The organism is Streptomyces sp. NPDC029139, assembly GCF_055564335.1.
Map to the genome: position 1 here is coordinate 410,572 of NZ_JBVHWN010000002.1, position 113,222 is coordinate 523,793.

97 protein-coding genes, 2 pseudogenes and 1 riboswitch (1 of these 100 running past the window's edge) are annotated in these 113,222 nt (G+C 72.0%); of the genes and pseudogenes, 52 read left to right on the top strand and 47 right to left on the bottom strand.

The genetic code is table 11. The annotated features are described in order from the left end of the window. On the top strand, positions 1-63 hold the end of the coding sequence (locus ACZ4VW_RS05985) for a glycerate kinase family protein (RefSeq protein ID WP_467958857.1). The gene continues 1,089 nt to the left of window position 1, outside the view; the window shows 63 of its 1,152 coding nt (coding positions 1,090-1,152); its start codon lies off the left edge, out of view; its stop codon occupies positions 61-63. A gap of 10 nt (positions 64-73) precedes the next feature. Here the strand turns inward: ACZ4VW_RS05985 and ACZ4VW_RS05990 are convergent, their stop codons facing one another. From ACZ4VW_RS05990 to ctaE, 6 genes are all read right to left on the bottom strand, one after another. Next, positions 74-1,468: an aminotransferase class V-fold PLP-dependent enzyme gene (locus ACZ4VW_RS05990; protein ID WP_467958859.1), complete on the bottom strand. Its 1,395-nt coding sequence runs from the start codon at positions 1,466-1,468 to the stop codon at positions 74-76. 187 nt (positions 1,469-1,655) lie between these two features. Next, positions 1,656-1,772: riboswitch (SAM riboswitch) on the bottom strand. Positions 1,773-1,903: 131 nt separating this feature from the next. Beyond that, positions 1,904-2,968, bottom strand: a complete 1,065-nt coding sequence (gene trpD / locus ACZ4VW_RS05995) for an anthranilate phosphoribosyltransferase (protein ID WP_467958860.1) — start codon at positions 2,966-2,968, stop codon at positions 1,904-1,906. Between the two features lie 136 nt (positions 2,969-3,104). Then, entirely contained in the window at positions 3,105-4,730 is a 1,626-nt protein-coding gene (gene qcrB / locus ACZ4VW_RS06000; protein WP_467958861.1) for a cytochrome bc1 complex cytochrome b subunit, read from the bottom strand. Beyond that, positions 4,727-5,779, bottom strand: coding sequence for a cytochrome bc1 complex Rieske iron-sulfur subunit (qcrA, locus tag ACZ4VW_RS06005; RefSeq protein ID WP_467958863.1), 1,053 nt, complete (start codon positions 5,777-5,779; stop codon positions 4,727-4,729). The genes qcrB and qcrA overlap by 4 nt, the downstream gene beginning before the upstream one ends. Then, positions 5,776-6,585: a cytochrome bc1 complex diheme cytochrome c subunit gene (gene qcrC, locus ACZ4VW_RS06010; protein WP_467958866.1), complete on the bottom strand. Its 810-nt coding sequence runs from the start codon at positions 6,583-6,585 to the stop codon at positions 5,776-5,778. The genes qcrA and qcrC overlap by 4 nt, the downstream gene beginning before the upstream one ends. A gap of 72 nt (positions 6,586-6,657) precedes the next feature. Then, a complete protein-coding gene (gene ctaE / locus ACZ4VW_RS06015; protein ID WP_467958868.1) occupies positions 6,658-7,278 on the bottom strand; it encodes an aa3-type cytochrome oxidase subunit III in 621 nt (206 codons plus the stop codon). A 177-nt stretch (positions 7,279-7,455) separates the two neighbouring features. On the opposite strand from ctaE, the gene ACZ4VW_RS06020 reads away from it, so the two are divergent. Beyond that, on the top strand, positions 7,456-7,857 hold the full coding sequence (locus tag ACZ4VW_RS06020) for a response regulator transcription factor (protein ID WP_467958870.1): 402 nt from the start codon (positions 7,456-7,458) through the stop codon (positions 7,855-7,857). A 19-nt stretch (positions 7,858-7,876) separates the two neighbouring features. On the opposite strand, the gene ACZ4VW_RS06025 is transcribed toward ACZ4VW_RS06020, so the two are convergent. The 4 genes from ACZ4VW_RS06025 to ctaC form a co-directional block, all read right to left on the bottom strand. Further along, positions 7,877-9,130: a L,D-transpeptidase gene (locus ACZ4VW_RS06025; protein WP_467958872.1), complete on the bottom strand. Its 1,254-nt coding sequence runs from the start codon at positions 9,128-9,130 to the stop codon at positions 7,877-7,879. Positions 9,131-9,243: 113 nt separating this feature from the next. Further along, positions 9,244-9,642, bottom strand: a complete 399-nt coding sequence (locus ACZ4VW_RS06030; RefSeq protein ID WP_467958874.1) for a cytochrome c oxidase subunit 4 — start codon at positions 9,640-9,642, stop codon at positions 9,244-9,246. Continuing rightward, positions 9,639-11,375 carry an aa3-type cytochrome oxidase subunit I gene (gene ctaD, locus ACZ4VW_RS06035; protein ID WP_467958876.1) on the bottom strand — a complete coding sequence of 579 codons (1,737 nt, stop codon included), beginning with the start codon at positions 11,373-11,375 and terminating at the stop codon, positions 9,639-9,641. The genes ACZ4VW_RS06030 and ctaD overlap by 4 nt, the downstream gene beginning before the upstream one ends. Beyond that, on the bottom strand, positions 11,372-12,367 hold the full coding sequence (gene ctaC, locus ACZ4VW_RS06040) for an aa3-type cytochrome oxidase subunit II (protein WP_467958878.1): 996 nt from the start codon (positions 12,365-12,367) through the stop codon (positions 11,372-11,374). Before ctaC ends, ctaD begins: the two co-directional genes overlap by 4 nt. A gap of 325 nt (positions 12,368-12,692) precedes the next feature. Between ctaC and ACZ4VW_RS06045 the strand changes: the two genes are divergently transcribed. Further along, complete coding sequence (locus tag ACZ4VW_RS06045) at positions 12,693-14,075, top strand: aminotransferase class V-fold PLP-dependent enzyme (RefSeq protein WP_467958880.1); 1,383 nt, start codon at positions 12,693-12,695, stop codon at positions 14,073-14,075. 53 nt (positions 14,076-14,128) lie between these two features. Here the strand turns inward: ACZ4VW_RS06045 and ACZ4VW_RS06050 are convergent, their stop codons facing one another. Continuing rightward, positions 14,129-15,103, bottom strand: a complete 975-nt coding sequence (locus tag ACZ4VW_RS06050; RefSeq protein ID WP_467958882.1) for a carbohydrate kinase family protein — start codon at positions 15,101-15,103, stop codon at positions 14,129-14,131. A 132-nt stretch (positions 15,104-15,235) separates the two neighbouring features. Between ACZ4VW_RS06050 and ACZ4VW_RS06055 the strand changes: the two genes are divergently transcribed. Both ACZ4VW_RS06055 and ACZ4VW_RS06060 read left to right on the top strand, forming a co-directional pair. Continuing rightward, positions 15,236-15,442 carry a hypothetical protein gene (locus ACZ4VW_RS06055; protein WP_467958883.1) on the top strand — a complete coding sequence of 69 codons (207 nt, stop codon included), beginning with the start codon at positions 15,236-15,238 and terminating at the stop codon, positions 15,440-15,442. Positions 15,443-15,511: 69 nt separating this feature from the next. Then, the gene (locus ACZ4VW_RS06060) at positions 15,512-16,939 is read left to right on the top strand and encodes a hypothetical protein (protein ID WP_467958885.1); all 1,428 of its coding nucleotides are present in this window, start codon (positions 15,512-15,514) and stop codon (positions 16,937-16,939) included. Between the two features lie 69 nt (positions 16,940-17,008). Here the strand turns inward: ACZ4VW_RS06060 and ACZ4VW_RS06065 are convergent, their stop codons facing one another. Further along, the gene (locus tag ACZ4VW_RS06065; RefSeq protein WP_018848827.1) at positions 17,009-17,365 is read right to left on the bottom strand and encodes a HesB/IscA family protein; all 357 of its coding nucleotides are present in this window, start codon (positions 17,363-17,365) and stop codon (positions 17,009-17,011) included. Between the two features lie 260 nt (positions 17,366-17,625). On the opposite strand from ACZ4VW_RS06065, the gene nadA reads away from it, so the two are divergent. Next, positions 17,626-18,816: a quinolinate synthase NadA gene (nadA, locus tag ACZ4VW_RS06070; protein ID WP_467958888.1), complete on the top strand. Its 1,191-nt coding sequence runs from the start codon at positions 17,626-17,628 to the stop codon at positions 18,814-18,816. Positions 18,817-18,888: 72 nt separating this feature from the next. Here the strand turns inward: nadA and ACZ4VW_RS06075 are convergent, their stop codons facing one another. The 5 genes from ACZ4VW_RS06075 to ACZ4VW_RS06095 all read right to left on the bottom strand — a co-directional run bounded on the left by ACZ4VW_RS06075 (position 18,889) and on the right by ACZ4VW_RS06095 (position 25,302). Further along, complete coding sequence (locus tag ACZ4VW_RS06075) at positions 18,889-22,044, bottom strand: efflux RND transporter permease subunit (RefSeq protein WP_467958890.1); 3,156 nt, start codon at positions 22,042-22,044, stop codon at positions 18,889-18,891. Positions 22,045-22,202: 158 nt separating this feature from the next. Beyond that, on the bottom strand, positions 22,203-22,895 hold the full coding sequence (locus tag ACZ4VW_RS06080; RefSeq protein WP_467958892.1) for a response regulator: 693 nt from the start codon (positions 22,893-22,895) through the stop codon (positions 22,203-22,205). Then, positions 22,892-24,127 (bottom strand): sensor histidine kinase, encoded by a 1,236-nt coding sequence (locus ACZ4VW_RS06085; protein WP_467958894.1) that lies wholly within the window; start codon positions 24,125-24,127, stop codon positions 22,892-22,894. Before ACZ4VW_RS06085 ends, ACZ4VW_RS06080 begins: the two co-directional genes overlap by 4 nt. Before the next feature lie 83 nt (positions 24,128-24,210). After that, positions 24,211-24,489, bottom strand: a complete 279-nt coding sequence (gene pspAA / locus ACZ4VW_RS06090) for a PspA-associated protein PspAA (protein WP_467958896.1) — start codon at positions 24,487-24,489, stop codon at positions 24,211-24,213. Between the two features lie 12 nt (positions 24,490-24,501). Further along, on the bottom strand, positions 24,502-25,302 hold the full coding sequence (locus ACZ4VW_RS06095) for a PspA/IM30 family protein (protein ID WP_467958898.1): 801 nt from the start codon (positions 25,300-25,302) through the stop codon (positions 24,502-24,504). A 269-nt stretch (positions 25,303-25,571) separates the two neighbouring features. On the opposite strand from ACZ4VW_RS06095, the gene ACZ4VW_RS06100 reads away from it, so the two are divergent. From ACZ4VW_RS06100 to ACZ4VW_RS06110, 3 genes are all read left to right on the top strand, one after another. Continuing rightward, entirely contained in the window at positions 25,572-26,168 is a 597-nt protein-coding gene (locus tag ACZ4VW_RS06100) for a DUF3043 domain-containing protein (protein ID WP_467958900.1), read from the top strand. A gap of 38 nt (positions 26,169-26,206) precedes the next feature. Further along, positions 26,207-26,983: a class I SAM-dependent methyltransferase gene (locus tag ACZ4VW_RS06105; protein WP_467959581.1), complete on the top strand. Its 777-nt coding sequence runs from the start codon at positions 26,207-26,209 to the stop codon at positions 26,981-26,983. 132 nt (positions 26,984-27,115) lie between these two features. Next, the gene (locus ACZ4VW_RS06110; protein WP_467958902.1) at positions 27,116-28,174 is read left to right on the top strand and encodes a S1C family serine protease; all 1,059 of its coding nucleotides are present in this window, start codon (positions 27,116-27,118) and stop codon (positions 28,172-28,174) included. Between the two features lie 75 nt (positions 28,175-28,249). Here ACZ4VW_RS06110 and ACZ4VW_RS06115 read toward each other — a convergent pair whose 3' ends face one another. Next, entirely contained in the window at positions 28,250-28,453 is a 204-nt protein-coding gene (locus ACZ4VW_RS06115) for a hypothetical protein (protein ID WP_385156756.1), read from the bottom strand. Positions 28,454-28,544: 91 nt separating this feature from the next. Between ACZ4VW_RS06115 and ACZ4VW_RS06120 the strand changes: the two genes are divergently transcribed. The 4 genes from ACZ4VW_RS06120 (at position 28,545) to ACZ4VW_RS06135 (ending at position 33,473) form a co-directional block, all read left to right on the top strand. Next, entirely contained in the window at positions 28,545-29,750 is a 1,206-nt protein-coding gene (locus ACZ4VW_RS06120) for a bifunctional adenosylcobinamide kinase/adenosylcobinamide-phosphate guanylyltransferase (protein WP_467958905.1), read from the top strand. A gap of 42 nt (positions 29,751-29,792) precedes the next feature. Next, positions 29,793-30,881: a nicotinate-nucleotide--dimethylbenzimidazole phosphoribosyltransferase gene (cobT, locus tag ACZ4VW_RS06125; protein WP_467958907.1), complete on the top strand. Its 1,089-nt coding sequence runs from the start codon at positions 29,793-29,795 to the stop codon at positions 30,879-30,881. A gap of 124 nt (positions 30,882-31,005) precedes the next feature. Beyond that, entirely contained in the window at positions 31,006-32,766 is a 1,761-nt protein-coding gene (locus ACZ4VW_RS06130) for a phosphatidylglycerol lysyltransferase domain-containing protein (RefSeq protein ID WP_467958909.1), read from the top strand. Beyond that, entirely contained in the window at positions 32,763-33,473 is a 711-nt protein-coding gene (locus ACZ4VW_RS06135; protein WP_467958911.1) for a hypothetical protein, read from the top strand. The genes ACZ4VW_RS06130 and ACZ4VW_RS06135 overlap by 4 nt, the downstream gene beginning before the upstream one ends. On the opposite strand, the gene ACZ4VW_RS06140 is transcribed toward ACZ4VW_RS06135, so the two are convergent. Further along, positions 33,413-34,177, bottom strand: a complete 765-nt coding sequence (locus ACZ4VW_RS06140) for a hypothetical protein (protein WP_467958913.1) — start codon at positions 34,175-34,177, stop codon at positions 33,413-33,415. The genes ACZ4VW_RS06135 and ACZ4VW_RS06140 overlap by 61 nt on opposite strands. Positions 34,178-34,244: 67 nt before the next feature. On the opposite strand from ACZ4VW_RS06140, the gene ACZ4VW_RS06145 reads away from it, so the two are divergent. Then, positions 34,245-35,009 carry an adenosylcobinamide-GDP ribazoletransferase gene (locus tag ACZ4VW_RS06145; RefSeq protein WP_467958915.1) on the top strand — a complete coding sequence of 255 codons (765 nt, stop codon included), beginning with the start codon at positions 34,245-34,247 and terminating at the stop codon, positions 35,007-35,009. A gap of 56 nt (positions 35,010-35,065) precedes the next feature. Then, a complete protein-coding gene (locus ACZ4VW_RS06150; protein WP_467958918.1) occupies positions 35,066-36,250 on the top strand; it encodes a hypothetical protein in 1,185 nt (394 codons plus the stop codon). A gap of 25 nt (positions 36,251-36,275) precedes the next feature. Here ACZ4VW_RS06150 and ACZ4VW_RS06155 read toward each other — a convergent pair whose 3' ends face one another. The 4 genes from ACZ4VW_RS06155 to ACZ4VW_RS06170 form a co-directional block, all read right to left on the bottom strand. Continuing rightward, positions 36,276-36,893, bottom strand: coding sequence for a spherulation-specific family 4 protein (locus ACZ4VW_RS06155; RefSeq protein ID WP_467958920.1), 618 nt, complete (start codon positions 36,891-36,893; stop codon positions 36,276-36,278). 10 nt (positions 36,894-36,903) lie between these two features. After that, positions 36,904-38,592: a hypothetical protein gene (locus tag ACZ4VW_RS06160; RefSeq protein WP_467958922.1), complete on the bottom strand. Its 1,689-nt coding sequence runs from the start codon at positions 38,590-38,592 to the stop codon at positions 36,904-36,906. After that, on the bottom strand, positions 38,589-40,109 hold the full coding sequence (pelF, locus tag ACZ4VW_RS06165; RefSeq protein WP_467958924.1) for a GT4 family glycosyltransferase PelF: 1,521 nt from the start codon (positions 40,107-40,109) through the stop codon (positions 38,589-38,591). The genes ACZ4VW_RS06160 and pelF overlap by 4 nt, the downstream gene beginning before the upstream one ends. A gap of 91 nt (positions 40,110-40,200) precedes the next feature. Beyond that, positions 40,201-42,225 (bottom strand): hypothetical protein, encoded by a 2,025-nt coding sequence (locus ACZ4VW_RS06170; protein ID WP_467958926.1) that lies wholly within the window; start codon positions 42,223-42,225, stop codon positions 40,201-40,203. 325 nt (positions 42,226-42,550) lie between these two features. Here ACZ4VW_RS06170 and ACZ4VW_RS06175 point away from each other — a divergent pair, with 325 nt between their 5' ends. The 6 genes from ACZ4VW_RS06175 (at position 42,551) to ACZ4VW_RS06200 (ending at position 52,526) form a co-directional block, all read left to right on the top strand. Beyond that, positions 42,551-44,065, top strand: a complete 1,515-nt coding sequence (locus ACZ4VW_RS06175) for a leucyl aminopeptidase (protein WP_467958928.1) — start codon at positions 42,551-42,553, stop codon at positions 44,063-44,065. A gap of 463 nt (positions 44,066-44,528) precedes the next feature. Then, positions 44,529-45,917 (top strand): dihydrolipoyl dehydrogenase, encoded by a 1,389-nt coding sequence (lpdA, locus tag ACZ4VW_RS06180; protein WP_467958929.1) that lies wholly within the window; start codon positions 44,529-44,531, stop codon positions 45,915-45,917. 62 nt (positions 45,918-45,979) lie between these two features. After that, positions 45,980-47,776 carry a 2-oxoglutarate dehydrogenase, E2 component, dihydrolipoamide succinyltransferase gene (sucB, locus tag ACZ4VW_RS06185; RefSeq protein WP_467958931.1) on the top strand — a complete coding sequence of 599 codons (1,797 nt, stop codon included), beginning with the start codon at positions 45,980-45,982 and terminating at the stop codon, positions 47,774-47,776. 106 nt (positions 47,777-47,882) lie between these two features. Beyond that, positions 47,883-48,506: a GntR family transcriptional regulator gene (locus ACZ4VW_RS06190; RefSeq protein ID WP_467958933.1), complete on the top strand. Its 624-nt coding sequence runs from the start codon at positions 47,883-47,885 to the stop codon at positions 48,504-48,506. Positions 48,507-48,788: 282 nt separating this feature from the next. Beyond that, positions 48,789-51,485: a pyruvate dehydrogenase (acetyl-transferring), homodimeric type gene (gene aceE, locus ACZ4VW_RS06195; RefSeq protein WP_467958935.1), complete on the top strand. Its 2,697-nt coding sequence runs from the start codon at positions 48,789-48,791 to the stop codon at positions 51,483-51,485. A gap of 57 nt (positions 51,486-51,542) precedes the next feature. Continuing rightward, positions 51,543-52,526 (top strand): helix-turn-helix transcriptional regulator, encoded by a 984-nt coding sequence (locus tag ACZ4VW_RS06200; RefSeq protein ID WP_467958937.1) that lies wholly within the window; start codon positions 51,543-51,545, stop codon positions 52,524-52,526. Positions 52,527-52,548: 22 nt separating this feature from the next. On the opposite strand, the gene ACZ4VW_RS06205 is transcribed toward ACZ4VW_RS06200, so the two are convergent. Next, positions 52,549-53,058, bottom strand: a complete 510-nt coding sequence (locus ACZ4VW_RS06205) for a hypothetical protein (RefSeq protein WP_467958939.1) — start codon at positions 53,056-53,058, stop codon at positions 52,549-52,551. Positions 53,059-53,203: 145 nt separating this feature from the next. Between ACZ4VW_RS06205 and ACZ4VW_RS06210 the strand changes: the two genes are divergently transcribed. Beyond that, positions 53,204-54,178, top strand: a complete 975-nt coding sequence (locus tag ACZ4VW_RS06210; protein ID WP_467958941.1) for a GlxA family transcriptional regulator — start codon at positions 53,204-53,206, stop codon at positions 54,176-54,178. Positions 54,179-54,281: 103 nt separating this feature from the next. Here ACZ4VW_RS06210 and ACZ4VW_RS06215 read toward each other — a convergent pair whose 3' ends face one another. Then, a complete protein-coding gene (locus ACZ4VW_RS06215; RefSeq protein WP_467958943.1) occupies positions 54,282-55,277 on the bottom strand; it encodes an SDR family oxidoreductase in 996 nt (331 codons plus the stop codon). Between the two features lie 99 nt (positions 55,278-55,376). On the opposite strand from ACZ4VW_RS06215, the gene ACZ4VW_RS06220 reads away from it, so the two are divergent. Then, complete coding sequence (locus ACZ4VW_RS06220; RefSeq protein ID WP_467959583.1) at positions 55,377-55,895, top strand: DUF4240 domain-containing protein; 519 nt, start codon at positions 55,377-55,379, stop codon at positions 55,893-55,895. 29 nt (positions 55,896-55,924) lie between these two features. On the opposite strand, the gene ACZ4VW_RS06225 is transcribed toward ACZ4VW_RS06220, so the two are convergent. After that, entirely contained in the window at positions 55,925-56,710 is a 786-nt protein-coding gene (locus ACZ4VW_RS06225) for an SDR family NAD(P)-dependent oxidoreductase (protein WP_467958945.1), read from the bottom strand. A 157-nt stretch (positions 56,711-56,867) separates the two neighbouring features. Between ACZ4VW_RS06225 and ACZ4VW_RS06230 the strand changes: the two genes are divergently transcribed. Continuing rightward, complete coding sequence (locus tag ACZ4VW_RS06230; RefSeq protein ID WP_467958947.1) at positions 56,868-57,503, top strand: TetR family transcriptional regulator; 636 nt, start codon at positions 56,868-56,870, stop codon at positions 57,501-57,503. A gap of 33 nt (positions 57,504-57,536) precedes the next feature. On the opposite strand, the gene ACZ4VW_RS06235 is transcribed toward ACZ4VW_RS06230, so the two are convergent. Further along, complete coding sequence (locus ACZ4VW_RS06235) at positions 57,537-58,037, bottom strand: GNAT family N-acetyltransferase (protein WP_467958949.1); 501 nt, start codon at positions 58,035-58,037, stop codon at positions 57,537-57,539. A gap of 46 nt (positions 58,038-58,083) precedes the next feature. Here ACZ4VW_RS06235 and ACZ4VW_RS06240 point away from each other — a divergent pair, with 46 nt between their 5' ends. Beyond that, positions 58,084-58,980 (top strand): TIGR01777 family oxidoreductase, encoded by an 897-nt coding sequence (locus ACZ4VW_RS06240; RefSeq protein WP_467958951.1) that lies wholly within the window; start codon positions 58,084-58,086, stop codon positions 58,978-58,980. Positions 58,981-59,156: 176 nt separating this feature from the next. Further along, positions 59,157-60,665, top strand: a complete 1,509-nt coding sequence (locus ACZ4VW_RS06245) for an NAD(P)/FAD-dependent oxidoreductase (protein ID WP_467958953.1) — start codon at positions 59,157-59,159, stop codon at positions 60,663-60,665. A 1-nt stretch (position 60,666) separates the two neighbouring features. On the opposite strand, the gene ACZ4VW_RS06250 is transcribed toward ACZ4VW_RS06245, so the two are convergent. Then, complete coding sequence (locus tag ACZ4VW_RS06250; protein ID WP_467958955.1) at positions 60,667-62,235, bottom strand: regulator; 1,569 nt, start codon at positions 62,233-62,235, stop codon at positions 60,667-60,669. A 302-nt stretch (positions 62,236-62,537) separates the two neighbouring features. Between ACZ4VW_RS06250 and lipB the strand changes: the two genes are divergently transcribed. The 4 genes from lipB to ACZ4VW_RS06270 all read left to right on the top strand — a co-directional run bounded on the left by lipB (position 62,538) and on the right by ACZ4VW_RS06270 (position 65,596). Continuing rightward, complete coding sequence (gene lipB / locus ACZ4VW_RS06255) at positions 62,538-63,347, top strand: lipoyl(octanoyl) transferase LipB (protein ID WP_467958957.1); 810 nt, start codon at positions 62,538-62,540, stop codon at positions 63,345-63,347. Positions 63,348-63,448: 101 nt separating this feature from the next. Further along, on the top strand, positions 63,449-64,411 hold the full coding sequence (lipA, locus tag ACZ4VW_RS06260; protein WP_467958959.1) for a lipoyl synthase: 963 nt from the start codon (positions 63,449-63,451) through the stop codon (positions 64,409-64,411). A gap of 257 nt (positions 64,412-64,668) precedes the next feature. Next, positions 64,669-64,881 carry an SCO2195 family GlnR-regulated protein gene (locus ACZ4VW_RS06265; protein ID WP_467958961.1) on the top strand — a complete coding sequence of 71 codons (213 nt, stop codon included), beginning with the start codon at positions 64,669-64,671 and terminating at the stop codon, positions 64,879-64,881. Positions 64,882-64,891: 10 nt separating this feature from the next. After that, positions 64,892-65,596: a DUF4191 domain-containing protein gene (locus tag ACZ4VW_RS06270; RefSeq protein WP_467958963.1), complete on the top strand. Its 705-nt coding sequence runs from the start codon at positions 64,892-64,894 to the stop codon at positions 65,594-65,596. A 94-nt stretch (positions 65,597-65,690) separates the two neighbouring features. Here the strand turns inward: ACZ4VW_RS06270 and ACZ4VW_RS06275 are convergent, their stop codons facing one another. Then, the gene (locus ACZ4VW_RS06275; RefSeq protein ID WP_467958965.1) at positions 65,691-66,158 is read right to left on the bottom strand and encodes an RDD family protein; all 468 of its coding nucleotides are present in this window, start codon (positions 66,156-66,158) and stop codon (positions 65,691-65,693) included. 221 nt (positions 66,159-66,379) lie between these two features. On the opposite strand from ACZ4VW_RS06275, the gene glnA reads away from it, so the two are divergent. Next, positions 66,380-67,789: a type I glutamate--ammonia ligase gene (gene glnA, locus ACZ4VW_RS06280; protein WP_467958967.1), complete on the top strand. Its 1,410-nt coding sequence runs from the start codon at positions 66,380-66,382 to the stop codon at positions 67,787-67,789. A gap of 95 nt (positions 67,790-67,884) precedes the next feature. Here the strand turns inward: glnA and ACZ4VW_RS06285 are convergent, their stop codons facing one another. Continuing rightward, a complete protein-coding gene (locus ACZ4VW_RS06285; RefSeq protein ID WP_389174841.1) occupies positions 67,885-68,160 on the bottom strand; it encodes a hypothetical protein in 276 nt (91 codons plus the stop codon). Positions 68,161-68,307: 147 nt separating this feature from the next. On the opposite strand from ACZ4VW_RS06285, the gene ACZ4VW_RS06290 reads away from it, so the two are divergent. Beyond that, complete coding sequence (locus tag ACZ4VW_RS06290; RefSeq protein WP_467958970.1) at positions 68,308-68,667, top strand: arsenate reductase family protein; 360 nt, start codon at positions 68,308-68,310, stop codon at positions 68,665-68,667. On the opposite strand, the gene ACZ4VW_RS06295 is transcribed toward ACZ4VW_RS06290, so the two are convergent. Beyond that, positions 68,659-69,522 (bottom strand): alpha/beta fold hydrolase, encoded by an 864-nt coding sequence (locus ACZ4VW_RS06295; RefSeq protein ID WP_467958972.1) that lies wholly within the window; start codon positions 69,520-69,522, stop codon positions 68,659-68,661. The genes ACZ4VW_RS06290 and ACZ4VW_RS06295 overlap by 9 nt on opposite strands. A 64-nt stretch (positions 69,523-69,586) precedes the next feature. Here ACZ4VW_RS06295 and ACZ4VW_RS06300 point away from each other — a divergent pair. The 4 genes and pseudogenes from ACZ4VW_RS06300 to ACZ4VW_RS06315 all read left to right on the top strand — a co-directional run. Beyond that, positions 69,587-70,021, top strand: a pseudogene (locus ACZ4VW_RS06300) (MarR family transcriptional regulator); the annotation flags it as partial. Positions 70,022-70,164: 143 nt separating this feature from the next. Then, complete coding sequence (locus ACZ4VW_RS06305; protein WP_467958974.1) at positions 70,165-71,556, top strand: Mucin-2; 1,392 nt, start codon at positions 70,165-70,167, stop codon at positions 71,554-71,556. Positions 71,557-71,690: 134 nt separating this feature from the next. Continuing rightward, a complete protein-coding gene (pdxR, locus tag ACZ4VW_RS06310; protein ID WP_467959585.1) occupies positions 71,691-73,064 on the top strand; it encodes a MocR-like pyridoxine biosynthesis transcription factor PdxR in 1,374 nt (457 codons plus the stop codon). A 76-nt stretch (positions 73,065-73,140) separates the two neighbouring features. Then, positions 73,141-73,836, top strand: coding sequence for a hypothetical protein (locus ACZ4VW_RS06315; RefSeq protein WP_467958976.1), 696 nt, complete (start codon positions 73,141-73,143; stop codon positions 73,834-73,836). On the opposite strand, the gene ACZ4VW_RS06320 is transcribed toward ACZ4VW_RS06315, so the two are convergent. Further along, on the bottom strand, positions 73,833-74,084 hold the full coding sequence (locus tag ACZ4VW_RS06320) for a DUF2283 domain-containing protein (protein ID WP_467958978.1): 252 nt from the start codon (positions 74,082-74,084) through the stop codon (positions 73,833-73,835). The two genes, ACZ4VW_RS06315 and ACZ4VW_RS06320, sit on opposite strands and share 4 nt — an antisense overlap. A 10-nt stretch (positions 74,085-74,094) precedes the next feature. Next, a complete protein-coding gene (locus ACZ4VW_RS06325; RefSeq protein WP_467958980.1) occupies positions 74,095-75,021 on the bottom strand; it encodes a Gfo/Idh/MocA family protein in 927 nt (308 codons plus the stop codon). Between the two features lie 206 nt (positions 75,022-75,227). Between ACZ4VW_RS06325 and ACZ4VW_RS06330 the strand changes: the two genes are divergently transcribed. From ACZ4VW_RS06330 to ACZ4VW_RS06350, 5 genes are all read left to right on the top strand, one after another. Beyond that, the gene (locus ACZ4VW_RS06330) at positions 75,228-76,649 is read left to right on the top strand and encodes a hypothetical protein (protein ID WP_467958982.1); all 1,422 of its coding nucleotides are present in this window, start codon (positions 75,228-75,230) and stop codon (positions 76,647-76,649) included. Then, entirely contained in the window at positions 76,646-77,800 is a 1,155-nt protein-coding gene (locus ACZ4VW_RS06335) for an ARPP-2 domain-containing protein (protein WP_467958984.1), read from the top strand. Before ACZ4VW_RS06330 ends, ACZ4VW_RS06335 begins: the two co-directional genes overlap by 4 nt. 138 nt (positions 77,801-77,938) lie before the next feature. Beyond that, entirely contained in the window at positions 77,939-78,970 is a 1,032-nt protein-coding gene (gene glnII, locus ACZ4VW_RS06340; RefSeq protein WP_467958986.1) for a glutamine synthetase, read from the top strand. Between the two features lie 109 nt (positions 78,971-79,079). Beyond that, on the top strand, positions 79,080-79,202 hold the full coding sequence (locus ACZ4VW_RS06345; RefSeq protein ID WP_467958988.1) for a hypothetical protein: 123 nt from the start codon (positions 79,080-79,082) through the stop codon (positions 79,200-79,202). A 100-nt stretch (positions 79,203-79,302) separates the two neighbouring features. After that, positions 79,303-79,869, top strand: a complete 567-nt coding sequence (locus tag ACZ4VW_RS06350; protein WP_467958990.1) for a winged helix-turn-helix domain-containing protein — start codon at positions 79,303-79,305, stop codon at positions 79,867-79,869. Here ACZ4VW_RS06350 and ACZ4VW_RS06355 read toward each other — a convergent pair whose 3' ends face one another. Beyond that, positions 79,870-81,330 (bottom strand): PepSY-associated TM helix domain-containing protein, encoded by a 1,461-nt coding sequence (locus tag ACZ4VW_RS06355; protein ID WP_467958992.1) that lies wholly within the window; start codon positions 81,328-81,330, stop codon positions 79,870-79,872. It lies immediately after the preceding gene. Between the two features lie 45 nt (positions 81,331-81,375). Further along, positions 81,376-81,996 carry a hypothetical protein gene (locus ACZ4VW_RS06360; protein WP_467958994.1) on the bottom strand — a complete coding sequence of 207 codons (621 nt, stop codon included), beginning with the start codon at positions 81,994-81,996 and terminating at the stop codon, positions 81,376-81,378. A 198-nt stretch (positions 81,997-82,194) separates the two neighbouring features. Here ACZ4VW_RS06360 and ACZ4VW_RS06365 point away from each other — a divergent pair, with 198 nt between their 5' ends. Both ACZ4VW_RS06365 and ACZ4VW_RS06370 read left to right on the top strand, forming a co-directional pair. Next, complete coding sequence (locus ACZ4VW_RS06365; protein WP_467958996.1) at positions 82,195-83,190, top strand: SDR family oxidoreductase; 996 nt, start codon at positions 82,195-82,197, stop codon at positions 83,188-83,190. A 53-nt stretch (positions 83,191-83,243) separates the two neighbouring features. Beyond that, complete coding sequence (locus tag ACZ4VW_RS06370) at positions 83,244-84,713, top strand: DUF1996 domain-containing protein (protein WP_467958998.1); 1,470 nt, start codon at positions 83,244-83,246, stop codon at positions 84,711-84,713. Between the two features lie 20 nt (positions 84,714-84,733). On the opposite strand, the gene ACZ4VW_RS06375 is transcribed toward ACZ4VW_RS06370, so the two are convergent. Then, positions 84,734-85,177, bottom strand: coding sequence for a hypothetical protein (locus tag ACZ4VW_RS06375; protein WP_467959000.1), 444 nt, complete (start codon positions 85,175-85,177; stop codon positions 84,734-84,736). A gap of 99 nt (positions 85,178-85,276) precedes the next feature. On the opposite strand from ACZ4VW_RS06375, the gene ACZ4VW_RS06380 reads away from it, so the two are divergent. The 4 genes from ACZ4VW_RS06380 to ACZ4VW_RS06395 all read left to right on the top strand — a co-directional run bounded on the left by ACZ4VW_RS06380 (position 85,277) and on the right by ACZ4VW_RS06395 (position 90,163). Continuing rightward, positions 85,277-86,077 carry a tyrosine-protein phosphatase gene (locus ACZ4VW_RS06380; RefSeq protein WP_467959002.1) on the top strand — a complete coding sequence of 267 codons (801 nt, stop codon included), beginning with the start codon at positions 85,277-85,279 and terminating at the stop codon, positions 86,075-86,077. A gap of 104 nt (positions 86,078-86,181) precedes the next feature. After that, entirely contained in the window at positions 86,182-88,131 is a 1,950-nt protein-coding gene (locus tag ACZ4VW_RS06385) for a hypothetical protein (protein WP_467959587.1), read from the top strand. A gap of 83 nt (positions 88,132-88,214) precedes the next feature. After that, positions 88,215-89,099, top strand: a complete 885-nt coding sequence (locus ACZ4VW_RS06390) for a metal-dependent hydrolase (RefSeq protein WP_467959004.1) — start codon at positions 88,215-88,217, stop codon at positions 89,097-89,099. Continuing rightward, the gene (locus ACZ4VW_RS06395) at positions 89,096-90,163 is read left to right on the top strand and encodes a PDR/VanB family oxidoreductase (RefSeq protein WP_467959589.1); all 1,068 of its coding nucleotides are present in this window, start codon (positions 89,096-89,098) and stop codon (positions 90,161-90,163) included. The genes ACZ4VW_RS06390 and ACZ4VW_RS06395 overlap by 4 nt, the downstream gene beginning before the upstream one ends. A gap of 36 nt (positions 90,164-90,199) precedes the next feature. Here the strand turns inward: ACZ4VW_RS06395 and ACZ4VW_RS06400 are convergent, their stop codons facing one another. Then, entirely contained in the window at positions 90,200-90,466 is a 267-nt protein-coding gene (locus ACZ4VW_RS06400) for a hypothetical protein (RefSeq protein WP_467959006.1), read from the bottom strand. 38 nt (positions 90,467-90,504) lie between these two features. Between ACZ4VW_RS06400 and ACZ4VW_RS06405 the strand changes: the two genes are divergently transcribed. After that, positions 90,505-91,218, top strand: a complete 714-nt coding sequence (locus tag ACZ4VW_RS06405) for a TetR/AcrR family transcriptional regulator (protein ID WP_467959008.1) — start codon at positions 90,505-90,507, stop codon at positions 91,216-91,218. Here ACZ4VW_RS06405 and ACZ4VW_RS06410 read toward each other — a convergent pair whose 3' ends face one another. Beyond that, positions 91,219-91,551 (bottom strand): 5-carboxymethyl-2-hydroxymuconate Delta-isomerase, encoded by a 333-nt coding sequence (locus ACZ4VW_RS06410; RefSeq protein WP_467959010.1) that lies wholly within the window; start codon positions 91,549-91,551, stop codon positions 91,219-91,221. Positions 91,552-91,603: 52 nt separating this feature from the next. On the opposite strand from ACZ4VW_RS06410, the gene ACZ4VW_RS06415 reads away from it, so the two are divergent. Then, positions 91,604-92,137, top strand: coding sequence for a GNAT family N-acetyltransferase (locus ACZ4VW_RS06415; protein WP_467959012.1), 534 nt, complete (start codon positions 91,604-91,606; stop codon positions 92,135-92,137). Here ACZ4VW_RS06415 and pulA read toward each other — a convergent pair. From pulA to ACZ4VW_RS06450, 7 genes are all read right to left on the bottom strand, one after another. Further along, complete coding sequence (pulA, locus tag ACZ4VW_RS06420; RefSeq protein WP_467959014.1) at positions 92,124-97,475, bottom strand: pullulanase-type alpha-1,6-glucosidase; 5,352 nt, start codon at positions 97,473-97,475, stop codon at positions 92,124-92,126. The two genes, ACZ4VW_RS06415 and pulA, sit on opposite strands and share 14 nt — an antisense overlap. A 70-nt stretch (positions 97,476-97,545) precedes the next feature. Continuing rightward, the gene (locus ACZ4VW_RS06425) at positions 97,546-99,243 is read right to left on the bottom strand and encodes a carbohydrate-binding module family 20 domain-containing protein (RefSeq protein WP_467959016.1); all 1,698 of its coding nucleotides are present in this window, start codon (positions 99,241-99,243) and stop codon (positions 97,546-97,548) included. A 122-nt stretch (positions 99,244-99,365) separates the two neighbouring features. Next, positions 99,366-100,448: a LacI family DNA-binding transcriptional regulator gene (locus ACZ4VW_RS06430; RefSeq protein WP_467959018.1), complete on the bottom strand. Its 1,083-nt coding sequence runs from the start codon at positions 100,446-100,448 to the stop codon at positions 99,366-99,368. Next, complete coding sequence (locus ACZ4VW_RS06435) at positions 100,436-102,091, bottom strand: glycoside hydrolase family 13 protein (RefSeq protein WP_467959020.1); 1,656 nt, start codon at positions 102,089-102,091, stop codon at positions 100,436-100,438. The genes ACZ4VW_RS06430 and ACZ4VW_RS06435 overlap by 13 nt, the downstream gene beginning before the upstream one ends. Positions 102,092-102,138: 47 nt before the next feature. After that, positions 102,139-103,005, bottom strand: coding sequence for a sugar ABC transporter permease (locus ACZ4VW_RS06440; protein WP_384517121.1), 867 nt, complete (start codon positions 103,003-103,005; stop codon positions 102,139-102,141). Further along, entirely contained in the window at positions 102,999-104,009 is a 1,011-nt protein-coding gene (locus ACZ4VW_RS06445) for a carbohydrate ABC transporter permease (protein ID WP_467959022.1), read from the bottom strand. The genes ACZ4VW_RS06440 and ACZ4VW_RS06445 overlap by 7 nt, the downstream gene beginning before the upstream one ends. Before the next feature lie 20 nt (positions 104,010-104,029). Further along, on the bottom strand, positions 104,030-105,304 hold the full coding sequence (locus tag ACZ4VW_RS06450) for an extracellular solute-binding protein (RefSeq protein WP_467959024.1): 1,275 nt from the start codon (positions 105,302-105,304) through the stop codon (positions 104,030-104,032). Between the two features lie 346 nt (positions 105,305-105,650). On the opposite strand from ACZ4VW_RS06450, the gene ACZ4VW_RS06455 reads away from it, so the two are divergent. The 3 genes from ACZ4VW_RS06455 (at position 105,651) to ACZ4VW_RS06465 (ending at position 109,566) form a co-directional block, all read left to right on the top strand. After that, positions 105,651-107,501: a glycoside hydrolase family 13 protein gene (locus ACZ4VW_RS06455; RefSeq protein ID WP_467959027.1), complete on the top strand. Its 1,851-nt coding sequence runs from the start codon at positions 105,651-105,653 to the stop codon at positions 107,499-107,501. A 25-nt stretch (positions 107,502-107,526) separates the two neighbouring features. Continuing rightward, positions 107,527-108,555 (top strand): LacI family DNA-binding transcriptional regulator, encoded by a 1,029-nt coding sequence (locus ACZ4VW_RS06460; RefSeq protein WP_467959029.1) that lies wholly within the window; start codon positions 107,527-107,529, stop codon positions 108,553-108,555. 93 nt (positions 108,556-108,648) lie between these two features. Continuing rightward, positions 108,649-109,566 carry a phosphatase PAP2 family protein gene (locus tag ACZ4VW_RS06465; protein ID WP_467959031.1) on the top strand — a complete coding sequence of 306 codons (918 nt, stop codon included), beginning with the start codon at positions 108,649-108,651 and terminating at the stop codon, positions 109,564-109,566. Here ACZ4VW_RS06465 and ACZ4VW_RS06470 read toward each other — a convergent pair. Together ACZ4VW_RS06470 and ACZ4VW_RS06475 are read right to left on the bottom strand one after the other, a co-directional pair. Beyond that, positions 109,550-109,923, bottom strand: a pseudogene (locus ACZ4VW_RS06470) (amidohydrolase family protein); the annotation flags it as partial. The gene ACZ4VW_RS06465 and the pseudogene ACZ4VW_RS06470 sit on opposite strands and share 17 nt — an antisense overlap. 167 nt (positions 109,924-110,090) lie before the next feature. Beyond that, positions 110,091-113,078 (bottom strand): bifunctional [glutamine synthetase] adenylyltransferase/[glutamine synthetase]-adenylyl-L-tyrosine phosphorylase, encoded by a 2,988-nt coding sequence (locus ACZ4VW_RS06475; RefSeq protein ID WP_467959033.1) that lies wholly within the window; start codon positions 113,076-113,078, stop codon positions 110,091-110,093. Positions 113,079-113,222: the final 144 nt, after the last annotated feature.

The window sequence follows — 113,222 nt, forward strand, 5'->3', positions numbered from 1 at the left end:
CTCGCCGACGCGGCCGAGCGGGCCCTGCGGATGGTGCTGGTGGGGACGAGACTGGCGGCCTGAGCGGTACGGCTCAGCCGCGGTCCGGGACGCACCGTCCGTCCTCGGTGCGGTACTTCCACTGCGCGCCGTCCCGGACGAGCTCCTTCACGGCCCGTACGAAACGCTCCACGTGCTCGTCCGGCGTGCCGGCGCCGAAGCTGACGCGGATCGCGTTGAGCGACTTCTCGCCCGGCGCGGCCTCCGGGGCCCCGCACTCGCCCTGGGTCTGCGGGTCGCTGCCCAGCAGGGTGCGGACCAGCGGGTGGGCGCAGAAGAGACCGTCGCGGACGCCGATGCCGTACTCGGCGGAGAGCGCGGCGGCGAAGTGCGAGCTGTTCCAGCCCTCGACGACGAAGGAGAGGACACCGACGCGCGGAGCGTCGTCGCCGAAGAGCGAGAGCACCTTCACCTCGGGTACCTCGGCGAGGCCCTCCCGGACCGTGGCGATCAGGTGCTGCTCGCGGGCGACGAGGGTGTCGAACCCGGCCTCGGTGAGCGCCTTGCAGGCGGAGGCGATGGAGTAGACACCGATGACGTTCGGCGAACCGGCCTCGTGGCGGGCGGCGGTGGTGTGCCACTCGACGTCCACACCGCCGTCGGTGCGCCGGGCCACCTTCTTGGACGCGCCACCGCCGGCGAGGTACGGCTCGGCGCTCCGCAGCCAGTCGGCCCGGCCGGCGAGGACACCGGAGCCGAACGGGGCGTACAGCTTGTGCCCGGAGAAGGCGACCCAGTCGACGTCCAGCTCCTGGACGGAGACGGGGTGATGGGGTGCGAGCTGGGCGGCGTCGAGGACGATCCGGGCGCCGTGGGCGTGCGCGGCCGCGGCGAGCTCCTGCACCGGCCAGAGTTCTCCGGTGACGTTGGACGCGCCGGTCACGCAGACGAGGGCGGGCCCGTGGGGGTCCCGGTCGGCGAGGGCCCGCTCCAGGGTCTCGACGGCCTCGGCGGGGGTGCGCGGGGCGTTGAGGTAGGTGACCTGCGCGTCCTTCCACGGCAGCAGCGAGGCGTGGTGCTCGGTCTCGAAGACGAAGACCTGGCAGTCGGCGGGCAGCGCGGCGGCGAGCAGGTTGAGCGAGTCGGTGGTGGAGCGGGTGAAGACGACCTGGTCGCCGTCGCGGCAGTCGAGGAACTCGGCGACCGTGACACGGCTGTTCTCGAACAGGTCGGTGGAGAGCTGCGAGAGGTATCCGGCGCCGCGGTGGACGCTGCCGTAGTACGGGGCGTAGGCGGCGACGTCGTCCCAGACGCGCTGCAGGGCCGGCGCGCTGGCGGCGTAGTCGAGCGCGGCGTAGGTGACCTCGCCCCCGGTCACGAGCGGAACGGTGACATCGCGGCCGAGGACGGGCAGCGGGGCGGCGCAGCAGGGGTCGTCGGACTCGGCGGCGGCGGGAGTGGCGGTGGCGGCGTTCGGGTACGCGGACATGGCGGTATCTCCTGGCAGGACGGGGCAGCGAAGGGCCCGCAGGGCAGCGCGAAGTGGAGTGCCTCGTACGGGTGTTGCCTCAACACACGGTGGTCGTGCGGAGGGTGGGGAAACGGGGCCGAAGGCCCTATCGCATTCGCTTGCTCACGAGAGGCTCCCTGAGGACCAGGACCCCAAGGTTTCGAGGGGTCCGCGCTTGCCGTGGACCTTTCTGTCCACGGCCTGGTCTTCACCCGGGGCACCCCGCCACGGACGGAGGGTTGCCGGACAGCAAGCCGGGGCTTCGTAGCTGTCACTCATGACCTGGCACAGAAGCTATGCCACGTGATCGCCCCGGCGCAACCCGTGTCCGGATTCCGGAACGTGCCAGGGCCCCGCGCACGCGGGGCCCTGTGGGACGTGTGGGACCTGTGAGGCCGGCCCGCCGGTGGCGAACTAGGCGTTGCTGGCCGCGACCCAGCGCTCCAGGGCCGATCTCGCCGCACCGGAGTCGATCGACTCCGCCGCCTTGGCGATTCCCTCGCGCAGTTGCTCCACCAGGGAGCCCTCCCCCGGCGCCAGCGCCGTCAGCGCCGCCGCCGAGTTGAGCAGCACCGCGTCCCGTACGGGACCGGTCTCGCCCGCGAGCAGCCGGCGGGCCACGTCGGCGTTGTACGAGGCGTCGGCACCGCGCAGTGCCTCCACCGGGACGAGCTCGATACCGACATCGCGCGGGTCGAAGGCCTCCACGCGCACCGCACCGTCCCGTACGATCCACACCCGCGAGGTGGCCGTGGTCGTGAGCTCGTCCAGGCCGTCGTCGCCGCGGAAGACGAGCGCCGAGGAGCCGCGCTCGGCGAGCACGCCGGCCATGATCGGGGCCATCCGGGCGTCGGCGACACCGGTCGCCTGGGCCCGGACGCGGGCCGGGTTGGTGAGCGGACCGAGGAAGTTGAAGACGGTGCGGATGCCCATCTCCTTGCGGGCCATCGCGACATGGCGCAGCGCCGGGTGGAACTTCACGGCGAAGCAGAAGGTGATGCCGGCCTCGTCGGCGACCTCGGCGACCCGCTGCGGGGTCAGCTCCAGATTGACGCCGAGCTTCTCCAGGACGTCGGAGGCGCCGGAGGCCGAGGACGCGGCCCGGTTGCCGTGCTTGACGACCTTGGCGCCGGCGCCGGCCACCACGATCGCCGACATGGTGGAGATGTTGACGGTCTTGGCGCCGTCGCCACCCGTGCCGACGATGTCGACCGTCGCGCCGGGCACCTGGATCGTCCTGGCGTGCTCGTACATGGTGCGGACGAGGCCGGTGATCTCCCCGACGGTCTCGCCCTTGGCCCGCAGGGCCACGGCGAACGCCGCGATCTGGGCGTCGGTGGCCTCTCCGCTCAGGATGCGGTCCATCGCCCAGGCGGTGTCCTCGGCGCTCTGGTCGCGGCCGGTCAGCAGGCCGTCCAGGACGGCCGGCCAGGAGCGGCCCGCCGTGGTAAAGCCTCCAGCGGGGGTCACAGCGCTCATGGCAGCTCCTGGGTCGTCACGTGACGGTTACAGCGTCCACCCTATCGATCCACGGGGACGGCAAAGAGCCCCGTCCATCGAATGGACGGGGCTCCCGCTGTGGCGACCTCTGGGGATGTCCCCAGGGGGAAGGTGATCAGTGGTGGCCGTGGCCGCTCTGGATCTCCTTGTACTCCTCGGCGGTCGGCTTGGCGATCTGGTTGTCCTCGCCGTAGTAGCTCTTGCTGAGCTTGACCCGGAGCTTCTCGGTACGGCTGACCTTGCGCTCCACGCCGTTCTCGTCGACCAGCGGGCCGAGCTCGGCCGGCTTGTTCTGCTCGTGGGCCGTGAGCTTGTACAGCTCGCCCTGGCTCAGCGGCTGGTGGACCTCGACGAACTCACCGTGCGGCAGGCGCTTGATGATGCCGGACTCGCGTCCGTGCAGCACCTTGTCCTTGTCCCGGCGCTGGAGGCCGAGGCAGATCCGCTTGGTGATGATGAACGCGATGACCGGGCCGACGAAGAAGGCGATCCGGACGAACCACGTGATCGAGTTGATCGACAGGTGGAAGTGGGTCGCGAAGATGTCGTTTCCACCACCGACGAGCATGATCATGTACGCGGTGATCCAGGCGACACCGAAGGCGGTGCGCGTCGGAGCGTTGCGCGGGCGCTGCGCGATGTGGTGCTCGCGCTTGTCGCCGGTGATCCACGACTCGATGAACGGGTAGACCGCGATCGCGGCGAGCATCAGCGGGAAGATCACCAGCGGGATCATCACACCGAGGACCAGGGTGTGACCCCAGAGGTTGATCTCCCAGCCCGGCATGACACGGATCAGACCCTCGGCGAAGCCCATGTACCAGTCGGGCTGGGCGCCGGTGGAGACCTGGTCCGGCCGGTAGGGGCCGAGCGCCCAGATCGGGTTGATCGAGGCGATCGCGGAGATGACCGCGATGACACCGAAGACCAGGAAGAAGAAGCCTCCGGCCTTGGCCATGTAGACCGGCAGCAGCGGCATGCCCACGACGTTCTTGTTCGTACGGCCGGGGCCCTCGAACTGCGTGTGCTTGTGGTAGAAGACCAGGATCAGGTGGGCGACCACCAGGCCGAGCATGATGCCGGGCAGCAGCAGGACGTGCGCCGAGTAGAACCGGGCCACGAAGTCGCCGCCGGGGAACTCCCCGCCGAAGAGGAACATCGACAGGTACGTGCCGACGACCGGCACGGACAGGATTGCGCCCTGCATGAAGCGGACACCGGTGCCGGAGAGCAGGTCGTCCGGGAGCGAGTAACCGGTGAAGCCGGTGAACATGCCCAGGAAGAACAGCAGGAAGCCGAACAGCCAGTTGATCTCACGCGGCTTGCGGAACGCGCCGGTGAAGAACACGCGCATCATGTGCACGAACATGCCGGCGATGAAGATCAGCGCCGCCCAGTGGTGGATCTGCCGGATGAGCAGACCACCGCGCACGTCGAAGGAGATGTGCATGGTCGAGTTGAACGCCTCGGACATCAGCTGTCCCTGCAGCGGGACGTAGCTGCCGTGGTACTCCACCTCGTTCATCGACGGGTGGAAGAACATCGTCAGGTAGACGCCCGTGAGGATGATGATGATGAAGCTGTAGAGGCAGATCTCACCGAGCATGAAGGACCAGTGGTCCGGGAAGATCTTCCGCATGTTGGCCTTGGCCAGGGAGTAGATCCCGAGACGGCCGTCGGCCCAGTCGGCGACCCGCTCGCCGGCGGGTGCCTTCTTCTTGGTGTCGGTCACAGTGCTCATCCGCGCTCCCAGAAGGCAGGACCGACGGGCTCGTCGAAGTCGCCGAGCGCCTCGAGGAAGCCCTTGTCGTTCACGCCGATCCGCAGCTGCGGGAGGGCGTGACCGGCGGGGCCGAAGATGACACGGGCGCCGTCGGACAGGTCGAAGGTGGACTGGTGGCACGGGCAGAGCACGTGGTGCGTCTGCTGCTCGTACAGGGAGATCGGGCAACCCACGTGGGTGCAGATCTTCGAGAAGGCGACGATGCCCTCGTGCGACCACTCGAGCTCGCGCTTGTCCTTGATGTCGTCCGGCTGGATGCGGACGATCATCAGGGCGGCCTTGGCGATCTGGATCTGGAAGTCGTGGTCGTGCTCCGAGAGGCCCTCGGGCATCGCGAAGGTCAGCGAACCGACCGCGACGTCCTCGGGACGCAGCGGCTCGTGCGTGTTCATGTTGATGAGCTGCTTGCCCTTGGCCCACAGCGTGGTCCGGAGCTTCTTCTCGGGCAGCGGGCCCATGTCACGCAGGAGCACGAGACCGGACAGCGGTACGAGGGAGAGCGCGCCGAACATCGTGTTGCGGATCAGCTTGCGCCGGCCCATGCCGGACTCGGCGGCACCGGCCGCGAAGTCCGCCATGACCTTCGCCTTGGTCTCCGGGGAGGCCTCGATCGGGTGACGCTCGTCGGCGATCTCCACGTCGGACATCAGGGTGCGGGCCCAGTGGACCGCGCCCGCGCCGATGAAGAAGAGGGCGAGACCGAGCGTCCAGCCCAGGGCGAAGTTGAGCGCGGACACCCGGCCGAAGGGCCAGATGTACACGATCTTGTCGACCGGGAAGATCACGTACGAGGCGATGAAGCCGACGGTGGCCAGCATCGACAGCGTGAACATGAAGGCGACCGCACGCTCGGACCGCCTGGCGGCCCGCTCGTCGATGTCCTGGATGCGCGGCTTGTGGGGGGGAAGGCCCGGGTCGGCGAACGGGTCGTCGAGGACCTTCACCGCGCCGTGCGCGGTGTCCTGCTCAGCGGGCAGGTTCTCTTCTGGAATCTCTTGGCTACTCATGACTTCTTGGCCTTAGCGGTGTGGGCCGCGACCCAGACGGCAACTGCGATCAGTCCACCCAGACCGAAGATCCAGCCGAACAGACCCTCACTGACCGGGCCGAGGCCGCCGAGCGAGAGACCGCCCGGGTTGTTGGCCTTCTCGCCGTTGACGGCCTGGACGTACGCGATGATGTCCTTCTTCTCCTTCTCCGGCATGGTCGTGTCCGGGAAGGAAGGCATGTTCTGCGGGCCGGTCTGCATGGCCTCGTACAGGTGCTTCGGGCTCACGCCTTCGAGGCTGGGGGCGTACTTGCCGTGCGTCAGCGCGCCGCCCTCACCGGTGAAGTTGTGGCACTGGGCGCAGTTGGAGCGGAACAGGTCGCCACCACGGGCGATGTCGGCACCGTCGGGGCTGTACTGCGACTCCTTCGGCGTGATCGGGCCGGCACCGAGGGAAGCGACGTACGCCGCGAGCTGATCGATCTCAGCCTGCGTGTAGATGTTCTTCTTCTTCGGTACCTGGGCGCCGGGCTGCTGGGCCGGCATGCGGCCCGTGCCGACCTGGAAGTCCACGGACGCCGAACCGACGCCGACCAGGGACGGGCCGTCAGAGGTGCCCTGACCGCCGGTTCCGTGGCAGCTGGCGCAGCCGACGGAGTAGAGCTTCTTGCCCTCCTCGATGGCGAGGGACTGGGCGGTTTCATCGGCCTTCGCCGTGCCCGCGGGCGCGAACGCGGCGTACAGCCCCCCGGTGGCCGCCAGCGCGAGGAGTAGGACGACGACCGCCGCCAGCGGATGGCGTCGTCGTGCGGAGAGCTTTTTCACGGATTACCCCGGTGTCAGGATCTTCTGCGTCGGTGCTTGCTGGATGTCTCGGTTCGCCGAGGTGGCGACCGATTACTTGATCATGTAGATCGTGGCGAAGAGGCCGATCCAGACGACATCGACGAAGTGCCAGTAGTAGGACACGACGATGGCGGCGGTTGCCTGCTCGTGAGTGAACCTCTTGGCGGCGTACGTCCGGCCCAGGACCAGCAGGAAGGCGATGAGACCGCCCGTCACGTGCAGGCCGTGGAAGCCGGTGGTCAGGTAGAACACCGAGCCGTACGGGTCCGACGAGAGCGAGAGACCCTCGTGCTTGACCAGCTCGGTGTACTCGAAGACCTGGCCGCCGATGAAGATCGCACCCATCACGAACGTGATGATGAACCACGTCCGGAGCTTCTTCACATCGCCCCGCTCCGCGGCGAAGACGCCGAGCTGGCAGGTGAGGGAGGAGAGCACCAGGATCGTGGTGTTGGTCGCCGAGAACGGGAAGTTCAAGGCATCGGCCTTTTCCGTCCAGAACTCGGCACCCGTCACCGATCGCAGGGTGAAGTACATCGCGAAGAGGGCCGCGAAGAACATCAGCTCGGAACTCAACCAGATGATGGTTCCGACGCTGGTGAGGTTCGGTCGATTGACCGACGGGTGCGCGTGCCCGGTTTCTACTGTCGTTACTGTCGCCACGACCGACATTATGTCGGTCGCTTATCCCGCCCTCACTCCGGGGGGTGCCGTTCGGAGTGTCAGGGGTGCGTGTCCAGCCCGAACGGCCCATCGAAGCGGACTCCCTGGCGGTGTCGAACCGGTGTTGACGAGGTGTGGGACGGAGTAGCATCCGCCGCATCGGTTGATGACCTTCACGGAGGAACGATGCAGTCGAGCGCCACGGTCCTGGTCTACAGCGACAACGCGAACACGCGGGAGCAGGTGCGGCTGGCTGCGGGACGCAGGCCCGCGGCCGACGTTCCCCCGGTCGAGTTCATCGAATGCGCGACACTCCCGGCCGTGCTGAAGCGGCTGGAGGAGGGCGGCATCGACGTCTGCGTCCTGGACGGGGAGGCCGTTCCCGCGGGCGGGATGGGCGTGTGCCGGCAGATCAAGGACGAGATCTTCCACTGCCCGCCCGTGCTGCTCCTGATCGGCCGCCCGCAGGACGCCTGGCTGGCCACCTGGAGCCGCGCGGACGCCGCGGTCACCCTTCCGGTGGATCCGGTCGAGTTCGCGGCGTCCCTGGCCGCCCTGCTGCGTTCCCGGCTCTCCATCGACGCCTAGGCGAGACCCTGGCGAGCCCCTAGACAAGGGGCCGCAGGCGGGTGGGGTCGGGCTGGTGGGCGGCGCTCTTGGCGTCGGCCACCAGGGCGCTGCCCTGGCGCCACTTGTCCCAGGCGAGGTTCCAGTCCCCGAAGCCGTTGCCGAAGGGGTCCATGGTGTCGCCGGCGCTGTTGACCGTCTGCACGATGTCGCCGGGGCGGACGGTCTTGAAGAACCAGGCCGCGTTCCCTGTCGACATGCCGACACAGCCGTGGCTGACGTTCGCCACTCCCTGTGAGCCGACCGACCAGGGCGCGGCGTGGACGTATTCACCACTCCAGGTGACTCGGGTCGCGTAGTAGACGGGCAGGTCGTACGACTCCGAGCTGCCCGCCGCGATGCCGACGGTGGTGCTGCGCATCCGTACGAAGTACTCCTTGCCGAGCACGACCTTGATGCCGTTGCGCGTGGAGAAGCCCGGCTTGCCGGTGGTCACCGGAATGGTGTTGATCACTTTTCCGTTGCGCCGCACGGTCATGTAGTGCGAGCCGGCGTCCGCGATGGCCTCCACGTGGTCGCCGATGGTCAGCCGCAGCGGCTTCGAATCCGCGCCGTACAGCTTGTCGCCCACCTTGACGCCCGAGAGGTTGGCGGCGACCGAGACGGTCGCGCCCGCGGGCCAGTACTCCTTGGGCCGGAAGTGGAGCTTCTTGTCGTCCACCCAGTGCCAGGAGCCCTCGACCGAGGGGGTGGAGCGGACCTTCAGGGCCCGTTCGACGACCGCCCTGGCCGCCCGGTCCTTGACCGGGACGCTGAGGTCGGCCGTGATCGGCTGTCCGACGCCGTACGTGCCCGCCTCCGGGCCGAACTTCACGCTCAGCCCCTGCTTGGCCGGGGAGGTCTCGAAGGTGTACGTACGGACGCCGGGGGCGCCGTCCTCGTCCTCCGTGGAGACCCTGACGGTGTAGCGCGCGCCGGCCGTCAGCGAGCCCGTGGAGCGCCAGCGCTGCCCGTCCGCGGTGAGCTCGCCGGCCAGGTGGCGCCCGCCCGCGTCGGTGGCCGTCACGTCCGTGATGCGGCTGTCCGAGCCCTTGGCCGTGATCTCCAGCGCCTTGGCCGGGTCGGCCTTCTTGCCGTCGGCCGGGCCGCTGAAGGAGACCTGCTCCGCGGCGTCGTACGGCCTCGCCGACAGCGGATGGCCGTCGGGACCCCCGCAGGCCCCGGCGCCCGCGGTCACGGCGAGAGCCAGAAGAGTGCAGCTCACAACAGTCCGAATGCGCGGCGTGTCGTTCATGACATCACCGTAAGAACATTCTTCGCACCCAGCGCGCCGAGTGCTGCAAACGAGGGGCCCGGGCACTTCGGTGACGAAGTGCCCGGGCCCCTCGGGGGTGTTACGGGGTCCTGCTACTGGTTCTGGTTCTCACCGCGGTAGAACTCGAACACCCAGCCGAACAGGCCGACCAGGAGCAGCGGCGCCGAGAAGTACAGCAGCCACCATCCGATCGCGACCGACAGGAAGGCGAGCGCACCGCCGATGCCCAGCGAGAGCGGCTGCCAGCTGTGGGGGGCGAAGAAGCCCACCTCGCCGGCCTCGTCCGCGACGTCGGCCTCCTTGTCGTCCTGCGCCATGGCGTCGACCCGCCGGGCCGTGAAGGCCAGGTAGTAGCCGACCATGATGCAGAGACCGAAGGCCAGGAAGAGCGCCGTGGTGCCGACCGGCTCCTTCGACCACACGCCGTAGAGGATGGCCATGGCGAGCACGAAGACGCTCAGCCAGATGAACAACCTGCCCTGGAACTTCACTTGCCGGCCTCCTTGCCGCCCGTGAGAGCCACGGCCTCGTGCGGCTTGTTCTCGAGCTGGTCGACCGCCGCGATCTCAGGGTGGTGCAGGTCGAACGCCGGGGATTCGGAACGGATCCGCGGCAGGGTGAGGAAGTTGTGCCGCGGCGGCGGGCAGGAGGTCGCCCACTCGAGCGAGCGGCCGTAGCCCCACGGGTCGTCGACCTCGATCTTCTTGCCGTACTTGGCGGTCTTCCAGACGTTGTAGAAGAACGGCAGGATCGACATGCCCAGCAGGAACGAGGAGATCGTCGAGATCGTGTTCAGCGCGGTGAAGCCGTCGGCGTCGAGGTAGTCCGCGTAACGACGCGGCATGCCCTCGGCACCGAGCCAGTGCTGCACCAGGAAGGTGCCGTGGAAGCCGATGAAGAGCGTCCAGAAGGTGATCTTGCCGAGCCGCTCGTCCAGCATCTTGCCCGTGAACTTCGGCCACCAGAAGTGGAAGCCGGCGAACATCGCGAAGACCACGGTGCCGAAGACGACGTAGTGGAAGTGCGCGACGACGAAGTACGAGTCGGAGACGTGGAAGTCCATCGGCGGCGAGGCCAGGATGACGCCGGTCAGACCACCGAAGGTGAAGGTGACCAGGAAGCCGATCGTCCAGAGCATCGGTGTCTCGAAGGACAGCGAGCCCTTCCACATCGTTCCGATCCAGTTGAAGAACTTCACGCCGGTCGGTACGGCGATGAGGAACGTCATGAAGGAGAAGAACGGCAGGAGCACGCCACCGGTGACGTACATGTGGTGCGCCCACACGGTCACGGAGAGACCGGCGATGGCGATCGTCGCGGCGATCAGACCGATGTAGCCGAACATCGGCTTGCGGCTGAAGACCGGGATGATCTCGGACACGATGCCGAAGAACGGCAGCGCGATGATGTACACCTCGGGGTGTCCGAAGAACCAGAAGAGGTGCTGCCACAGCAGCGCCCCACCGTTGGACGCGTCGAAGATGTGCGAGCCGAACTTGCGGTCGGCCTCCAGCGCGAAGAGCGCGGCGGCCAGCACCGGGAAGGCGAGCAGGACCAGGACACCGGTCAGCAGCACGTTCCAGGTGAAGATCGGCATGCGGAACATCGTCATGCCCGGAGCGCGCATGCAGATGATCGTGGTGATGAAGTTGACCGAGCCGAGGATCGTGCCGAAGCCGGAGAAGGCCAGACCCATGATCCACATGTCGGCGCCGACACCCGGCGAGCGGACGGCGTCCGACAGCGGGGCGTAGGCGAACCAGCCGAAGTCGGCCGCACCCTGCGGGGTGAGGAAGCCGGCCACCGCGATGAGCGAGCCGAAGAGGTACAGCCAGTACGCGAACATGTTCAGCCGCGGGAACGCCACGTCGGGCGCGCCGATCTGCAGCGGCATGATCCAGTTCGCGAATCCGGCGAACAGCGGCGTCGCGAACATCAGCAGCATGATCGTGCCGTGCATCGTGAACGCCTGGTTGAACTGCTCGTTCGACATGATCTGCGTGCCCGGACGGGCCAGCTCGGCGCGCATGAAGAGCGCCATGAGTCCGCCGATGCAGAAGAAGGCGAACGACGTGACGAGGTACAGCGTGCCGATCGTCTTGTGGTCTGTGGTGGTCAGCCACTTCACCACGACATTGCCGGGCTGCTTGCGGCGTACCGGGAGCTCGTTCTCGTACGAGTCCTCAGCCGCGGCCGCACCCTGGGGTTCGTTGAGGATGCTCACAGTTGGTTCTTCTCCGCATTCCTGGCCGGGTCCGTCTGCTCAATGCCCGACGGGATGTAGCCGGTCTGCCCCTTCTCCGCCAGCTCCTTCAGGTGCTGCTGGTAGCGCTCCGGAGAGACCACCTTGACGTTGAAGAGCATCCGGGAGTGGTCGACACCGCACAGCTCGGCACACTTGCCCATGAAGGTGCCCTCCTGCGTCGGGGTCACCTCGAAGGAGTTGGTGTGGCCCGGGATGACGTCCTGCTTCATCAGGAAGGGGACCACCCAGAAGGAGTGGATGACGTCACGGGAGGTCAGGACGAACCGGACCTTCTCACCCTTCGGCAGCCACAGGGTCGGACCCGGGTTGCCGTTCTGCGGGTTCCGGTCACCGGGGATGCCCGCGTCGTAGACGCCGCCGGCGTTCTCCGGGAAGTCGTTGAGGTACTTGTCCGGAATGGCCGCCAGGTTCTTGTCGGTCTTCGCGTCGCCCGTCACACCGGGCACGTTCTCGACGTAGTTGAAGCCCCAGCTCCACTGGTAGCCGACCACGTTGATGGTGTGGGCCGGCTTGGGGGAGAGCTCGAGGAGCTTCGACTCGTCGCGCGCCGTGAAGTAGAAGAGCACGGAGACGATGATGAGCGGGGTGACCGTGTACAACGCCTCGATCGGCATGTTGTACCGGGTCTGCGGAGGAACCTCGACCTTGGTGCGGCTGCGCCGGTGGAAGATGACCGACCACAGGATCAGCCCCCAGACCAGGACGCCCGTGACGAGCGCGGCCGCCCACGAGCCCTGCCAGAGGGAGAGGATCCGAGGGGCCTCTTCCGTCACCGGGGTGGGCATACCAAGGCGGGGGAAGTCTTCCCAGTTGTACGAGCAGCCGGTGGCTGTCGCCAGGATCAGGCCCGCAGTCAGCACCTGCGGCAGCTTCCGCCGCATCGGGCGCCGAGACGTGGGGGTACCACCCGCGCCTTGGCTGCGGGGGAGGTCGGAGCCGTTGGGACTCACGTAGCGCCTTCCCGAGAGTCTCGGCCCGCGCTGGTCGGCCACGGCCGTCCGTCTGGCTGGTCGGTCGCCGCCCCGGCCGCGGGCAGGGGTTTGGATGTTTATGCGGACCAAACCCTACTGGACGCTATTTGGGGTCGCGCGGGGAGGGTGCCCAACGCGCCGTCCGACTCCCCGAAGGGGTGGACGTGATCATTCCGCGACGGGGTCGCATGGGCCTCCCGCAGGCTTTTCGCGGGCTTTCCGCCGGCTTCCCGCGGGCACGATCGACGGCGCGCGCCGGGCATCTGACGGGGGCTTGGGCGGTGCGACGCTCTACCGTGTCGGTGTGCCCTACTTCGATGCCGCCTCCTCCGCCCCGCTGCACCCCGTGGCCCGCCAGGCGCTGCTCGCCTCCCTGGACGAGGGCTGGGCCGACCCGGCCCGGCTCTACCGCGAGGGGCGGCGTGCGCGGCTGCTCCTGGACGCGGCGCGGGAGGCGGCGGCGGAGGCGGTGGGCTGCCGTCCCGACGAGCTGGTCTTCACTCCTTCGGGGACGCGCGCGGTTCACTCCGGAATTTCCGGGGCGCTCGCGGCGCGTCGGCGTGTCGGAACCCGGCTCGTGGTCTCCGCGGTCGAACACTCCTCCGTCCTGCACGCCGGCGAGGCGCACCTGGCGGCGGGCGGATCGCTGACGGAGGTGCCGGTCGGCCGGTCCGGCGCGGTGGACCCCTCGGCCTTCGCGGCGGCCCTGGAGGAGGGGACGGCCCTGGCGTGTCTGCAGTCCGCCAACCACGAGGTGGGGACGGTGCAGCCGGTGGCGGAGGTCGCGGAGGCGTGCCGGGAGGCGGGGGTGCCGCTGCTGGTGGACGCGGCGCAGTCGCTGGGGTGGGGGCCGGTGGAGGGCGGCTGGTCGCTGCTCGCCGCGAGTGCGCACAAATGGGGCGGGCCTGCGGGTGTGGGGCTGCTGGCGGTCCGCAAGGGTGTCCGCTTCGCCCCTCAAGGTCCGGCGGACGAGCGGGAGTCGGGGCGGGCGGCCGGTTTCGAGAACCTGCCGGCGATCGTGGCCGCGGCGGCCTCGCTGCGGGCGGTGCGGGCGGAGGCGGAGGCAGAGGGGGCCCGGCTGCGGGGTCTGGTGGACCGGATCCGCGCGCGGGTGCCGGAGCTGGTGGCGGATGTGGAGGTGGTGGGTGACCCGGTGCGCCGGCTCCCCCATCTCGTCACCTTCTCCTGCCTCTACGTCGACGGGGAGACGCTGCTGCACGAGCTGGACCGGGAGGGTTTTTCCGTTTCATCCGGTTCGTCGTGTACGAGTTCCACGCTGACGCCCAGCCATGTGCTGCGGGCGATGGGGGTGCTGAGCGAGGGCAACGTCCGGGTGTCGCTGCCGGCCGGGACGCCGGAGGCGGACGTGGACCGCTTCCTGGAGGTGCTGCCGGCGGTGGTCACGCAGGTGCGGGAGCGGCTGGGGGCTCCGGAGGCGGTGACCCGGGAGGGCACCGCGGGTTCCCTCGTGGTGGACGCCCTGGGCAAGCGCTGCCCGATCCCGGTCATCGAGCTGGCGAAGGTGATCGACGACGTCCCGATCGGCGGCACCGTCACCGTCCTCGCCGACGACGAGGCGGCCCGCCTGGACATCCCCGCGTGGTGCGAGATGCGCGGCCAGGCGTACGTGGGCGAGGAGCCGTCCTCGCGGGGCGGCACGGCGTACGTGGTGCGGCGGGTGGCGTAGCGCCCGACGCGAGGTGGCGCGGGGGCACGGTGCCGCGCCCCCGCGCTCCCGGGTCAGGACAGGTGCGCCTGGACCTCGGCGGCGGCGTCGCTGCCGTAGGCCTTCGTGAAGCGCTCCATGAAGTGGGCGCGGCGCAGGGTGTACTCCTGGGTGCCGAGGGTCTCGATCACCAGCGTCGCGAGCATGCAGCCGACCTGGGCCGCGCGCTCATGGCCGACACCCCAGGACAGACCGGTCAGGAAGCCCGCGCGGAACGCGTCGCCGACGCCTGTGGGGTCGACCTTGGCCTCCTCGTCCGGGCAGCCGACCTCGATGGCCTGCTCGCCCGCGCGCTCGATGCGCACACCGCGGGAGCCGAGGGTGGTGACCCGGTGGCCGACCCGGTCCAGGATCTCCGCGTCGGTCCAGCCCGTCTTGGACTCGATGAGGCCCTTCTCGTACTCGTTGGAGAAGAGGTAGGTGGCGCCGTCGAGCAGGGTGCGGATCTCGTCGCCGTTCATCCGGGCGATCTGCTGCGAGAAGTCGGCGGCGAAGGCGATCCCCCGCGTCTTGCACTCCTCGGTGTGGCGCAGCATCGCCTCGGGGTCGTCGGCACCGATGAGGACCAGGTCGAGGCCGCCGACACGGTCCGCGACCGCCTTCAGCTCGATCTGCCGGGCCTCGCTCATGGCGCCGGTGTAGAAGGAGCCGATCTGGTTGTGGTCCTTGTCCGTGGTGCAGACGAAGCGGGCGGTGTGCAGGACCTCGGAGATCCGCACGGAGCCGGTGTCGACGCCGTGCCGGTCGAGCCAGGCGCGGTACTCGTCGAAGTCGTAGCCCGCCGCTCCCACCAGGATCGGGTTGCCGCCGAGCTGGCCCATGCCGAAGCAGATGTTCGGGCCGACGCCTCCCCTTCTGATGTCGAGGTTGTCGACGAGGAAGGAGAGGGAGACCGTGTGGAGCTGGTCCGCTACGAGCTGGTCTGCGAACCGGCCGGGGAAGGTCATGAGGTGGTCGGTGGCGATGGAGCCGGTGACTGCGATACGCACGGCTGGGCGCTCCTGCGGGACGGAAAGCGGTTGACAGTCCACGCTACCGGGTGGGAAGCGCCCTGCCGAACAGTGGAAACTACCCCAGAGTAGGTCTTTTCCGTGGAGCCGCGGCGTGCGTACGGTGCGGCTATGTCCACGTACCCCGCTCCCCGGGAGCATCAGGAGTCCGAGCTCAGCCTGGCCCAGCTGTGCGGCGACAGCGCGCGGATGGCCCCGCACTGGGTGGTTCCCCCGGACACCGCGCCCGCCCGGGTCTCCCCCGCGCTCATCCACGGGGTGGTCGTCCCGCCCGCCTCGGCGCGTCTGATCGACGCCACCTCCGAATACGGAGCCTGAGGACGGAACCACCCGCTCGCCCGTTCCGTCCCACCGATGTCTTCCGGACAGGAGTGAAGGAGCGATGCGGTGAGCGGTACGGAGAACCGGCGAATGCGGCACCGGCCGCTGCTCGTGGCCTCGGTGGCGGCGAGCGTCCTGCTCGCCGGGGGCGGCGGGGTGTATCTCGCCACCACGGCGTCCGGCGGCGATGCGACACGACCTTCCGGGGCGGCCGCTCCCCCGCCACTGAGGCTCGACGGCAGGAGCGGCACGGACGGCGGGCCCGGTATCGCGCCGGGTGAGCCCGATCCCGGCGGCGGCGTGGTGTACAAGGCCGAGCGACCTCTCCCCGGCGGGCCCTCGTCCGCGGCGGTCCACCGGCCCGAGGGCCGGGTCACGTCGGCGGAGGTGACGCGGCTGGCGGCGGCCCTCGGCATCGCGGGCGCGCCGAGGCTGGAGGGCGAGGTCTGGAAGCTGGCGCCGGAGAAGGACGGCCAGGGTTTGCGGCTGGACGTGTCGGCGAAGGCGCCCGGCAGTTGGACGTTCTCGCGGTACGACGGGGGCCCGGCCGGCGACACCTGCCTCAAGGGCAGGGCGTGCCCGCCCCCCGGAGAGACCAAGACCCCGAGCGGTGGACCGGTGAGCGAGGCGGCGGCGCGGGCGGCGGCCACGCCCGTGCTGAAGGCGATCGGCCAGAAGGACGCGAAGCTGGACGCGAGCCAGCTGATGGGCTCGGTACGGGTGGTCAACGCGGAGCCGGTCGTGGGTGGGCTGCCGACGTACGGCTGGTCGACCGGGATCCATGTCGGGCCGGGCGGTGAGCTGGTCGCGGGCAGCGGGCAGCTGAAGGAGCCGGCGCGGGGCGCGGACTATCCGGTGATCGGGGCCGGGAAGGCGCTCGAGGAGCTGAACAAGGCGTCCGCGGGGGCGGGCACGATCGGAATCGGCGGCTGCGCGACCGATCCGCCGGCGGGAACCGCGGACGACCGCCCCACGACGACCTGCGAGCCGGACGCGAAGCCGAAGGAGCTGGCGGTCACGGGCGCGGTTCTCGGGCTGGCGGCCCAGTTCGTGGACGGCGGCGAGCGGGCGCTCGTACCGGCCTGGCTGTTCCGGGTGGAGGGGGAGGCGGGGGCGAAGCCGTCCACCGTCGTACAGACGGCGGTGGCCCCGGAACATCTGGCGCCTCCGGCGAAGCCCAGCCCCACCCCGACGCCGACGCCGGATCCGGACGAGGGCACGGCGCCCGAGCGGCGCATCGAGTCGTACCGGGTCGACGGCGCCGGGACGAAGCTGTCCGTGACCTTCTGGGGCGGTGTGTGCAGCGAGTACACGGCGTCGGTCCGGGAGAGCGCCGACAAGGTCGCCGTGCGGGTGACGGAGCGACCGACGGACCCGGGCAAGGCGTGCATCGCCATCGCGGTGGAGGTGACCCGGACGGTGACGCTGGAGCAGCCGCTGGCCGGGCGGGTGGTCGTGGACGCGGCGAGTTCGGAGCCCGTACCCCGTAAGTGAGGCTGATGTACGCACGAAGGCGGCCGCCCGGATGTCCGGGCGGCCGCCTTCGTGCCTACGACCGACGGCTCAGCTGAACGAGTCGCCGCAGGCGCAGGAGCCCGTGGCGTTCGGGTTGTCGATCGTGAAGCCCTGCTTCTCGATGGTGTCGACGAAGTCGATGGAGGCGCCGCCCAGGTACGGGGCGCTCATGCGGTCGGTGACGACCTTGACGCCGTCGAAGTCCTTGACGACGTCACCGTCGAGCGAACGCTCGTCGAAGAAGAGCTGGTACCGCAGGCCGGAGCAGCCGCCGGGCTGTACGGCGACGCGCAGCGCCAGGTCGTCGCGGCCTTCCTGGTCGAGCAGGGCCTTGACCTTGGCCGCGGCAGCGTCAGACAGGAGGATGCCGTCGCTGACAGTGGTCTTCTCGTCCGATACGGACATCTGCTTCTCTCCCGGTTTGTACGGAGACTGCTTGCCGACGGTTGCAACCGGCGGGGCCCGGGATTCATTCCGGGCGAGGCCGCGTCTTCACGTCTTTTCCCTTTCATGCTCGCACACCCGCCGAGGGACCAGCGCCGATCCGGCGAGCGCGAATTCGTCACATCGACACTATGGCCATCGTCAAACTGACGTGAAGCGGTTATGATAGATAGCGTCATTTAGACGAAAAGTCGTCCGCCAGATCCTCGCAGAAAGAAAGGGTGCGTGACGTGACAACGGCCCATCCTCGTCAGGAGCTCGCCGTCCAGCCGACGCCGCTCGCCCTTCTGCTGCTCGGCCGCGAGGCCGACCCGAAGAGCGAGCGCGGAGTGGAGTGCCCCGGCGACCTTCCGTCGCCCTCCGACCCGGACCTGGTGGAGCGCGCCCGCGCCGCCAAGGAGAAGCTCGGGGACAAGGTCTTCGTCCTCGGCCACCACTACCAGCGTGACGAGGTCATCCAGTTCGCCGACGTCACGGGCGACTCCTTCAAGCTCGCACGCGACGCGGCGGCCCGCCCGGAGGCCGAGTACATCGTCTTCTGCGGTGTGCACTTCATGGCCGAGTCGGCCGACATCCTCACCACCGACGACCAGAAGGTCGTGCTGCCGGACCTGGCGGCCGGCTGCTCGATGGCCGACATGGCCACCGCCGAGCAGGTCGCCGAGTGCTGGGACGTGCTGACCGAGGCCGGGATCGCCGAGCAGGTCGTACCCGTCTCGTACATGAACTCCTCGGCCGACATCAAGGCCTTCACCGGCAAGCACGGGGGCACGATCTGCACCTCGTCGAACGCCAAGCGCGCCCTGGACTGGGCCTTCGAGCAGGGCGAGAAGGTGCTCTTCCTGCCGGACCAGCACCTGGGCCGCAACACCGCCGTCCGTGAGATGGGGATGACGCTGGAGGACTGCGTCCTCTACAACCCGCACAAGCCCAACGGCGGTCTGACCGTCGAGGAGCTGAAGAACGCCAAGATGATCCTCTGGCGCGGTCACTGCTCGGTGCACGGCCGGTTCTCGCTGGACTCGGTGAACGACGTGCGCGAGCGGATCCCGGGTGTGAACGTGCTCGTGCACCCGGAGTGCAAGCACGAGGTCGTGGCGGCGGCGGACTACGTCGGCTCGACCGAGTACATCATCAAGACGCTGGAGGCGGCCCCGGCCGGCTCGAAGTGGGCGATCGGCACGGAGCTGAACCTGGTCCGCCGCGTGGCCAACGCGCACCCGGACAAGGAGATCGTCTTCCTCGACAAGACCGTCTGCTTCTGCTCGACGATGAACCGGATCGACCTGCCGCACCTGGTGTGGGCGCTGGAGTCGCTGGCCGAGGGCAACCTGGTCAACCGGATCGAGGTCGACAAGGAGACGGAGAGCTTCGCGAAGCTGGCTCTGGAGCGCATGCTCGCGCTTCCGTAGCTTCCCCGCTCCCCCGCACGAGGGCCCGGCGGCACACGAGGTGTCGCCGGGCCCCTGTCGTGCCGAACGCGGTCAGAGGTCCAGCGCGTCCAGCCTGTCCAGCAGGGTCGCGTCCGCGGGGGTCACGTCCGGCTGCTCCGGGTTGTCCGCCGAGCCGTCGCGCTCGGCCTTCTTCGCCGCCCTCTTCTTCGCGCGGCGCTCCTTGCGGAGCTCAACCATCGCGTAGAGCGTCGGGACCAGCAGCAGCGTCAGCAGCGTGGAGGTGATCAGACCGCCGATCACCACGACCGCCAGCGGCTGGGCGATGAAGCCGCCCTCGCCGGTGATGCCGAGCGCCATCGGGAGCAGCGCGAAGATCGTCGCCAGCGCCGTCATCAGGATCGGGCGCAGACGGTGGCGGCCACCCTCGACGACCGCCTCGACGACACCGAGGCCCTGTGCGCGGTACTGGTTGATCAGGTCGATCAGGACGATCGCGTTGGTCACCACGATGCCGATCAGCATCAGCATGCCGATCATCGCCGGGACGCCCATCGCCGTCCCCGTCAGCAGGAGGAGACCGATCGCGCCGGTCGCCGCGAACGGGATGGACACCAGCAGGATCAGCGGCTGCACCAGCGACTTGAAGGTCGCCACCAGGAGCATGAAGACGATCGCGATCGCCGCGAGCATCGCCAGGCCCAGGTTGGCGAACGCCTCGGACTGGTCCTCGGAGACTCCGCCGATGGAGGCCGTCGCGCCCTCCGGCAGGTCCAGCGCGTCGATCTTCGTCTGGAGCTCGGCGCTCACCGCGCCGGTGTTGTCACCGGTCGGCTTCGCCGAGATCGTCGCCGCGCGGGCGCCGTCGATCCGGGTCATCGACACCGGGCCGGGGACCAGCTTCACCTCGGCGATGTCGCCGAGCTTGACCGGGCCGAGCGGCAGCGCCTTGAGCCCCTCCATCGTCGTGGCCGGGTTCGCCGAGGTCAGGACGACGTTCCGCTCGGTGTCGTCGAGGATCGCCTTGCCGGCCGGGGTGCCGCGGACCGCCTGGGCGACGGCCATGCCGAGCGTCGTGTCGTCGAAACCGAGGTCCGCCGCCCTGGCGTTGGCCTTGACGGAGATGCGCGGGACGGACTGGGACAGGTCGCTCTGGACGTCGGTGACGTCGTCGAGCTCCGTGACCTCGGCCTTGACCGCGTCGGCCGCCTTCTTCAGGGTGCCGGCGTCGGACGCCTTGACCACGACGCTCAGGTCCTGGCTGCCGAAGCCGTCGCCCGCCGCGATCGTCGTGTCGCCGATGCCGTCGAGCTTGCCGAGCGCCTGGTCGATCGCGTCGCGGGTCTTCTCGTACGACGCCGAGTCCTCCAGCGTCAGCTGGTACGAGGCCTGGTTGGCCCCCGTGCCGCCGCCGAACGCCGCCATGAAGCCCGAGGAGCCGACCGTGACCTGGTAGTCCTTCACGCCGTCGGTGGAGGAGAGGACCTGCTCCACCTTCTTCGCGGCCTCGTCCGCGGCCGCCAGGCTGGTGCCCGGGGCCAGCTCCTGCTTGATGCTCATGACCTCCTGCTCGCCCTGGTCGAAGAAGTTCGTCTTCAGGAGCGGGGCCATGCCGAAGGTGCCGACCAGGACGACGACCGCGATCGCCACGCTGGTGAGGCGGCGGCGGGTCGCGAAGCGCAGGACGGGGACGTACAGACGCTGGAGCCGGCTCCTGTTCTCCTTCTCCTCCGCGAGGCGCCGGGCCTCGTCCGGGTCCGCCGACGTGCCCTTGGGCGCGCGCAGGAACCAGTACGAGAGGACCGGGACGACGGTGAGCGAGACGAGGAGGGAGGCGAGCAGGGCGGCGGTGACCGTCAGGCTGAACGAGCCGAACAGCTCGCCGACCATGCCCCCGACGAGGCCGATCGGGAGGAAGACCGCGACCGTGGTGAGGGTGGAGGAGGTCACCGCGCCCGCGACCTCACGGACCGCGGTGAGGATCGCCGACTGACGCTCCTCGCCGTAGCCGAGGTGCCGCTTGATGTTCTCCAGGACCACGATCGAGTCGTCGACGACCCGGCCGATCGCGATCGTGAGGGCGCCCAGGGTCAGCACGTTGAGCGAGAGGTCACGGGTCCACAGCACGATCAGGGCCAGGACGACCGAGAGCGGGATGGAGACCGCGGTGACCAGCGTCGAGCGGATCGAGGCCAGGAAGACCAGGATCACCAGGACAGCCATGACGAGGCCGAGCGCGCCCTCGGTCGTCAGACCGGAGATCGACTTGGAGACGGCCGGGCCCTGGTCGGAGACGACGGTCAGGTCGGCACCCGCGCCGAGGTCCTCGCGGAGCCCGGGCAGTTTGTCCTTGACCGCGTCGGAGATGGCGACGGCGCTTCCGTCGTTGTCCATGGTGGCCAGGACGGCGAGGCTGGGCTTGCCGTTCGTACGGGTGATGGAGACCCGGGAGGACTCCTCCTGCTTCACCGCGGCCACGTCGGCGAGGCGGACGGCCTTGCCCCGCGCCGGCTTGATGCGCAGGTCCTGGATCTGCTGGAGCGAGGTGAAGCCGCCGCCGACCTGCACCGTGCGGCTCTTGCCGGCCTCGGAGAACGAGCCCGCCGGTACGGTTCCGCCGCCCGAGCGGATCGCCTCGGCGAGCTGCATGGTGTTCAGCCCGGCCGCGGCGAGCTTCTTCTCGTCGGGGGTGACGGAGACCTGGAGGTCCTGGACGCCGTCGATGGAGACCTGGCCGACACCGTCGATGTCCTCGAGGGCCGGGACCACCGTCCGCTCCAGCTGGCCGGCGAGTGCCTGCTGGTCCTTGTCCGAGGTGACGGCGAGGACGACGGTCGGGATGTCGTCGGTCGAGCCGGCCACGACCTGCGGGTCGACGCCGTCCGGGAGCATCGCGCGCGCCCGGTTCACGGCCTGCTGAACGTCGGCGACGAGCTGCTTGGTGCCCTCGTCCCCGTAGTCGAAGCTCGCCATGATGACCGCGTTGCCCTCGGAGGCCGTGGAGGTGACGCCCTTGACGCCGTCGACGGCCTTGATGGTGTTCTCGAGGGGTTCGACGACCTGCTTCTCGACCACGTCGGGCGACGCGCCCTGGTACGGGGCGAGGACCGAGACCATGGGCAGCTCGATCGAGGGGAACAACTGCTGTTTCAGCTGCGGTATCGCTATCGCCCCGAAGACGATGGCGACGATGGACATCAGACCGATCAGGGCCCGTTGCGCGAGGCTGAATCTGGACAGCCAGGACATGGGGTCTCTCTTCTGTGGCGTGCTCGGCAGGCGGGCTCCGGGACGGTTCCAGGGGTGCCCGACTACACGATCAGCCATGGGAGGCCGCGGATCCTCGGCCCCCGGGCCCAATTCCTCGTCCCGCGCATACCGCGTCTGGAGTACGCCGGGGTACTCCCTCACTCCACCCTTGGGCGTACCAGACCGGATTCGTACGCCGTGACCACCAACTGGGCGCGGTCGCGGGCGCCGAGCTTGGCCATGGTCCGGTTGACATGTGTCTTGACCGTGAGAGGGCTGACCGCGAGACGTTCGGCGATCTCGTCGTTGGAGTGGCCACCGGCGACGAGGACGAGGACCTCGCGCTCACGGGTGGTGAGGGCGCCGAGCCGCTCGGCGTACGCCGGTGCGTCCTGGTCGTTCGCCGGGTCCGAACTGCCGCCCTGCGCGAGGAAGGTGGCGATCAGCCCTTTGGTCGCCGCGGGCGAGAGCAGCGCCTCTCCGGCGGCGGCGATCCGGATGGCGTTGAGCAGTTCCTCCGGTTCCGCCCCTTTGCCGAGGAAGCCGGAGGCACCGGCGCGGAGCGACTGCACGACGTACTCGTCGACCTCGAAGGTGGTCAGCATGACGATCCGTACGGCGGACAGCTCCGGGTCGGCGGTGATCATGCGGGTGGCGGCGAGCCCGTCCGTGCCGGGCATCCGGATGTCCATCAGGACGACGTCGGCCCGGGTGGTCCGGGCGAGGGCGACGGCCTCGGCCCCGTCGGCGGCCTCGGCGACGACCTCCATGTCGGGCTCGGAGTCCACGAGCACCTTGAAGGCGCTGCGGAGCAGGGCCTGGTCGTCGGCGAGCAGCACCCGGATCGTCATGCGTCCTCCCCCGTACCGGCCGTCGCGGCCGTCACCGGCAGTATCGCCTGGACCCGGAAGCCACCGCCGTAGCGGGGTGCCGCCGTCAGCCTGCCGCCGAGCGCGCTGACGCGTTCGCGCATGCCGAGCAGTCCGTGCCCACCGGTGTCGGCGGGCGTCCCCTGCTGCGGTACGCCGTTGTCGAGGACGGTGATCTCGACGGTCCGGCCGACGCGGACGACGCTCACCTCGGCCTTCGCGTCGGGACCCGCGTGCTTGCGCACGTTGGTCAGCGCCTCCTGGATGATCCGGTACGCGGCGAGGTCGACGGCGGCCGGCAGGTTCGCGTCGTCGTCCGCGCGCGCCAGTTCGACGGGGAGGCCGGCGTGACGGAAGGTGGCGAGCAGTTCGTCGAGGACGGCGAGGCCGGGGGCGGGTTCGGTGGGCGCCTCGGGGTCGCCCGACTGGCGCAGGAGGCCGACGGTGGCGCGCAGTTCGTCGAGGGCGGAGCGGCTGGCCTCGCGGACGTGGGCGAGGGCCTCCTTGGCCTGGTCGGGGCGCTTGTCCATGACGTGCGCCGCCACCCCGGCCTGGACGTTGACCAGGGCGATGTGGTGGGCGACGACGTCGTGGAGGTCGCGGGCGATCCGGAGGCGTTCCTCGGCGACCCGGCGCCGGGCCTCCTCGTCACGGGTGCGCTCCGCCCGCTCGGCGCGCTCGCGGATGGCGTCGACGAAGGCGCGGCGGCTGCGGACGGCGTCGCCGGCGGCCGCGGCCATACCGCTCCAGGCGAAGACGCCGAGGTTCTCCTGGGCGTACCAGGGAGTGGGCCCGAAGATCATCGCGGCGCCCGTCAGGACCGCCATGGTGAGCAGTCCGACGCGCCAGGTGGTGGGCCGGTCGGTGCGGGACGCGACGGTGTAGAGCGCGATCACCGCGCTCATGGCGACCGGGGCCGGGCGGTCGTCGGCGATCAGCTCCAGGAGGGTGACACCGCCGGTGAAGGCGAGGACGCCGAGGGGCTCGCGCCGGCGCAGGACGAGGGCGGCGGCGCCGAGCACCATCAGCAGCACGCTGGTGACGTCGGGGACACGGTCGCCGAAGGTGGGGCCGTTCGGGCTGCCGTGCGGGTCGGCGAAGGAGCCGGTGACCATGCAGACGAGTACGGAGAGGGCGAGGCCGGCGTCGAAGGCGAGGGGGTGCGCCCGCAGCCAGCACCGGCCCCGCGCGAAGCCGCTGTCGAGGGAGGTCACATCCGGCAACGGTACGGGGTGGCGGACACGGCAGCGCCCCGCTTCCCCCTGAGGGGGGCGGGGCGCCGGCGTCGTCGGAGTCCTCAGCCCGGGATCAGACCGTCCTCGGAGAGCATCGCGCGGACCTCTTCGAGGGTCGCGTCCGGGGACGGAAGGATCAGTTCGGAGGGTTCGAGCGCGTCGTCGGGGAGCGGTTCGCCGAGGGCGCGTACCGCGTCGAGCAGGGCGGCGAGCGTACGGCGGAAGCCGCTGCCGTCACCCGACTCCATCTCGGCCGTCAGCTCGTCGTCCAGCTTGTTCAGTTCGGCGAAGTGACTGTCGGCCAGCTTCCACTGGCCCTCCCCCATGATCCTCACGATCATGACGCGCCGTCCTTACTGCTTGTCGAACCTGGGGTGGGAGTTCTGCTGCTGGTCCTGCGGCGTCGCCGTACCGGCGCCGCCCTCGATCGCCTGCGTGGAGGCCGAGGGGCCACCCGCCAGCTCCGCCTTCATCCGCTGGAGCTCCAGCTCGACGTCCGTGCCACCGGACAGCCGGTCCAGCTCCGCCTGGATGTCGTCCTTGGCCAGACCCGACTGGTCGTCGAGCGCGCCCGAGGCGAGCAGTTCGTCGATCGCCCCGGCCCGGGCCTGCAGCTGGGCCGTCTTGTCCTCGGCGCGCTGGATCGCCACGCCGACGTCGCTCATCTCCTCGGAGATGCCGGAGAAGGACTCGGCGATCCGGGTCTGCGCCTGGGCGGCCGTGTAGGTGGCCTTGATCGTCTCCTTCTTCGTGCGGAAGGCGTCGACCTTGGCCTGGAGCCGCTGCGCGGCCAGCGTCAGCTTCTCCTCCTCGCCCTGCAGCGTCTGGTGCTGCACCTCGAGGTCGCTCACCTGCTGCTGCAGCGCCGCCCGCCGGGACAGCGCCTCGCGCGCCAGGTCCTCGCGGCCGAGCGCCAGCGCCTTGCGGCCCTGGTCCTCCAGCTTGGAGGACTGGCCCTGGAGCTGGTTCAACTGCAGTTCGAGCCGCTTGCGCGAGGTCGCCACGTCGGCGACGCCCCGCCGGACCTTCTGCAGGAGCTCCAGCTGCTTCTGGTAGGAGTAATCGAGGGTCTCGCGCGGATCCTCGGCCCGGTCGAGGGCCTTGTTTGCCTTCGCGCGGAAGATCATCCCCATACGCTTCATGACACCGCTCATGGGCTTCGCGCGCCCCCTTCTGACGGACTCGGCTCAAGCACTCCAACAGGATCCACAGTACGGTCCCTGACTCCATTACCGCACTGTTCGGGGGCGGATGTGCTCCTCCCCAAGGACGAGTACGGACGGCCTCTGTCAGGCCCAGGGTGGAGACGGGCCTCAGGGATACCGTGCGTGTCGTCCCTCCGTACCCCCACAGACGCAGGCCGATACCGGATCGTTCCCGGCCGGACTGGGGTCCACACCCCCCACCACGTACTCTGGGGTTTGTGTTCCGTAGCCGTTCCAAGGAAGAGAAGGCCCCCACCGACAAGGTGACGGCGGACCTCTCCAAGCAGCCCCGCGACCCCGAGGCCCCCAAGGGCCGCCCGACCCCGAAGCGGAGTGAGGCCCAGACGCAACGCCGTCGTGCCGCCACGGTGCCGACCGACCGCAAGGAGGCCGCCAAGCGTGCCCGCGAGGCGCGCCGCACCGACCTCGCCCGCCAGCGCGAGGCGCTGGCCAGCGGTGACGAGCGTTACCTGCCGGCCCGTGACAAGGGTCCGGTCCGCCGCTTCGTGCGCGACTTCGTCGACTCGCGCTTCGCCATCGCGGAGTTCTTCCTCCCGATGGCCGTGGTGATCCTCGTCCTGTCGATGATCCGCGTCCCGGCGCTGCAGAACATCTCGCTGCTGCTGTGGCTCGGCGTGATCGTCATGATCGTCATCGACTCGATCGGCATCTGGCTCCGTCTGAAGAAGCAGCTGAACGAGCGCTTCCCGAACGAGCCGAAGCGCGGTGCCGTGGCCTACGGCCTGATGCGTACGCTCCAGATGCGCCGACTGCGGCTGCCGAAGCCGCAGGTCAAGCGCGGAGAGCGGCCCTGAGCGCGGACGGCTCCGGAGCCGGCACGATCGGCGGTCAGCTGCTTCCCGCCGCCTCCCCCTGGCCGAGCGGGTACGGCGGGCTGCGCGAGACCGTCCGCCAGGAGCTCGTCGCGCGCCAGCTCGACGAGCAGATAGCCGCCCGCTACCCGGTGGGGCAGCGGCTGCGGATCCTGGACGCCGGCATGGGCCAGGGCACCCAGGCGCTGCGGCTGGCCCGGGCCGGTCACACCGTGACCGGGCTGGAGGCCGATCCCGAGCTGCTCAAGGCCGCCCGGGAGTCGCTGGCCACCGAACCGGCCGGGATCCGCGAGCGGGTCCGGCTGATCGAGGGCGACGGCCGTGAGACCGGCGTCCACTTCCTGCCCGGAAGCTTCGACGTCGTGCTCTGCCACGGCGTCCTGATGTACGCGGACGAGCCGGACGCCCTGCTCGCGGGCCTCGCCCGGATGCTGGCGCCCGGCGGTCTGCTCTCCCTGGTCGTACGGAACGCGGACGCGCTGGCCATGCGGCCGGGGCTGGCCGGGGACTGGTCGGGCGCGCTGACCGGCTTCGACGCGGACACGTACACCGACCACAACGGGATCAAGGTGCGGGCCGACCGGCTCGACGCGCTGACGTCGACGCTGGCCGGGATCGCCGCGCCGTTGCACGCCTGGTACGGCGTGCGGGTCTTCACCGACGGGGTGGCGGGCGACGTGGGCCTGCCGGCCGCCGAGGAGCTGGAGCGGCTGCTCGCCGCCGAGGACCGCGCCGGGCGGACGGAGCCGTACCGCCGGGTGGCGGCGCTGCTGCACCTGTGCGGCGTCCGGGGCTGACACCCCGCGGACCCATCGGGGCACGTGCGGGCCCGCGGCTGCCCGTACCCCGGTCCACGCCCCCCGGCCCCGTGCCCCTGGTCGGCCGTGCCCATCGAGCCGTACGGAGCGGACGAACGTGATACTCCGGACATGGACGTATCCCGGGCCCGACGCCTCCTCCTCGCGCTGACCGCCGGCGCCTGCGCGGTCGCCCTGGCCGGTGGCTGCTCCCCCGGCCCGGCGCCGGGGGCAAAGAGGTCCACACAGGCCGCCGCGCCGCTCGCCGCCAACGAGCTCCAGGACGACTACCGGGCCGTCATCAGGGACGTCCTGCCGTCCGTCGTCCAGATCGACGCCAGGAACAGCCTCGGCTCGGGGGTCGTCTACGACGGCAAGGGGCACATCGTCACCAACGCCCATGTGGTCGGGGAGCAGCGGACCTTCCGGGTCACGGCGGCGACGGGCAAGGATCCGATGGCGGCGAGGCTGGTCGCCGCCTACCCCGAGCAGGACCTGGCCGTCATCCGGCTGAACTCCGTGCCTGACGGTCTGAGACCGGCCAGGTTCGGCGACTCGTCGAAGGCCGACATGGGGCAGATCGTCCTGGCGATGGGCTCCCCGCTGGGCCTGTCGGGCAGCGTCACCCAGGGCATCGTCTCGGCGACCGGCCGCACGGTCAGCGAGGGCCGCGGGGGCGGCGGTACGGGGGCGACCATCGCGAACATGATCCAGACCTCGGCCGCGATCAACCCCGGCAACAGCGGGGGCGCGCTGGTGAACCTGGACCGCGAGGTCATCGGCATCCCGACCCTGGCGGCCACGAATCCGGAGCTGGGCGGCGGCTCGGCGCCGGGGATCGGCTTCGCGATCCCGTCCTCGATGGTGCGGACGGTCGCCGACCAGATCATCAAGGACGGCAGGGTGACGGACTCGGGCCGGGCGGCCCTCGACATCACGGGCCGCACGGTGCTCGACGACGCCTACGAACCGGCCGGGGTCGCGGTGGTCGAGGCACCGGCGGACGGGGCGGCGGGCCGTGCCGGCCTGAGGGCGGGGGACGTGATCACCCGGCTCGGCGACGCGGAGATCACGACCATCACGTCGCTCTCGGAGGCGCTGGCGGCGATGCGGCCGGGGGACAGGGTGACGGTGACGTACGAGCGGGCGGGCCGCGCGGGCACGGCGGAGGTCACCCTGGGCGAGATGTAGCGCGACGCGAGGGGCGGGCGTCGGGTGCGGCGGGGGGCGGCGCGGGCGGGGGTGTCTCCCCGCCCGCGGGACGTCCTACGCCTCCGCGTTCAGGGACATCGTGTAGATCTTGGTGTCGTCCTCGAAGAGGGTGGCCTGGTCGGCGCCGCCCTCCAGCAGGTCCTTCCAGACCTCACCGATCCAGGATTCGGCGTCGCCCTGGGTCGTCCACTCCTCCGGCTCCACCGCGGGAGCGGTCTCCGTGCCGTCGGACTTCTCGAACCGCCACGTCCATGCCATGTCCGCCTCCTGAGGCTCACCGGATGATCGGTTTCCTGCCCGCAGCGTAGCCGGGCGCGCACCCCTCGCGGTGACGCGGGAGGATCAATGCGTGGAACTGACTCTGCTGGGCACCGGCGCCCCCCTCGGGCTCCCCCGCCCCGACTGCCCCTGCGCCGTGTGCGCGACCTCCCGCGGTGACCGGGCGCGGGCCGCCACCGCGCTCCTCGTGGACGAGGCGCTGCTGCTCGACCTGACACCGGGCGCCGCGCTGGCGGCCGCCCGCTCCGGGCATTCGCTGGTCGGCGTACGGCAGGTGCTGCTGACCCATCCGCACGGCGGGCCCGCCGTGGAGGTGCCGGCCGGGCTGCCGTCGGCGGGGCGGGTGCCGGACGGCCGGGAGTTGACGCTGATCAGCGGGCACCGGGTGCGGGCCGTGCCGATGGACTCCCCCGGCACGGGTTACGAGGTGACCTCGCCGGAGGGCGAGCGGCTGCTCTACCTGCCGCCGGGCGGCTCCCCCGCCGGGCTGTCCGACGACCACCGCCGTCCGTACGACATGGTCCTCGCGGACGTCACGGGCCGGCCGGACGCGCTGGCGCGGCTGCGGGCGGCCGGGGCGGTCGCCGCGAGCACCGACGTGCTCGCCGTCCACCTCGACCACGACGTGCCGAACGGCCCGGAGCTGGACCGCCGGCTCGCGGCGGCAGGGGCGCGGACGGTGCCGGACGGCACGACCCTGTACGTGGGCGAATACCACGCCGTGCCGGACGTCCCGCGTCGCACGCTGGTGACCGGCGGGGCACGGTCGGGCAAGTCGGTGGAGGCCGAGCGGCGCCTGGAGACCTTCCCCGAGGTGCTGTACGTGGCGACCGGCGGGGTCCGGGAGGGCGACCCGGAGTGGGCGCAGCGGGTGGCCCTGCACCGGGACCGGCGGCCGGGTTCCTGGCGCACGGCCGAGACCTGTGATCTTGAACCGCTCCTCCGGGAGCCGGACGGCCCCGCGCTGCTGATCGACTGTCTGTCGCTGTGGCTGACGGACGCCATGGACCAGGTGGGCGCCTGGGACGACGAGCGGTGGGCGAACGGTGCCCAGGCGGCGCTGCGGGAACGGATCACGGAGCTGGTGGCGGCGGTGCGGACCACGTCCCGTACGGTCGTCGCCGTCACCAACGAGGTGGGCTCGGGGGTCGTGCCCGCCACCGCGGCGGGGCGGCGCTTCCGGGACGAGCTGGGCCGGCTGAACGCGGCCTTCGGGGACGAGTGCGAGCAGGTGCTCCTCGTCGTCGCGGGACAGGCTCTGGTGCTGCGCGGGTAGGGTGCGATCACCTGGCCATCGCCGACGTCACAAGGAAGAGCCTTGAACCTGGACGACTTCTCCGACCTGATCGAGCGCCCCGACGGCGGGGTCCGGCGCGACGCCGAGGAACGCCGGGAGCGGCTGATCGTTCCGCCCGGCGCGCTCGGCCGGCTCGACGAGCTCGGCGAGTGGCTGTCGGCGGCGCAGGGCTCGGTCAAGGTGCGGGCGATCGAGCAGCCGCGCGTCGTGCTCTTCGCGGGCGATCACGGAGTGGCCTCGCTCGGGGTGTCCGGCCGGCCGGCCGGGACCGCGTACGAGCTGGTCCGCTCCGTGCTGGACGGCGCGAGCCCGGTGGCGGTGCTCGCCCGCGCCGCGAACGTCCCGGTGCGGGTGGTGGACGCCGGCCTCGACTGCGAGCCGGAGCTGCTGCCGGCCGAGGTCGTGCGGCACCGGGTGCGGCGCGGCAGCGGTCGGATCGACATCGAGAACGCGCTGACCACGGAGGAGACCGAGGCGGCGGTACGGCTCGGCATGGCGATCGCCGACGAGGAGGCCGACTCGGGCACCGATCTGGTGGTGCTCGGCGATCTGAGCGTGGGCGGTACGACGCCGGCCTCCACGCTGATCGCGGCCCTGTGCGGGACGGACGCCTCGGTGGTCACCGGCCGCGGCGGCGCCGGGATCGACGATCTGGCGTGGATGCGCAAGTGCGCGGCGGTCCGGGACGCGCTGCGGCGTGCCCGGCCGGTCCTGGGCGACCAGCTGGAGCTGCTCGCGGCGGTCGGCGGGGCGGACCTGGCGGCGATGACCGGCTTCCTGCTGCAGAGCGCGGTGCGCCGGATGCCGGTGGTCCTGGACGGTGTGGTGGGGGCGGCCTGTGCGCTGGTGGCGCAGCGGGCGGCGTTCCGGGCGCCGGACTGGTGGCTGGCGGGTCAGGTCAGCGGTGAGCCGGCGCAGGCGAAGGCGCTGGACCGGATGGCGCTCAACCCGCTGCTCGACCACGGCGTCACTGTGGGAGAGGGAACCGGGGCCATGCTCGCTCTGCCCCTCGTCCAGGCCGCGGCCGCGCTCGCCGCCGAGCTGCCCGAGCAGCCGGAACCGACCATTCCGGACGATGCCGGGGCGGACTCCCCGGACGAGGAGATCTAGACGCGACGGATCACGGCGCCGGACGCGGTTCCTCCCCGGGCGCCTCCTCCTCGGGGGTCCAACGCGCGGACGACCGCTTCCGGCGCCCCACCATGGCGAGCGATGCCCCATATGATCGCTTTTCATGGGAGAGGTCCGTTTGGCCACCGAAGAGACACCCCGGGGCACCACCCGTTCGCGGCGCAGCGCCGCGTTCGCCGTCTGGTACCTGCGCGCCGTCACGTTCATCAATTTCCTGAGCGCCGTCTGGGTCTCCCTCGGGCAGGACCTCCGCCGGCACAACACGGACGACTACTTCACCCCGTACCTGCTGACCGCGGGCTTCGCCTCGGGAGCCTTCACGCTCTTCCTGGCGATCACCATGCGCCGCCGCAAGCGCGCCGCCTGGATCCTCAACATCGTCCTCGGCGGGCTCTTCCTGCTGCTCTTCGCCTTGGCGATGGTCTTCCCCGAGATCCGGCAGCACGCCCAGAACTGGATCTCGCTGGCGCTGACCGCCGCCTTCGTCCTCGCCCTGATCCTCGGACGCAAGGAGTTCTACGCGAAGGGCGACCGCTCCAACCCGCTGCTCGCCGCAGCCGTGGCGGTCGGCGGCCTGCTGGTCACCTCCCTGCTCGCCGCCGTCCTGGTCACCGCGACCGACACCTCCCCCGGCACCTCCACCTTCCTGGAGCGCTGGCGGTACGGCGTGATGCGGCTGGTCACGCTGGCCTCGGACGGCTCCCGGTTCGACGGGATCGCGCCGCCCGGGTGGGTCGACGTCACCATCAACGTCCTGTCCACCCTGCTGCTGATCGCCGTGCTCTTCGCCGCCTTCCGCTCGCGCCGGGCCGTCGACCCGCTGACCGAGCAGGACGAGGACAGGCTGCGGGCACTGCTCGACAAGCACGGCGAGCGCGACTCGCTCGGCTACTTCGCACTGCGCCGCGAGAAGAGCGTGGTGTGGTCCCCCAGCGAGAAGGCCGCCATCACCTACCGGGTGGTCGGCGGGGTCTCCCTCGCCTCCGGGGACCCGATCGGCGACCCCGAGGCATGGCCGGGGGCGATCGAGCCGTGGCTGGCCGAGGCCCGCGAGCACGGCTGGGTCCCTGCCGTCATGGGCGCGAGCGAGGAGGCCGGCACCGTCTACGCCCGGCACGGCCTGGACGCCCTGGAGCTCGGCGACGAGGCGATCGTGGAGACCGGCGAGTTCACCCTCGACGGGCGCGCCATGCGCACGGTGCGGCAGGCGCACAACCGGGTCAGGCGCGCCGGGTACAAGGTGCGGATCCGGCGTCATGAGGACATCCCCGCCGACGAGATGGACGCGCTGCTCCGCAAGGCCGACGACTGGCGCGACGGGGCCACCGAGCGCGGTTTCTCGATGGCGCTCGGCCGGCTCGGCGACCCGCGGGACGGCCGGTGCGTGATGCTGGAGTGCACCGACGAGCAGAGCGAGCTGCGGGCGGTGCTCTCCTTCGTACCGTGGGGGCCCGAGGGGCTGTCGCTGGACCTGATGCGCCGCGACCGCGACTCCGAGAACGGCCTGATGGAGTTCATGGTCATCGAACTCCTCCAGCGTGCCGAGGAGATCGGGATCACGCAGGTCTCACTCAACTTCGCCATGTTCCGCTCCGTCTTCGAACGCGGCTCGAAGCTCGGGGCGGGACCCGTGCTGAGGATGTGGCGTTCGCTGCTCAGCTTCTTCTCCCGCTGGTGGCAGATCGAGTCGCTGTACCGCGCCAACGCCAAGTACCGACCGATCTGGGAGCCCCGCTTCATGCTCTTCGAGAAGAGTGCCGACCTGCTGCGCATCGGCCTGGCCGCGGGCCGCGCCGAGGGCTTCCTGGAGGCCCCGGGGCTGCCGAAGTTCCTCCACCGCAGGCACCTGGAGGGGCGGCGGTGAGCGGGGCGCTCCGGGACTTCGCGCGTCGCGAGTGGGGGCCGCTGTTCACCACCGTCCGGACGGCTCTGGCGGCGCGGAGAGGGCGGGCGGTCCCGATGACACTGGCCGCCGTCTGCCTCACGGCGCTCTTCCAGCTCGTGCAGAACCAGGACTGGGGCTATCAGCCGGTCCAGAACATCGGCTCGGTGCGGGCCGAGGACCCGCTGTGGCTCGCCCTGGCGCGGACGCCGCTCTCGCTCTTCGTCCCGGCGCTCGACCTGCCGGTGTGGGGCGCGCTGGCACAGGTCCTGCTGGTGTTCGGCATCGCCGAGATCTGCCTGGGCCGGTGGCGGACGCTCGCGATCGCGTATCTCGCGACGCTGGCCGGGACGCTGTACGCGCGCGTCGGCATCGCGCTCGGCCCCGGCCATCCGCTCGGGCTGCCCGCCTCGGACGCGCAGGTCGTCGACACCGGCCCCTCGGCGGCGGTGGTCGGCCTCGCCGTCTACGTGTGTTGGCGCCACCGCGCCTGGTGGACGGGCGCCGCGGTGATCGTCGCGATGGTCGTGGAGATCCTGATCAAGAACAACCTGGCGGGCAAGGAGCACCTGGCGGCGATCGCGGCCGTGATGGTGCTCGTCGGGGTCGCCGCGTGGCGGGAGCGCCGTCAGGAGCGGTCGGAGCCCCGGCCCGGGACCCGCTCCTGGAAGCCGCCGATCAGGTCCTGAAGCCGTCGGCGGACCCGGTCCCAGCGCCGGTCGTGACGGTAGGTCCGCAGCCGGGACCGGGCCCTCGCCCGGGGGCGGCGGCCGTAGGCGCGGCGGGACCACCAGGACCCGGGGCGGGCGAGCCGTACCGCTCCGACGACCGCCACGAACGGCACCAGCGTGCCGATGACGGCGATCCGGAACTTCCCCTTCACGAGGGCGATCAGGACGAACAGGAAGTTCACCAGGAGGGTCGCGATGAAGGTGGCCCGGTTCTGGCGTTCGTCCGTGGTGAGTTCGTCGACGCCGAACGGCGAGAATCCGCCGAGAACCAGCATCACCAGGGCCGCGGTCAGGACGACGACCTCGACGCTCTTGCGGCCTTGGTCGCTCCAGTAGACGTCGTCGAGGTGGAGGATCAGGGCGAACTCGTCCAGGACGAGGCCCGCGCCGATCCCGAAGACCGCCGCGAAGACGCAGGCGGTGACCCCCTCCCGGCCGCTGGCCACCGCGCCGAAGCCGCCGACGACGGTCAGCACGACGCCCGGAACGACGTGGTGGATGTGCAGACCGCCGGAGGAGACGTTGCCGAACGGCCCTTTTCCGGCCCGGATCATGCGCACGATCATCCGCGTGACCAGGAAGGTCACGACGAACGACGTCAGGGCGATGAGCAGCGGGAGCTTCCCCGGCTCGACGAAGTTGCGGTAGAACCAGTGACCCATGCCACCTGCTTCCGATATGCGTGTGATGCGCAATTTACAACGTGCGGGCCTGCCTTACGCTGCCCCGATGGACGGCCTGCGTTTCGCCTTCGGCACCCTCACGGTGCTTCCCGCCCGCATCACCCGCTGGGACCGGGACGCGGCGCGGGCCGGAATGCTCTGGGCCCCGGTCGCGGGTCTCGTCGTCGGTCTCCTCTCGGCCGCGGTCGGCGGGGTGTTGCTGCTGCTCGGCTCCGGTCCGCTGCTCGCCGCGGTGGCCACGGCGGCGGTCCCGGCGCTGATGACCCGCGGACTGCACCTGGACGGGCTCGCGGACACGGCGGACGGGCTCGGCAGCGCGAAGCCGGCGGAGGACGCGCTGCGGATCATGAAGCAGTCGGACATCGGTCCGTTCGGTGTCCTCGCGCTGCTCTTCTTCCTGCTGGCCCAGGTCGCCGCGCTGTACCGGCTGTACGAGGAGGGCTGGGCGTACGGCACGGTCGCCGCCGTCCTCGCCGCGACCGTCGCCCGCCTCGCCCTCACCCACGCCTCCCGCGTGGGCGTCCCGGCGGCCCGTCCTGAGGGCCTGGGCGCGATGGCCGCCGCCACGGTCCCGGTCCCCTTCGCGGCCCTCGCCACGGCGGGGGTCCTGGTGGCCTGCGCCGCGGCGGGCGCGCTGTTCTCCCCGTACGACGCCCTGCGTCATGTCCTCGCGGCGGCGGCGGGCCTCGGCGCGGCGGCGCTGCTGCTGCGCCGGTGCGTGCGGAGGTTCGGAGGGGTGACGGGCGACGTGTTCGGCGCGGTGGAGGAGACGGCGGGCACGGTGGCGCTCGTCGCGCTGACCCTGGGGTGATCGTTTCGTGACGTGACGGAAGGCAACCTTCCGCACGGTCGCACGGTCCTGCAGGGGTGATCAGACGCCTCGCCCGTACCGCCGCCGCGTTCGCCGCCGCCTCCCTGCTCCTCACCGCGTGCGGTGGGGGTGACGCCGACGGCGGTGAGAAGCCGGAGGCAGCCGCCCACCCCGTGTTCTCCGAACCGCTCGACCGTCAGGTCTTCCTCGCGCTGCGCCGGACCCAGCGGGCCGGCACCGCCGAGTTCCGCCAGACCCTCACCTTCACCTCGCGCCGGGGCAAGGCCGTCCAGACCCTGACCGGCCGTCTCGACTTCACCGGCAGCCGGGGCGAGGCCGCGAGCAGCTGGCGCGTCCCCCAGCCCTTCCCCGAGGCCGCCCGGCAAACGATCCTGGGGGAAGGCCCCGGGCGGACCACGGGCGACGCCTCCAGCACGTACACGGTGGACACGCAGACCATCCACTACCGCGCCGGCTCGGCCGGCTACTGGCTGCGGTACACGGGCGACATCAAGCCCCTCTGGGGCGTCGACGCGATCAGTCATCTGCGGGGCACCGAGGCCGCTGTCGGCGGCACCCTCCTGGAGGCGCTGGGGTCCGCTGAGGCGACGTCGGCGACGGGCACGGCGGGCCGGACCTACCGCGCCGCGTTCCCGCTCCCGGCCGCCTTGGACCTCTTCCCGTACGACCTGCGGACGGAGTTCGTCCCCGCCTCGCTGAGCAGCACGGCGAAGACCCCCGAGGTCGCGGTCACCGTCGACGTCGACGCCGACGGCCGGGTCACCCGCGCCCAGGCCGATCTCTCCGCCCTGCTCCGCAAGGAGAAGGACAGCACCCTCGCGGACGTCACGGCGGTCCACGCCGATCTCACCCTCGCCGGTCTCGGCACGTCGAAACCGACCTCCGCCGCCTCGCCCGCCGAGCGCACCCTGGACGCCGGCACGGTGGTGATCGCCACCTACGAGGCGGGGACCGGGGACTGCATGGACTTCAACACCGGCCTGCGCCACGAACGGCTGGTGGCCCGGGTGCCCTGCGCCGGTGCACACGACGGCCGGATCCACGGGCAGCACACGCTCTCGGGCGGCTACCCCGGGGCCGAGGCGGCGCGCGAGCGCGCGGACGCGGCGTGCCCGCCGTCCCCGACCGGCGACCAGGGCTGGTTCACCTGGTCGACCGAACGGGAGTGGACGGACCGCGGCGAGGGCCGCGCCACCTGTTACACCGTCACCCGCGGCTGACGGGCCGCATGGAGGACCCCGCGGCTCACAAGGACGGCTCCAGGGCGTGCGGGAGCGTGCCCCACGGGTGGGCGCCCGCGCCCGGGACCGCGCAGTGGACGCGGGTGGTGGGCAGGGCGTCACGGGGGGCCGCGTAGACCAGATGGCAGTAGTGGTCGGCGACCGGGAGGTCGAGGGCGCGGTAGGTGTCCCAGGGGCCTTCGAAGGTGACCAGCAGATCGGCGAGCGCGGCGTAGCCGGGGTGGGGGTGGGCGCCGTGGTTGAGGACCAGCGTCCGGGCGCCCGCGGCGCGCGCCGCGACGCCGACGCGGCGGAAGTGGGCGAGGGCCTCGGGCGCGGTCGGCACCTGGTCGAGGAAGGCGCCGTCGGTCCCGTACCAGTCGCGGTGGCGGAGCAGATCGGTGACGACCGCGCCGTGCGGCCGGCGGCCGTACGCGGTGTCGACGTATCCGAGGACGCGCGCCCCGGCGGCCCGGAGGCGTTCGGCCACGGCGGCGAAGGCGGGATCGGGCGCCTCGCCGGCTCCGTTCGCCGGGTTGAGGACCACGCCGTACAGCGAGGGCGCGGCATCGATCAGGGCGGCCCAGGCGTCGGGCCGGTCGGCCGGGTGCTCGTAGAAGGGCACGAGGAGCGAGGAGTTCACGGGTCCCTCCCTAGAGGCGGTGGGCGGTCGGACGTACGAGCAGGGCGCAGGCGAGGACGGCCAGGACGGCCGCCGCGGTACCGGCCACGGCGGGGCCGGCCGCCGGGGTGAACGTCTGCGCCCCGGCGGCCAGCGTGCACACCGCGGCCGCGCTCCGGACCGCGCCGAAGGCCTGGAGGAGCAGGCCGAGCCAGAGCACGACCCCGACGAGCAGCAGCCCGAGAAGCCGGACGCCGTCCAGCGCCTGCGCTCCGGGCCACAGCAGCGTGCCGACGGACGCGAGGGCGAGCAGCACGGCCAGATAGGCGCCGAGGCAGTGGGCCAGCGTCCCCGCCGCCGCACGCCGGAACGCGCGGGCGCTGGTGAGGGTGCGCAGCCCGGCGAGACTCTCGCTGCGGAAGCGGTGCAGCAGCCACTCGGCGGGCCCCATCGACAGCGTGAGAGCGACCACGGGCGCGGCGCCCGTCACGAGCACGTCACCGCCTCCCGCGTACAGCACGAGCAGACCGGTGCCGAGCCCGAAGAGCCCGTACGGCAGGGAGGCGACGAGCGGCGGGCCGGACCGGCGCCGCCGGGAGGTCACGGCACGGGCGATCCTCCGCGGCCGGGAGCCCGGCGCACCGGCCCCCTCCGGCCCGGCGGCCCGAGGGCCGGGAGTCCCACCACCGACCGTCCCGGCGGCCCGGGGGCCGGGAGTCCCACCGCCGGCCGTCCCGGCGGCCCGGGGCCCCGGGGTCCCGGCGCCCTTCGGGCGGCCGGGCCGGGACGCGGGGCGCAGCACCATCGTCGCGAAGGAGACCGTGGCCGTCAGGGAGAGGAGCAGCAGGCCGGCGCGGAGGGCGTCCGGGAGGTCGTACCGGAAGGCGGGCAGCGCGCCGGCGAGCGGCACCAGCGCGCAGAGCAGGGCGCATTCGCGGCCGAGGACGAGCAGGACCGTCGCGGCGCCGAGGTAGAGGGACTGCCCCGCGGCGAACACGACGACCCGCCACGCGCCGGGCCCGGCGGCCGCCAGGGCGACGGCCGTGCCGAGGAGCGCGCCGGCCGGGGCGCCGAGGAGCAGGGTGCGGGCGGAGGCCCGGCGGTCGCCGAGGCCGAGCCAGGAGTACGCGCGGTGGGCGAGGGCCTGGTTCCACACCCAGCCGGTCACCGCGCCCGCGAGCAGCGGTCCCGCGGCGGGCCCGGTCAGGAGCGGCGCCCCGAGCACGTACGCGAGGCCCGGCAGGGCGAAGACGAGACCGCGCAGCAGGCAGCCGGTGAGCCCGCTGTGCCAGGGCCCCGCGGGCGGGGCCTCCGGCGCGGGGTGGCGCCGCTCCACGCGCGCGTAGATGTCCTCGGCGAGTGCGAAGGAGTCGGCGCGACCGTAGGCGAGCCGGATGTGGTCGTCGGTCATGCCGTCCGACTCCAGGATCGCGGCTATCTCGTCGGGGTGCACCGCCTCGGCGGCCAGCGCCTGAAGCCGGTCGGCGAGTTCGTCGAGCGGATCGGGGGCGAGGGGCCCCTGCGGGGCGTGGGGGTCGCGAGAGGCTTGGAGGTCGCGAGAGGCTTGGAGGTCGCGAGAGGCTTGGGGCGGGCCGCCCCCCGACGCGCCCGCGACCGGGGCCGGCTCCGGGGCGAACGCGGTGCACGCGGCGCGCGGGCGGGGGATCACCGGCAGGGTGTCCCGCATCGTGCCGTTCTTCAGCCAGAGCGAGCCGCTCATGAGAGGGAGCCTCCGCCGACGAGGTCCTGGCGCCAGGGGTCGGTGAGACGCACCGTCCAGTCGGCCGAGTCGTCGGGGGCGGCCGTACGGACCGGCTGTCCGGCGAGCTCGCGGTAGATCCGCCGGAAGCCGTCCACCGAGCGGTGCAGGGTGAACCGGTCGACGACCCGCTGGCGGGCCCGGCGGCCCAGCTCCGCCCGCCGCTCCCCGTCGCGCAGCAGCTCCGTCACGGCCGCGGCGAGCACGGCCGGCTCGCGCGGCGGCACGACGAGTCCCGTGTCGCCGACGGCCTCCCGTACCCCGCCCACATCGGTGGACACCGTGGCCCGGCCGCAGGACATGGCCTCGATCAGCGAGAAGGGAAACCCTTCGCTGATCGAGGACAGCACCACCACGCTGCCCGCCCCGTACGCGCCGGCCACGTCGGAGACGCGGCCCTCGAAGGTGATGCCGTCGGTGACGCCCAGCTCGGCCGCCAGCTTCTCCAGGCGGGTGCGGTAGTCCTCGTTCCCGGCCGGTACGGGGCCGAACAACCGCAGCCTCAGCTCGGGGAGTTCGGCGCGGGAGATCGCGTACGCCCGGATCAGTGTCTCCAGGTCCTTGATGGGGTCGATCCGGCCGCACCAGCTGAGGGTGGGGACCTCCGGCTCGGGTCCGGCGTACGGGAAGGCGTGCGGGTCGACGCCGTTGTAGACGGTCCGGATGCGGGCGGCGGGGGCGCCGCCGCGCTCCTCCCAGCGCCGGTTGTACTGGTTGCAGGGGGTGATCAGGTCGGCCTTGCGGTAGCCGAGGGTGTTGAGCTCGCGGTAGAAGCCGAGCATCAGGGCCTTGACGGGCCAGCGCTGGGACTCCGTGCGGTAGCCGAGGTAGCGCTCCCGCAGGTAGATGCCGTGTTCGGTGAGCAGGAAGGGCACCCCTTCGAAGTGCTGGGCGGCGAGCGCCGGCAGGGTCGCGAGTCCGCTGGAGACGGCGTGCGCGACGCTGCTGTCGGGTATGCGGGCGGCGAGCGGCCGCAGCGCGTGCTCGAGCAGGTCGGTGGCGGTCAGCGCGTCGTGGACGGTGGGCCGGGCCGCGGCCGTCGGCAGGTGCGGCATGGTCCATACCCACATCAGGGAGCGCAGGACCGGCTCGGAGCGCAGGGCGGCGGTGAGCCCGCCGCGCCGGGCGAGTTCGGCCAGGGCGTAGAGCCCCTCGCCGAACTCGCAGCCGGCCTCGGGGTCGAGCAGGGAGAGCAGGAAGCGTTCGTAGGTGTCGACGAAGCGGCGGCGCGCCCGCCCCCACGGCGGCCGGCCCCGTTCCGGGGTCTGGCCCCAGAGCGGGAAGGCGGTGTGCCGGTAGACGTTCGGCGGCAGCTCCCAGGTGACCGGTTCCCGGCCGTTGCCGGTGAGGGCGAGGACCTGGAAGTCGACCTCGGGCATGCCCCGGACGAGTTGGTCGCACCAGGTGCTGACGCCTCCGTGGACATGCGGATAGGTGCCTTCGGTGAGCATGGTGACGTGACGGCCACTGCTCGACATGTGCGTTTCCCCCAGAACGTGACGACAGCAGAACGTGACGACAGTGGAAGGCGACGACCGCGGAACGCGACGACGGCCGGTCGGGAGCCGGTCAGGCGGTCGGGAGCCGGAGCGTGATCGCGGTCTGCAGCGGCTCCGGCGCGGTCCACGCCGAGCGCGCTCCGGCGTACGGCGCCCCGAACACCGCGGTGCTCAGGAGCAGTTGCCTGCGGGTGCCCTCGGGGGCGGTGACCGGCGCGGACACGCCCGCGGGCGCCTTGACGGTGACGGTGGTGCCGATGCGGTACGCGGTGACCTGGCCGGCGGCGAGCGCCCGGTCCCAGGCGGCACGGCGGTTGAGCTCGGTGCCGACATCGCGCTGACGGGGATTCACCAGCGGTGTGTTGTCTGCGAAGAGGGCCCGGTAGTCGGCGAGGACCCGGTCGAGGACGGGGTAGAGGATCCGCTCCTCGGCGAGGTTGGACTGGTGGACGTAGTGGGGGCGCGGGTCGTTCGCGACGATGTGGGAGAGGGCCGTGCGGGCCTCCCGCGGGACGATGTGGGCGGCGTACCCGGTGGCGGTGTCGAGCGGGGCGGGCAGGCAGGTGGAGGCCGGGTCGACCTCGCAGATCCCGCTGCCGCCGTGGGCGCGCGCGGTGTAGATCCAGTTGTACTCGTCGGCCATCTCGGCGGCCGTGCCGACGTTGTAGTACACGTTCATCGGGTGGCGCGGGACGGTCATGGCGCCGCCGAGCGACCGCTGCAGCGGCTCGCGGGAGTTGTCGCTCGCCACCCAGCGCACTCCGTTGTCGGAGAGTGCTCCGGCGAGGTTCGGGTTGTCGGTGGGCTGCTGCGGGAGGGTCTTCAGGCCGGAGTGCTCACCGGTGACGAGTTCGGTCCGGTCGACGGAGAGGCCCTTGCGGAGGGCCCAGTCGTGGTTGTTCCGGATCTGTCCGGAGATCTCGCTGCGGCTCATCCACAGGGTGGTCCCGGCGGCGTTCTTCGCGCACCTCCACGGGACGGTGCTGGTGTCCTGGACGCAGCCCAGGAAGGGGTGGGTGTACGTGTGGTTGACCCAGCGGTACTGGGCGCGGTCGGCGATCAGCTGGGCGGTGAGCGGGTCGGTGCCCCCGTGCTCGGTCTTCCACTGCTCGCCCTGGCCGCCGTTGTAGACCATGTCGAGGGTGAAGCCGGCGGCCTTCTGCCAGGCGGCGGCGTGGCGGGCGTCGTCGGCGGTCATCCGGATCGGGTTCTCGCCCTGGCCCTCGTCGCCGGCGCAGTCGAAGTCGCCGGGGGTGCAGTTCCGGACGGTGTCCCAGCGGGCGTCGGGGGCGAAGACGTCGTCGACGTGGACGGAGAACCAGCTGCGGCTCTGACCGAGGTGGACGCCCTGGGTGAGCCATTCGACGATGCCGCGGGCGAGCGCCCGGAACTGCCGCTGGTACTGGTTGTAGGCGAAGGTGACGACCAGTTCCCGGCGGCCGTCGTGGGCGTACTCGCCGATCAGGCTGGCCCGGCCGCCGCCGTCGACGGGGATGTCGAGGTAGCTGGTGAAGCCCTCGCGGGGGCGGCCCGCGTAGCCGTAGCTCTCGGAGATCGCCGGGTCGTTGTCCTCGAAGGTCAGCGGCCCGTCCAGGTGCCGGAAGGGGCCTGCCCGGCCGGCCGCGGTGACGGAGGCGGCGGCGCCGTCGAGGGGGCCGGAGAAGCCCGCGTCGCTGGTGTGGTCGAGCCCGACGCCGGGGTGGGCCCAGGTGTAGGCGTCGACCTGCGGGATGCCGAAGTTCCGCTCGTACGCGACGAGCGCCGCCTGCTCGGCGGAGTCCGGGCCGAAGGCGGTCTCGTGGGGCAGGACGACGCCCTGGTACTTGGCCCGGGGGCGCCCCGCGACCGTGTCGCTGAGGAAGGCGGAGTCGATGACCGGACGGCTGGAATCAGCCAGATCGACCCGTCGGTACGGGACACCGGTGGAGCGCAGCTCGGCGGTGATCGCCTCCACGGCGCTGCCGCCGTCGTCGACGACCAGGACCGTGAGGTCGATCCGCGGCACCGGCTCGGCCGCGCTCGCCCCCGCGGAGGGGACGACGGTGGCGAGGAGTGCGGCGGCGAGCAGGGACGCCGTCCTGGCTGTTCTGGGCATACGGGAACCGGCAGAGTCCATCGGTGGTGTCCCCCCTCGACAGGCCCCGCCCGGACAGGGAGGACCTGTGGAGATGATGCGGATGATGCAAAGGGGCGAGCGCCGCCCTTGCGCGATTGAGGCGAGTGTGACGGAGCCCGCCGGGCCCGTGAGGTAAACGTGAAAGAGACACCACGGATGAGTGAATCACCGTCGCCGTGAGCGAGACCGAAGAGCGAGCGTAGGCTCGTTCCCGGCGTCCCCCGGGCCGAAATACGATGCGGCGGGCACGGTCGGCCCATCCCTCGACCGCCACAGAACTCAATGGAAGCGAGATTTCACCACCGTGACTGCTCTCACTCTCAGCACTGCCGGTGCGGCGACGCTGCGCGCCGACGCCCTCGTCATCGGCGTCGCGAAGTCCGGCGACGGCCTGCTCGTCGCCCCGGGCGCCGAGGCCGTCGACAAGGCGTTCGACGGCAAGCTCGCCACCGTCCTGGAGACCCTGGGCGCCACGGGTGCCGAGGGTGAGGCGACCAAGCTGCCCGCCCCCGCCGGCCTGAAGGCCCCCGTCGTGCTCGCCGTCGGCCTGGGTTCCGCCCCCGAGGACGGCGAGGCGTACGGCTCCGAGGCCCTGCGCCGCGCCGCCGGCACCGCCGCCCGCACCCTGCACGGCTCGAAGAAGGCCGGGTTCGCGCTGCCGGTCTCGGCCGCCGGGGACGCCGAGGCGATCACGGAGGGCGCGCTGCTCGGCGCGTACGCCTACACCGCGTACCAGGACAGCAAGAACGGCAAGGGCGCGAAGCAGCCGCTGGCCGAGGTCACCGTGCTGGGCGGCAAGCCCCGCGACAAGGCGTTCAAGGCCGTCGTCGAGCGCGCGCAGGCGCTCGCCGAGGAGATCAACCGCGCCCGCGACCTGATCAACATGCCGCCGAACGACCTCTACCCCGAGACGTTCGCCGCCATCGTCACGGCGGCGGGCAAGGAGCACGGCCTCAAGGTGCAGGTGCTCGACGAGAAGGCGCTCGACAAGGGCGGCTACGGCGGCATCCTCGGCGTGGGCAAGGGCGCGGTCCGCGGCCCGCGCCTGGTCCGGGTCGCCTACACGCACCCGAAGGCGGAGAAGACCCTCGCCCTGGTCGGCAAGGGCATCACCTACGACTCGGGCGGCATCTCCCTGAAGCCGGCCGGCCACAACGAGACGATGAAGTGCGACATGAGCGGCGCCGCCGCCGTGTTCGCCTCGGTCGTCGCCGCCGCCCGCATCGGCCTGGCCGTGAACGTCACCGGCTGGCTGGCGCTGGCCGAGAACATGCCGTCGGGCTCGGCCACCCGCCCCGGCGACGTGCTGCGCATGTACAGCGGCAAGACCGTCGAGGTCCTGAACACCGACGCCGAGGGCCGGCTCGTCCTCGCCGACGCGCTGACCCGGGCCTCGGAGGAGAACCCGGACGCGATCGTCGACGTGGCGACGCTGACCGGCGCGATGGTGCTGGCCCTGGGCAACCGCACCTTCGGCATCATGGCCAACGACGACGACTACCGCACCGCGATCCACGAGATCGCCGAGGAGGTCGGCGAGCAGTCCTGGCCGATGCCGCTCCCGGCGGACCTGCGCAAGGGCATGGACTCCCCGACCGCCGACATCGCCAACATGGGCGAGCGGATGGGCGGCGGCCTGGTGGCCGGTCTCTTCCTGAAGGAGTTCGTCGGCGAGGGCATCACCTGGGCCCACCTCGACATCGCGGGTCCGGCCTTCCACGAGGGCGCGCCGTACGGCTACACCCCCAAGGGCGGCACGGGTTCCGCGGTCCGCACGCTGGTGAAGCTGGCGGAGCGGACCGCCGACGGCGAGCTCTGACTCCTCTGAGGCTCGGCTCACCTCCGGGGCGCTGAAGCCGCTGTGGGGGCACCCCCGGACGGAGTCCGGGGGAGGTCGACCGTGCTCGCCCGCTCGTTCCGTGGCCTGCGCGCTCTCCCTCTCGACAGCGTCGCTCCCCCTGCCTTCGGCGGGGGGACCCCCACTTCGGTTCGCTCGCCCTCGTGCGCGCCGGCCCCCGGTTCACACCCGGGGGCCGTTGCGCTCTCGACGAAATCCGTACGTTCGTACGTGCCGATCACCTGTCCGTACGGGCGATCAGCCGTCTCACAGCCCGGCCCCGCGTCCCGCCTTCCGGCAACAAGTGCGAAGATGGGTTCTCGGCAGGACAGGGCCCCCACCACAGGGCCGAAGAAAAAGCGGCCGAACACCAGCCGATCGACCGGTCCTCTCCCGAAGGGGACAGACGGAACCGGCGATGGCGCACATGCATGGAGGACGTGACGTGGCGAACGACGCCAGCACCGTTTTCGACCTAGTGATCCTCGGCGGCGGTAGCGGCGGTTACGCCGCGGCGCTGCGCGGAGCGCAGCTGGGCCTGGACGTCGCACTGATCGAGAAGAACAAGCTCGGCGGCACCTGCCTGCACAACGGCTGCATCCCCACGAAGGCCCTGCTCCACGCCGGCGAGGTCGCCGACCAGGCCCGCGAGGCGGAGCAGTTCGGTGTCAAGGCCACTTTCGAGGGCATCGACATCAAGGCCGTCCACAAGTACAAGGACGATGTGATCTCGGGCCTCTACAAGGGTCTGCAGGGTCTGGTCGCCTCCCGCAAGGTGACCTACATCGAGGGCCACGGCCACCTCTCCTCCCCGACCTCCGTCGACGTGGACGGCCGTCGCGTCGAGGGTCGACACGTCCTCCTCGCCACCGGCTCCGTACCGAAGTCGCTGCCGGGCCTGGAGATCGACGGCAACCGGATCATCTCCTCGGACCACGCGCTGACCCTGGACCGCGTCCCGGAGTCGGCGATCATCCTCGGCGGCGGTGTCATCGGTGTCGAGTTCGCCTCCGCGTGGAAGTCCTTCGGGACCGACGTGACCGTCATCGAGGGCCTGAAGCACCTGGTCCCGGCCGAGGACGAGAACAGCTCCAAGCTTCTTGAGCGCGCCTTCCGCAAGCGCGGCATCAAGTTCAACCTCGGCACCTTCTTCCAGGCGGCCGAGTACACCGAGAACGGTGTCAAGGTCACCCTGGCCGACGGCAAGACCTTCGAGGCCGAGGTCCTCCTGGTCGCCATCGGCCGCGGCCCGGTCTCGGCCGGTCTCGGCTACGAGGAGCAGGGCGTCGCGATGGACCGCGGCTACGTCCTCGTCGACGAGTACATGCGCACGAACGTGCCCACGATCTCCGCGGTCGGCGACCTCGTCCCGACCCTCCAGCTCGCGCACGTCGGCTTCGCCGAGGGCATCCTGGTGGCGGAGCGACTGGCCGGTCTGAAGACCGTTCCGATCGACTACGACGGCGTGCCCCGGGTGACGTACTGCCACCCCGAGGTCGCCTCCGTCGGCATCACCGAGGCCAAGGCCAAGGAGATCTACGGCGCGGACAAGGTCGTCGCCCTGAAGTACAACCTCGCGGGCAACGGCAAGAGCAAGATCCTGAAGACCGCGGGCGAGATCAAGCTCGTCCAGGTCAAGGACGGTGCCGTGGTCGGCGTCCACATGGTCGGTGACCGCATGGGCGAGCAGGTCGGCGAAGCGCAGCTGATCTACAACTGGGAGGCGCTGCCGGCCGAGGTCGCGCAGCTCATCCACGCCCACCCGACGCAGAACGAGGCCCTCGGCGAGGCGCACCTGGCGCTGGCCGGCAAGCCTCTGCACTCCCACGACTGACGCTCACGTCATCCACGGGCGCGACGACCACATCCCGCAATTCGTTAGGAGCAACTGAAACCATGTCGGTTTCCGTAACCCTGCCGGCGCTCGGCGAGAGCGTCACCGAGGGCACCGTCACCCGCTGGCTCAAGGCCGAGGGTGAGCGTGTCGAGGCCGACGAGCCGCTGCTCGAGGTCTCGACCGACAAGGTCGACACCGAGATCCCCGCCCCCGCGTCGGGCGTCCTCGCCTCCATCAAGGTCGCCGAGGACGAGACCGTCGAGGTCGGCGCCGAGCTCGCGATCATCGACGACGGCTCCGGTGCCCCGGCCGCCCCCGAGGCCCCGGCCGCTGCCGAGGCCCCGGCCGCTCCGGCCCCGCAGCAGGAGGCCCCGGCCCCTGCCCCGCAGGCCGCCCCCTCCACCGAGGTCCAGACCCCGGCTCCCGCCCCGACGGCCGAGGCCGCCGCGGGCGGCGGTTCCGCCGAGGGCACCGACGTCGTCCTGCCGGCGCTCGGCGAGTCCGTCACCGAGGGCACCGTCACCCGCTGGCTGAAGTCGGTCGGCGAGGAGGTCACGGAGGACGAGCCGCTGCTCGAGGTCTCCACGGACAAGGTCGACACCGAGATCCCGGCCCCGGCTTCGGGTGTCCTGCTCGAGATCGTCGTCGGCGAGGACGAGACCGCCGAGGTCGGCGCCAAGCTGGCCGTCATCGGCGCCGCGGGTGCCGCTCCCGCCGCTGCCCCGGCTCCGGCCGCTCCGGCCCCGGCCGCCGCTCCGGCTCCTGCCCCGGCTCCGGCGCCCGCCCCGGCCGCTCCGGCTGCCACTCCGGCCCCGGCTCCTGCCCCGGCCCCCGCCCCGGCTCCGGCCGCCCCGGCCCCCGCCCCGGCCGCCCCGGCCCCGGTCACCCCGGCCCCGGCCGCCCCCGCCGCCGCACAGCCGGCGGACGACGGCGCCTACGTGACCCCGCTGGTCCGCAAGCTCGCCTCGGAGAACGGCATCGACCTGGCGTCCGTCAAGGGCACCGGCGTCGGCGGCCGTATCCGTAAGCAGGACGTCCTCTCGGCCGCCGAGGCCAAGAAGGCCGCCCCGGCCCCCGCCGCCGCGACCGCCGCTCCGGCCGCCGCGAAGGCACCGGCCCTGGAGGTCTCCCCCCTCCGCGGCCAGACGGTCAAGATGACCCGCATGCGCAAGGTCATCGGCGACAACATGATGAAGGCGCTGCACACGCAGGCGCAGCTGACCTCGGTCGTCGAGGTGGACATCACCAAGCTGATGAAGCTGCGCGCCGCCGCGAAGGACTCCTTCGCGGCCCGTGAGGGCGTCAAGCTGTCCCCGATGCCGTTCTTCGTGAAGGCGGCGGCCCAGGCGCTGAAGGCCCACCCGGTCATCAACGCCCGGATCAACGAGGACGAGGGCACCATCACGTACTTCGACTCGGAGAACATCGGCATCGCCGTGGACTCCGAGAAGGGTCTGATGACCCCGGTCATCAAGGGCGCGGGCGACCTGAACATCGCCGGCATCGCCAAGAAGACCGCGGAGCTCGCGGGCGCCGTGCGCGCCAGCAAGATCACGCCGGACGACCTCGCCGGTGCGACCTTCACGATCTCCAACACCGGTTCGCGCGGTGCGCTCTTCGACACGATCATCGTGCCCCCGAACCAGGTCGCCATCCTGGGCATCGGTGCCACGGTGCGCCGTCCGGTCGTCGTGAACCACCCGGACCTGGGTGAGACGATCGCGATCCGCGACATGACGTACGTCGCGCTCTCCTACGACCACCGTCTGGTGGACGGCGCCGACGCGGCCCGTTACCTGACGGCCGTCAAGGCGATCCTCGAGGCCGGCGAGTTCGAGGTCGAGCTCGGCCTGTAAGGCAACGTAACGAGCCTCACCTGCGGCGCCCCCACCTGGAAGTGTTTCCGGGTGGGGGCGCCGCCGTATTGTCTTGAGTGTCAACGCGTCCCTAAGGAGCGGCTTCATGAGCGTGCCCGTCGTCCACTCGCTGCGCGAACAGATCCGCGAGCACATCGTGGAGGGCATCGTCAGCGGCCGCTGGAAGCCGGGCGAGCGGATCGTCGAGCGCCGTATCGCCACGGAGCTCGAGGTCAGCCAGACGCCGGTGCGTGAGGCGCTGCGCGAGCTGGAGTCGCTGCGGCTGATCGAGTCGTCGCCCAACAAGGGCGTACGGGTACGGAACCTCACGGCGGCCGACCTGGAGGAGAGCTACCCGGTAAGGGCCGGTCTGGAGCAGATCGCCGCCGAGCTGGCGGCGGTGCGTCTCGCGGCCGACTGCTCGGCCCTGGAGCCGCATGTGACGGCCCTGTACGAGGCGGACCGCACGGCCGACGGCACGGCGCAGGTCCGGCACACGGTGGCCTTCCACCGGGAGCTGGTGAAGGCGGCCGGGAACAGCGTGCTGCTGCACACCTGGGAGGGCCTGGGCATCGAGGTGTTCACGGCGCTGTCGATCCGCTGGCTGGGCACGGTCCAGAAGTCCTACGCGGAGGAGCACCAGGAGCTGGTGGAGGCGTTCCGCCGCGGCGATCCGGCCATCGGCTCCCTCGTCAAGGCGCACGTGCTCGGCTGCGCGCCCCGCGCCTGACGGCCTCGTACGACCACTGAGCGGGCCCCCGACGGGGGTCCGCTCATCCGTGCGCTCCTCCCCTCATCCGGCTGCCCACCTGCGAAAACAAGGCACCGGGTGCCCTCTTTCGCGGCACCCTGTGCCGACTTTCTCGATCTGAAGAGGTTTTCCCCTTCAACCCTTTGATCGATCATCGATCGGCGGCTTACAGTCTTCGGCGGGCCGCACCCCGGCCCTCGCCCTGTCCTGCCAGACACGGCACCCCTTCTCCACCCCCATCCTGTCCGGAAGGCGGCGATCATGACCGATCCCGTAGGCAAGATTCCGAGCGAGCTCGACCAGCTCCCGGACCGTGACACCGAGGAGACCGCCGAGTGGGCGGCCTCCCTGGACGCCGTCACCAAGGCCGCCGGCCCGCACCGGGCCGCCTACCTGATGCGTCGCACCCTGCAGCACGCCGAGGGCGCGGGCCTCGCCCTGCCCAAGCTGCTGGAGACGGATTACGTCAACTCCATCCCCACCTCCGCGGAGCCCGTCATCGACGGCGACGAGGAGATGGAGCGGAGGATCACCGCCTGGAACCGCTGGAACGCGGCCGCCATGGTCACCCGCGGTGCCAAGCACGGCGTCGGCGGCCACATCGCCACCTTCGCCTCCGCCGCCTGGCTCTACGAGACCGGCTTCAACCACTTCTTCAAGGGCAAGGAAGCCGACGGTTCCGGCGACCAGCTTTACATCCAGGGCCACGCCTCCCCCGGCATCTACGCCCGCGCCTTCCTCGACGGCCGGCTGAACGAGGCGCACCTGGACAACTTCCGGCAGGAGTCGGCCGGCAACGGTCTCCCCTCCTACCCGCACCCGCGCCGCCTGCCCTGGCTGTGGGAGTTCCCGACCGTCTCCATGGGTCTGGGCCCGCTCTCCGCCATCTACCAGGCGCGCTTCAACCGCTACCTCACCAACCGCGGCATCAAGGACGTCTCCGCGTCCCACGTGTGGGCGTTCCTCGGTGACGGCGAGATGGACGAGCCCGAGTCGACCGCGGCACTGGCGCTCGCCGCCCGCGAGGGTCTGGACAACCTGACCTTCGTCATCAACTGCAACCTGCAGCGCCTCGACGGCCCGGTACGCGCCAACTTCAAGATCGTGCAGGAGCTGGAGGCCCAGTTCCGCGGCGCCGGCTGGAACGTCGTGAAGTCGCTGTGGGGCGGTGCCTGGGACGAGCTGTTCGCGCTCGACACCACCGGCGCCCTCGTCCGCCGCCTCCGTGAGGTCCCGGACGCGCAGGTCCAGACGTACCAGACCCGCGACGCCGCCTACATCCGCCAGGACTTCTTCGGCTCGGACCCGGCGCTCGTCGCGATGGCGCAGCTGCTGAGCGACGACAAGATCCTGGAGTGCTTCCACCTCTCGCGCGGTGGCCACGAGCCGCGGAAGGTGTACGCCGCGTACAAGGCCGCGCTGGAGTTCAAGGGCGCGCCGACGGTCGTGCTCGCGCAGACCGTCAAGGGCTTCACCCTCGGCGAGGGCTTCGCCTCGAAGAACGCCAACCACCAGATGAAGAAGCTCTCGGTGGACGAGTTCAAGGCCATGCGCGACCTGCTGGAGCTGCCGATCTCGGACGCGCAGTTCGTCGACGGTGTGGTGCCCTACGGCCACCCCGGCGCCGACTCTCCCGAGGTCCGTTACCTCCAGGAGCGCCGCGCGGCCCTCGGCGGCCCGGCCCCGGCCCGTCGCACCCACGCGCTCGCCCCGCTGCCCGCCCCGGCCGAGAAGGCGTTCGCCGCCTTCGACAAGGGCTCCGGCTCGCAGTCGATCGCCACGACCATGGCCTTCGTACGGCTGGTCAAGGACCTGGTCCGCGACAAGGAGACCGGCAAGCGCTGGGTCCCGATCGTCCCGGACGAGGCCCGTACCTTCGGTATGGAGTCGCTGTTCCCCTCGCTCGGCATCTACTCGCCGAAGGGCCAGACGTACGAGCCGGTCGACCGCGACCAGCTGATGTACTACAAGGAGGCCGTCAACGGCCAGATCCTCAACGAGGGGATCACCGAGGCCGGTTCGATGGCGGACTTCATCGCCGCTTCGTCGTCGTACGCGACGCACGGCGAGGCGATGATCCCCTTCTACATCTTCTACTCGATGTTCGGCTGGCAGCGCACCGCCGACCAGATGTGGCAGCTCGGCGACCAGCTCGGCCGCGGCTTCCTCGTCGGCGCCACGGCGGGCCGTACGACGCTGACCGGTGAGGGTCTGCAGCACGCGGACGGCCACTCCCCGATGATCGCGGCGACCAACCCGGCGGCGCTGACGTACGACCCGGCGTTCGCCTATGAGGTCGCGGCGATCGTCAAGGAGGGTCTGCGCCGGATGTACGGCGAGGCCGCCGAGGGCGAGGACCAGAACGTCTTCTACTACCTCACCGTCTACAACGAGCCCATGCCGCAGCCCGCCAAGCCGGCGGGGGTGGACGAGGGCATCATCAAGGGTCTCTACCGCTTCAACACGGCGGAGTCGGCGGGCCTGAACCTGCCCGCCAACCCGGCCCGCATCCAGCTGCTCTCCTCCGGCACGGCCATCCACTGGGCCCTGGAGGCGCAGAAGCTGCTCGCCGCCGAGTGGGGCGTGGGCGCCGACGTGTGGTCGGCGACCTCGTGGACGGAGCTGCGGCGGGACGCGCTGGAGGCCGACGCGGCGCTGCTGCGCGGCGAGGAGCGGACCCCGTACGTCCGCGAGGCGCTGGAGGGCGTCGAGTCCCCCGTCCTCGCGGTGTCGGACTACATGCGTCAGGTCCCCGACCAGATCGCCCAGTGGGTCGAGCAGGACTGGTCCTCGCTGGGCGCGGACGGCTTCGGCCTCTCCGACACCCGCGAGGCGGCCCGTCGCCACTTCGGTGTCGACGCCCAGTCGATCGTCGTCGCCGCCCTGGCCCAGCTGGCGCGCCGCGGCGAGGTCCCGGCCTCGGCCGTGAAGGAGGCGCGCGAGCGCTACGGCCTGTAGGCCGGGGGCCCTCGGGCCCCGAGCAGGACGGGAGCGGGCGGCACGCATGATGGAGTCATGCGTGCCGCCCGCCTCATCAAGATGGTCCTCCTGCTCCAGTCCCGCCCGTCGATGACGGCGGCCGAGCTCGCCACGGAGCTGGAGGTGTCCGAGCGCACCATCACCCGCGATGCCCTCGCCCTCTCGGAGGCGGGGGTTCCGGTGTACGCGGACCGGGGACGGGCCGGCGGCTACCGGCTGATCGGCGGCTACCGCACCCGTCTGACGGGTCTGGCGCGCGGCGAGGCGGAGGCGTTGTTCCTGTCCGGACTGCCGGGCGCCCTGCGGGACATGGGGCTCGAGGACGCGGCCTCGGCGGCCCGTCTGAAGGTGTCGGCGGCGCTGCTGCCGTCGCTGCGCGACGCCCCCGAGTCGGCGGCCCGGCGCTTCCATCTGGACGCGCCCGGCTGGTACCAGGAACCCGAGACCCCGGAGCTGCTCGCGCCGATCGCGGAGGCGGTCTGGGAGGACCGGGTGATCTCGGCCCGCTACCGGCGCGGGGAGACCGAGGTGGACCGGGAGCTCGCGCCGTACGGGCTCGTGCTGAAGGCGGGCGTCTGGTACGTCTGCGCGCGGGCTGGGGCGTCGTTCCGTACGTACCGGGTCGACCGCTTCACGGCGGTCGCCCTGGGCGAGGAACGGTTCCTACGGGACGAGGGCTTCGACCTGTCCGCGTTCTGGGAGGCGCGGGCGGCGGAGTTCGCCCGGTCCCTGCTGCGCGCCGAGGTCGTCCTGCGGCTGTCCCCCGACGGCGCGCGCGCCCTGCCGTACGTGACGGACCGCGCGGCGGCGGAGGAGGCCCTGGCCTCGGCGACACGGGACGACGCGGGGCGGCTGACGGCGACGCTCCGGGTGGAGTCGGACGAGGTCGCCTTCAGCCAGCTGCTCTCCCTCGGCCCGGAGGCGGAGGTGCTGTCGCCGCGGACGCTCAGGGACCGTTTCACCCGGGCGGCCCGGGGCCTCGCGGCGCTGTACGGAACCGCGGGCGACACCGTCCTCTAGGTGCTGATCCGGGAGACACCCCTCAGGCGAGGACGGCCAGCGCCACCGCGCCGCAGGCGTCGACGACGCAGCACCACTCCGACCAGGCCCGGGGGACGACCTTCCCGGTGCGGTGGTGGACGGCGTCCCAGACCGCGTGCGCCAGCCAGCCGGCGGCCAGGACCCGGAGGCCGAGGGTCTCGTCGACGGCGAGCGCGGCCAGGGCCACGGCGGTGAAGCCGAGGAGGCCGGCGAGCTGGACGGCGAGGACACGTGTGGGGCGCAGTGCGCCGCGCAGCGCTCCGAAGAGGAGGTAGCAGAGCGGCATGACGACGAGGAGCCCGGCGAGGAACGCCCGGTCGGGGAGGCCGTCGGCGAAGGTGACGACCGCCAGGGCGAGCGCCAGCAGGGTGGGCCACCGGTGGGCCAGTGCGCGCGTCAGGCGGGCCGCGCCGGACGGCCGAGGCGTCGCGCGCGTCCCGTCGTGCCGGTCGGCGCGCGAGCTGTCCTGCCGGCTGTCGCGTCGGCCGTCGTGCGTGGGCCCGATCGTCATGGCGTCTCCCGGGGGGTGTCGTGGGCAGGCGGGGCGCGGGCGGTGCACTCGTCACTCTGCGGCCCGGCCGGCGCCCTCGGCGGCCGGAAACAAGGTCCATGTCCCGGGGCTTGGGGTACCCGTCCTTCCGGCATAGGGTCACCGCATGGCGGAGCGGGTCATGGTGGTGGTCGGCTACGAATCGGCCGAGTTGCTGGACATCGCGGGGGTCACCACGAGTCTGGCGATGGCCAACGGCCTCGGAGAACCCGCGGTGCCGTACCGGGTGAGCGTGGTCGGCCCGGGCGGCGGTCCGATCGTCTGCGGCTCGGGGCTCTCCCTGCAGAGCCAGCACTCCCTCGAACGGCTCGTCGGCCCGATCGACACCCTGATCGTGTCGGGCGGTGTCGGGGTCCAGCGGGCCGCCGACGACGGACGGCTCGTGGGGCACGTCCGGCGGCTGGCCAAGGAGAGCCGGCGGGTGGCCTCGGTGTGCACCGGGGCGGCCGTGCTGGCCGCCGCCGGGCTCCTCGACGGCCGGCGCGCGACGACGCACTGGCAGTTCGCTCCGCTGCTCGCGGCCCGCCATCCCCGGATCGAGGTGGACGCCGCCCCGATCCACATCCGCGACGGCAACGTCTACACGTCGGCGGGCATCACGAGCGCGATGGATCTCACCCTCGCCTTCATCGAGGAGGATCACGGCCCGGAGCTGGCCCGCGAGGTCGCCCGCCACCTCGTCGTCTATCTGCAACGGCCCGGGACGCAGGCGCAGATGAGTCTGCACACGGCCGCCCCACCGCCCCGCGACGATCTGGTGCGCGCGCTCGTCGAGCACATCACCGCCCACCCGGACCACGATCTGGGCCCGGCGGCCCTGGCCGCCCGCGCCGGGGTGACCCCGCGACACCTCTCGCGGCTGTTCGCGCGGCACCTCGGCGAGTCGCCAGGCCGGTACGTCCGGCGCGCCCGCACCGAGGCGGCCGCGCAGCTCCTCGCGTCGACGGAACTGCCGGTGGCGAGCGTGGCGGCGCGCTGCGGGTTCGGCACCGCCGAGACGCTGCGTCAGGCTTTCGTCGGCCGGTACGGGGTCTCCCCCGCGCACTTCCGGGCGACGCAGACCCGGCGGGCGCCGCGCTGACACGCCCGGATGACGCCCTGCGGGCGAGGGCGTCACCGGAGGCCGCCAGGTCCGCCAGGTCCGCCAGGTCCGCCATGTCCGCCGGGTCCGCCGCGAGGCGGCCCTACCGGTAGTCGTCGACCGACACCGTCTCGTCCTTCTCCTTGGCGATGATGAAGCCCCAGGCGTCCGGCCGGGAGCCGTCCGCGTCCGTGAAGCCGTACTCCTTGGCGAGCTGTCCGCTGGAGAGCGACCGGCCGTTCCAGCGTGCCCGCTCCGGGTCGGCCGCCAGCGCGGCGACGGCGCGGCCGACGTAGACCGGGGACTCGGCGACGGCGAAGTCGGGAAGCTTCTCGACGGCGTCGCGCCAGTTCGCCTCGCTCACCCCGAAGTGGTCCAGCATCTGTTCGGAGCGCAGCCATCCCGGGGTGAGGGCCACCGCGGTGCCGCCCACGTCCTCCAAGTCGTGGGCGAGGGCGAACGCCATGCGGATCGGCGCGTTCTTGGTGAGGTCGTAGAAGAAGTTCTCGCGGAAGCGGGTGTTGTACTCGGCCGTGCCGTCCGTCACCTCGACGACCAGCCCGCCGGGGTGACGGACGAGCAGCGGGAGCGCCACCGCGCTGGTGATGGCGTGGGTCTTCACACCCAGCTCCAGCATCCGCAGACCGCTGTCGAGGTCGGTCTCCCAGATCTTCTTCCCGAACGCGGGGACGAGAAGGTGCTCGCCGCCCCAGATGTCGTTGACCAGGATGTCGAGGCGGCCCTGCTCGGCGTCGATCCGCGCGACCAGCGCCCGTACCCGCTCGACCTCCAGGTGGTCGGTCACCACCGCGACGCCCTCGCCGCCGGCCGCCGTCACCAGCTCGGCCGTCTCCTCGATGGTCTCGCTCGCGCGGCCGACCTCGCTGGTCTTCTCCCGGGTGGTGCGCCCGGTGACGTACACGGTGGCTCCCGCCGCGCCCAGCTGCACGGCGATGGCCCGCCCGGCGCCGCGCGTGGCGCCCGCGACCAGTGCGATCCTGCCGCGCAGCGGCTTCGCCCCGGTCGTCGGTTCCGTGGTTCGCGTCGTCGTGTCCGTCGTCCTGTCCGTCGTCGTTTCCGTCGTCGTTTCCGTCGTCATGGAACGACAGTGACAGGAAAAGGCGACATCCCCTGTCCGGTTACACAGTGGCCGTTTCCGGGTGCGTCGCCCGCGCGCAAGGCCGATGCTTGTCCCGTGATGGACGAGACGGAGTTCTGGGAGATCATCGACTCCACCCGCGAGGCCGCCGAGGGCGACCCCGAGGAACACGCCGACCTGCTCGTCGAGCGGCTGCTGCAGCTCGACCCCGACTCCGTGCTCGACTTCGCCCGCCACTTCGAGGCCCGCTACAACCGCGCGTACCGCTGGGATCTGTGGGGCGCCGCGGCCGTCCTGCTCGACGGGGCGAGCGACGACGCCTTCGACTACTTCCGCTGCTGGCTCATCGGACAGGGGCGCGAGGTCTTCGAGGGCGCGGTCCACGACCCCGACGCGCTGGCCGAGCTCCTCGACGACTTCGACGAGGAGCTCGACGGGGACGGCGAGGAGCTCGGGTTCGCGGCGGACGAGGCGTACGAACAGCTCACCGGCGCCGAGGCGCCGGATCTGGGGATCCCGCCGCAGCCGGCCGAGCCTGAGGGCGCCCCGTTCGACCTGGGGGACGACAAGGTGCTGGCGGCGCGCTTCCCGCAGCTCTGGGAGCGCTTCGGGACGTAGGGGGTCTCGCCGGACGTGGGGCGGCCGCGTCAGAAGTGGGTACCGCCGTCGATGCGGACCTCGGTGCCGGTGATGAACTTTCCGTCCTCGCTCGCCAGCATGGCCACCACGCCGGCGACGGTCTCGGGTCCGGCGAAGCCCTGGCCGAGGGCGGGGGCGAGCTTGGCGAAGAGGCCGAAGTCGGTGTCGGCGGGCAGGCCGGGCCCGACGGACTGCCGGCTGGCTCCGGTGCCGTCGGTCATGCCGGAGGAGATGGAGCCGGGCTGGACGGCCGTGAAGCGGATGCCCTGCTTGGCGTACTCGGCGGCGAGCGCGTGGGTCATGGACTGGATGCCGCCCTTGCTCGCCGCGTAGGCCGCCATGTAGGGGTGGGCGAACATCGCCGAGGTCGACGAGAAGTTGACCACGGCCGGGTCGTCGCCCTCCAGGAGGGCGGGGATCGCCTCGCGGATCACGAGGAAGGTGCCGGTCAGGTTGACCCGGACGACCTGCTCGAAGGAGTCGAGGCTCGTCTCGTGGGTGTGCGAGGAGCGCAGGATGCCGGCGGCGTTGACCAGGACGTCCAGGCCGCCCAGCGCCTCGACGGCGGCGGCGACGCCCGCGCGTACGGACGCCTCGTCGGCGACGTCCACGACGACGGTCGTCAGGCGGTCGGCGTCCGCGCCCGCCTTGGCGACGGTGTCCTTCAGGCCGTCCTCGCTGATGTCCGCGGCGACGACGGTGCCGCCCTCGGTGAGTATGCGCAGCACGGTGGCCTGCCCGATGCCGGAGCCTCCACCGGTGACCAGAGCGCGGCGTCCTTCGTAGCGGTTCATGTCCTGTCCGACCTTTCGACAAGCCTCTTCTTGGGCGGGCCCCTTCGGTCCGTTCGCCGACCAGGCCCCGACGCCTGACACCGTACGCCGAGGTGGCACGTTTTGCCATAAGTGCACAGCATGCAGGTACGGCAAGGGCGGGCGTACCCTTCGTACGGTGAGCACCAAGCCCCCCTCCCTGACGGAGCGCCGCAAGGCCGCCACCCAGCTGGACATCGCCCGGGCCGCCGCCGAGCTCTTCACGGAGCGCGGCCCGGACGACACGACGGCCGAGGACATCGCCCTGCGCGCCGGGGTCGCCCTGCGGACCTTCTACCGCTACTTCCGCTCCAAGCAGGACGCCGTCGCCCCGCTCCTCGCGGGCGGCGCCGACCGCTGGCGGACGTCGCTCGCGGCGGCCGAGCCGGGTGCGACCGTGCCGGCCGCGCTGGAGCGTTCGATCGCGGAGGCGCTGGCGGCGGCCGACGAGGAGGCCGCCGAGGGGCTGCGGTGGACGCGCGGTCTGTTGCGGGCGGCAGCCGAGGATCCGGCGTTGCGTGCGGTCTGGTACCGGGTCAACCAGGAGTCGGAGGAGAAGCTGCTCGCCGTGGTGGCCGAGCTGGCCGGCCCGGCCGCCGACCCTCTGGAGGTACGGCTCGCGGCGGCGGCGGCCACCGACGCGATCCGGGTGGCTCTGGAGGCGTGGGCCCAGACGGACGCGCCGGTACGGGGCAAGGGCTCACCGGCCGAGCTCGCGGTGCGCTGCCTGCGCGAACTGATGGGCGGCATGGCACCGCTGACGCCCGGGAAGTGAGCGCCCGGCGGGACAGTGACCGACGGGCGCCCCCTAGGCCGGGACCGTGCGGCCCATCAGGACGTCGTCGACGTACTCCCCGCCCAGGAAGAACTCGCCGGGCAGGACGCCTTCGACCACGAAGCCCTCGGACTCGTACAGGGCGCGCGCGGGCTTGTTGTGGCCGAGGACGCGCAGGGTGATCCGGCTGCCGCCCTGCCGCCGGGTCTCCGCCATGGCGGCCCGCAGCAACGCCCGGGCCACGCCCCGGCCCCGGGCGCTCTCGGTGACGGCGAGGCCCTGGATCTGGCGGACGTGCGCGTTGCAGGCGAGCGGGGTGGGCGGGACGAGCCGCAGATAGCCGACGACGGCCTCCCCGATCTGGGCGACCAGATAGTCCTCGGGGCGGTGCCGCTCGTCGAAGAACGGGTCGTACGGCGGCTCCGGCGCCGGCTGTACGGCGTGCAGCGGGGACCAGGTGCCCCGGTCCAGCTCCGCGAGGGCGGCCTCGTCGGAGGCGAGGGCCTGTCGTATGTGCGTCTCCGGCGCGATCATGTCGGCCACTGTGCCACGTCCGGCCCCGGGAGGGCAGGATGACCCCATGCAACCCTCGCGAATCGCGGTCACCGGCGCCTCCGGACTCATCGGCTCCGCCCTGGTGCGCTCGCTGCGCGCCGACGGCCACCAGGTGTCGCTTCTCGTGCGGCGGCCCGCCCGCGCCGCGGACGAGGTCGAGTGGGACCCGGCCCGGCTGTACGTGGACACGGCGGGGCTCGTCGGCGTGGAGGCGGTCGTGCATCTGGCGGGCGCCGGCGTCGGTGAGCGCCGCTGGACCGAGGCGTACAAGAAGGAGATCCGCGACAGCCGGGTGCTCGGCACGACGGCGATCTCCCAGGCCCTCGCCTCGCTCGCGGACCCGCCGAAGGTGCTGGTGTGCGGCACGGCGCTGGGCTACTACGGCGACACGGGCAGCCGCGCGGTGGACGAGAGCGCGCCCGCGGGCGAGGGGTTCCTGCCGTCGGTGTGCGTCGAGTGGGAGGCCGCGGCGGCCCCGGCCGAGGAGGCCGGCATCCGCGTCGCGTACGCCCGGACGGGACTGGTCGTGGCCCGTGAGGGCGGGGCGTGGGGCCGGCTCTTCCCGGTCTTCCGCGCCGGGGTGGGCGGCCGGATGGGCGACGGCCGCCAGTACTGGAGCTTCATCTCGCTGCACGACGAGGTGGCCGCCCTGCGGCATCTCATCGACACGGACTCCGTCGCGGGCCCGGTGAACCTGACCGCCCCGGAACCGGTGACCAACCGCGAGGTGACGGCGGCCATGGGCCGCGTCCTGCGCCGCCCCACGGTCTGCGCCGTCCCCGCGCCGGCGCTCAGGCTCGTGCTCGGTGACTTCGCGGAGGATGTGCTGGGCAGTCAGCGGGTGCTGCCGGGGCGGCTGTTGGAGTCCGGGTTCCGGTTCGCGTTCCCCACGATCGACGAGTCGATCCGCGCGGCCGCCTGAGGCCGGGCGGGGGCACGGATGTGCGACCGCTGTGCTTCGTGCACCCCGCCGCGCGCGGCTGGCGCCAGTCGGAGCGCTCCCTAGGCTTGCAGGCCCTGAATGCGAACCGGGGCATTCCTGGGGCCGGTTGGGGGCATAGGCCTCCCACCAAGCCGCGCCGACCTGGGGAGGGGCACGTGCTCAGTACCGCACGTCATTCGGACGCCGTCACGGACGTCGTCGTCGTGGGAGCCGGCATCGCGGGGCTCGCGGCCGCCCACCGGCTGACCAGCGCCGGAATCGCTGTCACGGTCCTGGAGGCGGGGCCGAGGGTCGGCGGCCGGATGGCCACCGACGAGATCGACGGCTTCCGGCTCGACCGGGTCGGCCCCTTGCTGACCGCCTCGTACGCGGAACTGTCCCGGACGCCCGGCCTGGGCGGGGTGGTCCTGCGGCCGTTCGCACCGGGAGCGCTGGTGCACAACGACGGTCGGTACGTCAGGATCGGCGAGCCGTTCCCGCCCGCGTCCTGGCGCACGGGCCCCGCGCGGGGCGCGGGACGGGGCGCGGGACGGGGCGCGGGACGGGGCGTGGGACGGGGGTCCACGCCATCCCCTCGGAGCGCAGGGAAGGGGTCCCCCCACACCCCCTGGGGCGCAGGGAAGGGGTCCCCCCACACCCCCTGGGGCGTAGGGAGGGGGTCCCCCCACGCCCCTTGGGGCGTAGGGGGCGCTTTCACCGTGGCGCGCGCCCTTGCGAGCGCCCCTCGGCGTCCGGCCGCGTCGCTCGATCAGGCCCGTCTCGGTGCCTCGCTGGCGCGGCTCGCGGCCACGCCCGCGCAGCGGCTGCTGACCCGTCAGGAGCGGTCCGCGCGGGAGGCGCTGACGGCCCGCCTGCCGGCCCGTACCGTCGAGGGTGTCCTGCGGCCGCTGGTCGCGGCGCTGCTCGCGGACCCCGACCTGGCGACCTCCAGCCGCTGGACCGATCTGGCGCTGCGCTCGTTCGCCCGGGGACGGCTGTGCGTACCGGAGGGCGGGTCGGCGGCGCTGCCCGACCTGCTGGCGGCGACGTTGCCGCCCGGCACGGTCCGTACGGGCGTGCGGGTCACGGAGGTCTCGATCGACCGGGTGACGACGGCGGAGCACGGGGTGGTCCGCTGCCGTTCGGTCGTTCTGGCGACGGGCGCCCGCACGGCAGCGGCGTTGCTTCCGGGCCTGCGGACCCCGGCCTTCCACCCGGTCACGGTGCTGCATCACACGGCTCCGGCCGCGCCCGCTCCCGACCCGGTCCTCCTCCTGGAGTCGGACCCGGGTGGCCCGGTCGCGCACACGGCGGTCATGAGCGCCGTCGATCCCACGCGCGCGCCCGGGGGGCGGGTGCTGGTCACCTCGACGGTCCTGGGCGCGCTTCCGGACGATCCCGAGCGGCGGGTCCGCAAGCATCTCGCGACGCTGTACGGCACGTCGACGGACGAGTGGGAGCTGCTCGCGCTGCATCACACTCCGGACGCCGTCCCGGTGATGCCGCCGCCCCACGATCCACGCCGTTCCGTACGCCTGCTGGCGGGCCTGTACGTCTGCGGCGACCACCGGGACACCGCCACGGTCCAGGGCGCCCTCTCCTCGGGCCGCCGCGCGGCCCACGCGCTCCTGACGGACCTGGGCGTCCGCGTCACGCCGGGCGCCTCGGCGGAGGTGGCGGCGTAGCTCAGCCGATCGCCGCGACGCGGTCGCGATAGGTGCGGACGGCGGAGGCGTCGCGGTAGGGCTCCAGGCGGCGCTCGAAGTCCCGTACGTACTCCACGGCACGCGCCGAGCGCATCTCGGACGCCTGTTGCGCCGCCTCCGCGCCCAGGGCGCACGCCTGGTCGAGTTCGCCGAGGCCGAGGCGGGCGGTGGCGAGGACGACGCGGCAGAAGAGGCGGCTGCGGGCGAAGCCGGGGGCGCGGAGCTGCAGGGAGCGTTCGGCGTGCTGGGCCGCCGGGCGGTACTGCTGGAGGTCGCGGTGGCAGTGGCCGAACTCGTCGGCGAGCTGTGCCTCGTCGAAGGACCGCGCCCAGTACGGCACGTCGTCGCCGGGCCGGGCGGCCTCGAGCGCCCGCTCGGCCCGGGCGAGCGAGGCGCCGCAGGCCCTCGCCTCGCCGAGCACGGCGTGCCCGCGCGCCTCCACCGCGTGCAGCAGCGCCTGGACGACGGGCGGCGCGGAGGATCCGACGCCCTGCTGGGCGACCCGCGCCAGCTGCACGGCCTCGCGTCCGTGGCCGAGGTACACCGCCTGCCGGCTCATGGTGATCAGGACGTACGAGCCGTACGCCCGGTCCCCGGCGGCCTGGGCCAGTCGCAGCGCCTGGACGAAGTACCGCTGGGCCAGGCCGTGGGCGGCGATGTCGTACGAGGTCCAGCCGGCCAGCCTGGTCAGGTCGGCGGCCGCGGCGAACAGGCGCCGGCCGACGGACTCCCCGTACGTGCCGCGCAGCATCGGCTCGGCCTCGTGCTCCAGGTAGCGGACGAGGGCCTGGCGGGCGTGGCCGCCGCCGTAGGCGTGGTCGAGGGTGCGGAACAGTTCTCCGACCGAGCGGAGGGCGGCGATGTCGCCGCTGGAGACCCGCTGCCCGGGGCTGCGGTCGGTGCCGCGCTGGCGGGGCACGGTGAGCCGGCCCTGCGGCGGGACGCGGGGGTCCTGGACCGGGCGGCGCGCGTCGGTGGCGAGCCGTCCGCCGTCCGGGACCGTACGGCCCTCGGTGCCGGAGCGCGGGTCGGGGCGGGGGTCGCTCGCGAGCCGGCCGTCCTGGCCGAGGCGGCCGTTCGGCGCCGCCGTGTCCCCGCGGGCCACCCGCTCGTCCGCCCGGCCGATCAGCCAGTCGCGGCTCGGCACCACGAGGCCGGCGGGGGTGAAGGCGATCTTGCGGAGTTCGGCGTGGCTGCCGGAGTCCTTCCGCCACAGCCCGCTGACGATGTCGACCGCCTCCTCGGGCGTCGCCGCGAACTCCAGGCCCGCGTAGACGGGGGCGCAGGCGTCCAGGCCGAGGTCCTGCGCGGAGAGGCGGCGGCCCAGGCGCCGGGTGAAGACCTCGGCGATCAGCGCGGGGGTGGTGCCCCGGGGCTGCTGGCCGCGCAGCCAGCGCGTCACGGAGGTCTTGTCGTACCGCAGGTCGAGTCCGTGCTCCAGGCCGAGCTGGTCCACCCTTCTGGCCAGGCCCGCGTTGGAGAACCCGGCTTCGGCGATGAGCGCGGCGAGCTGGCGGTTCGGGATGCGCTGCGGGGGTCGTTCCGTCATCTGCTGTGCGGTCTCCTGCCTTCCGGGCCCGGGGGCAAGCCCGTATGGACCCTCATGGAACGGCGTGAATTTAGCGGCCCTCGGCGCCCATACCGCCTCCTTCGCCCCACATTCATCCGATCGTGTGAGGATTGGCGCCGCCGCTGACGTAGACGCCCTCATCCCCCACCCCCGCCGAACCTGCCGGACCGCTTCCCGCGGCGCCGCCGTACAGTGGCTTGGGCGCGAATGACGCATGGTGCCGAGCCGGCCCCGGGACGATCCCCGGAACCCGGCACGGACACCCAGGAGGAGGCACTGCCGTGAGTGAGCTGCGATTCGTCCGTCTGGGCTTCGGCGAGGACGCCGTGGAGTACCAGGTGGCCTGGGACAAGCAGCGCGAGGTGCACGCCGCCCGGTTCGCCGACGAGATCACCGACACCTGTCTGCTCCTGGAGCACCCTCCCGTGTACACGGCGGGCCGGCGCACGGAGGAGAGCGAGCGCCCCCTGGACGGGACGCCCGTCGTGGACGTGGACCGTGGCGGGAAGATCACGTGGCACGGTCCGGGCCAGCTCGTCGGTTACCCGATCCTGAAGCTCCCGCGCCCCGTCGACGTCGTCGCGCACGTCCGCCGCCTGGAGGAAGCGCTGATCCGTACGGCCGCCGAGTTCGGCGTGGAGACCACCCGGATCGAGGGCCGCAGCGGCGTGTGGGTGCTGGGCGACCCGGTGGAGCGGCGTCCGTCGCTCGGAGGGCTCTCGCTGGACTTCGACCCGCGGCTGAGCGACCCGGAGTTCGACCCGCGGCTCAACGGCCCGGAGTACGCCCCGTCCAACGCCGGCCAGCGCCGCGAGGACCGCAAGCTGGCCGCGATCGGCATCCGTGTCGCCAAGGGCGTCACGATGCACGGCTTCGCACTGAACGTGAACCCGGACAACGCCTGGTTCGACCGGATCATCCCCTGCGGGATCCGGGACGCCGGGGTCGCCTCCCTGGCGAGCGAGCTCGGCCGGGACGTCACGATCGAGGAGGTCCTGCCGGTGATCGAGAAGCACCTGCGGGAGGTCCTGGAGAACGCGGACCTGAAGCCGCGCGAGGTGGAGCGGCCCGCCGAGGCCGCCTCGGCCTGAGGAATGCAGAGCTCTGGCCACAGGTTGGCCAGACGTAAGACTTGCGAAGCAACGGGCGTACTCTGGTGTGCGCCGAAGAATCGAAGCACAGGGAGCCGGTCGTGTCCGCAGTCGCACCCGACGGACGCAAGATGCTGCGCCTGGAGGTCCGTAACGCTCAGACCCCCATCGAGCGCAAGCCCGAGTGGATCAAGACCCGGGCGAAGATGGGCCCCGAGTACACGAAGATGCAGAGCCTCGTGAAGAGCGAGGGCCTGCACACGGTCTGCCAGGAGGCGGGCTGTCCCAACATCTTCGAGTGCTGGGAGGACCGCGAGGCCACCTTCCTCATCGGCGGTGACCAGTGCACGCGGCGCTGCGACTTCTGCCAGATCGACACGGGCAAGCCGGAGGCGCTGGACCGTGACGAGCCGCGCCGCGTGGGCGAGTCGGTCGTCACGATGGACCTGAACTACGCCACGATCACCGGCGTCGCGCGCGACGACCTGGAGGACGGCGGCGCCTGGCTGTACGCGGAGACCGTGCGCCAGATCCACGAGCAGACCGCCAACCGTGCGGACGGCCGTACGAAGGTGGAGCTGCTCGCCCCCGACTTCAACGCGGTGCCGGAGCTCCTCGAAGAGGTCTTCGCCTCCCGCCCCGAGGTCTTCGCGCACAACGTCGAGACGGTGCCGCGGATCTTCAAGCGCATCCGCCCGGGCTTCCGCTACGAGCGTTCGCTGGACGTCATCACGAAGGCCCGTGACTACGGTCTGGTCACGAAGTCGAACCTGATCCTCGGCATGGGCGAGACCCGTGAGGAGGTCAGCGAGGCGCTGCGGCAGCTGCACGAGGCCGGCTGCGAGCTGATCACGATCACCCAGTACCTGCGCCCGTCGGTGCGCCACCACCCCGTGGAGCGCTGGGTGAAGCCGCAGGAGTTCGTGGAGCTGAAGGAGGAGGCCGACGAGATCGGCTTCTCCGGCGTGATGTCGGGCCCGCTGGTGCGGTCGTCGTACCGGGCGGGGCGTCTGTTCCAGCAGGCGATGGAGCAGCGCGGCCGCACCGAGGCCGAGACTGTGTGAATTCACGCACAAGTAGTTACCGGCCAGTAGTGGCCGAATCCGCCGCGGCCCGTACGCACTCCCAGGTCAGGGGGCACGTACGGGCCGCGGCGGCGTTCGCGGAGCCGTGCGGATGGCCGCATCAACGTTTCATCAGTGTTTGACCGCCGGGTCATGCCCTGGTAACACCAATCTGTGAGCCTCGTGTCACTCACCGCCACACACGAGGCCGCGCCCCCCCCACCTCGTCTCATCCGTGCTTGAGGGAGGACCCCGTCATGCAGGCCGCGACCCATGTCCGCGCCACCGCGTTCCCGTCCGTCACCGACGCCCTGAGGGCCGTCGAATCGCTGCTGCTCGCCGGCGGCCAGCGGACCGCCCGCCGCAACGCCTGGAACTCCGTCCTGGAGGACCGCCGTCGCGCCAAGGACCGGGTCGAGGCCCAGCATGTGATGGAGGCCGTGGCGGGCCGCGCTTCGCGGGCCACGTAAACTTCAGGACATGGCGAGGAAGGCAAACACGGGCAGCGGTGACGCTGCGAACCAGGGGCGACTGAAGCAGATCGCCCTCACGTACAAGATGACCCGAAAGGCCGATCCGAAGGTCGGGCTTGTCGTCGCGGGCGTGGGCATCGTCGTACTCGGTGTCCTCCTCGCGATCGGCTTCCTGATCGGGCACCCGGTCTATCTGGGCATCCTGGGCTTCATCCTGGCGCTGCTCGCGATGGCGATCGTCTTCGGACGGCGTGCCGAGCGCGCGGCCTTCGGCCAGATGGAGGGGCAGCCCGGCGCGGCGGCCGCGGTCCTGCAGAACGTCGGGCGCGGCTGGACGACGACCCCGGCGATCGCGATGAACAAGAGCCAGGACGTCGTGCACCGCGCGGTCGGCAAGGCCGGCATCGTGCTGGTGGCCGAGGGCAACCCCAACCGGCTGAAGCCGCTGCTCGCGGCCGAGAAGAAGAAGATGGCCCGGATCGTCGTGGACGTTCCGGTGACCGACATCATCGTCGGCAACGGCGAGGGTCAGGTGCCGCTGAAGCAGGTCCGGACGAAGATGCTGAAGCTTCCGCGGGTGCTCTCCGGCCCGCAGGTGACGGCGACCAACGACCGGCTGCGGGCGCTGGGCGACCTGATGAGCAACATGCCGGTGCCGAAGGGCCCGATGCCGAAGGGCATGCGAATGCCGCGCGGCGGAAAGATGCGCTGAGAGTCCTGCTCCGACGAAGGCGCCCCGGGACCGATCGGTCCCGGGGCGCCTTCGTCGTATCGGTCGGAGCGTGATCCGCTCGTCGTCGCTCTCGTCAGATCCGGACCTGTACGGCGCCGGAGAAGCGGTCGTGGAGGCCGCGGCCGTCGCGGTCCCAGATGAGGGCCGGGACGGCGAGGCAGACAAGGACGCTGCGGAAGACCACGCGGAGGAAGCCGAGCCGGCCGCCGTTCACCGAGGCGACCCGGAGCCCGAAGAGCCGCTTGCCGGGGGTCGAGCCGACGGTGCCGACCGTCAGCACGCTCAGGACGAGCAGGATGACGAGGGCCCAGTTGCCGGTCGCCTGGCTGTAGCCGTCGGTGACCAGGCCGTATGCGATCAGCATGCACAGCGCCCAGTCGACGGCGAGGGCGCCCATCCTGCGCCCGGGGCGGGCGATCGAGCCCGGTCCCTCCTCGGGGAGCCCGAGCTGCTGCCCGCGGTAACCGAAGTCCACACCCGCGTCCTCGGCCGCCGCGCGGGGTCCCGAGAGCCACGATCCCATTGCTTGCCTGTTGTCCACGCGTCCACGGTACTGCGCCCGTTTTTGATCACTTCGGCCCGGGTCGGCATCGGCGCTCCGCGATGCCGGCCGGACCCGCCCCGGTTAACTTGGTCGAAACAAATGGGTCATGCTTGAGAAATCCCGTCTGCCTATGGTCGGGTCCAGCGTGTGCCACCGCACTGGCCGCACGACCGAGCTGCAACCCCGCCCCTCCCCGGGCCGGGAGTAGGAGGAGTTGGATGTTCCAGAACGCCGACGAGGCCAAGAAGTTCATCAAGGACAACGACGTCAAGATGGTCGACGTCCGTTTCTGTGACCTTCCGGGAGTGATGCAGCACTTCACGATCCCGGCGACGGCGTTCGACCCGTCCGAGGAGCTCGCCTTCGACGGCTCGTCGATCCGCGGCTTCCAGGCCATCCACGAGTCCGACATGGCGCTGCGCGCCGACCTGTCGACGGCCCGCCTGGACCCGTTCCGCCGCGACAAGACGCTGAACATCAACTTCTTCATCCACGACCCGATCACGGGCGAGCAGTACAGCCGTGACCCGCGCAACATCGCGAAGAAGGCCGAGGCGTACCTCGCCTCCACCGGCATCGCCGACACCGCGTACTTCGGCCCCGAGGCGGAGTTCTACGTCTTCGACTCGGTCCGCTTCAGCACGGCGGCCAACGAGGGCTTCTACCACATCGACTCCGAGGCCGGCGCCTGGAACACCGGCGCGCTCGAGGACAACCGTGGCTACAAGGTCCGCTACAAGGGCGGCTACTTCCCGGCCCCGCCGGTCGACCACTTCGCCGACCTGCGCGCGGAGATCTCCCTGGAGCTGGAGAACGTCGGCCTCCAGGTAGAGCGTCAGCACCACGAGGTCGGCACCGCCGGCCAGGCCGAGATCAACTACAAGTTCAACACGCTGCTCGCCGCGGCCGACGACCTGATGCTCTTCAAGTACATCGTGAAGAACGTCGCCTGGCGCAACGGCAAGACCGCGACGTTCATGCCGAAGCCGATCTTCGGCGACAACGGCTCGGGCATGCACGTCCACCAGTCGCTGTGGCAGAACGGCGACCCGCTGTTCTACGACGAGCAGGGCTACGCGGGCCTGTCGGACACCGCCCGCTACTACATCGGCGGCATCCTGAAGCACGCCCCGTCGCTGCTGGCCTTCACCAACCCGACGGTGAACTCGTACCACCGCCTGGTCCCCGGCTTCGAGGCCCCGGTCAACATGGTCTACTCGCAGCGCAACCGCTCCGCGGCCATGCGTATCCCGATCACGGGCTCGAACCCGAAGGCCAAGCGCGTCGAGTTCCGCGCGCCGGACCCGTCCTCGAACCCGTACCTCGCCTTCTCGGCGCTGCTCCTCGCGGGCCTCGACGGCATCAAGAACAAGATCGAGCCGGCCGAGCCGATCGACAAGGACCTCTACGAGCTGGCTCCCGAGGAGCACGCGAACGTCCAGCAGGTCCCGACCTCCCTCCCGGCGGTCCTCGACGCCCTCGAGGCGGACAACGAGTACCTCCAGGCCGGCGGTGTCTTCACCTCCGACCTGATCGAGACCTGGATCGACTACAAGCGCACGAACGAGATCGCCCCGATCCAGCTGCGCCCGCACCCGCACGAGTTCGAGCTCTACTTCGACCTCTAGATCGCGCGGCCGACCGTTTCGGCCCGCCGACCGCCCCGAGGCCCCGCCGCTCCTTCCGGAGCGGCGGGGCCTCGGGCCGTTCTTGGGCTTCGGGGTCAGCGGCCGTAGCGGATCAGGGCGCGGACCATGCGGCAGGTGGTCTCGGAGGGCGGGTGGATGCCGAGGAGTTCGGCCGTGATGCGTATCTTCGCGTTGCCCGCCTTCGCCGGGTCGTGGACGCCCGCGTCGAGGAGGGCGATCGCGAGGCGCATGGCCTTCAGGCGGCGGTTGTGGGTGATGTACCACTCGCGGGGACGGCCCGCGGGCAGCGGCTGCTTCCGGAGGGGTTTCCAGGGTTCGATGGACGGTGTCCGGATCATGGCGACGGCCATGGGCGACCTCCTGACGAACGGTGGGTGCGGGCCCTCCCCGGGACCCTCACCTTCACCCCCTATTTTAGCCGCCCCCACTGACAATCGCCCCTGGCCAGACGGGGTTTGATGGGTCGTGGGGCGGCCCTGGGGGAGTACCGTGGGCGCATGGAGATCTGGATCAATCCCGCCTGTTCCAAGTGCCGCGGCGCCATCGACCTGCTCGACGCCGAGGGCGCCTCGTACACCGTCCGCCGCTATCTCGAGGACGTGCCGAGCACGGACGAGATCAGGGACGTCCTGGCGCGGCTCGGGCTCGAACCCTGGGACATCACGCGGACCCAGGAGGCCGTCGCCAAGGAGCTGGGGCTGAAGGAGTGGCCACGGGACGAGGCGAACCGGGACCGGTGGGTGGAGGCGCTCGCGGCGCATCCCAAGCTGATCCAGCGGCCGATCATCACGGCGGAGGACGGTACGGCCGTGGTGGCGCGGACGGACGAGGCCGTACGGGACGCCCTGTCACGCTGACGCCAGGAAGCGCGCGATCCGGTCGTACGTCTCCGGCGGGGACGCCACCGGCAGGGTGTGGTGCGTGGCCCCGGGCAGCGTCGCCGTCTCCACCCCGGGGACGGTTGCCCGCGCCCGGGCCGCCGCTCTCGCGATGTCGTGGGCGCGGCTGCGCTCGGCGAGCAGAACGAGCGTCGGCGGACGCAGGGTGCTCAGCTCCGCCGCCGCCGGACGCGGGCCGGTGACCGGGCGGACGGTGGGGAAGCCGGCGGCCAGCGCGTCCAGCCGGCGCCATTCCGGGTCGAGTGGCGCGCCGCCCGTCTCCCAGCGCAGGAACGCGGCGTTCCGGGCCGGGGTGGGGCGCAGCAGCATCGGCAGGGCCCGGAGGAGATAGCGGGGGCTGAAGCCGGTGAAGCAGTTGGTGGGGTCGAGGAGGACGAGCCGGTCGACCCGGGCCGGTGCGGCGAGGGCGTACCGGAGGGCGATCCAGGCGCCGTAGGAGTGGCCCACCAGGCCGGCGGAGCGGAGCCCGAGGGCGTCGAGGAGGCTGGTGAGCCAGGCGGTCAGATCCTCGGCGGTACGCAGGGGGTTCCCGTCCTCCGGGACGCTGCGGCCCGGCTCCCCGATGAGGTCGACGGCGTGGACGCGGTGGGTCCGGCCCAGCACGGCGGCCGTGGCGTACCAGCCGGTGGCGGTGGCGCCGCCGCCCGGCAGGAGGAGCACGGGCGGGGCGCCCTCGGGGCCGTAGCTGATCAGATGGGTCCTGCCGTGCGCCGTGGCCTGCTCGGAGGTGGTGGTGCCGGCGGGCCAACGGGCGAGGACCGCGTCGTAGGCGGCGGGAAAGCTGTCGGAGATGGCGGCGGGCGGCACGGGCATGGCGGATGACCTCTCGCTCGGCAATAATCTCGCTGAGCGAGATAGTAGAAGGGTGGGCGGGGGAATGACAGGGTCACCGGAACTGAACGTCTTTCACGAGCTGCGCGCGGTCACGGTCGAATTCGGCCTGAGGCAGGGCGAGTTCGCCGCGCGCAACGACATGCACGCCACGGACCTCCGGGCCCTGATCCGCCTGCTCGACGCCGAGCGCGTGGGGACGGACGCGACCGCCGGATGGCTCGGCGCCCAGCTCGGCCTCCACTCCGCCGGGACGACCGCCGTCATCGACCGCCTCGAACGGCTCGGCCACCTCGCCCGCGTCCGGGACGACCGCGACCGGCGCCGCGTGCTGCTGCGGGTTCAGGAGAGCGCCAAGGAACTGGGGCGGGCGGCCTTCGGGCCGGTGATCGAGGGGACGGTGGCACTGCTGCGGGAGTTCGACGAGCGGGAGGTCGAGGCGGTGCGGCGGTTCCTGACGGGCGTACGGGAGATCATGGGCGCGGGCGCGTCCGGGGAAGGGGACGGGGACGGGGGCGGGAAGGGATCCGGACCCGGGATCGGGGGCGTGCCCCGGACCGGGGACGTGCCCGGGGGCGCGTCCCCGGGCACGTCCGGGTCGGGAAGAACACGGGGGTAGGAGACATGGTCGGCTTTTATCAATCCGCGCTGGAGGGCGTCGCCGGCAACCCCGCGCTCCCGGCGCCGCTGCTGCTGCGTCTGCTCGTCCATGACGACGGAGGCGACGGCCCGCCGTTCCAGGCGCTCCGGCGCGCGGATCTGCCCGAGTCGGCCGTCGCGGCGATCGTGGCCCACCCCAACCCGCAGACCAGGATCACCTTCGCGATCAGCGGGCAGGTGCAGCCGGAGCGGCGGGCGCGCCTCGTCGACGACCCCTCCCCCACGGTGCGGGCGGCTCTGGCGCACGGACCGGAGCGGTGGGACCGTCGTGCGACGGTCTCCCCCTTGCCCGACGCCGTGTGCGCCCGGCTGCTCGACGACCCCGAACCCGCCGTACGCCGGGCCCTGCTGGACTCACCGTTTCTGACGCCGTCCTTCGTGGCCTCGCTCACCACGCACCCCGAACCGGCCGCGCGCCGGCGCGCGACGCAAGCCTGGGACACGGTGCCGCCGGACGGACGCGCGGCCCTGCTTGCCGACCCGGACCCGGAGGTGCGACGCGCCGCCGCCCTCCAGGAGTGCCACCGGGACGCGCGGCTCACCGCCGAGCTCCTTCGCGACCCGGGCTCCGTCGCCGAGGCGCTGCGCCGGGGGCTCCTCGACCCGGCCGACGCCGAACGGCACGCCGCCGAGCGCACGCACCTGCTCGCGCTCGCCGAGAACCCGTCCCTGCCGCCCGGCCTCGTGGAGCGGCTCGCGGTCGATCCCGACGCCGACGTGCGGCTCGCGGTCTCGATCAGGCCCGAGCTGACGGAGGAGCGGCGCGCCGCGATCGACTACGCGGTGGGCCCGTACGACCGCCCGGACGTGGCGTGGGTGCAGGACGGCATCGCGGACGGGGAGGTGCTGCGGCGGGCCGCGACCTCCCGGCATCCGCTGCTTGCCCGCGCCGCCGCCAGGAGCCCCCATCTGGCACCGGACCTGCTGCGGCTGCTGGCCGGGGAGGAGGACCCGGTGGTGGACACGTCCCTGGCCCTCCACCATCCCGACACCCCTGAAGAGGTCCTGATGCGGGTGTACGCGCGGCTCGGCGGGACGTTCTCCGCCTGGATGGCCGACACCCACCCCCGCTTCCCCCGCGAGGGCCTCGCCGCCCGCTACGCGGACCATCCCGAGGCGATCTACCGTCTGTTGGCGGTCCGCGATCCGGCCGCCACGCCCGAGCTGATCGAACGGCTCAGTCACGACCCGGAGTTCATAGTGCGGCGTGACGCGACCGGCGACCCGCGCCTCCCCCTCCCCCGGCTCCGGGAAGCCCTCGCTCGGGAAGACCTGGCCTACGCGGCGGCCGGCAACCCGGCGCTCCCCGAGAGCGACATGGCCGCTGTCCTGGACCGGGCCGGAGTGCCCGCGTGAGCGAGGGCGGTGGGGCCGCCGAGGCCATCGGCGAGGGCGGTGCGGTGCCCGAGGCCCCCGGCGAGGGCGGCGGGGCCGCCGAGGCTCCCGGTGACAGCGGTGGTGTCGCCGAGGTCCTCGGCGTCGATCTGCACCTGGAGCTGACCGGCGCGGGCAGCCGGCGGGCCGTGCTGATCAGGGCCCTGCGCGAGGCGGTACGGAGCGGGCGGCTGACCGCCGGAACGCGGCTGCCACCGTACCGGTCGCTCGCCGCCGACCTGGGCGTGGCCCGCAACACCGTCGCCGACGCGTACGCGGAGCTGGTCGCCGAAGGATGGCTGACCTCCCGTCAAGGGTCGGGCACCCGGGTCGCCGAGCGGGTCGCGGCGCCGGAGCCCGAGGGCGCGCCACGGGACACGGTACGGGCCCTCCCGTACGACCTCGTCCAGGGCAAGCCGGACCCGGCGGCCTTCCCCCGTACGGCCTGGCTGGCCTCTGCGCGGCGGGCCCTGACGGCCGCGCCGCACGACGCCTTCGGCGTCGGCGATCCCCGCGGGCGCGTGGAGCTGCGGCGGGAACTCGCCGGGTACCTGGCGCGGGTGCGCGGGGTGCGGACCGGGCCGGACCGGATCGTGGTCTGTTCGGGCGCGGCCCACGCGCTGCGCCTCCTCGCCCGGGTCGTGCCCGGGCCATGGGCGGTGGAGGGGTACGGGCTGCCCTTCCACCGGGGGCTGCTCGCGGAGGCCGGGGTCCGGACCGTGCCGGTGGCCGTCGACGAGGAGGGGGCCCGCGTCGGCGACATCCCCCGGGGGCCCGGCGCGGTGCTGCTGACGCCCGCGCACCAGTTTCCGACGGGCGGGCCGCTGCATCCCGGGCGGCGCGCGGCCGCCGTCGACTGGGCGCGGACGAGCGGTGGTTTCGTCCTGGAGGACGACTACGACGGGGAGTTCCGCTACGACCGCCGGCCCGTCGGCGCGCTCCAGGGCCTCGACCCCGAGCGCGTGACCCTGATCGGATCGGTCAGCAAGAGCCTCTCCCCCACCCTCCGGATCGGCTGGATGGTGCTTCCGGGCGGCCTGGTGGACGGTGTGGTGGCGGCCAAGGGCGTACGTGAGCCGTACTCCTCCGCCACCGAGCAGCTCACCCTCGCCGACTTCCTCGCCTCGGGCGCGTACGACCGGCATGTGCGGCGGATGCGCCGGCGCCATCGCGAGCGCCGTGACCGGCTGGTGGAGATCCTCACGGAGCGGGTCCCGGAGGTACGGGTGACGGGGATCGCCGCCGGGCTGCACGCCGTGGTGGAGCTTCCGCCGGGGACGGAGCGTGCGGCGCTCGCGGCGGCGGAGCGCCACGGGGTCGCGGTGGAGGGGCTGACCGGATACCGGCATCCGGACGCGGCCGGAGCCGTGCGGAGGGACGGGCGGAGCGGGATGGAAGGGCTGGTGGTGGGGTACGCGACGCCGCCCGAGCGGCTGTACGGCGGAGCCCTCGACGCCCTGTGCAACGCCCTCCGTTCCGTACTGCGCTGAACCCGCGTTGAGCGGAATCGGCGCGCTCCTCGTATCTGACGCCACAGGAACCGACAGGAAACGAACGGAGCCTCACGTGTCACGCAGGAAAACGCTCAGCCGGAAGAAGAAGATCGCGCTGGTGACGGGTGCCCTCGTGCTCGCCGGGGGAACGGCGGTGGTGTTGACCGGTACGAGCCAGGCGTCCGTGGCCTGCGACGGCCTGGCCACGGCGCTCGCGAACAACGAGCGGTTCATCGCGGACCAGCGCGCTCAACCGGACGCGCTGTCGCAGGCGCGGATCGCCAACCGGGAGGCGGTGATCGCCGAGATCCGGCGCAAGCAGGCGGCGTCGGGGTGCGGCGACGAAGGCGCGGGGGCGGACGCGGGTGCGGGAGCTGACGCGGGTGCCGGGGCAGGTGCGGGAGCTGACGCGGGCGCGGACGGGGACGCGGGTGCGGGCGTGGGTGCGGGCGGTGCGGAGGAGGCGGCTCCCTCCGCGCCGGCCGCGCAGCCCGATGGTGCCGGCGGTGGCGGCGGGTCCGGGGAGGTCGTCTGCGCCGGTTCCACCGTCACGCTCTCCGGCGAGGGCGGCGCCCCGGCCGCGTCGAGCAACCAGTTCCCGCTCGGTACGCGCCTCAAGGTGACCAACCTCGACAACGCCCGATCGACCACCGTCGAGGTCACGTCCACCTCCGGCAGCTGCGTCCTGCTCAACGACGCGGCCTTCGAACAGGTCCGTGAGCCGGGCAAGTTCCTGATCCGCAAGGCCCGCATCGAGCGGGTGGGCTAGGCCGTGTCCCCGCCAGGGGCCTGGCCGGTCCGTCCGATGTGCTCGGCGATCTCCATGAGCCGGGGGTGCAGACGGCGTCCGGCACCGAACAGTTCGATGCCCAGGAGCCGCCCCTGGGAGTCGAGGTCGAGCACCGCCGTCATGTCGTCGTCCCCGGCGATCACCTGTTGGACGGCCTCGCCCGGGGCGATCCTGTCGACGAGGTAGATGTACGCGTTGTCCGCCTCGGCGTCGTATTCGACTCGCACGGCCGGCCCCTCAGGCGGTGGGCCCGCTCGGGCCCACCGCCTCCTCCGCCCGGGTCAGGATCTCCGTGAGCCGCGCCCCGAACCGGGCGTCGCACCCGTGCGGAACCCCCGTCCGCGCCGACTCGACGAGCGCGTCCACCGCCCCGCCGAACGCCTCCAACGCCCCGTCCCACCCGGGCATCACGGCCCGGCCGCGCTCGCCGTACAGCGTGAGCGCGGCCTCCGCCGCCTCCGGCGGGGCGGAGAGGGTCAGCGTCGCCGTGCTGCTCGCGCCCGAGGCGTGCCGCAGGACCAGGTGCCGGGTGTCGGCCGGGCCCCGTGCGGCCGTCACCTCGGTGACGTCGCCGAGCACCGGGAGGTACACGGAGAGCACGTGCGGCCCCACGTCCCAGAGGCCGCCCTTGTCGCGCCGCCACGGCGAGTCGGCGTACGCGCTCGTCGAACCGGCGGCGTAGAGCGAGCCGAGCCAGTGCGCCTCGCCCAGGAACCAGCCGCCCGCCGCCGCCTGTTCGTCGATCCACCGCGCGGTCGGCTCCGCGAACCGGAGCGTGCAGAAGACGACGGACGCGACTCCGGCCCGCCCGGCCGCCTCCGCCACCTCGCGGGCCGCCGCGGGCGTCGTGGCCACGGGCTTGTCCAGCAGCAGATGGCAGCCGGCGGCCGCCGCGCGGACGGCGAGGGGGGCCTGGACGTCCGGCGGCAGGGCGAAGGCGACGGCGTCGCACGCCGCGAAGAGGGCGTCCACGTCGTCGTAGGCGGCCGTTCCGGAGGCGCCGGCGAGTTCGGCCGCCGCCTCGGCCCGCCGGCCCCACACCCCCACGAACTCGACACGGCCGCGCGCGGCGTGCGCGGCGAGCGCGGGGGCGTGGGTGCGGGCGGCCCAGGGGCCGGTGCCGAGAAGTCCGATACGGGGTGTGCGGCGGGTGAACGTGGTCATCCCCCCAGTCTGCCGGGGGCGCCGCCCCATCGCGGCCCCCACCGGGCGCGGGGAAATCGGTGGACCCCCGCCCCTCCCCCGGTGCTACGTTTCGTCCGCCGGTCGCGGGACTCCGGCGCGACTTCCGGGACCTGCCTCTGAAGCAACGTTTTCGCTGTTCGCGCCCCCATTCCCCGGCCGGCGCCCATGCCACTGGGAGGGGGCCCATGCAGGAGACGTTCTCCGACCTGATCGCCGCCGAGGACGTCCTGCTCTTCGTCAACGCGGCCGTCACCGCCACCGGGCAGCGGGAGTTCCGCTCCTCCGCCGGGGAGCAGCGGCTGTCCCTCGCCTTCCTCCACGAGTACGTCCGGGTCAACTACCGCCCCGTGTACGCCGCCGCGCTCGCCCTCGACATCAACGACCACAACGCGGCCCTGATCATCGAGCACCTGCTGCGCACCCCCCGGGAGGCCGGGGAGCAGGAGGGGCGGCTGATCGCCGCGCGGCTCACGCGGCTGCCCCCGCAGCGCGTCTACCGGCTGTTCCGCTCCCTGCGCGCCGCCAAGGTCAACAACCGCCGCACGCGGGCGATCGTCCGGGACTGGCTCGCCGCCCGCCCCGACCTCGGGCACGACGCCGTCAAGTACCGCGCCGGACTGAAGGCCGCCGCCCGTCACGCCCATCTCCCCCTGCCCGGCGCCGAACCGGGGGACTTCCTCTTCGCGCCCGGCCGCCGGGTCCGCTACGAGCACGCGCTCCTCGACGCCCACCGCCGCGCGCACCACGAGCAGGGAGCGCTGTACGAGCTGCCGTTCACCGTCGCCGAGGGGTTCGCGGCGAGGCACGGCATACCGCGCGAGGTCTTCCTGGAGCGGATCACGCCCCGGATGACGCGCCTGGAGCGGTTGCGTACGGCACGGGCGACCGATCTGGCCGTCATGCCGCTGACCCGGCTCGCCCTCTACGTCCTCTCCCTCCCCCTCGGGGAGCGGGTGGCGCGCCGCGCCGAGCTGACGGCGGCGCTGCGGGCTGCCGCGCGCCGGGTGGCGGGGCCGTACGCCGGGACGTGGGGCCGGGTCGCGGCGGTCCTCGACGACAGCTACTCGGCCTCCGGTTCGACCGTGAAGCGGCGCCGCCCGCTCGCGGTGGCCCTGGGCTGCCACTTCCTCCTCGGGGCGCTCGCGGCTCCGGGGACGTACTCCGCGCACTGGACCTCCGGCGCCGGTGACCCGCTGCTCGTACGGCCGTGGGGGCCGACCCCGCTGGGCATGAGGATCCTCGACGCCCTGGAGGGCCCGGGCGGCGGCGGCCCCGACAGCCCCGGGCCCGACCGGCTGGTGATCGTCTCGGACGGCTGGGACAACGCGCCGCCGGGGCTCGCCGGCGAGGTGCTGCGCGTCTGGCGGACCCGGCTCGACCCGGAGCGGCGGACCAGCGCCGTCCATGTGAACCCCGTATACGACGCCGACGGTTTCGACGTGCGCCGGCTCGCGCCGAGCGTGCCGACCGCCGGGATCAGGGACGCGGAGGACCTGGCCGCGCTGGTGGAGATCGCCCAGTTCGCCGAGGGGCGGACCGGGCTCGCGGAGCTCCGGGCGTATCTGGACCGGCGCGTGGAGCTGTTCCTGAAGGGGGCGTCTCGGTGAGCGGGATCGATCTGGCCGGACTGGAGGTCCGGCCCGCCCAGGTGTGGGGCGGTGTCCGGCTGGTCCCGCTGGTCCGGCCCGAGCCGGTGGAGGGGCTGCGGCTCCACCGCGAGGTGTACGGGGGTGACGGTGTGGTCGATCTCGGGGACCGAACGACGTACACCTCGTACATCCCGCACGGCTTCGTCGCGGACTGGTCCGGTGACGAGCGCGAGGCGGCGGCGTACGGCACCCGGCTCGGGGACGAGGCCCCGCACGCCGTTCCCGTACGCCGGCATCACCGTCTCGCCAAGCGGCGGCAGGGCGCACCGTCGGGCGGGAAGAGGCTCCGTTTCCTCCCGCTCCATCTGGCCCTGGAGGGCTATCTGGCGCTCCACTTCGGCGGGCCGTCCATCGTCTGGGACGAGTGGTCCCAGCAGGCGGTACGCCGGGGCCTGTCGCCACGCGCCGAGGCGGCGTACGCGGGGTGGCGTGTGCCGGGGCTCGCGGAGGCGCTGCGGATCTTCGAGATCCACCCGGGGCAGTGCGGGCTGCTGCTGTACGTCGCCGACTCCCTGGCGGCGGCGTTCGTCGTCCCGCACCCGGAGGACTACCGCGTGCTGCACCCCACGCTGGTCGAGGACCTGTACGGGGAGGTGGTGCACCAGTACGCCTTCTACGGTGCTCCGGTGCCGGAGTTCACGGCACGCATCCGGGACGAGGGCGGCTCGATCCGCACGCCGGCGGACCTGCGGGCGGCCGCCCGGGCGCAGGAGCGGGCCTGGGCGGCGGCGCACGACGGCCTGATGGCCCGGGACCTGCTGGGGACCTCGTACGCCTTCGAGCGGGTCTATCGGATGGATTCCTATGATCTGTACCGTTTCCTCCCACCGTTTCGACGGACGGGTGAGGAGCAGCACATCGGCGAGCTGATCTCCGACCGCAAGGGGCGCACGCTCTACCTGAAGACCTTCCGGCTCTCCGAGAACCAGATCCGGCGGGGCCATCTGCTGCGCCGTCTCGCGGACTGCGACTGGCACCTGGGGCGGACGGCGGAAGCGCTCGGGACGACGTACGCCGAGGTCGTGCGGCGCGTGGCCGCCGCCGGCCTCGGTTCGCTGCTGAACGCCCACGTGATCGCACAGCGGCTGCGGGAAACACAGGATCGCTGAGTAACACGGGGTTCACATATGGGCAACGGACGGGAAATCCGGTGTTGCCAAGCTGCGCGCAGACACAGACACCGCAGCTCTCGCAGCGTCGCGAGCCGCAGCACGCTCCCCGCAGCAGCACGCAAAAGGATGAGGCCCGTGACCTTCAAGGCTGAGTACATCTGGATCGACGGCACCGAGCCGACCGCGAAGCTTCGCTCGAAGACGAAGATACTGCCGGGCACGGGCGCGACCCTCGACGAGCTGCCGATCTGGGGCTTCGACGGATCCAGCACGAACCAGGCCAAGGGCCACGCCTCGGACCGTGTCCTCAAGCCGGTCTTCGTCTGCCCGGACCCGATCCGCGGCGGTGACAACCTGCTGGTGATGTGCGAGGTCCTGAACACGGACATGACGCCGCACGAGTCGAACACCCGTGCCGCGCTGGCCGAGGTCTACGCGAAGTACGCCGCGCAGGAGCCGATCTTCGGCATCGAGCAGGAGTACACCTTCTTCGACGGCGAGCGTCCGCTCGGCTTCCCGGTCGGCGGCTTCCCGGCCCCGCAGGGCGGCTACTACTGCGGTGTCGGCGCCGACGAGATCTTCGGCCGTGACGTCGTCGAGGCGCACCTGGAGAACTGCCTGAAGGCGGGCCTGGGCATCTCCGGCATCAACGCCGAGGTCATGCCCGGCCAGTGGGAGTTCCAGGTCGGCCCGCTGGCGCCGCTCGAGGTCGCGGACCAGCTGTGGGTGGCGCGCTGGCTGCTCTACCGCACGGCCGAGGACTTCAAGGTCTCGGCGACGCTGGACCCGAAGCCGGTGAAGGGCGACTGGAACGGCGCGGGCGCGCACACCAACTTCTCCACGAAGGCGATGCGCGAGGGCTACGACGCGATCATCACCGCGTGCGAGTCCCTGGGCGAGGGCTCCAAGCCGCTCGACCACGTCAAGAACTACGGCGCGGGCATCGACGACCGCCTGACGGGTCTGCACGAGACCGCCCCGTGGGACGAGTACTCCTACGGCGTCTCGGACCGCGGCGCCTCGGTCCGCATCCCGTGGCAGGTCGAGCAGGACCAGAAGGGCTACATCGAGGACCGCCGTCCGAACGCGAACGTGGACCCCTACGTGGTGACGCGTCTGCTGGTCGACACCTGCTGCGAGGCCCTGGAGAAGGCCGGCCAGGTCTGATCCGCGAGGCTCTACGAGAAGGGGGCGCCCACCGGCCACGGTGGGCGCCCCCTTCATTTGTCGCGAACAACCGGGACTGTTTTCCATTCCCGAGTAGTACACTAGGGATATGGCCATCAAGCAGAACGACACCTCGACGGGTCGCCTCGACCTCGAGCCGTTCTGGCCTTCCCGGCAGCACCACGACTTCGACCGGTGCTGTCGGCGCGTGAGGAACGCGTCGACCCCCTAACGCCCGACCGGCCCCTCGTCCGGTTCAGCGGCCTTCGGCCGACGCGCATGACGTACGACACCCGTCCGTCCGTTTCTCCGCGCGAAAGAGCTGAGCTTTCATGGCCCACACCCAGACCGGCACCGCGTCCCTGACCGCCGTCCGTCCCCACCGTGCCCGACTCCGTGCCGTCGACCCCGACGAGGTCGTCGGCCTCGCCCGTGTCGCGGACCTCCTGCCGCCCGGCGCCACGCTGCTGCCCGCCCCCGCGCACGCGCTGCCCACAGTGCCGGGACGCCCGCCGATGGTCGGGTACCTGGTGCTGCTGCCCGCCGACCAGCAGCCGCACCTGCCGGACCCGGGCCGGCCGCCGCACGTGCCGGCCGAGGAACCCGGGCCCGAGGAACGGGGGCCGGTCTCCATCGACACCGTACGGCGGATCGCCCTGGTGGACGGGCGGCCGATGGATCTCACGTACCTCGAGTTCGAACTGCTCGCCCACCTCGTCGCCCACCCGCACCGGGTGCACACCCGCGACCAGTTGGTCACGACGGTCTGGGGGTACGGGCACGTGGGCGACGGGCGGACCGTCGATGTCCATGTCGCCCGACTGCGCCGCAAGCTGGGCGCCGAGCACCGCCGCACGATCCAGACCGTGCGGCGGGTCGGCTACAAGTACACGCCCTGATCAGGCCGCTCCCGACCTCGCCCGGGCCACCAGGCCGAGGGCGAGGTCGACCACCAGGAACGCCACCAGGCTGAGGCCCAGCATCGGGACGAACCAGCCCACGAGGGCCGTCGCCGCGAGGAGCGGCAGCAGCATCGTCGGCGGGACCTTTCGCCAGGCACCGCGCGCGACAGGCCGGCCGGGTCGGCGCAGCCACCACATCCGGTAGCCCCAGAGGATCAGCAGGACGAGGGCGAGCGCGAGGGCCGCCAGGGCGAGTTGGTTGAACAGGCCGAGGAAGACACCCGTGTGGGCGTCGATGCCGAAGCGGGTCAGCTGGGCGAGCACCGGGTAGTCGGCGAACCGCAGTTCGTCCATGACCGTGCCGTCGGCCGGGTTCACCGCCACGGAGTCCAGGTGGACGGGGAACTGGGTGTCGGTCTCCTTGACGACGTAACCCTTGCCCTCGGTGGGCAGGACGACGGACGTCCGGCCCTCGACGCCCCGGGCGCGGGCCGCCTCGACGACCCGGTCGATGCCGACGTCCGGACCCTTGGCGGCCGGGGCCTGGTGACCGCCGCCGTGGCCCTCGTGCTCCGAGGAGCCGCCGGCCGCGCCTTCGAGGGTGGCGGAGACGGTCGGGGTGGCGCCGCCGAGCTGGTCCTGGACCGCGCCGATGTTCTCGCCCGCGTACCGCGACCAGGTCAGGCCGGTGGCGGAGAGCAGGACCAGTCCGGTGACGGCCCACAGGCCGACCGCGCCGTGCCAGGAGAGGGTGCGGCGGCGGGACTTCGGGCCGCGCTCGGGGACGAGGAGGGCGCGGCGGTTCTTCCGCTTGCGGCCGATCCAGAGCGCCAGACCGCCGAGGGCGATCACCCACAGCCAGCTGGCGGCCAGTTCGCTGTAGTTGCGGCCGAGGTCGCCGAGGTGCAGATCGCGGTGGAGTTCGTCGATCCAGGTGCGCAGCGGGAGGGCGCCCGAGCCGCCGTAGCTGGGCAGTTGTCCGCGTATCTCCGCGGTGTACGGGTCGACGAAGACGGCGAGGGACGTGCCCTCCTCGACGTCGGGGTCGGCCATGAGGACGCGGGTGGTGGCACCGTCCTCGGCGGAGGGCCAGACGGCGGTGACGGTGCCGTTGGGGTTGACCTTGGTGGCGGCGTGGACCTGCTGCGAGAGGGGCAGGACCGTGTCGCCGACCGGGACTTCGAGTTCGTGCGCGTACAGGACCTTCTCGGCCTGGAAGGAGAGCGCGTAGAGGAGGCCGCTGGCGGCGGCGACGAGCAGGAAGGGGGCGATGAGGACGCCCGCGTAGAAGTGCAGGCGCAGGACGAGGGGGCGCAGGGCGCTCCAGGTCCCCTTTCCGCCGCCGCTCGCGGCGGCCGCGTCGGGGGTGGTGGCCGCGTCGGGGGTGGTGGCCGCGTCGGGGGTGGGGGGCGCTTCCGTGGTGTCCGTGTCCGGGCGCGCGGGATCGTCAATGGTCATGACAGTCCTAGGAGTCGGTGTCGACAGGGGGAATCGGCCCCCGGGTCAGACGTGTGCTCCGAGGGCTGTGGCGCGGGGTACGGACAGCCGGGGCGGCCCGCGCCGGGAGAGGGTGTGCGCGAGGACGACGCCGTGCAGCCGGCGGGTGCGCGGGAGCGGGCGTACGGGCTGCGGGAGTTCGGGTGTGCGGACGACACCGAGCAGCAGGCGGAGGGGGGTGAAGGCGAGGGCCCCGACCGTCCGGGCGAGCGCGAAGAGCGCGGCCTCGCCTCGCGCCAGCCAGAGGCCGCAGATCAGTGCGGCGAGGAGGTGGGCGGCGAGCATCCCGAGGGAGGTGTGACCGTCTGCCGTTCCCGTCGCCGTCTGCGCCACGGCCGTCCGCGCCACGGCCACGTGGTCCGCCATGCCCGCGTGAGCCGTGGCCGCGTGGTCCGCCATGCCCGCGAGGTCCGCCGTCGCCCCATGGTCCGCCCGCGTCGCGCGATGCGTGTCTCCGCCGTGCGTTCCGCCCGCCGAGAAGAGCAGGTGCAGCGCGGCCTGTACGGCGGCCAGGCCGCCGGAGAGCGCGTACGCGCCGTGTTGGCGGCCGCCCGCCAGCCAGGCCAGCGCGCCGGTGACGGCGAAGGCCGCGTACAGCGACCCGGCGGGGAGGTCATGCGCAGACATGAACGAATGCCCCATGGCCGCCAAAGTCACGCATACCGCCGCGAAGAGCGCGGCTCGCACGGCGCGTATCGGCGAGCAGGGGTCGGTCATGATGCGGACATGGTGGCATCCCGCCGTCCACCGCGGGAGACCGCCTCCATGTTTCTCCCGTAGAGGAACCGCTGGGTGCGGAGCCGTCCGGCCGTGCACAGTCGTGACATGAGACTTCTGATCTTGGGCGGGACCGAATTCGTGGGGCGTGCCGTGGCCGAGGCCGCACTCGCCCGGGGCTGGGACGTGACGCTCTTCCACCGTGGCCGGCACGAGCCGCCGGCCGGGACCTCCTCCCTGCTCGGCGACCGTACGACTCCTGACGGGCTGGCCGCCCTCGCGTCCGGGGAGAAGCCCGCGTGGGACGTGGTCGTGGACACGTGGTCCGCGGCGCCCTCGGCGGTGCGGGACGCCGCCCGGCTGCTCGCTGACCGGGTGGACCGGTATGTCTACGTGTCGAGCCGCTCGGTGTACGCCTGGCCGCCGGCGGCGGGTCTGGCGGAGGACGGTCCACTGGTGGAGGGCTCGCCGGACGCCGGTGACGTGCCGTACGGGGAGGCCAAGCGGGGCGGCGAGCTGGCGGCCGTCGGGGCGTTCGGGGCCGACCGGACGCTCCTCGTCCGCGCGGGACTGATCATCGGTCCGTACGAGAACGTGGGCCGGCTGCCCTGGTGGCTGGGGCGGATCGCCCGGGGCGGCCCGGTCCTGGCACCGGGGCCGCGCACGCTGCCGTTGCAGTACATCGACGTGCGCGATCTGGCCGAGTGGACGCTCGACGCGGCCGGGGCCGGCCTCTCGGGGCCGTACAACCTGGTCTCGCCGCCCGGGCACACCACCACGGGCGAGCTGCTCGACGCCTGTGTGCGGGCGACCGGCTCCGACGCCGAGCTGCGCTGGACGGACCCCGAGACGCTCCTCGCGGCGGGGGTCGAGCCGTGGTCCGACCTGCCGGTCTGGATCCCGCCGGGCGAGCTGTACGACGCGATGCACACCGCCGATGTCTCCAAGGCGCTCGCGGCGGGGCTGCGCTGCCGCCCGGTGGACGAGACGGTGCGGGGCACCTGGGCGTGGCTGGAGTCGATCGGCGGATCGGCGCCGCAGCGCCCGGACCGGCCGCAGGTCGGTCTCTCCCCCGAACGGGAGGCCGCGCTCCTCTCGGACTGAGATCCGTCCCGGCCCGGCTGAACGCGTGGGGCGTGTCGTCCGTATGAAGTCCCATGCGACGCACACGAAAACGTTCGACACGCGCGAAACGAGCGGTGGCCGCCTCCGTCGCCCTGATCCTGGGCGGGGGCGGCCTGATCGCCGCCAATGTCTATGCCTCTGCCGGTGAGGGGTGGGGCGATCCGCCGCCCGACCGGCAGAACGCGGTCTCGACGATCGACTGTCCCGACGCCGCCGAGTCGCTGACCGAGGTGCCGGAGGCCGTGCGGGGTGCGGTGGACCGCGAACTCGCCACGCTGGACAGCCAGATCACCGTCGCGTACCAGCGTTTCGCCGACAACAAGGAGCGGGTGGAGAGCGATCCCGCCTTCGCCGAGCAGCAGATCCTCGCGCCGCTGCGGAACGAGCGGCTGGTCATCCTGCAGCGGATCGTGGCCCTCATCGACCGTGAGGGGGACGCTCCGCGGAACCTGGTGGACCTCGCGCCCTGCACCCTGCGCGCCGACGACGACGGGGGAGCCGGCGACGGGAACGGCGAGGGGAACGAGGACGGCGAGGGGAACGAGGACGGCGACGGCGACGGCGACGGGAACGAGGAGGGGAACGAGGATCCGGAGGAAGAGGGGCAGGCCGGGAACGGGCCCGAGGCCTCCGACTTCGTCGACATCCGCTCCGTCCAGCCCAACGTGAAGAACCCGCGGCAGCGCTCCGGCGCCTCGCGCGGCACGTTCGCCACCGACTGCGGACGCAACCAGAACGGCAAGTTCAACCCGGACAACGTCATCGTCGCGCCGGGCGTGAGCAACGGCGCGCACCACATGCACGACTACGTCGGCAACCAGGCCAACGACGCGTTCGCCGGCGACGACGACCTGGCCCGGGGCCGGACCACCTGCCGCAACCAGGGCGACCGGTCCACCTACTACTGGCCCGTCCTGCGGCTCCAGAACGGCCAGGCGGAGGACGACGCCCAGGCCGACGGCGGCGGCAAGGACCAGAACGTCGGCGAGATCCAGACGCCCGCGCAGGTCACGCTGAACTTCGTCGGCAATCCGGTCTCCAAGGTCACCGCGATGCCGCGGTTCCTGCGGATCATCACCGGCGACGCCAAGGCGTTCACCAACGGCGACGCCAATGCCAACGCCTCGTGGTCGTGCACCGGCTTCGAGGACCGGCAACTGAAGGACAAGTACCCGATCTGTCCCGAGGGCAGCAAGGTGGTGCGGACGTTCCGGTTCCAGAGCTGCTGGGACGGCCGGAACACCGACAGCGCCAACCACCGGACGCACGTGGCCTTCGCCGATCCGGCGAGCGGGCGCTGCGGCAACGGCTTCCGGGCCATCCCGCAGCTCGTGCAGCGGATCGTCTACGACGTTCCGCCCGGCCCCGGTTTCGCCGTCGACTCGTTCCCCGAGCAGCTGCACAAACCGGTGACCGACCACGGCGACTTCATCAACGTCTTCGACGAGCGGCAGATGCGAAGGGTGGTGAGCTGCATCAACGAGGGACGCCGCTGCTCCTAGGAGCAGCGGCGGGGAACGCCTTACTCGTGCCCGTGTCCGTGTCCGTCTCCCGACGCGGAGGCCGAGGCGGTGGCGGAAGGCGACCCGTGCGGTGCGTGCGGCTCGGTGGTCTCGATCTGACCGCCGAGCCGTTCGCGTACCTTCTCCACGGTCCCGGCGTCGCCGGAGACGGTCCACCGGCGCCCAACGAGGTAGGAACCGCCGTAGTCCTTGGCCTGGTTGAGCCATTCGCGCTGCCCGCGGTCGGTCGTGAAGGTCGTCAGGACGTACCTCCCGTCGTCCGTCGCGCACTTCGCCTGGCGCAGCTCGGTCGCGTCCGTCTGGACGTCCGGGGCGCACTCGGCCTTCGTGGCGATCTGTTCCAGGGTGCCGGTCGCCTCCTCGGGCGCCGACGCGCACCCGGTCAGCATCCCGAGCCCCACCGCGGCCACCGCCGCCACCGCCACCGTTCGTCGCGTACGCATCAGCATCCGCCCATCCTGCCCGCCCGGTCGCGCCGGGGGGAGGCGAATCCGATCGGTTACGGTTTGGGCGATAGATGCCGATATGGAGGAGCCGACGCCATGCCCGCGATCCCCTCGACCACCGTCGCCAACCTCCGCGACCTCGGCGGCCTCCCCCTCGGCGAGGGGCGCGGTGTCCGCCCGGGCCGGGTCTTCCGCTCCGCCCAGCTCGACCGGTTCGACCCGGCCGAGCCCGTGGTGGCGGCGCTCGGCATCCGCACGGTCGTCGACTTCCGCACCGAGAACGAGCGCGCCGACCGGCCCGACCGCCTTCCGCCGGGCGGGCGGCTGCTCGTCGCGGACGTGCTGGCCGACCATCTGGCCGCCAGCGGCCTGCCGCCCGCCGCCATGCTGAAGAAGCTGCTGGCGAACCCGGCACTGGCCGAGAGGCATCTGGGCGGCGGCCGGGCGCAGCAGGCTTTCCTGCGGACCTACCGGGCCTTCGTCGGCACCGACTCCGCGCGCGCCTCCTACCGCGCCTTCCTCGGTGAGCTGGGCGATCCGCAGGCCGGCCCGCTGCTCTACCACTGCACCGCCGGCAAGGACCGCACCGGCTGGGCGACGACGATCGTGCTCTCGCTGCTGGGTGCGGACGAGGAGACGGTCATGGCGGAGTACCTGTCGGTCAACCCGGCCGTCCGGCAGGCCTTCGCGCCGATGATCGAGGGCTTCACGGCGCAGGGCGGCGACCCCGAGCTGGCCCTGGCGCTGATCGGCGTCGTCCCGGAGTACCTGGAGGCGGCGCTCGACGAGGTGGCGGTGCGGCACGGCTCGATGGAGAAGTACGTACGGGAGGGCCTGGGCGTCCCGGACGAGGTGACGAACGTGATCCGGGAGCGACTGACCGTGCACAGCGCCTGAGGGCGCCTGAAGCGCGCCGGGCCGCGGTCCGGCCGCCGATCCGGCCCCCGGCGTCGCCCGCCGGCGCCCTCCGGCCGGGGTGACCATCGGAAGATTCGCTCGTTCTGCTGAACGTGAGCACCCAGGAACTCGCCTCCTCCACCCCCGGCCCGGTCGATGTCGAGCAGGCCGAGGCCGCGCTCGTCGAGCACTATCCGCGGCTGGTCCGGATCGCCTATCTCGTCCTGCCGCCCGCGCTGGGCCGCAACCGCCGGGTGCTGACGGCGCACGCGCTGGTCCAGCGGTCGCTGCCGCGCCGCCGGACGACCGGCGCCGGGGTGCCCGGAGCGCGCCGCGCCGAGGACGCCGTCGACCCCGGGTACGCGTACGTACGGGGCGAGGTGCTGCGGCAGGCGCTCGTCGCCGGGCTGCCGCTGAGGCGCCGGGCGCTGCCGCGGCGGGCGCAGTTCCCGCCGGTCCTTCCGCAGGTGTGGGGGCTGCGGCTGTTCCCGCGCGCCGGCGGCGCCGACGAACTGGCCCTGGACCAGCGGCTCTCCGCCCTGTCCGGGCCGGCGCGCGCGGTGTACGTACTGCGGGGTCTGGAGCGCCAGGGCGACCCGGAGGTCCTGCGGGTGCTGGCGGCGGCCGGGGTGCCGGCGGCGGAGGCGAGAACCGCCCTGGAGGACGCGGACGCGATGGAGGAGGAGGCGGGGATCGGCACGGCCGCCCTGCTGGACTCGCCCGAGTTCGACCCGTGCTCGCTGCAGGCCCGGCCGACGGATCTGATGCGCCGCCGTCAGCACGGCAAGGCCGCGCTCGCGGCGGTGGCGGCCGTGGTGGTGTGCGGGACGCTGCTCGGCCTGCCGGGGGACGGCTGGGGGCGCAACGGCGCGGCGGCGCCTTCGTACGCGCGCAACCCGGCGGCCGAGGCGGCGCTCGACCCGGGGACACTCAGGCGCGTCCCGGCGGGGTTCTGGCAGCGTTCGGCGCGTACGGACTTCTCGGTGTGGCCCGCGCGGGGCGGTCTGACGGAGGACCGGGCGCTGCTGCGGCGGGCGCTCGCGGTGTGGGCGCGGCCCGGTGCCTCGGTGCGGTCCTCGGCGACGCCGGGGACGCCGGTGGGGCCGCCGATGGGACCGTCACAGCTGCTGTTCGCCGGGGAGCTCGACGGCTCGCGGGTGGTGCTGTTCCACGACGGACTGCGGGCGGTGCGGTACGCGGAGCCGGCCGGGGGCGCGGCGCGGGAAGGGGCGGCGCTGGACTTCGCGCGGACGGACGGGGCCGACGTGGTCGGCGCCGCGGCCCTCGTGGTCTCGCGCACCACGGCCGACGTCCGCTATCTGACGGCCCCTTGGGTGGGAGAGACGGCGGTACGGGATCTGCTGGCGCCCGGGCAGGAGCCCCGGCCGCTGGAGCGGGACGCGCACGGGGTGACGCGCGCGATGCCCAGCCCGGCGCAGGCCCGGGGGTGCGCGGCCTGGCCCACGCTCCAGGTGCGGGACGCGACGGACGTACGGCTGCTGACCGATCTGGGCGAACTGGCCCCCGCCCGGCTGACGTTCGGGTCACCGGCCGCCGCGCCGGTGGACGGGACGGGCGCGGCGGCCAGGGCGGCGTGGGCCCGGACGGCCTGCCAGCTGGCGGCGGTCCGCTCGCACGGGGTGCGGTCGGTCAACGCCTGGGCGTTCGCCACGCAGCGGCTGCCGGAGGACGGGGGCCGGGCGTCCTGGCTGTGCACGCGGGCCGAGACCTGGCGGGGCACGGGCAGCAGGGTGCTCGCCCAGTTCCAGGTCCCGGCGGCGGGCGCGGCCACGGCCGTGGTGGCGAAGGTCGAGGAGTCGCCGGCGTGCGGGGTGCGGGAGCCGCGGGCGCTGGCGGGTGCGCTCTGGCGGGCGAAGAGCGGCCAGTGGTACGTCCTGGCCGCCGGCAGCGAGGGCATCACGTCGCTGCGCGCCACGGGCGGGGTGAAGGAGGAGGCGGAGGGCAGGCTGCTCGCGGTGAAGGCGAAGCCCGGCGCCCGCGCGGACCTCCACGGCACGCTGGAGAACGGCACGAGTGTGGGGGCGCTGCGCTGACGCGGCCGTACCCTCCGCGGCAGGCTGAGAATCCCCGTGCACGAGTCTGTTGCCAACTGCTTACTCCTCAGTACATTGACGTCATGTCTAATACGCAGCCTGCACCGGTGGCGTCGGAGCACATCGAACTCAAGGCCCGCAAGGTCTCCTTCGACTGGGAGAAGACCCCGCTCCACTGGGTGCCCGGCGACCCGTTCACCACCCACACCATCAACGTGCTGCACCTGCTGCTCCCGGCCGGTGAACGCTGGTTCGTGCACGTCTACCAGCAGGTGCTCCCCTTCATCACCGACGACCGGCTGCGTCAGGACGTCATCGGCTTCATCGGCCAGGAGGCCGTCCACTCCCAGGCCCACGACGACGTGCTGCCCCACCTCAGGAAGCTCGGCCTCGACCCGACGCCCTACACCGCCCAGGTCGACTGGTTCTTCGAGAAGCTGCTCGGCGACCGGACCCTGCCGCCCGGCCGGCCGCGCCGCTGGTGGCTGATGGAACGGGTCGCGCTCATCGCCGCCATCGAGCACTACACCGCCTTCCTCGGCAACTGGGTCCTCAACGCCGAGGAACTCGACCGCCGGGGCGCCGACCCCACGATGCTCGACCTGCTGCGCTGGCACGGCGCCGAGGAGGTCGAACACCGCTCCGTCGCCTTCGAGCTGTTCATGCACCTCGACGGCGGCTACCGCCGCCGGGCCCGCACCTGGGCCACCGCCTTCACCGCGATGGTCTTCCTCTGGCAGCGCGGCACCCGCTTCTTCATGGAGAACGACCCCACGCTCATCGACGGCAAGGCGTCCGTCGGCCAGCTCGTCCGCAAGGGCCGGGAGGGCGTACTGCCGTCCACCCCCGACCTGTTGCGCGCGATCCCCCGCTATCTCAGCCGCTCCTACCACCCCTCCCAGGAGGGCAACACCGCGCAGGCCGTCGCCTACCTGGCCGCCTCCCCCGGCGCCAACGGAGGCCGCTGACCATGCCCCGTCTGCGTACCGTCCTCCTGATCGCCGGGGCCGCGGTCCTCGCCAAGCGCGCCGTGCGCCGCCGGATCGAGGCCGCCCCGCTGTGGCCCATGCCCGCGCTCGACGAGCCGGTCTCGGGCCGCGGCCGGCTCTCGACCGTCACTCGGAAGGTCCTCGTCACCGAGCGCACCGAGCCCGCCGAGGGTGTGGTCCGGCTCCGGCTCGAAGGCACCGGCCTGCCCGCCTGGCAGCCCGGCGCCCATGTCGACCTCGTGCTGCCGTCCGGCCTGGTGCGCCCGTACTCGCTGTGCGGGGACCCGGCCGACACCGACGCGTACACGGTCGCGACCCGGCTGATCGACCCGGCGCGGGGCGGCCGGGGCGGCTCCCGCGAGGTCCACGAACAGCTGCGCGTGGGCACGGAGATCGAGATCCGCGGACCGCGCAACCGCTTCCCCCTCGTCGACTCCCCCGCGTACGTCTTCGTGGCGGGAGGCATCGGCATCACCCCCGTGCTGCCGATGCTGCGCGCGGCGGAGGCGGCCGGCGCCGACTGGCGGCTGCTGTACTGCGGGCGCAGCCGCGCGACCATGCCGTACCTCGACGAGATCGAGAAGCTGGGCGGGGACCGTGTGACGGTGGTGGCGGAGGACGAGTCCGGCCTTCCCGAGCTCGGCTTCCTCGCGGAGCTCCCGGCCGAGACCGCCGTCTACTGCTGCGGACCGGACGGGCTGATGGACGCGGTGACCACCGCGCTCCCCGAGGACCGGGCCCCGCACCTGGAACGCTTCTCCCCGGCGGCGACGTCCGGCGGCGAGGCGTTCGAGGTCGAGCTGCGCCGCTCCGGCCGTACGGTGCCGGTGGCCGCCGGCCAGTCGCTGCTCTCAGCGGTCCGGGCCGAGGTCCCGGGCCTGCTGTACTCCTGCGAGCAGGGCTTCTGCGGGACCTGCCGACAGCGCGTCCTGGAGGGCGAGATCGACCACCGGGACGAACTGCTCACGGACGCGGAGCGCGGCGACTCGATGCTGATCTGCGTCTCACGCTGCGCCGGAGAACGGCTGGTTCTCGACCTCTGAGCGGGGCCCGGCCTCCGAGCGGGGCCCGGCCTCCGGTCAGGGAAGGATCAGCCAGTCGAAGGCGAGAGCGGCGGCGAGTCCGCCCACCAGGAGCCAGGTGCCCAACCGGGTACGGCCGTTGCGGGAGAGCTCGATCACGACACCGCAGAGGATCATGGCCAGTCCGTACACCCCGACGACCAGCACGGACGTGCGGCTCGCCAGTCGGATCACCAGGACCGCCGCCATGGCGACCAGCAGGACGGACGCGACCGCTATCCGCAGTTGGCGGGCCTGCTTCGGGCTCAAACCGGAGGTGCTCATGTCCTGGGAGCGTAACGGACGACGGTTAGGCTGTTCGCATGACGACCGGGGTGCGCCGCAGGATGGGCGTCGAGGAGCGCAAGCAGCAGCTGATCGGGGTGGCTCTCGAGCTGTTCAGCCACCGCTCTCCCGACGAGGTCTCCATCGACGAGATCGCCGCGGCCGCGGGGATCTCGCGGCCGCTGGTCTACCACTACTTCCCCGGCAAGCAGAGCCTGTACGAGGCGGCGCTGCGGCGGGCGGCGGACGAGTTGGCCGCCCGGTTCCTCGAGCCGCCGCACGGTCCGCTGGGGGCGCGGCTGCTGCGGGTGATGGGGCGGTTCTTCGACTTCGTGGACGATCACGGGCCGGGTTTCGCGGCGCTGATGCGGGGCGGGCCCGCGGTGGGTTCCTCCACCACCAACGCGATGATCGACGAGGTGCGGCAGGCCGCCTACGAGCAGATCCTGGCCCATCTGGAGGTGGAGCGCCCTTCCGCCCGGCTCGAACTGGTCGTCCGCTCCTGGGTGTCGCTCGCCGAGTCCACGGCGCTGATCTGGCTGGACGGGCGCCGGGTGCCGCGTGCCGAGCTGGAGTTGCAGCTGGTGCACGACTTCGCGGCGCTGGCGGCGGTGAGCGCGGCGTACGACGAGGAGATGGCGGACGTCCTGATCCGGATCCTCGCCGACGAGCCGGCCGACGGGCCGTTCGGCGAGCTCGTGGGCCGGCTCATGGCCCTGGCACCGCACGTGCCCGCCCAGCGGCTGCCGTAGTCAGACCTTGCGGTAGGAGGGGTCGAGGTCGCGCACCTCGGCGGAGAGGCGCACGTTCTCCGTCTCCTTGAGGTGGTGCGGGAGCAGCGCGAGCACGGCCTCGGTGAGCCGGGCCTTGACCTCCTCCGTGCGGCCGGGCAGGAGGGCGATCTCGACGTGGACGACGGTGTCGTCCGTGGAGCCGTCCGCCACGACCAGTTCCTCGACCTCGCGGAAGCGGGTCTTGCAGGCGTCGAGCCGCGTGTCGACCGTCTCCACCACGAGCGGGTGCAGGGCGCGTGCGAAACCGCGCCGGTCGAGGGGCGCGGAGTAGTCCACGGTGATCTGCGGCATGGGGTCACTCCTGGGTCTGAGGATGTCTGGCCACACCTTTACGGTGATCACCATGAGCGCACAAGTGACCTTCCGGCAGGCGGACGACCATGACCGGGATCTCGGACGTCTGGTGAGCTTGTTCGACGGGGCGGCGCGCTGGATGGTGCGCCAGGGGATGGACCAGTGGAAGCCGGGCGACAAGAGCGTGGAGCACTTCCGGTCCCGGATCGCGTCGGGCGAGGTGTGGCTGGCGTCGAGCGGGGGCCGGACGGTCGGGGCGTACGAGCTGTGGTGGGAGGACGAGCAGGCGTGGGGGCCGCAGCCCCCGGTGGCGGGCTATGTCCACCGGCTGATGACCGACCGGGAGTCCGCCCCCGCCGGCACCGGCCGCGAGCTCCTCGCGCATGCCGAGGGGCGGATCGCGGCCGGGGGCCGGGCGGTGGCGCGGCTGGACTGTGTGTCGAGCAATCCGCGGCTGCGGACGTACTACGAGGCGGCGGGTTATACGGCCGTCGGCGACGAGCCGGGAAAGCTCGCCGCCGACGGCACGCGTTACGGGGTGGTCCTGCTGGAGAAGGAGTTGAAGGACCTCATCCGGCCTTGAACACGGCCACCGTGCGGGCCGGGACCGTGAAGGTGCCCGAACCGGCCTCGTAGGAGGCGGACTTGACCGTCGTGTCCGAGCCCGACGCCTGGACCGGGTGCAGGGTGTAGCCCTTTCCGGCCAGACCGGTGACCTTCTGGGTCTGCCGGTCCGGGGTGGCGTTGAAGACCACGACCAGGTCGCCGAGGCGCATGGTGATCACGCCGGGGGTCTCGCCGGTGCCGGAGAGCGGGAAGGACAGGGCGTCCTGGACCTGCTCGGCGCCGGTGAGGGAGAAGACCGGTTCGGTGGTACGGATCTTCTGCAGGTCCCGGTAGGCGGCCGAGGCGCCGTCGATCTGCGCGCAGCCGACGGTGAGCGCGGGATTCGTCAGCAGCGGCTTTCCGTGGCCCCACTTGGCCTTGTTGTCGGCCGCCGGGGGAAGGCCGCGGCCGAAGCCGTTGCCGTCCCGGCAGTCCCAGTGGATCGCGTTGAACCAGTCGCCGCTGTCGTACGAGTTGCGGTCGAGGGACTTGGAGCGCAGCAGGTCCGAGCCGGCCTGGGAGAGTGCGGGGCCCTGGGAGAGGGTCGCCGTGGCCATGGCGAGGACCTGCATGCGCGCCCGGTCGGCCGCCGAGGTCGTGGCGGGCAGCTTGAAGGCGAGCGCGTCGTACAGGGTCTCGTTGTCGTGGGCGTCGGCGTAGGCGAGGGCGTCGCCGGGGGCGGCGGCGTAGCCGGCCGGGGCGCCGTTGTAGTCGACCTGGGAGCCCTTGACCGTGCGGCCCGAGGTGTCGGTGAAGGTGTAGGAGGCGAGGTTGCCGCTCAGACCCACCTTGATCAGGTCCTGGTAGTGCAGGAGGCGGGCCTTCTGCTGCTCCGGGGTGCCGTTGGCGGCCGAGGAGTTGGGGTCGGTGTAGAGACCGGAGGCGAAGCCCTGGACACCGGGGTCCTCGTCGAAGGGGCCACCGCCGCGGACGGCGTCGCGGGCCCGGTCGGAGAAGGTGGCGATGCCGGTGCCGGCCATGTTCTTCTGGGTGGCCTGGACGAAGCGGGAGTCGTCGGCGATCTCGCCGAAGTTCCAGCCCTCGCCGTAGAGGACGATCGCCTTTCCGTCGACGCCGTCCTCGGCGAGGGTGAGCGCGTCGAGGGCCTTGCGGACGGCGAGGATGTTCTCCTTCGGGTGGTGGCCCATGAGGTCGAAGCGGAAGCCGTCGACCTTGTACTGCTTGGCCCAGGTGACGACCGAGTCGACGACGAGCTTGCCCATCATGGCGTTCTCGGGCGCGGTGTTGGCGCAGCAGGTGGAGGTGGCGACGGAGCCGTCGGCCTGGAGGCGCTGGTAGTAGCCCGGCACGATCCGGTCGAGGACGGACTTGTCGGACTGGCCGGAGGCCACGGTGTGGTTGTAGACGACGTCCATGACGGTGCGCAGTCCGGCGCCGTTGAGGGACTGGACCATCTGCCGGAACTCGACCGTGCGGCGGGTGCCTTCGGGGTCGGTGGCGTAGGAGCCCTCGGGGACGGTGTAGTGCAGCGGGTCGTAGCCCCAGTTGTAGGCGTCCTTGGCCGCGGCGGCGGCGACGCAGGCCTGCTGCTCCTCGGAGTCGGGGGCGTAGACCTTCAGGTCGCAGGCGGGCTCGGTCCGGTCGGACTTCTTCTCGGGGATGGTGCCGATGTCGAAGGCGGGCAGGAGGTGGACGTAGGAGGTGCCGGAGTCGGCGAGTGCCTTCAGGTGCTTCGAGCCCTTGCTGCCGGCGTCCGTGAAGGCGAGGTACGTGCCCTTGTGGTCGGCGTCGGCGGTCGGGTCGGCGATCGAGAAGTCGCGGATGTGCAGCTCCTGGATCTGGGCGTCCCGCAGCGGTACGGCGGTGGGCTTGGTCAGGCGCTTCCAGCCCTTGGGGGCGAGCCTGGGGTCCGCGAGGTCGACGATCAGGCTGCGGGCAGAGTCGGTGGTCAGGGCGGTGGAGTAGGGGTCGGTGACCTTGTTGGTGACGATCTGACGGGCGGCGGGCGCCCAGACCTTCACCGCGTACCGGTACGGCTTGCCCGTCCACGCGCGCGTGCCGGTGACCGACCAGACGCCGGAGGCGTCGTCGCGGCGCATGGGCACGGCCTTGCCGTCGAGTTCGAGGACGACGGACTGGGCGGTGGGCGCCCACAGGGAGAGGGTGGGGCGGCCGTCGCGGAAGACGGGGCCGAGAGCGGCCCGGGTCGCCTTCGGCGCGTACAGGTCGTCGAGCACGCCGGCGAGCTGGACGCCCGTGGCGGTCAGCACGGCGCCGTTCGCCGCGTACTGGGCGGCGACGAGCTGGCCCTTGAGGGCTTCGCGGACGCGGTCGCGGTCGCGGGGGTCGATCGTGTAGGCGCCGTACGCCTTCAGGTGCGGGAAGGCGGCCTTCTGCGCGTCGGTGAGCTGCGTCCTGTTCAGGCGGAGCACCTGGCGGTCGCCGGTGAGGGCGCCGTCCTTGACCGTGATCGATCCGTTCCGGGAGGAGAGGAGGACACTGGCGGCGGCGGTGTCGTTGCCGTTCCAGGCGAGGGTGGTGTCGTCGATCCAGACGGCCTGGGCCTTGGTGAGGTCGAGTGCCGCGCCGCTGCCCTTGGGCTGTGGCAGCAGGTACTTCTCCTGGCCGCCGAGCATCCAGACCTCGTGGCCGTTGGCCTTGAGGTCGAGGGACTGGTCGGTGGGCAGGTCCTTCTCGTCGCCCTTGTGCAGGATGTAGCTGAGGGTGGTCGCGCCGGGTGCGAGCGGGACTTCGTAGACCGCTCCGTAGGCGTCGGTGCGGACGGGCTCCAGGGGCTTGGTCCAGTCGGTGGGGTTCGCGGCCCCGGTCCAGGTGTGCAGGCCCCAGCCTTCGTAGTTCCCGTCGGCGCGCTGGTAGTGCAGGACGGCCTTGGTCGTGTCCTGCGGCGGGTACGCGCCTTCGGGCGCGGTGTTCATGAGCTCGGGCCTGCCCTGCTCGATCCAGACCTCGCCGGTCTTGGAGAGGTCGATGGCGCGGTCGGCGTCGGTGTCCTTGACGCCGTCCTTGTTCACGGCGATGAAGCCGACCGAGGAGGCGCCGGGCTTGAGCTTGACGTGGGCGAAGGCGCCGTACGCGTCGCGGCCGGTGAAGGGCTTGCCGGCGGGCCAGGTGGTGCCTTCGCCGTCGGCGATGTCGCCCCAGGTGTAGAGGCCCCAGTCGGCGTAGTTCCCGTCGGCGCGCTTGTAGTGGACGATCGCGTAGTCGCGCTGGGTGGCGGTCGGCGGCTGCTCGACGGCGGGGGCGCCGCTGGTGGTCGCGGCGGTCGCGCTCGCGGTGCGGCCTGCGCTGTCGACGACGACGGCCTTGTAGCGCAGGGCGGTGCCGGCGGGCGCGGTGATCTTGTGGGTGACCTTGTACGGGGCGTGGTCGGCCGAGCCGAGGACCTGCCACCTGCCGTTGCCGGTCTGGGCGGCGAAGACGACGCGGTTCAGCTGTCCGCCGTCGACGTCGGCGGAGATCTCCACGGTGCCGGTGGCTCCGGCCTCCGGGGCCTTCAGGGCGATCGTCGGCGTGGCGGCGGGAGCGCCGAGCGGCTTCGCCGCCTTGAGGACGAGGGAGCCGAGGGCCGGCACCGTGACGGTGACCTTGCCGTTGTCCGCGTGGACCGCGCCCTGGGCCCCGTACAGCGCGTGGAAGTCGGCGGAGTCGACGGGCACGGTGACCGTCTTGGGGGTGGTGGCGCTGTTGGTGGCGACGAGGTAGTCGGCCTTCGTCCGCGCGTCGGTGCGGGAGAAGGCGTAGACGGAGCCCTCGGCGTACCGCTGCTGCTGGATGCCGTCGCGCAGGGCCGGGTGCTCGCGGGTGAGCTTGGCGAGGGCGGCGATCTGCCGGTAGAGCGGGTGCGTGGGGTCGTACGCGTCGGCCGCGTGGGTGCGGTCGGTGCCGAGCTGGTCGTCGTCCAGGTAGTCGGCGGTCTTCGACGCGAAGAGGGTCTGGCGGGCGTCCTTGTCGCCGCCGGCGCCGGTGTAGCCCTGCTCGTCTCCGTAGTAGACGACGGGGTTGCCCCGGCTGAGGAACATCAGCTCGTTGGCGAGCCGGTAGCGCTGGAGGAGTTCGGCGTCGCCGGCGTCGGGGTTGTCCTGCTTGAGGAAGGTGCCGAAGCGGCCCATGTCGTGGTTGCCGAGGAAGGGCACCGACTCGTAGGCGTTGGCCTTGTCCGTGGTGTAGCGGTAGTCCTGCGCGAAGAGGTTCGCCAGTTTGTCCGCCGGGCCGCCCTGGGAGGCGAAGGTGCGGGCCGCGTCCTGGAAGGGGAAGTCGAGGGTGGCGTCGAGGCGGCCCTCGGTGACGTACGGGGCGGTGATCGCCGGGTCGGCGGAGTAGACCTCGCCGAACATGAAGAAGTCGTCCCGGCCTCGCCGCGCGGCGTACTCGTCGAGCGCGGTGGCCCACTGGGTCCAGAAGGCGGTGTCGACGTGCTTGACGGTGTCGATGCGGAAGCCGTCGATGTCGAAGTCGCGCACCCAGCGCTGGTAGATCTTCTTCATGCCCTCGACGACCTCGGGACGCTCGGTCCACAGGTCGTCGAGGCCGACGAAGTCGCCGTACTGGGAGGACTCTCCGGCGAAGGTCGAGTCGCCCCGGTTGTGGTACATCGTGGGGTCGTTGAGCCAGGAGGGGACCTTGAGGTTCTTCTTGTCCTCGGCGACGACGGGGGTGCGGGGGAAGGAGTCCTTGTCGACCGCCGGGAAGGGGTCGGCGGTGCGGTCGTCGAAGGGGACGCCGTCCTTGGTCAGGTACGGGAAGGCGCCCTTGGAGAGGTAGCCGTAGGACTGCTCCTTGTAGTCGACGACGTCGGCGGTGTGGTTGGTGATGACGTCGAAGAAGACCTTCATGCCCTTGGCGTGGGCCTGGTCGATCAGCTTCTCCAGGTCGGCGTTGGTGCCGAAGTGGGGGTCGACCTGGGTGAAGTCGGTGATCCAGTAGCCGTGGTAGCCGGCGGAGGCGTCCTTGCCGGCGCCCTGCACGGGCTGGTTCTTGAAGATCGGGGCGAGCCAGATGGCGGTGGTGCCGAGGCCCTTGATGTAGTCGAGCTTCTTGGTGAGCCCCTTGAGGTCGCCGCCCTGGTAGAAGCCCTTGTCCGCGGGGTCGAAGCCGGTGTCGAGCCGGCCGCCGGTGAGTCCGCCGCGGTCGTTGGCGGTGTCGCCGTTGGCGAACCGGTCGGGCAGGACGAAGTAGAACTGCTCGCGGGTGAGGTCGTGCCGGGCGGGCTGCGCGGCGAGCGCCTTGTCGGAGGGCGGCGGCGGGGGCGGGGGTGCGGCGGCGGCCGGCAGCGCCGGTACCAGGGCTGCACACAGCGCGACGGCCACGGCGGCCGCCGTTCTCTTGGGTATCACGGGGTTCTCTCCCTGGAGGTACGGGAAGGGGGGCCGCCCCCGGTGGGGGCGGCCCTGCGGGGAGGGGAGGTCAGCTGCGGAAGGTGTCGTTCAGGACGAGCTGGCCCGAGGAGGGGACCGTCGCGACGCGGTTGGCGCCCGATTCCCAGGTGACGTTGCCGGCCGCGTCCTTGCGGATGTACTTGTACTCGAAGGTCGTGCCGGCGGGCAGGGAGACCGTCAGCTTCCAGACCGGGTAGGCGGCCGGGTCGAGCTTCGGGGCCGCCGACGTGGACCAGTTGCCCAGTTCGGCGCGGTTGCCCGTCACGTGGATGTTCTGGCCCAGGGAGGTCGTGGCGCTGACGTTGAAGGACGCGCCGCTGCTCGCGGGCGGCGGGGTGGTGCCGCTCTGACAGCTCGTGGCGCCGACGTGCAGGGCGAGGGCCGTGTGGGCGCCCAGCGTCGCCGTGAACTGGCCGGCGGAGTTCACCGTCACGGCCCGGTTGCTCTGTACGTCGCAGTACGTGCCGGCTGCCAGGCCGGTCTGGAAGGTGCGGGTCAGCGACGAGCCCTCGTGGTTGATGGCCACGTACGCCTTGTCGCCCCGGCCGAACGCGATGGCGTCGTTGCCGTTGTCCCACCAGTTGCCGACGGCCGTGCCGCGGGCGGCGTTGCGGAGGCCGACCATCGAGGCGATCTCGCGCCAGGCGTGCTGGCACTTCCAGCCGTCGCTGTAACAGGCGTTGACCTGACCGCCGTTGGGGGCGCCCGCGTCCTTGTCGGACCACTCGTAGCCGGAGTGGACATCCGGGGAGCCGTAGGGCCAGGCGAGCATGAAGACCGAGGCGAGCGTGTAGGCGGAGCCGTACTTGTAGTTGAGGGTGTCGCCGCCGCGCTCGGTGTCGTGGTTGTCGACGAAGACGCCGGACCTGCCGCTCGCCATGTACCCCCAGGACTCGCCGAAGGTGCTCAGGTGGGAGAGCTTCTCCGAGCCGAAGATCCGCTTGAGGTCCCGTGCGTAGCGGAACTCCTGGACGTCGCCGTTGCCGAGGTACTCGCTGGGCGAGACCGCCTCGCCGGCCCCGTGTATCGCCTCCTGCTTCCAGTAGACGCCGGGGTTGCTCAGCCGGGACTTGATGTTCGCGAGGTCCGCGGCCGGCATGTGCTTGGCGGCGTCGACCCGGAAGCCGTCCACGCCGAGGGAGAGCAGGTCGTTCATGTACGCGGCGATCCGGCCGCGCACCCAGTCCTCGCCGGTGTCGAGGTCGGGCAGGCCGACGAGCTCGCAGTTCTGGACGTCGGCCCGGTCCTGGTAGTTCGAGATCGTGGAGCGGCAGTCGTCCATGTCGGCGCCCGAGTAGAGGCCCGGGTAGTCGTACTTGGAGAACGAGGTCCCGCCCGTTCCCGTGCCCGACGCGTTCGCCATGTGGTTGATGACCGTGTCCGCGACGACCTTCACGCCCGCCGCGTGACAGGTGTCGACCATGCTCTTGAAGGCGGTGCGGTCTCCGAGCGGTCCGGCGATCTTGTAGCTGACCGGCTGGTACGCGGTCCACCAGGTGGAGCCCTGGATGCGTTCCTGGGGCGGCGAGACCTGGACGTACCCGTAGCCCGCGGGGCCGAGCTGCTCGGTGCAGGCCTTCGCCACGGAGGCGAACTTCCACTCGAACATCACCGCGGTGACGTCCTTCTCACCGGGCGGGGCGGCCTGCGCGGGGGCGGGTGCCGTGACGGCCACAGCGGCTCCCGCCACGAGGGCGAGTGCAGCGGCCACGGTCTTTCTGGCCATGATTCCTCCTGCTGACTTCACTGTCGCAAGATGTTGCCGAAATTGACAGCAACTGTTTTCAGCCGTGACCGTACGAGTGCCCCGACCCCGGGTCAACCCTTCGGACCCCTCGATGCAGGGAGTTACGCAAGGAGTTGCGGGGAGAAGCCGGCCGGCGGCTGGGCCGTGGACCCCCGCACGACCAGCTCCGGCTGGAAGACGAACTCCGTGCGCTGCACGGGGTTCCCCTCGACCTCTTCCAGGAGCGCCCCGACCGCGGCCGTCGCCATCGCCTGCACCGGCTGGCGCACGGTGGAGAGCGGCGGATTCGTGAAGGCGATCAGGGGTGAGTCGTCGAAGCCGACGACCGACACGTCACGGGGCACGTCGAGGCCCCGGGCACGAACCGCGCGGATCGCGCCGAGCGCCATCAGGTCGGAGCCGCAGACGATGCCGGTGCAGCCCTGGTCGAGCAGGATGTCGGCCGCCGCGTGCCCGCCCTCGACACCGAACAGCGTGGGGCGGACGTACCGTTCGGCCTCCGCCCGCTCGATCCCGAGCAGGTGGTGCAGCTCGGCCGCGAAGCCCTCCGCCTTGCGGCGCGAGGGGACGTAACGGGTCGGTCCGATCGCCAGACCGATCCGCTCGTGGCCCAGCTCGACCAGGTGCCGTACGGCCATCCGGGCCGCCGCCCGGTCGTCGGGCGAGACGAAGTTGGCGTCGATGCGCTCGTTGAAGCCGTTGATCAGGACGAACGGAACGCCCCGCGCGGCGAGCCGGACGTAGCGTTCGGGGTCGGCGGCGGCGTCCGCGTGCAGTCCGGAGAGGAAGATGATGCCGGTGACCCCGCGCTCCTCCAGCTGCTCGACCAGTTCGTCCTCGGTGGCGCCGCCGGGCATCTGGGTGCAGAGCACCGGGGTGTAGCCGTGCCCCGCCAGGACCTGTTCGATGACCTGGGCGAAGGCGGGGAAGATCGGATTGGTCAGTTCGGGCACGACGAGGCCGACGAGGCCCGCGCTGCGCCGTCTGAGCCGTACGGGACGCTCGTAACCCAGCACGTCGAGCGCGGCCAGGACCCGGTGCCGGGTCGCGCCGGCCACGCCCGCCTTGCCGTTGAGCACACGGCTGACGGTGGCCTCGCTGACCCCCGACTGGGCCGCGATGTCCGCGAGCCGCGGGGCGCCGTTGCCGGCGCCCCGCGGCAGGGGAATCGTCACACCGCCCACCAGACGGTGGTGTCGGCGGGCAGCTCCACGACGCCCTCCCCGTGGGAGACGGGCTCGTTGGAGAGGAGGAACCGGCCGGGCAGCGGGACGGAGATGGCCCGGCCGGTGGTGTTGGCGGTGCAGACGAAGCCGTCGCGGCGGAAGGAGAGCACACCCTCGGGCGCCTCCAGCCACTCGATGTCCTCGCCCGCTCCGAGTTCGGGACGCTCACGCCGTACGGCGAGCGCGCTGCGGTAGAGCTCCAGCGTGGAGCCGGGGTCGCCCGCCTGGGCCTCGACGCTGAGCGCGCCCCAGGTGGCGGGCTGCGGCAGCCAGCTGCCGCCGCTGCCGAAGCCGTACGAGCTGCCCTCGACCGTCCACGGGATGGGCACCCGGCAGCCGTCGCGGAAACCGTCCTGGCCGGTGGCCCGGAAGAACGACGGGTCCTGGCGGACCTCGTCGGGCAGGTCCGTGACGTCCGGCAGGCCGAGCTCCTCGCCCTGGTAGACGTACGCGGAGCCGGGCAGCGCCAGCATCAGCAGCGTCGCGGCCCGGGCCCGGCGCAGGCCCAGCTCACGGTCGCCGGGGGTGCGCAGCTGGGTGCCGAGGCCCGCCGGGTTGGCGAAGCGGGTGGCGTGCCGGGTGACGTCGTGGTTGGAGAGGACCCAGGTCGTCGGGGCGCCGACCGGGCGCATCGCGGCGAGCGAGGCGTCGATGACCCGGCGCAGCTCCGCCGCGTCCCAGTGGGTGCCCAGGTACTGGAAGTTGAACGCCTGGTGCATCTCGTCGGGGCGCACGTAGTTCGCGGTGCGCTCGACGGTCGGGGTCCACGCCTCGGCGACGAGTATGCGCTCGCCGTCGTACTCGCTGAGCACCTGCCGCCAGGAGCGGTAGATCTCGTGGACGCCGTCCTGGTCGAAGAAGGGCATGACGTCGTTGCCGAGCAGCTTGAGCTGGTCGTGGGCGCCGATGTCGGGCAGGCCCTCGGCCTTGACCAGGCCGTGGGCGACGTCGACGCGGAAGCCGTCGACGCCCATGTCGAGCCAGAAGCGCAGGATCGAGCGGAACTCGTCGCGCACGGCGGGGTGGTCCCAGTTGAAGTCGGGCTGCTCGGGCGCGAAGAGGTGCAGGTACCACTCGCCGTCCTCGGTGCGGGTCCACGCCGGCCCGCCGAAAATGGACTCCCAGTCGTTGGGCGGCAGTTCGCCGTTCTCCCCCTTGCCCGGGCGGAAGTGGTAGCGCTCGCGCAGCGGGGAGCCGGGGCCCTCGCGCAGCGCGCGCTGGAACCACTCGTGCTGGTCGGAGGAGTGGTTGGGCACCAGGTCGACGATGATCCGCAGGTCCAGCTCGTGCGCCTCGCGGATGAGCACGTCGGCGTCGAGGAGGTTGCCGAACATCGGGTCGATGGCCCGGTAGTCGGCGACGTCGTAACCGGCGTCGGCCTGCGGGGAGGCGTAGAACGGGCTGAGCCAGACGGCGTCGACGCCGAGTTCCTTCAGGTACGGCAGCCGGCCGCGGATGCCCTCCAGGTCCCCCATGCCGTCGCCGTTTCCGTCGGCGAAGCTGCGGGGGTAGACCTGGTAGATCACCGCGTCTCTCCACCAGCCCGTGTGCGTGCCGGTGGTCGGGGCGGCGGCGGCGGGGGCAGCGAGGTGCTGGGTCATGTCTTCCTTGGAGGTAAGGAGGTACGTAGAAGGGGGATGCGCGGGGCTCAGCCCTTGACGGCGCCGGCGGACATGCCGGTCACCAGGTGCCGCTGGGCGAAGAGGAACACCAGCGCGGCCGGGACGGCGATGAGGACGGAGGCCGCCGACATCGGGCCCCACTGGGCGCCGTACTGGTTGACGAACTTCTGCAGACCGCCGGCCAGCGTGAGGTTCTCGTCGCCGACCATGAAGGCGGAGGCGTAGGCGACCTCGCCCCAGGCAGTGATGAAGGAGTAGAACGCGGTCACCGCGAGGCCGGGCTTGGCGAGCGGCAGGATCAGCCGCCAGAAGGTGCCGAACGGGTTGAGCCCGTCGACCTGGCCCGACTCGTCGATCTCGCGCGGGATGGTGTCGAAGAAGCCCTTCATCATCCAGGCGCAGAAGGGGACGGCGATGGTGAGGTACGTGATGACCAGACCGGCCGCCCTGTTCAGCAGTCCGAGCGTCGCCATGATGTTGTAGATCGGCACGATCAGGACGGCGACCGGGAACATCTGGGTGACCAGCAGCGTCCACATCAGTCCGCGCTTGCCGGGGAAGCGGAAGCGGCTGACGGCGTAGCCGGTGGTGGAGGCGACGAAGACGCCGAGGAGCGTGGTGAGGCCCGCGATGAGCAGCGAGTTGCCGAACCATGCGAGGAACTCGGTGTTCTCCAGCAGGTCGGTGTAGTTCGCGAGCGTCGTCTCCTTGAAGAAGTCGGTCGTGGTCGCGTACTTCGCCGGCTTCAGCGAGGTGAGCAGGACCCACAGCACCGGGAAGACGGCGATCACGGAGGCGACGATCAGGGTGGTGTGCAGCCCGATCGAGGCGAGCGGCGAGCGGCGGCCGCGCCGGGGGGCGTTGGTCGCGGTGGTCTGTGCGGTGGTCACCAGACTTCTCCCTGCTTGCGGAGCACTCGCCGGTAGACCGCGGCGAAGAGCATCAGGAGGATCAGGATGAGGACGCCCCAGGTGGACGACTGGGCGAAGTCACGGGGGCTGATCTCGAAGGAGAACTTGTACGCCTGGGTGACCAGGATCTGGGTGGCCTCGCCGGGTCCGCCGCGGGTGAGCAGGAAGATCACCGGGAACATGTTGAAGGTCCAGATGGTGCTCAGCAGGATCACGGTGGTGGACACCGAGCGCAGTCCGGGAAGCGTGATGTTGCGGAAGCGCTGCCAGGCGTTCGCGCCGTCCATCTCGGCGGCCTCGTAGAGCTCGCCGGGGATGGACTGCAGGCCGCCGAGGAGGGCGACCATCATGAACGGCACGCCGAGCCAGACGTTGACGGCGATGACCGAGAACTTGGCCCAGGTGGGGTCGTTGAGCCACGGCACGGCGTCGATGCCGCCGCCGGCGAGGATCTGGTTGAGCATGCCGCGCCGCTCGTCGTACAGGAAGCGCCAGGCGAAGACCGAGACGAAGCCGGGCACGGCCCAGGGCAGGATCAGCATCATCCGGTAGAAGGAACGACCGGCGATCTTGCGGTTGAGGATGTTGGCGAGGCCGAGGCCGAGGCCGAAGGTGACGGAGACACAGCACACCGTCCACACCAGCGTCCAGCCGAGGGTGCTGAAGAACTGTCCCCCGTTGAGGGCCTCGACGTAGTTGTCCAGGCCGACGAACTCGTAGGTCGCGGGGATCTCGTTGACGCCGATGCTCCGCGCGACGTTGCGCTCGTTGGCGTCGGTGAGCGACAGGTAGATCCCGCGTACCAGCGGGTACCCGATGATGACGCCGATCACGATCACCACCGGAGCGACCATCGCCCAGGCGTACCAGTGTGTGGAGAGGGAACGGCGCACCTTTCCCCCGGGGGTGCCAGTACCACGGTGCCGGCCGCGGGCGTCGTCGCCCGCGGCCTTCACCGCCGACTGGCTGCTGGTGTCCACAGCCATCAGCCGGCCTGCCTTCCTTGTTACTTCCAGTCCTTCAGGAGCTTGCGGTAGGCGTCACCCGTCGCCTTGGCGCCCTGCTCCGGGGTGGCCTGGTTGGTGAGGACCTTGGTGTACTCGGTCTGCAGCGGAGCGAAGAGGCTGCCGCCCTCGGGGATCCAGGGGCGCTCGACGGCCTTCTCGACGACCGGCTTGAAGAAGCTGATCATCTCGTTGCTCGCGACGTCCGGCTTGATGTAGACGGACTCGCGGGTCGGGAGCAGGCTGAGCTCCTTGGCGGCGGTGGTCTGCGCCTCGACGGAGGTCATGTACTCGACGAAGGCGTAGGAGGCGTCCAGGTTCTTGGAGCCCGCGTACACGGCGAGGTTGTGGCCGCCCTGCGGGGCGCCCTGGCCGGCGGAGCCGGCGGGGACCGGCGCGATGCCGAGGTTCGCCTTGTCGGCGAACTCCTTGCCCGCGAGGGTGTCGGCGACGGCCCACGGGCCGTTGATCATCATCGCGACCTTGCCGTCCTTGAAGGCGGCCTGCATGTTGTCCCAGCCGTTGGTCGCGTCGGTGATCGCGGCCTTCGAGTCGACCAGGTCCTTCACGGTGGAGAAGGCCTTGACGCCGGCGGCGTCGTCGATGGTGATCTTCTTCTGCTCGGCGTTGACCATGTCGCCGCCCTCGCCGTACAGGAAGGAGAGGAACCAGTAGGCGTCGTCGCCGCGCAGGTAGAGACCGGTCTTGCCGGTCTTCTCCTTGATCTTGGCGGCGACGGTCTTCAGCTCGGCGACGGTCTTGGGCGCCTCGACACCGGCCTCCTTGAAGATCTTCTTGTTGTAGAAGATGCCCATGGAGTCGATGACCTGCGGCACGCCGTAGGTCTTGCCGTTGTACTTGGTGGAGGCGGACGCCTGCTTGAGGAAGTCCTTGTCGTCCTTCAGCGCGGCCGTGCCGTCCAGCGGCGCGAGGTAGCCGAGGTTGGCGAAGTCCGGGGTCCAGGCGACCTCGGAGCGGATGACGTCCGGGGCGCCGCTGCCCGACTGGGCGGCGTTCTTGAACTTGTTCTGCGCCTCACCGAACGGCACGTTGACGTACTTGACGGTGACCTTCGGGTGCTTCTTGGTGAATCCCTCGGCCAGCTTCTTGAAGACCTTGTCCTCGCTGCCGACGCTCGACGTGTCCCACCAGGTCACGGTGCCGGAGAGCTCGCCCGAGCTCTTCTGCCCGCCGCCGTTGGAACCGTCGCTTCCGCACGCTGCCAGGGTCACGCCCAGGGCCGCGACCAGCGCGGTGGCCGCTATGCCACGCCGCATGTGAACTCCTTCAACTGATCCCGGGGGGACGAGGGGCTGGAACCTGCCTCATGCGACCGCTCCCTCGCGGCGCGCCGGGTTGCCAGGAACGTAACAGGGATGAAAACGAGCCGAAAGAGCTTGCGAGAACTTTCTGCAAGGAGCGGCGATCGTTACATCGGCGTGTCCTGAAGGTTGCCGACGAGTCGCTTGACAGCAGGCCGGGCGCCCTCCTCAGGCCCTCTTGCGGCCCGCCGACGGTCCTGCAAACCTTTGCATCATCTCTTGCAGGACCGTTTCACGGCCGCTCCGACCTCGTTGTCAGTACGACGCCCACCACCCGGAACACGCGAGAGGGACACCGCACATGGCCCATGAGCTCACCTCACCGTCGCTGTCGGACTCCGCAAGCTCTTGCGCAAGCGCCCCCCGCACCGGCTGGTGGCGGGACGCCGTGATCTACCAGGTGTACGTCCGCTCCTTCGCGGACAGCGACGGCGACGGGATCGGGGACCTGCGTGGCGCACGCGAGCGGCTGCCGCACATCGCGGACCTGGGCGCGGACGCGGTCTGGCTGACGCCCTTCTACGCCTCCCCGCAGGCCGACGGCGGCTACGACGTGGCGGACTACCGGGCCGTGGACCCGGTCTTCGGGGACCTCGCGGACGCCGACGACCTGGTGCGCGCGGCGCACGCGCTGGGCCTGAAGGTCATCGTGGACATCGTCCCGAACCACACCTCGGAGCGGCACCCCTGGTTCGAGGCGGCGCTCGCCGGGATCGGGCGGGACCGGTACGTCTTCCGCCCGGGGCGCGGCGCGGACGGCGCGCAGCCCCCCAACGATTGGGAGTCCGTCTTCGGCGGCCCGGCGTGGACGAGGGTGCCGGACGGATCCTGGTACCTGCACCTCTTCGCGCCCGAGCAGCCGGACCTGAACTGGGAGCACGAGGAGGTCCGTGCCGAGTTCGAGTCCGTACTCCGGTTCTGGCTCGATCTGGGGGTGGACGGCTTCCGGATCGACGTGGCCCACGGCATGGTCAAGGCGGACGGTCTGCCGGACATCGGGCACGGACAGCAGGCGAAGCTGATCGGCACCCAGCGGCTGCCGTTCTTCGACCAGGACGGCGTGCACGAGATCCACCGCGGCTGGCGCCGGCTCCTGGAGTCGTACGGCCCCGACCGCATCGGGGTGGCCGAGGCGTGGGCCCCCACGCCGGAGCGGCTCGCCCTGTACGTGCGCCCCGACGAGCTGCACCAGGCGTTCAACTTCCAGTTCCTGAACTGTCCCTGGAACGCGACCGCGCTGCGGTCGGTCGTCGACGCCTCGCTGCGCGCGACGGCCTCGGTGGGGGCTCCGACGACATGGGTGCTCTCCAACCACGACGTGGTGCGGCACACCACGCGGTACGGGAGCCTGGAACGCGCCCGGGCGGCGGCGCTGCTGATGCTGGCGCTGCCCGGCTCGGCGTACGTCTACCAGGGCGAGGAGCTGGGCCTGCCGGAGGTCACGGAGCTGCCGGACGCGCTCCGCCAGGACCCGGCGTTCTGGCGGGGCGACGGCCAGGACGGGCTGCGCGACGGCTGCCGCGTCCCGCTGCCCTGGACCGCCGACGGTCCCTCGTACGGCTTCGGCCCGGCCGGCGCGTGGCTGCCGCAGCCCCCGGAGTGGTCGGCCCTGAGCGTGGCGGCCCAGACCGGTGACCCCGCCTCCACGCTGGAGCTCTACCGCACGGCTCTGCGTGTCCGCCGGGACCATCCGGCCCTGGGCGCGGGCGAGGCGGTCGAGTGGCTGGACGCCCCGGAGGGGGTCCTGGCCTTCCGCCGCCGCGCGGAGGCGGGCGACGTGCTGGTCGCCCTGAACACGACGGGCGCCGACGTGACCGTGGACCTGCCGGTCACGGGCGCGCCGCTCCTGAGCAGCGAGCCGGGGGCGAGCGCGGGGGCGGGGGCGCCGGCGGCCGTCCTCGCGCACGCCGCGCGCGAGGAGGGACGCGGGGCGGACCCCGCGCCGGCCGACGCGTCCGGTCCCGATGTCTCCGGCTCGGACGCGTCCGGTCCCGGGGCCGCCGGGGCGCCGGTGCACGGACCCCACGGCAGCGAGGCCGCCGGGGTCGTACTGCCCTCGCCCGCCGGGGAGTTCGACCCTCAGGCCCCCGGCGCCGGCACCGCGCCGGGCGTCCGGCTTCCCGCCGACTCCTGCGTTTGGTGGGCAATCTGACGTGCGACCGGTACAGTCCAATCCCATGACCGCGCGGCTTGCCGACATCGCAGCCCAGGCGGGGGTCAGTGAAGCCACAGTCAGCCGCGTGCTCAACGGCAAGCCCGGTGTGGCCGCGGCCACCCGTGAATCCGTGCTTGCCGCACTCGACGTCCTCGGGTACGAGCGGCCCGTACGGCTGCGCCAGCGCAGTGCCGGGCTGGTCGGGCTGATAACCCCCGAACTGGACAACCCGATCTTCCCCGCGCTCGCGCAGGTCATCGGGCAGGCCCTGACACGCCAGGGCTACACCCCCGTCCTCGCCACCCAGACCCCCGGCGGGTCCACCGAGGACGAACTCACCGACATGCTGGTCGAGCGGGGCGTCTCCGGGATCATCTTCGTCTCCGGGCTGCACGCCGACACCACCGCCGACATGACGCGCTACGACCAGCTGCGCGGCAAGGGCGTCCCGTACGTCCTCATCAACGGCTTCTCCCCCAAGGTGCAGGCCCCCTTCGTCTCGCCCGACGACCGGGCCGCGATGCAGCTGGCCGTGACGCACCTGGCCGCGCTCGGGCACACCCGGATCGGGCTCGCGGTGGGGCCGAAGCGGTTCGTGCCGGTCCTGCGCAAGATCGAGGGTTTCCGGCGGGGCATGCAGGAGCGGCTCGGGCTCTCCCCCGAGGAGTCCGAGGAGCTGATCCAGCACTCGCTGTACACCCTGGAGGGCGGACAGGCCGCCGCCGGTGCCCTCATCTCCGCCGGCTGCACGGCCGTCGTCTGCGCGAGCGACATGATGGCACTCGGTGCCATCCGGGCCGCCCGCCAGCAGGGGCTCCAGGTTCCCCGGGACGTCTCCGTCGTCGGTTTCGACGACTCGCCCCTCATAGCCTTCACCGACCCGCCGCTCACCACCATCCGCCAGCCCGTGCAGGCGATGGGGCAGGCCGCGGTCCGGGCGCTGCTCGAGGAGATCGGGGGGACGCCGGCCCCGCACAGCGAGTTCGTCTTCATGCCCGAGCTGGTGGTTCGCGGTTCAACCGCTTCCGCCCCGCATCAGGGAAACCACTGACACCGGAGTCCTCCTCGAGGGGGACCGAGTGCGCCCCGTACCCGTCCGGGGGATGATCGGACGAGGGGCATCGATCTGGCAGACTCTCCTCCTATGGGTGAAGCGACCGTGAAGAGTTTGGAAGGCCGGACGGCGGCCACCCCGTCACCCATGCAGAACGGTGACGGAGTGCGGGCCCGCCTGCGCGCTCCGCGCCGTCCCAGGATCTGGTTCGAGATCCTGCTGATCGGCGTCAGCTACTGGACGTACTCGCTCATCCGCAACGCGGTACCGGAGCAGAAGGCCCAGGCGCTGAGGAACGCCGACTGGATCTGGGACGCCGAGAAGTCCCTCGGGCTGGCCTTCGAGCAGACCGTCAACCATGCCGTGAACTCGGTGACATGGCTGATCGTGTCGATGAACTACTACTACGCCACCCTGCACTTCATCGTGACCATCGGTGTGCTCGTGTGGCTCTACCGGTGGCAGCCCGGCCGGTACGCCGCGGCCCGTACGGTCCTGTTCGCCACGACCGGTGTGGCGCTGGTCGGTTACTACCTGTATCCGCTCGCGCCGCCTCGGCTCATGAACGGCCAGAGCTTCGTCGACACGGTCCTGGTGCACCACACCTGGGGCTCGATGGCCTCGGGCGACCTCAAGCACATGTCGAACCAGTACGCGGCGATGCCGTCGATGCACATCGGCTGGTCGCTCTGGTGCGGCGTGATCATCTTCGTACTGGCCTCGGCGCCCTGGGCGCGCATCCTCGGTCTGCTCTACCCGGCCGCGACCCTGGTCGTGATCGTGGCCACCGCCAACCACTTCTGGCTGGACGCGGTGGGCGGCATGATCTGCCTGGCCTTCGGCTTCACCGTCTCCTACCTCTGGTACGGCTCGCTGCCGCAGGGCCGGCCCGCGCTGGTGGAACCGGCCGCGCCGGTGGCCCGGGGCGGCCCGGGGAAGGCCGGTCCGCCCCTGGAGCCGGAGGCGGACCGCGAGCACACCGGGCCGAAGGTCACGTCCGGTACGTGATCCGGCCACCGGCCGTCGTGAGGCGAACCGGTGCCTGCTCGGTCTCGTCGGCGGGCGCCGTCACGGCGCCGACCGTGAAGGCGGTCAGATCCGCCCGGCACCCGGGGCGATCCGTCCCGCGCTCCTCTCCTCCCCCGCGGCGACCGCCGCGTGCGTGGTCATGCCCTCCAGCGCCATGAGTCCGTTCAGACCCGGGCGCGCGGAGGCGGCGCCGCGCGGCGCCCGGGCGGTGGCCAGGACCTGACGGGCGTCGTGGTGGGCGATGGGCCAGTCGGAGCCGAGGGCGAGATACGCGCCCGCGTCGCGCAGGTCACGGCAGCGCCAGGCGCGGGCCGCCCGCTCGTCCCCGATCCGCTGCGGGCGGTCGGGCCCGCGCGGGCGGACGCGGCCTTCGACCTGGCGCTGGAGGCGTTCCTCGCGCACTGCCGGGGGACGCTGGAGGGCCCGGAGGCCGCGTGAGGTCCGCGGGGGCGTGGGGTCCCGCGGGTCTACGCCCCGGAGAAGTCCCGCGGTGGCCGCGCGCCTTACGCCCCGTAGAAGAGGTCCTCGACGACCGCCCGGGCGCGGCGCGTGATGCGCCGGTAGTCGTCGACCATCTCGCCGACGTGCCCCGGGCCGTAGCCCAGGTACCGCCCGACGGCCGCCAGCTCGCGGCCGTCCGAGGGGAAGGTGTCCCCCGGGCGCCCGCGCACCAGCATCACCCCGTTGCGCACGCGCGTCGCCAGGACCCACGCCTCGTCCAGGATCTGCGCCTCGTCCGTGGGGATGAGCCCCGCCGCCTGGGCGGCGGCGAGGGCCTCCCGGGTGCGCGTGGTGCGCAGGCCCGGCTCGGCCCAGCCGTGCCGCATCTGGAACAGCTGGACCGTCCACTCGACATCGCTCAGCCCGCCCCGCCCGAGCTTGGCGTGGAGCGTCGGGTCCGCGCCGCGCGGCAGCCGCTCGGTCTCCATCCGGGCCTTGAGTCGCCGGATCTCGCGCACCGCGTCCTCGCCGAGCCCCTCGGCCGGATAGCGCAGCGGGTCGATCAGTTCGATGAAGCGCCGTCCCAGCTCCGGGTCGCCGGCCATGGGGACGGCGCGCAGCAGGGCCTGGCTCTCCCACACCAGCGACCAGCGGCGGTAGTACGCCTCGTACGACTTGAGCGTACGGACCATGGGGCCGCTCTTGCCCTCGGGGCGAAGGTCCGCGTCGATGAGCAGGGGCGGGTCGGCCGTGGGGACCTGGAGGAGCCGGCGCATCTCGGTGACCACCTGGTTCGCGGCCCGGGCGGCCTCCTGCTCGCCGACCCCCTCACGCGGTTCGTGCACGAACAGGACGTCGGCGTCGGAGCCGTAGCCGAGCTCCTCCCCGCCGAAACGGCCCATGCCGATGACCGCGAACCGCGTCGGCAGCGTGTCACCCCACCCCTCGCGCACGGCGGCGCGCAGCGCGCCCGCGATCGTCGCCGCGGTGAGGCCGGTGAGGGCCGGGCCGACCTGGTCGACCAGAGCGCCGGGATCGGCCTCCCTGGGGCTGTCCTCCGTGCCGTACGAGCCGATGAGATCGGCCGCCGCGGTACGGAACAGCTCCCGGCGCCGTACGCCACGGGCCGCCGCGACCCCCTGCTCGGCGCCGTCGGCGCGGCCGACCGCCGCGAGGGTCTCCTGCTCCAGGTGGTCGCGTCCGCGCGGGCGCAGCCCCTCCGGGTCACCGAGGATCGCCACCGCCTCCGGAGCGCGCAGCAGCAGGTCCGGGGCGAGCCGTCCGGCGGAGAGCACCCGGGCGAGGTTCTCGGCGGCGGCGCCCTCGTCGCGCAGCAGCCGCAGGTACCAGGGCGTCTTGCCCAGCGCGTCGGAGACCTTGCGGAACCCCAGGAGCCCGGCGTCGGGGTCGGCGGAGTCCGCGAACCAGCCGAGCAGGACCGGCAGCAGCGTCCGCTGGATCGCGGCCTTGCGGGTGACGCCGGAGGAGAGCGCCTCCAGATGGCGCAGGGCGGCGACGGGATCGGCGTACCCGAGCGCTTCGAGGCGCTGGCCCGCGGCCTTCGGGCTGAGCCGGGTCTCGCCCGGGGTGAGCTGCGCGACGGCGTCGAGCAGCGGCCGGTAGAAGAGCTTCTCGTGCAGCCGGCGGACGACCGAGGCGTGCCGCTTCCACTTCTTGTTCAGCTCGGCGACCGGGTCGGTGCGCAGGCCGAGCGAGCGGCCGAGGCGGCGCAGGTCGCTCTCGCCCTCGGGAACGAGGTGGGTGCGGCGCAGCCGGTAGAGCTGGATGCGGTGTTCCATCGCGCGCAGGAAGCGGTACGCCTCGTCGAGCTGGGCCGCGTCCGCGCGGCCGACATAGCCGCCGGCGGCCAGTGCCGCGAGGGCGTCCAGGGTGGTGCCGCTGTGCAGCGTGGCGTCTCCCCGGCCGTGCACCAGCTGGAGGAGCTGGACGGCGAACTCGACGTCCCTGAGGCCCCCGGGACCGAGCTTCAGCTCGCGCTCGACCTGGGCGGCCGGGATGTTGTCGACGACCCTGCGGCGCATCTTCTGCACGTCGGGAACGAAGTTCTCGCGCTCGGCGGCCTGCCAGACCAGGGGTGAGACGGCGTCGATGTACTCGGCGCCGAGCTCCGGGTCGCCCGCCACCGCCCGTGCCTTGAGCAGGGCCTGGAACTCCCAGGTCTTGGCCCAGCGCTGGTAGTAGGCGAGGTGGCTCGACAGGGTCCGTACCAGGGGGCCGTTGCGTCCCTCGGGGCGGAGGTTGGCGTCGACGGGCCAGATGGTGCCCTCGACGGTCGTCTCGGAGCAGATCCGCATGAGGTGGGAGGCGAGCCGGGTCGCGGCCTGCATCGCCTTGCCCTCGTCCGCTCCCTCGGCGGGCTCCGCGACGAAGATCACGTCCACGTCGGAGACGTAGTTCAGCTCGTGGCCGCCGCACTTGCCCATGGCGATGACGGCGAGCCGGCAGTGGGCCGCGTCGGCGGGTGCCGCGGTACGGGCGAGGGCGAGGGCGGCGCGCAGCGTCGCGGTGGCGAGGTCGGCCAGCTCGGCGGCTGTCTGGGCGACGTCGGCGGTGCCGCAGACGTCGCGGGCCGCGATGGCGAGGAGGCAGCGGCGGTAGGCGACGCGCAGGGAGATCGGGTCGGTGACCTCGGCGAGGCCCTGCTCGAACTCGGCGACCCCGGGGTTCAGGTCGGCGGCCTCGTAGGTGACCAGGGCCTGCCAGTCCCTGGGGTGCTTGGCCAGGTGGTCGGCGAGCGCCTCGGAGGCGCCGAGCACACCGAGCAGCCGGTCCCGGAAGGGCTTGGCCGAGAGCAGCGTGCTGGTGAGGGTCTGCCGCTCCTCGTCGGGCTGCGCCTCGACGAGTCGCACCAGTCCGCGCAGGGCCAGATCGGGGTCGGCGGTCGCGCCGAGCGCGTCGAGGAGCACGGAGTCGTCGCGCAGCACGGCCAGCTCGGGAACGCCCAACAGCCGCTCGGCGCCGGACGGGTCGGTGAACCCGTGCCGCAGCAGCCGAGTGAAGGTACTGCCCCTGCGCCCCGGCACCGTCATTCCGCCGCTCCTTCGTACCCGTCCACCCGTCCACCGGTCCGGGCGTCCACCGGCCCCAGGTCCGCACTCGAGCCTATCCGGAGCGCGTGACGCGGTCGCCTCAGGGAGCAGAAGTCGCGAACTAGGACATAACTACCCTCTCTG

Excerpts from the sequence above, each read along its gene's own strand:
- ACZ4VW_RS05990 (WP_467958859.1), bottom strand. The coding sequence starts at position 1,468 with ATGTCCGCGTACCCGAACGCCGCCACCGCCACTCCCGCCGCCGCCGAG.
- trpD (WP_467958860.1), bottom strand. The coding sequence starts at position 2,968 with ATGAGCGCTGTGACCCCCGCTGGAGGCTTTACCACGGCGGGCCGCTCC.
- qcrB (WP_467958861.1), bottom strand. The coding sequence starts at position 4,730 with ATGAGCACTGTGACCGACACCAAGAAGAAGGCACCCGCCGGCGAGCGG.
- qcrA (WP_467958863.1), bottom strand. The coding sequence starts at position 5,779 with ATGAGTAGCCAAGAGATTCCAGAAGAGAACCTGCCCGCTGAGCAGGAC.
- ctaE (WP_467958868.1), bottom strand. The coding sequence starts at position 7,278 with ATGTCGGTCGTGGCGACAGTAACGACAGTAGAAACCGGGCACGCGCAC.
- ACZ4VW_RS06020 (WP_467958870.1), top strand. The coding sequence starts at position 7,456 with ATGCAGTCGAGCGCCACGGTCCTGGTCTACAGCGACAACGCGAACACG.
- ACZ4VW_RS06025 (WP_467958872.1), bottom strand. The coding sequence starts at position 9,130 with ATGAACGACACGCCGCGCATTCGGACTGTTGTGAGCTGCACTCTTCTG.
- ACZ4VW_RS06055 (WP_467958883.1), top strand. The coding sequence starts at position 15,236 with ATGTCCACGTACCCCGCTCCCCGGGAGCATCAGGAGTCCGAGCTCAGC.
- ACZ4VW_RS06065 (WP_018848827.1), bottom strand. The coding sequence starts at position 17,365 with ATGTCCGTATCGGACGAGAAGACCACTGTCAGCGACGGCATCCTCCTG.
- ACZ4VW_RS06075 (WP_467958890.1), bottom strand. The coding sequence starts at position 22,044 with ATGTCCTGGCTGTCCAGATTCAGCCTCGCGCAACGGGCCCTGATCGGT.
- ACZ4VW_RS06080 (WP_467958892.1), bottom strand. The coding sequence starts at position 22,895 with ATGACGATCCGGGTGCTGCTCGCCGACGACCAGGCCCTGCTCCGCAGC.
- pspAA (WP_467958896.1), bottom strand. The coding sequence starts at position 24,489 with ATGATCGTGAGGATCATGGGGGAGGGCCAGTGGAAGCTGGCCGACAGT.
- ACZ4VW_RS06095 (WP_467958898.1), bottom strand. The coding sequence starts at position 25,302 with ATGAGCGGTGTCATGAAGCGTATGGGGATGATCTTCCGCGCGAAGGCA.
- ACZ4VW_RS06110 (WP_467958902.1), top strand. The coding sequence starts at position 27,116 with ATGGACGTATCCCGGGCCCGACGCCTCCTCCTCGCGCTGACCGCCGGC.
- ACZ4VW_RS06115 (WP_385156756.1), bottom strand. The coding sequence starts at position 28,453 with ATGGCATGGACGTGGCGGTTCGAGAAGTCCGACGGCACGGAGACCGCT.
- ACZ4VW_RS06130 (WP_467958909.1), top strand. The coding sequence starts at position 31,006 with ATGGGAGAGGTCCGTTTGGCCACCGAAGAGACACCCCGGGGCACCACC.
- ACZ4VW_RS06140 (WP_467958913.1), bottom strand. The coding sequence starts at position 34,177 with ATGGGTCACTGGTTCTACCGCAACTTCGTCGAGCCGGGGAAGCTCCCG.
- ACZ4VW_RS06145 (WP_467958915.1), top strand. The coding sequence starts at position 34,245 with ATGGACGGCCTGCGTTTCGCCTTCGGCACCCTCACGGTGCTTCCCGCC.
- ACZ4VW_RS06160 (WP_467958922.1), bottom strand. The coding sequence starts at position 38,592 with ATGAGCGGCTCGCTCTGGCTGAAGAACGGCACGATGCGGGACACCCTG.
- pelF (WP_467958924.1), bottom strand. The coding sequence starts at position 40,109 with ATGTCGAGCAGTGGCCGTCACGTCACCATGCTCACCGAAGGCACCTAT.
- ACZ4VW_RS06170 (WP_467958926.1), bottom strand. The coding sequence starts at position 42,225 with ATGCCCAGAACAGCCAGGACGGCGTCCCTGCTCGCCGCCGCACTCCTC.
- sucB (WP_467958931.1), top strand. The coding sequence starts at position 45,980 with ATGTCGGTTTCCGTAACCCTGCCGGCGCTCGGCGAGAGCGTCACCGAG.
- ACZ4VW_RS06190 (WP_467958933.1), top strand. The coding sequence starts at position 47,883 with ATGAGCGTGCCCGTCGTCCACTCGCTGCGCGAACAGATCCGCGAGCAC.
- aceE (WP_467958935.1), top strand. The coding sequence starts at position 48,789 with ATGACCGATCCCGTAGGCAAGATTCCGAGCGAGCTCGACCAGCTCCCG.
- ACZ4VW_RS06200 (WP_467958937.1), top strand. The coding sequence starts at position 51,543 with ATGCGTGCCGCCCGCCTCATCAAGATGGTCCTCCTGCTCCAGTCCCGC.
- ACZ4VW_RS06205 (WP_467958939.1), bottom strand. The coding sequence starts at position 53,058 with ATGACGATCGGGCCCACGCACGACGGCCGACGCGACAGCCGGCAGGAC.
- ACZ4VW_RS06210 (WP_467958941.1), top strand. The coding sequence starts at position 53,204 with ATGGCGGAGCGGGTCATGGTGGTGGTCGGCTACGAATCGGCCGAGTTG.
- ACZ4VW_RS06215 (WP_467958943.1), bottom strand. The coding sequence starts at position 55,277 with ATGACGACGGAAACGACGACGGAAACGACGACGGACAGGACGACGGAC.
- ACZ4VW_RS06220 (WP_467959583.1), top strand. The coding sequence starts at position 55,377 with ATGGACGAGACGGAGTTCTGGGAGATCATCGACTCCACCCGCGAGGCC.
- ACZ4VW_RS06225 (WP_467958945.1), bottom strand. The coding sequence starts at position 56,710 with ATGAACCGCTACGAAGGACGCCGCGCTCTGGTCACCGGTGGAGGCTCC.
- ACZ4VW_RS06235 (WP_467958949.1), bottom strand. The coding sequence starts at position 58,037 with ATGATCGCGCCGGAGACGCACATACGACAGGCCCTCGCCTCCGACGAG.
- ACZ4VW_RS06240 (WP_467958951.1), top strand. The coding sequence starts at position 58,084 with ATGCAACCCTCGCGAATCGCGGTCACCGGCGCCTCCGGACTCATCGGC.
- ACZ4VW_RS06250 (WP_467958955.1), bottom strand. The coding sequence starts at position 62,235 with ATGACGGAACGACCCCCGCAGCGCATCCCGAACCGCCAGCTCGCCGCG.
- ACZ4VW_RS06265 (WP_467958961.1), top strand. The coding sequence starts at position 64,669 with ATGCAGGCCGCGACCCATGTCCGCGCCACCGCGTTCCCGTCCGTCACC.
- ACZ4VW_RS06270 (WP_467958963.1), top strand. The coding sequence starts at position 64,892 with ATGGCGAGGAAGGCAAACACGGGCAGCGGTGACGCTGCGAACCAGGGG.
- glnA (WP_467958967.1), top strand. The coding sequence starts at position 66,380 with ATGTTCCAGAACGCCGACGAGGCCAAGAAGTTCATCAAGGACAACGAC.
- ACZ4VW_RS06285 (WP_389174841.1), bottom strand. The coding sequence starts at position 68,160 with ATGGCCGTCGCCATGATCCGGACACCGTCCATCGAACCCTGGAAACCC.
- ACZ4VW_RS06290 (WP_467958970.1), top strand. The coding sequence starts at position 68,308 with ATGGAGATCTGGATCAATCCCGCCTGTTCCAAGTGCCGCGGCGCCATC.
- ACZ4VW_RS06295 (WP_467958972.1), bottom strand. The coding sequence starts at position 69,522 with ATGCCCGTGCCGCCCGCCGCCATCTCCGACAGCTTTCCCGCCGCCTAC.
- ACZ4VW_RS06305 (WP_467958974.1), top strand. The coding sequence starts at position 70,165 with ATGGTCGGCTTTTATCAATCCGCGCTGGAGGGCGTCGCCGGCAACCCC.
- ACZ4VW_RS06325 (WP_467958980.1), bottom strand. The coding sequence starts at position 75,021 with ATGACCACGTTCACCCGCCGCACACCCCGTATCGGACTTCTCGGCACC.
- ACZ4VW_RS06330 (WP_467958982.1), top strand. The coding sequence starts at position 75,228 with ATGCAGGAGACGTTCTCCGACCTGATCGCCGCCGAGGACGTCCTGCTC.
- ACZ4VW_RS06345 (WP_467958988.1), top strand. The coding sequence starts at position 79,080 with ATGGCCATCAAGCAGAACGACACCTCGACGGGTCGCCTCGACCTCGAG.
- ACZ4VW_RS06350 (WP_467958990.1), top strand. The coding sequence starts at position 79,303 with ATGGCCCACACCCAGACCGGCACCGCGTCCCTGACCGCCGTCCGTCCC.
- ACZ4VW_RS06355 (WP_467958992.1), bottom strand. The coding sequence starts at position 81,330 with ATGACCATTGACGATCCCGCGCGCCCGGACACGGACACCACGGAAGCG.
- ACZ4VW_RS06360 (WP_467958994.1), bottom strand. The coding sequence starts at position 81,996 with ATGTCTGCGCATGACCTCCCCGCCGGGTCGCTGTACGCGGCCTTCGCC.
- ACZ4VW_RS06365 (WP_467958996.1), top strand. The coding sequence starts at position 82,195 with ATGAGACTTCTGATCTTGGGCGGGACCGAATTCGTGGGGCGTGCCGTG.
- ACZ4VW_RS06370 (WP_467958998.1), top strand. The coding sequence starts at position 83,244 with ATGCGACGCACACGAAAACGTTCGACACGCGCGAAACGAGCGGTGGCC.
- ACZ4VW_RS06375 (WP_467959000.1), bottom strand. The coding sequence starts at position 85,177 with ATGCGTACGCGACGAACGGTGGCGGTGGCGGCGGTGGCCGCGGTGGGG.
- ACZ4VW_RS06380 (WP_467959002.1), top strand. The coding sequence starts at position 85,277 with ATGCCCGCGATCCCCTCGACCACCGTCGCCAACCTCCGCGACCTCGGC.
- ACZ4VW_RS06390 (WP_467959004.1), top strand. The coding sequence starts at position 88,215 with ATGTCTAATACGCAGCCTGCACCGGTGGCGTCGGAGCACATCGAACTC.
- ACZ4VW_RS06400 (WP_467959006.1), bottom strand. The coding sequence starts at position 90,466 with ATGAGCACCTCCGGTTTGAGCCCGAAGCAGGCCCGCCAACTGCGGATA.
- ACZ4VW_RS06405 (WP_467959008.1), top strand. The coding sequence starts at position 90,505 with ATGACGACCGGGGTGCGCCGCAGGATGGGCGTCGAGGAGCGCAAGCAG.
- ACZ4VW_RS06410 (WP_467959010.1), bottom strand. The coding sequence starts at position 91,551 with ATGCCGCAGATCACCGTGGACTACTCCGCGCCCCTCGACCGGCGCGGT.
- ACZ4VW_RS06415 (WP_467959012.1), top strand. The coding sequence starts at position 91,604 with ATGAGCGCACAAGTGACCTTCCGGCAGGCGGACGACCATGACCGGGAT.
- ACZ4VW_RS06425 (WP_467959016.1), bottom strand. The coding sequence starts at position 99,243 with ATGGCCAGAAAGACCGTGGCCGCTGCACTCGCCCTCGTGGCGGGAGCC.
- ACZ4VW_RS06435 (WP_467959020.1), bottom strand. The coding sequence starts at position 102,091 with ATGACCCAGCACCTCGCTGCCCCCGCCGCCGCCGCCCCGACCACCGGC.
- ACZ4VW_RS06445 (WP_467959022.1), bottom strand. The coding sequence starts at position 104,009 with ATGGCTGTGGACACCAGCAGCCAGTCGGCGGTGAAGGCCGCGGGCGAC.
- ACZ4VW_RS06450 (WP_467959024.1), bottom strand. The coding sequence starts at position 105,304 with ATGCGGCGTGGCATAGCGGCCACCGCGCTGGTCGCGGCCCTGGGCGTG.
- ACZ4VW_RS06455 (WP_467959027.1), top strand. The coding sequence starts at position 105,651 with ATGGCCCATGAGCTCACCTCACCGTCGCTGTCGGACTCCGCAAGCTCT.
- ACZ4VW_RS06460 (WP_467959029.1), top strand. The coding sequence starts at position 107,527 with ATGACCGCGCGGCTTGCCGACATCGCAGCCCAGGCGGGGGTCAGTGAA.
- ACZ4VW_RS06465 (WP_467959031.1), top strand. The coding sequence starts at position 108,649 with ATGGGTGAAGCGACCGTGAAGAGTTTGGAAGGCCGGACGGCGGCCACC.
- ACZ4VW_RS06475 (WP_467959033.1), bottom strand. The coding sequence starts at position 113,078 with ATGACGGTGCCGGGGCGCAGGGGCAGTACCTTCACTCGGCTGCTGCGG.